Source organism: Kitasatospora sp. NPDC056273, assembly GCF_042268845.1.
Taxonomy (GTDB): domain Bacteria; phylum Actinomycetota; class Actinomycetes; order Streptomycetales; family Streptomycetaceae; genus Kitasatospora.
In genome coordinates this window covers 1-96956 of sequence record NZ_JBHJSJ010000031.1, presented here as the reverse complement: position 1 = coordinate 96956, position 96956 = coordinate 1, and the positions used below count along the sequence as shown (strand labels likewise).

General features: G+C 71.0%; 103 protein-coding genes and 4 tRNA genes. 17 read left to right on the top strand and 90 right to left on the bottom strand.

Going from position 1 to position 96956, the window contains the following annotated elements:
- Positions 1–50 precede the first annotated feature (50 nt).
- On the bottom strand, positions 51–1676 hold the full coding sequence (gene groL / locus ACFCY1_RS25640) for a chaperonin GroEL (RefSeq protein WP_049654364.1): 1626 nt from the start codon (positions 1674–1676) through the stop codon (positions 51–53).
- Positions 1677–1791: 115 nt separating this feature from the next.
- Positions 1792–2097, bottom strand: a complete 306-nt coding sequence (gene groES, locus ACFCY1_RS25635) for a co-chaperone GroES (protein WP_049654366.1) — start codon at positions 2095–2097, stop codon at positions 1792–1794.
- A 250-nt stretch (positions 2098–2347) separates the two neighbouring features.
- Between groES and ACFCY1_RS25630 the strand changes: the two genes are divergently transcribed.
- Genes ACFCY1_RS25630 through ACFCY1_RS25615 form a run of 4 tightly spaced genes read left to right on the top strand, consistent with a single transcriptional unit; the run spans position 2348 to position 4550 of the window.
- A complete protein-coding gene (locus ACFCY1_RS25630; RefSeq protein ID WP_375876166.1) occupies positions 2348–2683 on the top strand; it encodes a hypothetical protein in 336 nt (111 codons plus the stop codon).
- Positions 2680–3000 (top strand): hypothetical protein, encoded by a 321-nt coding sequence (locus tag ACFCY1_RS25625; protein WP_375876165.1) that lies wholly within the window; start codon positions 2680–2682, stop codon positions 2998–3000. The genes ACFCY1_RS25630 and ACFCY1_RS25625 overlap by 4 nt, the downstream gene beginning before the upstream one ends.
- Entirely contained in the window at positions 2997–3326 is a 330-nt protein-coding gene (locus ACFCY1_RS25620; RefSeq protein WP_117488207.1) for a hypothetical protein, read from the top strand. Before ACFCY1_RS25625 ends, ACFCY1_RS25620 begins: the two co-directional genes overlap by 4 nt.
- Before the next feature lie 57 nt (positions 3327–3383).
- On the top strand, positions 3384–4550 hold the full coding sequence (locus ACFCY1_RS25615) for a methyltransferase domain-containing protein (protein WP_375876163.1): 1167 nt from the start codon (positions 3384–3386) through the stop codon (positions 4548–4550).
- Positions 4551–4602: 52 nt separating this feature from the next.
- On the opposite strand, the gene ACFCY1_RS25610 is transcribed toward ACFCY1_RS25615, so the two are convergent.
- From ACFCY1_RS25610 to tsaB, 5 genes are all read right to left on the bottom strand, one after another.
- Complete coding sequence (locus ACFCY1_RS25610) at positions 4603–5505, bottom strand: polysaccharide deacetylase family protein (RefSeq protein ID WP_375876162.1); 903 nt, start codon at positions 5503–5505, stop codon at positions 4603–4605.
- Between the two features lie 80 nt (positions 5506–5585).
- Positions 5586–5846 (bottom strand): hypothetical protein, encoded by a 261-nt coding sequence (locus ACFCY1_RS25605; RefSeq protein ID WP_074003950.1) that lies wholly within the window; start codon positions 5844–5846, stop codon positions 5586–5588.
- Positions 5843–6934 carry a tRNA (adenosine(37)-N6)-threonylcarbamoyltransferase complex transferase subunit TsaD gene (gene tsaD, locus ACFCY1_RS25600; RefSeq protein ID WP_049655951.1) on the bottom strand — a complete coding sequence of 364 codons (1092 nt, stop codon included), beginning with the start codon at positions 6932–6934 and terminating at the stop codon, positions 5843–5845. Before tsaD ends, ACFCY1_RS25605 begins: the two co-directional genes overlap by 4 nt.
- Entirely contained in the window at positions 6927–7415 is a 489-nt protein-coding gene (gene rimI / locus ACFCY1_RS25595; protein WP_049655961.1) for a ribosomal protein S18-alanine N-acetyltransferase, read from the bottom strand. The genes tsaD and rimI overlap by 8 nt, the downstream gene beginning before the upstream one ends.
- A gap of 23 nt (positions 7416–7438) precedes the next feature.
- A complete protein-coding gene (gene tsaB, locus ACFCY1_RS25590) occupies positions 7439–8113 on the bottom strand; it encodes a tRNA (adenosine(37)-N6)-threonylcarbamoyltransferase complex dimerization subunit type 1 TsaB (protein ID WP_049655952.1) in 675 nt (224 codons plus the stop codon).
- 154 nt (positions 8114–8267) lie between these two features.
- On the opposite strand from tsaB, the gene ACFCY1_RS25585 reads away from it, so the two are divergent.
- The gene (locus tag ACFCY1_RS25585) at positions 8268–8834 is read left to right on the top strand and encodes a hypothetical protein (protein WP_049655963.1); all 567 of its coding nucleotides are present in this window, start codon (positions 8268–8270) and stop codon (positions 8832–8834) included.
- 84 nt (positions 8835–8918) lie between these two features.
- Here the strand turns inward: ACFCY1_RS25585 and ACFCY1_RS25580 are convergent, their stop codons facing one another.
- From ACFCY1_RS25580 to ACFCY1_RS25560, 5 genes are all read right to left on the bottom strand, one after another.
- Positions 8919–9134: a hypothetical protein gene (locus tag ACFCY1_RS25580; RefSeq protein ID WP_049655953.1), complete on the bottom strand. Its 216-nt coding sequence runs from the start codon at positions 9132–9134 to the stop codon at positions 8919–8921.
- A gap of 145 nt (positions 9135–9279) precedes the next feature.
- Positions 9280–9777, bottom strand: a complete 498-nt coding sequence (gene tsaE, locus ACFCY1_RS25575) for a tRNA (adenosine(37)-N6)-threonylcarbamoyltransferase complex ATPase subunit type 1 TsaE (RefSeq protein WP_049655956.1) — start codon at positions 9775–9777, stop codon at positions 9280–9282.
- A gap of 116 nt (positions 9778–9893) precedes the next feature.
- Positions 9894–11126 (bottom strand): alpha/beta fold hydrolase, encoded by a 1233-nt coding sequence (locus ACFCY1_RS25570; protein ID WP_375876161.1) that lies wholly within the window; start codon positions 11124–11126, stop codon positions 9894–9896.
- A complete protein-coding gene (alr, locus tag ACFCY1_RS25565; protein ID WP_375876160.1) occupies positions 11123–12322 on the bottom strand; it encodes an alanine racemase in 1200 nt (399 codons plus the stop codon). Before alr ends, ACFCY1_RS25570 begins: the two co-directional genes overlap by 4 nt.
- 186 nt (positions 12323–12508) lie before the next feature.
- A complete protein-coding gene (locus tag ACFCY1_RS25560; RefSeq protein ID WP_375876159.1) occupies positions 12509–13984 on the bottom strand; it encodes an NAD(P)H-hydrate dehydratase in 1476 nt (491 codons plus the stop codon).
- Between the two features lie 107 nt (positions 13985–14091).
- Here ACFCY1_RS25560 and ACFCY1_RS25555 point away from each other — a divergent pair, with 107 nt between their 5' ends.
- The gene (locus ACFCY1_RS25555; protein ID WP_375876158.1) at positions 14092–14616 is read left to right on the top strand and encodes a Uma2 family endonuclease; all 525 of its coding nucleotides are present in this window, start codon (positions 14092–14094) and stop codon (positions 14614–14616) included.
- Between the two features lie 37 nt (positions 14617–14653).
- Here the strand turns inward: ACFCY1_RS25555 and glmS are convergent, their stop codons facing one another.
- The gene (gene glmS, locus ACFCY1_RS25550; RefSeq protein ID WP_117488219.1) at positions 14654–16510 is read right to left on the bottom strand and encodes a glutamine--fructose-6-phosphate transaminase (isomerizing); all 1857 of its coding nucleotides are present in this window, start codon (positions 16508–16510) and stop codon (positions 14654–14656) included.
- A gap of 99 nt (positions 16511–16609) precedes the next feature.
- Here glmS and coaA point away from each other — a divergent pair, with 99 nt between their 5' ends.
- A complete protein-coding gene (coaA, locus tag ACFCY1_RS25545; protein WP_049649055.1) occupies positions 16610–17605 on the top strand; it encodes a type I pantothenate kinase in 996 nt (331 codons plus the stop codon).
- Positions 17606–17775: 170 nt separating this feature from the next.
- Here the strand turns inward: coaA and glmM are convergent, their stop codons facing one another.
- The 37 genes from glmM to ACFCY1_RS25360 all read right to left on the bottom strand — a co-directional run bounded on the left by glmM (position 17776) and on the right by ACFCY1_RS25360 (position 42420).
- Positions 17776–19140, bottom strand: a complete 1365-nt coding sequence (gene glmM, locus ACFCY1_RS25540; RefSeq protein ID WP_049649054.1) for a phosphoglucosamine mutase — start codon at positions 19138–19140, stop codon at positions 17776–17778.
- Positions 19141–19309: 169 nt separating this feature from the next.
- Complete coding sequence (gene rpsI, locus ACFCY1_RS25535; RefSeq protein WP_049649053.1) at positions 19310–19819, bottom strand: 30S ribosomal protein S9; 510 nt, start codon at positions 19817–19819, stop codon at positions 19310–19312.
- 45 nt (positions 19820–19864) lie between these two features.
- Positions 19865–20308, bottom strand: a complete 444-nt coding sequence (gene rplM, locus ACFCY1_RS25530; RefSeq protein WP_030055846.1) for a 50S ribosomal protein L13 — start codon at positions 20306–20308, stop codon at positions 19865–19867.
- A 255-nt stretch (positions 20309–20563) separates the two neighbouring features.
- Positions 20564–22222 (bottom strand): ABC-F family ATP-binding cassette domain-containing protein, encoded by a 1659-nt coding sequence (locus tag ACFCY1_RS25525; RefSeq protein WP_049649052.1) that lies wholly within the window; start codon positions 22220–22222, stop codon positions 20564–20566.
- Positions 22223–22263: 41 nt separating this feature from the next.
- Positions 22264–23175 (bottom strand): tRNA pseudouridine(38-40) synthase TruA, encoded by a 912-nt coding sequence (truA, locus tag ACFCY1_RS25520; protein ID WP_375876157.1) that lies wholly within the window; start codon positions 23173–23175, stop codon positions 22264–22266.
- A gap of 89 nt (positions 23176–23264) precedes the next feature.
- On the bottom strand, positions 23265–23738 hold the full coding sequence (gene rplQ, locus ACFCY1_RS25515) for a 50S ribosomal protein L17 (RefSeq protein WP_049649050.1): 474 nt from the start codon (positions 23736–23738) through the stop codon (positions 23265–23267).
- Positions 23739–23864: 126 nt separating this feature from the next.
- The gene (locus ACFCY1_RS25510) at positions 23865–24887 is read right to left on the bottom strand and encodes a DNA-directed RNA polymerase subunit alpha (RefSeq protein ID WP_049649049.1); all 1023 of its coding nucleotides are present in this window, start codon (positions 24885–24887) and stop codon (positions 23865–23867) included.
- Positions 24888–25016: 129 nt separating this feature from the next.
- Positions 25017–25424 (bottom strand): 30S ribosomal protein S11, encoded by a 408-nt coding sequence (rpsK, locus tag ACFCY1_RS25505; protein WP_030232513.1) that lies wholly within the window; start codon positions 25422–25424, stop codon positions 25017–25019.
- Between the two features lie 72 nt (positions 25425–25496).
- On the bottom strand, positions 25497–25877 hold the full coding sequence (rpsM, locus tag ACFCY1_RS25500; RefSeq protein WP_049649048.1) for a 30S ribosomal protein S13: 381 nt from the start codon (positions 25875–25877) through the stop codon (positions 25497–25499).
- Positions 25878–26054: 177 nt separating this feature from the next.
- On the bottom strand, positions 26055–26168 hold the full coding sequence (gene rpmJ / locus ACFCY1_RS25495; RefSeq protein ID WP_003956441.1) for a 50S ribosomal protein L36: 114 nt from the start codon (positions 26166–26168) through the stop codon (positions 26055–26057).
- A 33-nt stretch (positions 26169–26201) separates the two neighbouring features.
- Positions 26202–26423 carry a translation initiation factor IF-1 gene (infA, locus tag ACFCY1_RS25490; RefSeq protein WP_003956442.1) on the bottom strand — a complete coding sequence of 74 codons (222 nt, stop codon included), beginning with the start codon at positions 26421–26423 and terminating at the stop codon, positions 26202–26204.
- 194 nt (positions 26424–26617) lie between these two features.
- Positions 26618–27043 (bottom strand): large conductance mechanosensitive channel protein MscL, encoded by a 426-nt coding sequence (gene mscL / locus ACFCY1_RS25485; protein ID WP_049649047.1) that lies wholly within the window; start codon positions 27041–27043, stop codon positions 26618–26620.
- A gap of 141 nt (positions 27044–27184) precedes the next feature.
- A complete protein-coding gene (gene map / locus ACFCY1_RS25480; RefSeq protein ID WP_375876156.1) occupies positions 27185–28024 on the bottom strand; it encodes a type I methionyl aminopeptidase in 840 nt (279 codons plus the stop codon).
- Between the two features lie 117 nt (positions 28025–28141).
- Entirely contained in the window at positions 28142–28795 is a 654-nt protein-coding gene (locus tag ACFCY1_RS25475) for an adenylate kinase (protein ID WP_049649045.1), read from the bottom strand.
- A complete protein-coding gene (secY, locus tag ACFCY1_RS25470) occupies positions 28795–30105 on the bottom strand; it encodes a preprotein translocase subunit SecY (RefSeq protein ID WP_030055837.1) in 1311 nt (436 codons plus the stop codon). Before secY ends, ACFCY1_RS25475 begins: the two co-directional genes overlap by 1 nt.
- Before the next feature lie 309 nt (positions 30106–30414).
- Positions 30415–30867, bottom strand: a complete 453-nt coding sequence (gene rplO / locus ACFCY1_RS25465; protein ID WP_030280790.1) for a 50S ribosomal protein L15 — start codon at positions 30865–30867, stop codon at positions 30415–30417.
- A gap of 2 nt (positions 30868–30869) precedes the next feature.
- Positions 30870–31052: a 50S ribosomal protein L30 gene (gene rpmD, locus ACFCY1_RS25460; RefSeq protein ID WP_049649044.1), complete on the bottom strand. Its 183-nt coding sequence runs from the start codon at positions 31050–31052 to the stop codon at positions 30870–30872.
- Positions 31052–31675: a 30S ribosomal protein S5 gene (gene rpsE, locus ACFCY1_RS25455; RefSeq protein WP_030055834.1), complete on the bottom strand. Its 624-nt coding sequence runs from the start codon at positions 31673–31675 to the stop codon at positions 31052–31054. The genes rpmD and rpsE overlap by 1 nt, the downstream gene beginning before the upstream one ends.
- A 48-nt stretch (positions 31676–31723) precedes the next feature.
- The gene (rplR, locus tag ACFCY1_RS25450; RefSeq protein WP_030280785.1) at positions 31724–32107 is read right to left on the bottom strand and encodes a 50S ribosomal protein L18; all 384 of its coding nucleotides are present in this window, start codon (positions 32105–32107) and stop codon (positions 31724–31726) included.
- A 3-nt stretch (positions 32108–32110) separates the two neighbouring features.
- On the bottom strand, positions 32111–32650 hold the full coding sequence (gene rplF / locus ACFCY1_RS25445; RefSeq protein WP_049649043.1) for a 50S ribosomal protein L6: 540 nt from the start codon (positions 32648–32650) through the stop codon (positions 32111–32113).
- A gap of 22 nt (positions 32651–32672) precedes the next feature.
- On the bottom strand, positions 32673–33080 hold the full coding sequence (gene rpsH, locus ACFCY1_RS25440; protein WP_030055831.1) for a 30S ribosomal protein S8: 408 nt from the start codon (positions 33078–33080) through the stop codon (positions 32673–32675).
- 283 nt (positions 33081–33363) lie between these two features.
- Entirely contained in the window at positions 33364–33549 is a 186-nt protein-coding gene (locus ACFCY1_RS25435) for a type Z 30S ribosomal protein S14 (protein ID WP_030055830.1), read from the bottom strand.
- A 3-nt stretch (positions 33550–33552) separates the two neighbouring features.
- Positions 33553–34122 (bottom strand): 50S ribosomal protein L5, encoded by a 570-nt coding sequence (rplE, locus tag ACFCY1_RS25430; RefSeq protein ID WP_030393302.1) that lies wholly within the window; start codon positions 34120–34122, stop codon positions 33553–33555.
- Complete coding sequence (rplX, locus tag ACFCY1_RS25425) at positions 34122–34433, bottom strand: 50S ribosomal protein L24 (protein ID WP_030055828.1); 312 nt, start codon at positions 34431–34433, stop codon at positions 34122–34124. The genes rplE and rplX overlap by 1 nt, the downstream gene beginning before the upstream one ends.
- Before the next feature lie 15 nt (positions 34434–34448).
- Positions 34449–34820 carry a 50S ribosomal protein L14 gene (rplN, locus tag ACFCY1_RS25420; protein WP_030393301.1) on the bottom strand — a complete coding sequence of 124 codons (372 nt, stop codon included), beginning with the start codon at positions 34818–34820 and terminating at the stop codon, positions 34449–34451.
- Positions 34821–34922: 102 nt separating this feature from the next.
- Complete coding sequence (gene rpsQ, locus ACFCY1_RS25415; protein WP_030055826.1) at positions 34923–35195, bottom strand: 30S ribosomal protein S17; 273 nt, start codon at positions 35193–35195, stop codon at positions 34923–34925.
- A complete protein-coding gene (rpmC, locus tag ACFCY1_RS25410; protein WP_049649042.1) occupies positions 35195–35419 on the bottom strand; it encodes a 50S ribosomal protein L29 in 225 nt (74 codons plus the stop codon). The genes rpsQ and rpmC overlap by 1 nt, the downstream gene beginning before the upstream one ends.
- Positions 35419–35838 (bottom strand): 50S ribosomal protein L16, encoded by a 420-nt coding sequence (gene rplP, locus ACFCY1_RS25405; protein ID WP_030055824.1) that lies wholly within the window; start codon positions 35836–35838, stop codon positions 35419–35421. The genes rpmC and rplP overlap by 1 nt, the downstream gene beginning before the upstream one ends.
- A 5-nt stretch (positions 35839–35843) precedes the next feature.
- Entirely contained in the window at positions 35844–36668 is an 825-nt protein-coding gene (rpsC, locus tag ACFCY1_RS25400; protein ID WP_049649041.1) for a 30S ribosomal protein S3, read from the bottom strand.
- Positions 36668–37015 (bottom strand): 50S ribosomal protein L22, encoded by a 348-nt coding sequence (gene rplV / locus ACFCY1_RS25395; RefSeq protein ID WP_030055822.1) that lies wholly within the window; start codon positions 37013–37015, stop codon positions 36668–36670. The genes rpsC and rplV overlap by 1 nt, the downstream gene beginning before the upstream one ends.
- A gap of 57 nt (positions 37016–37072) precedes the next feature.
- Entirely contained in the window at positions 37073–37354 is a 282-nt protein-coding gene (gene rpsS / locus ACFCY1_RS25390) for a 30S ribosomal protein S19 (RefSeq protein ID WP_030055821.1), read from the bottom strand.
- Positions 37355–37365: 11 nt separating this feature from the next.
- Positions 37366–38202, bottom strand: a complete 837-nt coding sequence (rplB, locus tag ACFCY1_RS25385) for a 50S ribosomal protein L2 (RefSeq protein WP_030393297.1) — start codon at positions 38200–38202, stop codon at positions 37366–37368.
- 43 nt (positions 38203–38245) lie between these two features.
- Positions 38246–38563: a 50S ribosomal protein L23 gene (rplW, locus tag ACFCY1_RS25380; RefSeq protein WP_030280768.1), complete on the bottom strand. Its 318-nt coding sequence runs from the start codon at positions 38561–38563 to the stop codon at positions 38246–38248.
- The gene (rplD, locus tag ACFCY1_RS25375; RefSeq protein WP_049649040.1) at positions 38563–39240 is read right to left on the bottom strand and encodes a 50S ribosomal protein L4; all 678 of its coding nucleotides are present in this window, start codon (positions 39238–39240) and stop codon (positions 38563–38565) included. Before rplD ends, rplW begins: the two co-directional genes overlap by 1 nt.
- A 4-nt stretch (positions 39241–39244) precedes the next feature.
- Entirely contained in the window at positions 39245–39892 is a 648-nt protein-coding gene (gene rplC, locus ACFCY1_RS25370) for a 50S ribosomal protein L3 (protein WP_030055817.1), read from the bottom strand.
- Between the two features lie 14 nt (positions 39893–39906).
- Complete coding sequence (gene rpsJ, locus ACFCY1_RS25365; protein WP_012785157.1) at positions 39907–40215, bottom strand: 30S ribosomal protein S10; 309 nt, start codon at positions 40213–40215, stop codon at positions 39907–39909.
- A gap of 393 nt (positions 40216–40608) precedes the next feature.
- Positions 40609–42420, bottom strand: coding sequence for a hypothetical protein (locus tag ACFCY1_RS25360; protein WP_049649039.1), 1812 nt, complete (start codon positions 42418–42420; stop codon positions 40609–40611).
- Between the two features lie 287 nt (positions 42421–42707).
- Between ACFCY1_RS25360 and ACFCY1_RS25355 the strand changes: the two genes are divergently transcribed.
- Positions 42708–44468 (top strand): hypothetical protein, encoded by a 1761-nt coding sequence (locus ACFCY1_RS25355; RefSeq protein ID WP_159028300.1) that lies wholly within the window; start codon positions 42708–42710, stop codon positions 44466–44468.
- Positions 44469–44555: 87 nt separating this feature from the next.
- On the opposite strand, the gene ACFCY1_RS25350 is transcribed toward ACFCY1_RS25355, so the two are convergent.
- The 6 genes from ACFCY1_RS25350 to rfbB all read right to left on the bottom strand — a co-directional run bounded on the left by ACFCY1_RS25350 (position 44556) and on the right by rfbB (position 49862).
- The gene (locus tag ACFCY1_RS25350) at positions 44556–45461 is read right to left on the bottom strand and encodes a glycosyltransferase family 2 protein (protein ID WP_198959420.1); all 906 of its coding nucleotides are present in this window, start codon (positions 45459–45461) and stop codon (positions 44556–44558) included.
- Between the two features lie 4 nt (positions 45462–45465).
- Positions 45466–45864, bottom strand: coding sequence for a DUF2304 domain-containing protein (locus ACFCY1_RS25345; protein WP_049649037.1), 399 nt, complete (start codon positions 45862–45864; stop codon positions 45466–45468).
- Entirely contained in the window at positions 45861–46550 is a 690-nt protein-coding gene (locus ACFCY1_RS25340) for a glycosyltransferase family 2 protein (protein WP_049649036.1), read from the bottom strand. The genes ACFCY1_RS25345 and ACFCY1_RS25340 overlap by 4 nt, the downstream gene beginning before the upstream one ends.
- A gap of 68 nt (positions 46551–46618) precedes the next feature.
- Positions 46619–47956, bottom strand: coding sequence for a lipopolysaccharide biosynthesis protein (locus tag ACFCY1_RS25335; protein WP_181970608.1), 1338 nt, complete (start codon positions 47954–47956; stop codon positions 46619–46621).
- The gene (gene rfbD / locus ACFCY1_RS25330; protein WP_074003961.1) at positions 47953–48888 is read right to left on the bottom strand and encodes a dTDP-4-dehydrorhamnose reductase; all 936 of its coding nucleotides are present in this window, start codon (positions 48886–48888) and stop codon (positions 47953–47955) included. The genes ACFCY1_RS25335 and rfbD overlap by 4 nt, the downstream gene beginning before the upstream one ends.
- Complete coding sequence (gene rfbB / locus ACFCY1_RS25325) at positions 48885–49862, bottom strand: dTDP-glucose 4,6-dehydratase (RefSeq protein ID WP_049649035.1); 978 nt, start codon at positions 49860–49862, stop codon at positions 48885–48887. Before rfbB ends, rfbD begins: the two co-directional genes overlap by 4 nt.
- A gap of 81 nt (positions 49863–49943) precedes the next feature.
- Between rfbB and rfbA the strand changes: the two genes are divergently transcribed.
- Both rfbA and rfbC read left to right on the top strand, forming a co-directional pair.
- A complete protein-coding gene (gene rfbA, locus ACFCY1_RS25320; protein ID WP_375876155.1) occupies positions 49944–50819 on the top strand; it encodes a glucose-1-phosphate thymidylyltransferase RfbA in 876 nt (291 codons plus the stop codon).
- On the top strand, positions 50816–51415 hold the full coding sequence (rfbC, locus tag ACFCY1_RS25315; protein ID WP_049649033.1) for a dTDP-4-dehydrorhamnose 3,5-epimerase: 600 nt from the start codon (positions 50816–50818) through the stop codon (positions 51413–51415). The genes rfbA and rfbC overlap by 4 nt, the downstream gene beginning before the upstream one ends.
- A gap of 85 nt (positions 51416–51500) precedes the next feature.
- Here the strand turns inward: rfbC and ACFCY1_RS25310 are convergent, their stop codons facing one another.
- The 9 genes from ACFCY1_RS25310 to ACFCY1_RS25270 all read right to left on the bottom strand — a co-directional run bounded on the left by ACFCY1_RS25310 (position 51501) and on the right by ACFCY1_RS25270 (position 61934).
- Positions 51501–51950: a GtrA family protein gene (locus ACFCY1_RS25310; RefSeq protein ID WP_375876154.1), complete on the bottom strand. Its 450-nt coding sequence runs from the start codon at positions 51948–51950 to the stop codon at positions 51501–51503.
- Positions 51947–52909: a glycosyltransferase family 2 protein gene (locus tag ACFCY1_RS25305; protein WP_049649032.1), complete on the bottom strand. Its 963-nt coding sequence runs from the start codon at positions 52907–52909 to the stop codon at positions 51947–51949. The genes ACFCY1_RS25310 and ACFCY1_RS25305 overlap by 4 nt, the downstream gene beginning before the upstream one ends.
- Positions 52910–53097: 188 nt before the next feature.
- Positions 53098–54291 (bottom strand): elongation factor Tu, encoded by a 1194-nt coding sequence (tuf, locus tag ACFCY1_RS25300; RefSeq protein WP_049649031.1) that lies wholly within the window; start codon positions 54289–54291, stop codon positions 53098–53100.
- 200 nt (positions 54292–54491) lie between these two features.
- Positions 54492–56597 carry an elongation factor G gene (gene fusA, locus ACFCY1_RS25295; protein WP_049649030.1) on the bottom strand — a complete coding sequence of 702 codons (2106 nt, stop codon included), beginning with the start codon at positions 56595–56597 and terminating at the stop codon, positions 54492–54494.
- Between the two features lie 39 nt (positions 56598–56636).
- On the bottom strand, positions 56637–57107 hold the full coding sequence (rpsG, locus tag ACFCY1_RS25290; protein WP_030055803.1) for a 30S ribosomal protein S7: 471 nt from the start codon (positions 57105–57107) through the stop codon (positions 56637–56639).
- A 2-nt stretch (positions 57108–57109) separates the two neighbouring features.
- Complete coding sequence (gene rpsL / locus ACFCY1_RS25285) at positions 57110–57481, bottom strand: 30S ribosomal protein S12 (protein WP_014144289.1); 372 nt, start codon at positions 57479–57481, stop codon at positions 57110–57112.
- A 377-nt stretch (positions 57482–57858) separates the two neighbouring features.
- Complete coding sequence (locus ACFCY1_RS25280; RefSeq protein WP_049649029.1) at positions 57859–59460, bottom strand: DUF2142 domain-containing protein; 1602 nt, start codon at positions 59458–59460, stop codon at positions 57859–57861.
- 47 nt (positions 59461–59507) lie between these two features.
- Positions 59508–61196: a hypothetical protein gene (locus ACFCY1_RS25275; RefSeq protein ID WP_375876153.1), complete on the bottom strand. Its 1689-nt coding sequence runs from the start codon at positions 61194–61196 to the stop codon at positions 59508–59510.
- Positions 61197–61382: 186 nt separating this feature from the next.
- The gene (locus ACFCY1_RS25270; RefSeq protein WP_375876152.1) at positions 61383–61934 is read right to left on the bottom strand and encodes a DUF1707 and DUF4190 domain-containing protein; all 552 of its coding nucleotides are present in this window, start codon (positions 61932–61934) and stop codon (positions 61383–61385) included.
- A 259-nt stretch (positions 61935–62193) separates the two neighbouring features.
- Here ACFCY1_RS25270 and ACFCY1_RS25265 point away from each other — a divergent pair, with 259 nt between their 5' ends.
- The 4 genes from ACFCY1_RS25265 to ACFCY1_RS25250 all read left to right on the top strand — a co-directional run bounded on the left by ACFCY1_RS25265 (position 62194) and on the right by ACFCY1_RS25250 (position 67216).
- On the top strand, positions 62194–63015 hold the full coding sequence (locus ACFCY1_RS25265) for an ABC transporter ATP-binding protein (protein WP_074003968.1): 822 nt from the start codon (positions 62194–62196) through the stop codon (positions 63013–63015).
- An 11-nt stretch (positions 63016–63026) separates the two neighbouring features.
- Positions 63027–64625 carry a transporter gene (locus ACFCY1_RS25260; protein WP_375876151.1) on the top strand — a complete coding sequence of 533 codons (1599 nt, stop codon included), beginning with the start codon at positions 63027–63029 and terminating at the stop codon, positions 64623–64625.
- Between the two features lie 93 nt (positions 64626–64718).
- Positions 64719–65990, top strand: coding sequence for a DUF2786 domain-containing protein (locus tag ACFCY1_RS25255; RefSeq protein WP_074003970.1), 1272 nt, complete (start codon positions 64719–64721; stop codon positions 65988–65990).
- Positions 65991–66103: 113 nt separating this feature from the next.
- Complete coding sequence (locus ACFCY1_RS25250) at positions 66104–67216, top strand: ADP-ribosylglycohydrolase family protein (RefSeq protein ID WP_049660394.1); 1113 nt, start codon at positions 66104–66106, stop codon at positions 67214–67216.
- A gap of 36 nt (positions 67217–67252) precedes the next feature.
- Here ACFCY1_RS25250 and ACFCY1_RS25245 read toward each other — a convergent pair whose 3' ends face one another.
- The 17 genes from ACFCY1_RS25245 to ACFCY1_RS25165 all read right to left on the bottom strand — a co-directional run bounded on the left by ACFCY1_RS25245 (position 67253) and on the right by ACFCY1_RS25165 (position 87771).
- Positions 67253–68572 (bottom strand): serpin family protein, encoded by a 1320-nt coding sequence (locus ACFCY1_RS25245; protein WP_375876150.1) that lies wholly within the window; start codon positions 68570–68572, stop codon positions 67253–67255.
- Positions 68573–68619: 47 nt separating this feature from the next.
- Complete coding sequence (locus tag ACFCY1_RS25240) at positions 68620–69642, bottom strand: ADP-ribosylglycohydrolase family protein (RefSeq protein ID WP_375876167.1); 1023 nt, start codon at positions 69640–69642, stop codon at positions 68620–68622.
- On the bottom strand, positions 69639–70853 hold the full coding sequence (locus tag ACFCY1_RS25235; RefSeq protein WP_375876149.1) for a cytochrome P450: 1215 nt from the start codon (positions 70851–70853) through the stop codon (positions 69639–69641). Before ACFCY1_RS25235 ends, ACFCY1_RS25240 begins: the two co-directional genes overlap by 4 nt.
- A 90-nt stretch (positions 70854–70943) precedes the next feature.
- Positions 70944–71684, bottom strand: coding sequence for an NAD-dependent deacetylase (locus ACFCY1_RS25230; protein WP_375876148.1), 741 nt, complete (start codon positions 71682–71684; stop codon positions 70944–70946).
- A gap of 129 nt (positions 71685–71813) precedes the next feature.
- Positions 71814–71887, bottom strand: a tRNA-Met gene (locus tag ACFCY1_RS25225).
- A 190-nt stretch (positions 71888–72077) separates the two neighbouring features.
- On the bottom strand, positions 72078–75971 hold the full coding sequence (locus ACFCY1_RS25220; RefSeq protein WP_074003974.1) for a DNA-directed RNA polymerase subunit beta': 3894 nt from the start codon (positions 75969–75971) through the stop codon (positions 72078–72080).
- Positions 75972–76069: 98 nt separating this feature from the next.
- Positions 76070–79546: a DNA-directed RNA polymerase subunit beta gene (gene rpoB / locus ACFCY1_RS25215; protein ID WP_074003975.1), complete on the bottom strand. Its 3477-nt coding sequence runs from the start codon at positions 79544–79546 to the stop codon at positions 76070–76072.
- 699 nt (positions 79547–80245) lie between these two features.
- On the bottom strand, positions 80246–80629 hold the full coding sequence (rplL, locus tag ACFCY1_RS25210; RefSeq protein WP_198959424.1) for a 50S ribosomal protein L7/L12: 384 nt from the start codon (positions 80627–80629) through the stop codon (positions 80246–80248).
- Positions 80630–80714: 85 nt separating this feature from the next.
- On the bottom strand, positions 80715–81278 hold the full coding sequence (gene rplJ, locus ACFCY1_RS25205) for a 50S ribosomal protein L10 (RefSeq protein ID WP_045693068.1): 564 nt from the start codon (positions 81276–81278) through the stop codon (positions 80715–80717).
- Positions 81279–81661: 383 nt separating this feature from the next.
- Positions 81662–82540, bottom strand: a complete 879-nt coding sequence (locus ACFCY1_RS25200) for a hypothetical protein (protein ID WP_117488240.1) — start codon at positions 82538–82540, stop codon at positions 81662–81664.
- A 163-nt stretch (positions 82541–82703) separates the two neighbouring features.
- Entirely contained in the window at positions 82704–83621 is a 918-nt protein-coding gene (locus tag ACFCY1_RS25195; protein ID WP_375876147.1) for a hypothetical protein, read from the bottom strand.
- A gap of 104 nt (positions 83622–83725) precedes the next feature.
- The gene (locus tag ACFCY1_RS25190; protein ID WP_049651982.1) at positions 83726–84505 is read right to left on the bottom strand and encodes a hypothetical protein; all 780 of its coding nucleotides are present in this window, start codon (positions 84503–84505) and stop codon (positions 83726–83728) included.
- Between the two features lie 234 nt (positions 84506–84739).
- Positions 84740–85462 (bottom strand): 50S ribosomal protein L1, encoded by a 723-nt coding sequence (rplA, locus tag ACFCY1_RS25185; protein ID WP_049651983.1) that lies wholly within the window; start codon positions 85460–85462, stop codon positions 84740–84742.
- Positions 85463–85539: 77 nt separating this feature from the next.
- A complete protein-coding gene (gene rplK, locus ACFCY1_RS25180) occupies positions 85540–85974 on the bottom strand; it encodes a 50S ribosomal protein L11 (RefSeq protein WP_049651984.1) in 435 nt (144 codons plus the stop codon).
- Between the two features lie 167 nt (positions 85975–86141).
- Positions 86142–87017 carry a transcription termination/antitermination protein NusG gene (gene nusG, locus ACFCY1_RS25175; RefSeq protein WP_375876146.1) on the bottom strand — a complete coding sequence of 292 codons (876 nt, stop codon included), beginning with the start codon at positions 87015–87017 and terminating at the stop codon, positions 86142–86144.
- 209 nt (positions 87018–87226) lie between these two features.
- Positions 87227–87553 carry a preprotein translocase subunit SecE gene (secE, locus tag ACFCY1_RS25170; RefSeq protein ID WP_049651985.1) on the bottom strand — a complete coding sequence of 109 codons (327 nt, stop codon included), beginning with the start codon at positions 87551–87553 and terminating at the stop codon, positions 87227–87229.
- A 145-nt stretch (positions 87554–87698) separates the two neighbouring features.
- A tRNA-Trp gene (locus tag ACFCY1_RS25165) sits at positions 87699–87771 on the bottom strand.
- Positions 87772–88063: 292 nt separating this feature from the next.
- Here ACFCY1_RS25165 and ACFCY1_RS25160 point away from each other — a divergent pair.
- Both ACFCY1_RS25160 and ACFCY1_RS25155 read left to right on the top strand, forming a co-directional pair.
- Complete coding sequence (locus tag ACFCY1_RS25160) at positions 88064–89311, top strand: pyridoxal phosphate-dependent aminotransferase (RefSeq protein WP_375876145.1); 1248 nt, start codon at positions 88064–88066, stop codon at positions 89309–89311.
- A 128-nt stretch (positions 89312–89439) separates the two neighbouring features.
- A complete protein-coding gene (locus ACFCY1_RS25155; protein WP_049651987.1) occupies positions 89440–90504 on the top strand; it encodes an adenosine deaminase in 1065 nt (354 codons plus the stop codon).
- A gap of 8 nt (positions 90505–90512) precedes the next feature.
- Here ACFCY1_RS25155 and ACFCY1_RS25150 read toward each other — a convergent pair whose 3' ends face one another.
- The 8 genes from ACFCY1_RS25150 to ACFCY1_RS25115 form a co-directional block, all read right to left on the bottom strand.
- Positions 90513–91556, bottom strand: coding sequence for a UDP-N-acetylmuramate dehydrogenase (locus tag ACFCY1_RS25150; protein ID WP_375876144.1), 1044 nt, complete (start codon positions 91554–91556; stop codon positions 90513–90515).
- 77 nt (positions 91557–91633) lie between these two features.
- On the bottom strand, positions 91634–93079 hold the full coding sequence (locus tag ACFCY1_RS25145; protein WP_375876143.1) for an MFS transporter: 1446 nt from the start codon (positions 93077–93079) through the stop codon (positions 91634–91636).
- A gap of 103 nt (positions 93080–93182) precedes the next feature.
- On the bottom strand, positions 93183–93746 hold the full coding sequence (locus ACFCY1_RS25140; protein ID WP_234348396.1) for a TetR/AcrR family transcriptional regulator: 564 nt from the start codon (positions 93744–93746) through the stop codon (positions 93183–93185).
- 98 nt (positions 93747–93844) lie between these two features.
- Positions 93845–94267, bottom strand: coding sequence for a MaoC family dehydratase (locus ACFCY1_RS25135; protein WP_049651990.1), 423 nt, complete (start codon positions 94265–94267; stop codon positions 93845–93847).
- Positions 94268–94272: 5 nt separating this feature from the next.
- Positions 94273–94731, bottom strand: coding sequence for a MaoC family dehydratase N-terminal domain-containing protein (locus ACFCY1_RS25130; RefSeq protein WP_049651991.1), 459 nt, complete (start codon positions 94729–94731; stop codon positions 94273–94275).
- Between the two features lie 116 nt (positions 94732–94847).
- Positions 94848–95012 carry a 50S ribosomal protein L33 gene (gene rpmG, locus ACFCY1_RS25125; RefSeq protein WP_006604855.1) on the bottom strand — a complete coding sequence of 55 codons (165 nt, stop codon included), beginning with the start codon at positions 95010–95012 and terminating at the stop codon, positions 94848–94850.
- An 83-nt stretch (positions 95013–95095) separates the two neighbouring features.
- A tRNA-Met gene (locus tag ACFCY1_RS25120) sits at positions 95096–95168 on the bottom strand.
- Between the two features lie 43 nt (positions 95169–95211).
- A tRNA-Thr gene (locus ACFCY1_RS25115) sits at positions 95212–95284 on the bottom strand.
- Positions 95285–95563: 279 nt separating this feature from the next.
- Between ACFCY1_RS25115 and ACFCY1_RS25110 the strand changes: the two genes are divergently transcribed.
- Positions 95564–96832, top strand: coding sequence for a hydrolase (locus ACFCY1_RS25110; RefSeq protein ID WP_074003979.1), 1269 nt, complete (start codon positions 95564–95566; stop codon positions 96830–96832).
- Positions 96833–96956: the final 124 nt, after the last annotated feature.

Here is a 96956-nt window from a genome sequence, read left to right as displayed (position 1 = left end):
GCGCTCCCCCCGGGGGGAGCGGACCGGGCCTCCGGTCAGGCGTCGGAGCCTCAGTGCGAGTGGCCGTGGCCGTGGCCGTGACCGTTGTCGGCCTCCTCCTCCTTCTTCTCCACCACGAGGGTCTCGGTGGTGAGAAGCAGGGAGGCGATCGAGGCGGCGTTCTCCAGGGCGGAGCGGGTGACCTTGACCGGGTCGATGACGCCGGCCTTCACCAGGTCGCCGTACTCGCCGGTGGCGGCGTTGTAGCCCTGGCCGATCTCCAGCTCGGCGACCTTGGAGGTGATGACGTAGCCCTCCAGGCCGGCGTTCTGGGCGATCCAGCGCAGCGGCTCGTGCAGCGCCTTGCGGACCACGGCGACACCGGTGGCCTCGTCACCCGACAGGCCCAGGCCCTCGTCCAGCACCTTGGCGGCGTGGACCAGGGAGGCGCCACCGCCGGCGACGATGCCCTCCTCGACCGCGGCGCGGGTCGCCGAGATGGCGTCCTCCAGGCGGTGCTTGCGCTCCTTCAGCTCCACCTCGGTGGCGGCGCCGACCTTGATGACGCAGACGCCGCCGGCCAGCTTGGCCAGGCGCTCCTGCAGCTTCTCGCGGTCCCAGTCGGAGTCGGTCGCGGCGATCTCGCCCTTGATCTGGGCGACGCGGCCGGCGACGGCCTCGGAGTCACCGGCACCGTCGACGACCGTGGTCTCGTCCTTGGTGATGGTCACGCGGCGGGCGGTGCCCAGCACGTCCAGGCCGACCTGGTCGAGCTTGAGGCCGACCTCCTCGGAGATGACCTGGCCACCGGTCAGGACGGCCAGGTCGCCGAGGATCGCCTTGCGGCGGTCGCCGAAGCCCGGGGCCTTGACGGCGACGGCGTTGAAGGTGCCACGGATCTTGTTCACGACCAGGGTCGACAGCGCCTCGCCGTCGACGTCCTCGGCGATGATCAGCAGCGGCTTGGAGGCACCGCCCTGGAGGATCTTCTCCAGCAGCGGCAGCAGCTCCTGGATCGAGGAGATCTTGCCCTGGTTGATCAGGATGTACGGGTCCTCGAGGACCGCTTCCTGGCGCTCGGCGTCGGTGACGAAGTACGGCGACAGGTAGCCCTTGTCGAACTGCATGCCCTCGGTGAAGTCCAGCTCCACGCCGAAGGTGTTCGACTCCTCGACGGTGATGACACCGTCCTTGCCGACCTTGTCGATCGCCTCGGCGATCAGCTCGCCGACCTGGGTGTCCTGCGCGGAGAGGGAGGCGACGGCGGCGACGTCGTCCTTGCCCTCGATCTCGCGGGCGACGGACAGCAGGTGCTCGGAGACCGCGGCGACGGCCTTGTCGATGCCCTTCTTCAGGGCGGCCGGGCCGGCACCGGCGGCGACGTTGCGCAGACCCTCGTTGACCAGGGCCTGGGCCAGCACGGTGGCGGTCGTGGTGCCGTCACCCGCGACGTCGTTGGTCTTGGTGGCGACCTCCTTGACGAGCTGCGCGCCAAGGTTCTCGTACGGGTCGTCCAGCTCGACCTCGCGGGCGATGGTGACACCGTCGTTGGTGATGGTCGGGGCGCCGAACTTCTTGTCGATGACGACGTTGCGGCCCTTGGGGCCGATGGTCACCTTGACGGTGTCGGCCAGCTTGTTGACACCGCGCTCCAGCGAGCGGCGGGCGTCCTCGTCGAACTGCAGGATCTTCGCCATGTTCCCTATTCCCTCGGGGCTGCGGCCGGCCCACCGGCCGCCGAACTACGTGAACCAACAACCACGCCCCGGGCCCCTGTCACTGGGACACGGATCCGGGGCGGGTCGGTACGTCTTACTTCTCGATGACCGCGAGAACGTCGCGGGCCGAGAGGACGAGGTACTCCTCGCCCTTGTACTTCACCTCGGTGCCGCCGTACTTCGAGTACAGGACGATGTCGCCGACGGCGAGGTCGAGCGGCAGACGCTGACCGTCCTCGAAGCGGCCCGGGCCGACGGCCAGGACGACGCCCTCCTGGGGCTTCTCCTTGGCGGTGTCCGGGATAACCAGGCCGGAGGCCGTGGTGGTCTCGGCGTCGAGCGGCTGGACCACGATGCGGTCCTCGAGCGGCTTGATGGCAACCTTGCTGCTGGTGGTCACGTCCGAGCTCCCCTTCGGAGATTACGGGGTTTTCTAACGGGTAGGGGCGATCCTGCGGGCCTGCCGTCGCGGGGGTCAGACACACGTCGTCGCGTTAGCACTCCCCTAGTGGTGAGTGCCAAGGATGACCATAGGGCCGTGTTAGCACTCAGTCAACCAGAGTGCCAACGGCGAGTCCCGGAAGTCCCCGGTTCGCGATTGAGTAGCCGTACTCATGTACGACCGGGCCCGGCCCCGCCAGACTCCTGCCATGACCTCGATCCCGGTGCGCATCGGCCCGTCCCGGCCCAAGGACGCCGCCCTCGCCCTGCTGTCGCTGCCCCTGCTGGGGGCCGTGCTGCCGTTCGTCGCCTTCCTCCTCGTCGCCTGCCTCGGCAACATCCCCGGCTACGGGGACGACGGGGACGGGCGCGGGTGGGCCTTCTTGGGCATCGGGATGCTGGCCGCCCCGGTGGTCGCCCTGGCGGCGGGCCTCGTGGTGGCCTTCCGCAGCCGGCGGTCCGGCTACCGGCTCCTCCCGGTCGCCGCCGGGCTCGCCCCGTTCGCGCTGCCAGCGGTCCTCTCCTCGGGCGTGCTGTGGCGGTGAACCGGCTGCCGCCCGCCGACCCGCTGCGCCCGGTCGGCCGTCCGACGGACCTGCTGCTCGCGCTGCTGACGGTCCTGGGGGCCGCCTCGCTGCTGGGGTTCGGCTGGATCGCGGCCTTCCTGGCCGCGCTCGCGCTGGAGGCCCACCCCGCGATCGGCGGCTGGGCGGCCCGGGGCGCCGCGACCGCGCTGCTGCTCGTCCCGGTCGTGGCGGTGGCCCGGTACACCCACCGGCGGGGCTACCGGATCACCCCGGTCGCCGCCGCGGTCAGCCCCGCCCTGCTGACCGCCCTCGCCGGCGCGGGGTGGCTCCGGTGAGCCGGCCCCACGGCGCGCCCGGGCGGCCGCCGGTCCACTGGGCGCCGGACCTGGTGCTCGCCGCGGTGGTGGTCGCCGGGGCCGTCGCGGCGGCGTCCGTCGGGTCGTTCGTGCTCAACTGGCTGAAGCTGCTCGCCCTGTACGGCCCCGGGGTGGAGGCCCTGGACGTCTTCGGCGTCGTGGTGATGCTCGTCCTGCTGGCACTGACCGGCCGGGGCACCCGGCGGCTCGGGTACCGGATCACGCCGTACGCCGCGCTGGCGGCCGCGCCGCTGATGCCGCTGGTGTTCTGGCTGACCTCCGACGTCCCCGTCATCGGCCGGTGAACGCCGCGCGGCCGCTCCGGCCGACCGGCCACCCGGCCGACCCGCGAGAATGGCCCCGTGGACACCGAGAACCTCCAGCCGCTGCTGACCCCCGAGGGCCAGGCCCTGCTCGCCGAGCTGCGCGAGTTCACCCCCGAGGAGGAGCTCGCGCTGGCGACCCGCCTGCGGCGGGAGCACCCGGCGGAGCTGGTGTCGGCCGCGTTCGGGCAGGCGCGGCTGCGGCAGCGGGCGCGGGCGAAGTTCGGGGCGGACGCCGACCTGATGTACTTCACGCCCAACGGGGTCGAGCAGTCCACCCGGCGCAGCGTGGCCGAGTGGCGGGCCCGGCGGTTCGCCGACCTGGGCGTACGGCGGCTGGCGGACCTGTGCTGCGGCATCGGCGGGGACGTGCTGGCGCTGGCCCGGGCCGGCATCGAGGTGCTGGCCGTCGACAGGGACCCGGCGGCCTGCGCCGCCACCGCGGCCAACGCGGCCGCGCTGGGCCTGGCCGACCTGGTCGAGGTGCGCTGCGCGGACGTCGCCGAGGTGGACGTCACCGGCTACGACGCGGTGTTCACCGACCCGGCCCGGCGCACCGCGCGCGGCCGGGTGTTCGACCCGGAGGCGTACGCCCCGCCGCTCTCCTGGGCGATCGAGGCCGGCCGGCGGACCCCGATCGGCGCGCTGAAGGTCGCGCCGGGCATCCCGCACGAGGCCGTGCCGGAGGACGCCGAGGCCGAGTGGGTCTCGGACCACGGCGACGTCAAGGAGGCGGTGCTCTGGTTCGGCACCAGGGCCACCAGCCCGCACCGCGCCACCCTGCTGCCGCACGGCGCCAGCCTGACCGGCGGCGACCTGCCCGACCCGCCGGCCGGCCCGGTCGGGCGCTACCTGTACGAGCCGGACGGCGCGGTGATCCGGGCCCACCTGGTGGCCGAGGTGGCCGGGCAGGTGGGCGGCCGGCTGATCGACCCGAAGATCGCCTACCTGACCTCGGACGAGCTGGTCGCGACGCCGTACGCGCACGCCTTCGAGCTCACCGACGTGCTGCCCTTCAACATCAAGAAGCTGAAGGCGCTGCTGCGCGAGCGGGCGGTCGGCACGGTGGTGATCAAGAAGCGCGGGATGGCGATCACCCCGGAGGAGCTGCGCCGCCAGCTCAAGCCCTCCGGGCCGAACACCGTCACGGTGATCCTCAGCCGCACCGACAACGGGCCGCTGATGATGCTGGGGCAGCCGGTCTGACCCCCGGCGCGGCGGCCCGGCCCACGGCGCCGGGCCCGGGACCGGGACGGGGCTACGAGGCGGGCGCCTGGATGTAGTCCTCCAGCCGGGCCACCGAGAAGCCCTGCTCCTGGATCCGGGCCAGCAGGTCGCCGAACATCTGGGTCATCGTGGCGCCCTTGAGCTCCTTGGGGCCGCGGAAGTGCGCCAGGACGATGTCGCCGGGCTTCAGCTTCTTGTCCGCGGCCTGGTACTGCATGTCGTGGATCTGCATCGACTCGCGCCAGAGCACGATCGCGCGCGGGCCGCACTGCTGCACCGAGGTGTTGAGCACCGGGGTGTTGGCCCCGTCGCCGAACGGCGGGCGGAACAGCAGCGGGGCGGTGCCGTACTGCTGGGTGAGCGCGGCCTGGTCGTCGCAGATCTCGGCCTTCTGCTTGTCGGCCGACAGCTTGCTCATCACCGGGTGGTCCACGGTGTGGTTCTGGATGTGGTTGCCCAGCGCCTGGAGCGGCTTGAAGTAGCCGTAGTCGTTCTTGACGATGTCCTTCGTCAGGAACATCGAGATCGGCACCTTGAGGTCGGTGAGCATCTCGACGAACTTCGGGTCCTTCTCGGCGCCGTCGTCGATGGTGATGAAGACGACCTTGTCGCTGGTCTTCACATCGCTGAACACCGGTACGGGGCCAGTCCGTTCGAGCTTGATCGGCTTGTCGGCGGGCGGCGCCGGGGCGGGGGCGAGCGGGGTGAGGTTCCACTTGGCCCAGGCCGCCGCGTCGGCGCCCGCCGGGGTGCCCGCCGAAGGGGGCGCGGAGGCACTGGTCGGCGCCGCGCCGGTGGGCCGGGGCGTGGCCGCCGCCGTCGTGGCGGCGGGGGCGGCACCGCCACCGCCCCCGTTGTCCCCGCACGCGGTGGCGAAGGCCAGCAGGGCCAGCGCCCCCACCCCGTACGTCCTGGTCCTGCTCCGCCTGATCACCGCTGCGCGCTCCCGGTTCCCGTCCAGCCTTCTCTCAGCTATGCACGGTACCGACCGCCGCGGCGGTTCCCGGCCAGGGGCTACTCGACGTGCTCGCTGGTGAAGGACCAGCGGTGCACCGGACGGCCGAGCAGCCCGGCGGGCGGGTCGGCGACGGGCACCGGCTCGCCGTTCCACCAGGTGATCAGCAGCACCCGCTCGCCCGGGGCGGAGAGCAGTTCGAGGCGCTCCAGACCGGCCGAGCCGCGGACCGCGGGCAGCACCGACTCCCGTACCCAGGCGGCGAGTTCGTCGCCCCGGCCGGTCGCCGCCCGGGCCTCCCACATCGCGGCGACGGTCATGCCGCGCCGCCGCCGAGGGCGTCGTAGGCCTGGCCGTGGAAGTCCGTGTGGGGCACGTGGGTCTCGGTCACCGGCAGCGAGGAGTCCGCCGACAGGTCGAGGGCGGACGGCGTGCGGTCGCGCCACACCATCTCGGCGCCCAGTGCCGCGACCATCGCGCCGTTGTCGGTGCACAGGCCCGGCCGGGGCACCCGCAGCCGGATGCCGGCCCGGTCGCAGCGCTGCTGGGCCATCTCGCGCAGCCGCGAGTTGGCCGCCACGCCGCCGCCGATCATCAGGTGGTCGACGCCGTTGTCCTTGCACGCCTTGACGGCCTTGCGGGTGAGCACGTCGGTGACCGCCTCCTGGAAGGACGCCGCCACGTCGGCGACCGGCACCTCCTCGCCGGCCCGGCGCTTGGCCTCCACCCAGCGGGCGACGGCGGTCTTCAGGCCGGAGAAGGAGAAGTCGTACGCCGGGTCGTTGCGGCCGCTCAGCCCGCGCGGGAAGGCGATCGCCTTCGGGTCGCCCTCGCGGGCCGTGCGGTCGACGATCGGGCCGCCGGGGAAGCCGAGGCCGAGCACCCGGGCGACCTTGTCGAAGGCCTCGCCGGCCGCGTCGTCGATGGTCGCGCCGAGCGGGCGGACGTCGCTGGTGATGTCCTCGCTGAGCAGCAGCGAGGAGTGCCCGCCGGAGACCAGCAGGGCCATCGTCGGCGAGGGCAGCCGGCCGTGCTCCAGCTGGTCGACGCAGATGTGCGAGGCGAGGTGGTTGACCCCGTACAGCGGCTTGTCCAGCGCCCAGGCGTACGCCTTCGCGGCGCTGACGCCGACCAGCAGCGCGCCGGCCAGGCCGGGGCCGGCGGTGACGGCGATGCCGTCCAGGTCGCTCGCCTTGATCCCGGCGGTGTCCAGGGCGCGCTGGATGGTCGGGACCATCGCCTCCAGGTGCGCGCGGCTGGCGATCTCCGGGACGACGCCGCCGAAGCGGGCGTGGTCGTTGACGCTGGAGGCGACCGCGTCGGCCAGCAGCGTGGTGCCGCGCACGATGCCGACGCCGGTCTCGTCGCAGGAGGTCTCGATGCCGAGGACGAGCGGTTCGTCAGCCATGGCGGGTGTCCTCAATGTCCTTCGGGTCAGTGCTGTCAGTGCTCGGGTGGTCGAGGCGCATCACCAGCGCGTCGACGTTGGCGGGCTGGTAGTAGCCGCGCCGGATGCCCACCGGTTCGAAGCCGTGGCGCTCGTACAGCCGCTGGGCGCGCGGGTTGTCCACCCGCACCTCCAGCAGCAGCTCGGCGCACTCGCGCCGGGCGGCCTCCCGGATCAGGTCGGTGAGCAGCGCCGTGCCGAGGCCGGCGCCCTGGTGGCGCTCGTCGACGGCGATGGTCTGGACGTCGCCCTCGCCGGCGATCGCCATCAGTCCGGCGTAGCCGACGATCCTGCCGTCCGGGGCGGCCGCGACGGTGTAGTGGCGGGTGCCGCCGGGGTGGGACTCGGCCAGTTCGGACCAGAACATCCCGGCGGACCAGGCGTCCTCGGGGAAGAGCCGCAGCTCCAGCTCCAGCACCGGCGCGATGTCCCACCAGCGCATCGGGCGCAGGGTGGTGCCGTGGTTCACGCCGGGAGCACCGCCTTGCCTCCCAGAACGTTCTTGTAGGCCGCGGGGACCTGGGCGTCCGGGCGGCGCAGGTACAGCGGGTGGTTGGGCAGCAGCTCGCGCCCGGCGGCCAGCTCGGCGGCGGCGAAGCCGGCCAGGGCGCCGGCCGAGACGTGCTCGGGGCCGTGCGCGCCCGGGAAGGCGTCGGGGTAGAGCAGCGCGCCGGCGCCGACGGAGCGCGGCTGCGGGGTCAGCTCGGCCGGGCGGTCCACGGCGGGGCCCTCGGTGCGGCGGCCCTCGGCGTCGTACGAGGCCCAGTAGACCTCCTTGCGGCGCGCGTCGGTGGCGGCCGTGAACGGCTGCCCGGCCAGGCCCTCGGCGCGGGCCTGGAAGGCGATCGCGTCCAGCGTGCAGACGCCGTGCACCGGCAGCCCGAGGGCGTGGCCGAGCGCGGCGGCGGTCACCAGTCCGACCCGCAGGCCGGTGTACGGGCCGGGGCCGACGCCGACCGCGATGCCGGTCAGCCGGTGCTTGTCCACCCCGGCGGCCCGCAGCACCTGGTCGATCGCGGGCAGCAGCAGTTCACCGTGGCGCCTGGCGTCGACCTGGTGGGTCTCGGCGAGGACGGCCGTGCCGTCGTGGACGGCGGCGGTGACGGCGGGGGTAGCGGTGTCGAACGCGAGCAGCAGCACGGGTCAAGGTTAGACCGACGTTGGGCCGACCGGCCGATCGGCAGGGTGTACCAGGCGGGAACACAGATCCGAGGCACTGCGACCCGCGCGGATGAACCTGGCACGATGGGGCCGTACGTAAAGGGACGGCGGCGGGAGCGGCAACGTGGCGAAGATGGGTCCTGGAGTGGTGGTCACGGGGTTGACCCTGGGGGCCCTGGCGGTGGTGAGCCTGCTGGCCTTCCAGGCCAACGGCGCCCAGGACCGGGCCGGCGGCCCCAAGCCCACCGCCACCACCACGGCGACCGGCACGGCCACCGCCGCGGCGCCCACCGCCGCGGCCACCCCGACCGTCCCCCCGCTGCCGGCCACCTCGGGCACCGGCACCCGGGTGGTGTACTCGGTCGGCAGCCACTACGTCTGGCTGGTCGACCCGAAGAAGAGCCCGCAGGTCGCGGCCGCCTTCCCGGTCACCCCGGGCTCGGTCGAGCCGGCCCCGGGCAGCTACGCGGTGTACAGCCGCACCCCGACCACCACCGGGACGGACGGCAAGCAGATCGAGCACGTGGTGCGCTTCGCGCAGCAGAACGGCGTGGTGTTCGGCTTCAGCGCGGCGGTGGACGGCGCGACGCCGACCACCGACCCGAGCGCCAAGACCGGCGGCATCCGCAGCGGCCGCGCCGAGGGGCAGCTGCTCTGGGACTTCGCGCCGAAGGACACCAAGGTGGTCGTGATCGCCTGAGCCCGGACGGGACCGGGCGGCCCGGATTCGGGTTCGGGTTCGGGTTCGGGTTCGGGTTCGGGTTCGGGTTCGGGAGGAGCGGCCTCAGGCGGCCCGGGGCGTCCGCGCCTCGGGCCGTTCGTCGTGTCCGGGCCGCGGTCCGTCCTGCCGGGGGCGCGGTCCGGGCGGTGTGGACACCGCCTCGGCGGCCGCGCAGGCGGCCAGCAGCGCCCGCATCGGCTCTCCCGGAACGCGACGGGCGGACTCTCCGGCCCCGGCGGCGGTGACCGCGCGCTGCGGGGCGGGGGTGGTGCTCGACATGGCGCCTCCCTAGTTAGGCAGACCTAACCGCAGCACCCATCCCACCACGCCCGGCACCCCGGCCGCAACATCTTGCCGACAGTCTGTCGGCAAGATGTCGGCGAGTCGTCGGAGCCCCGTCGGCGGGTCGTCGGCGCCCTCCCGGCTATCCGAGTTCCGCCAGCGCCGCGTCCGCCCAGCGCGGGCCGATGCCGGTCAGCACCACCCGGCGCGGGTCCTGGTCGTCCCCGCCCTCGGTGCCGCCGATGGCGCGCTCGATCCGGACCTCCAGCCGGTCCTCGGACAGCCGCTCGACCTTGCCCTCGCCCCACTCGACCACGACCACCGACTCGGGCAGCGAGACGTCCAGGTCGAGGTCCTCCATCTCGTCCAGGTCCCCGCCCAGCCGGTACGCGTCCACGTGCACCAGCGCCGGGCCGCCGACCAGCGAGGGGTGCACCCGGGCGATCACGAAGGTCGGCGAGGTCACCGCCCCGCGGACCTGCAGCCCCTCCCCCAGGCCCCGGGTCAGCGTGGTCTTCCCCGCCCCCAGCTCGCCGGAGAGCAGCACCAGGTCACCCGGCCGCAGCAGCGCGGCCAGCTCCCGGCCGAGCCGGCCCATCCGCTCCGGGGTGGGGACGGTGAGAGTGGCGTGCGAGCCCATGCGCGTGTCTTGCCCTTCGGTCCGTACGGCGCGCCGACCACCGGCCGCCACCGCTACCGTGCCACATCGGCGGGCACCCGCGCGGCGGGTGGGCCCTCCGGGCGGGCACCCGGGCCTCAGGCGGGGTCGACGGCGGTCTCCGCGGTCCGTTCCCCGGCCAGGTCGAGGACGGCCGCGGGCAGCGGCGCGGCCCCGGCGAAGCCGGCGGCCCGGCGCAGCAGCCGGGCCAGCTCGTGGTCGACCAGCTCCGGGCACTCCAGCATCACCAGGTGCCCGGCGCCCTCGGCCAGCACCAGCTCCGCGCCGGGCAGCCGCTCGGCCATCGCCTCGCTGTGCGTCGAGGGCGTCAGCAGGTCCTTCGTCCCGGCCAGCACCAGTGCGGGCAGGCCGCGCAGGGCGTCCAGCGCCCCGTACTTCTCGTGCGCGCCGAACACCGGGTAGAACTCGGCGACCACGTCGATCGGGGTGGCGTCCAGCAGCTGCTCGGCGAAGCGCACCACACCGGGGTCGACGTCCCGGCCGCCGAAGGAGAACCTCCGGTAGAACACGGCGGCCACATCCGAGCCCAGCCGCCTGGTCGCCTCGACCAGGTCGACCTGGCGGCCCAGCAGCTTCACCACCCCGGGCGCGACCTTCTTGAACAGCTTCGCGCCGGCCTTCGGCAGGCCGAGGCTGACCTCGTTCCAGTCCCCGGCGAGGGTGCCGATCAGCGCCACCCCGGCGACGCGCTCGCGGAACAGCTCCGGGTGCTGGTCGGCCAGCGCCATCACCGTCATGCCGCCCATCGAGTGGCCCACCAGCACCAGCGGCCCGGTCGGCGCGACGGCGTCGACCACCGCCTTGAGGTCGCCGCCCAGCTGGTCGATGCCGGCCGGCTCGCCCGCCAGGTACGAGCGGGAGCGCTCGGAGCGGCCGTGGCTGCGCTGGTCCCAGAAGACCAGCCGCAGGCCCTCGCGCAGCGCGGCCCGCTGGAAGTGCCAGCTGTCCTGGTTGAGGCAGTAGCCGTGGCAGAACACCACGGTCAGCGGCTCGGCACCGGTCCCGCCGTCCGGCCCGCTCCAGCCGGTGCCGTCCAGCTCGACGTACAGCTCGGTGCCGTCCGGCGCGGCCACCGTCCTCGGGCGCCCGCGCAGCGAGCCGTACGGGGCGTTCGCGTCCAGCTCGGCCCGGGCCCGGCGGCGCATCGCCCGGCCGACGGTCAGCCGCTCGATCGCGACGCCCGCGGCCGCCCCGGCTGCCAGCACGCCGACCGAGATCCCGATCACACCCGCCCGGCTCACCCCGGAGGCGGCACCGGCCGCCCTGGCGACCGCCGCGACCGGACTGCCCTCGGCCGGCCCCCCGGTCATGCCGACCGGACCTCGGCGTGGCTGCCGCCCAGGTAGCGGCGGGGCACCCGGGCACCGATCCGGGTGATGATCTCGTACGAGACGGTGCCGCAGGCGCGGGCCCAGTCCTCGGCGGTGGGCTCGCCGCGCTCGCCGTTGCCGAACAGCAGCACCTCGTCACCGATCGCTGGGGCGTCGCCGCCGAGGTCCACCACGAACTGGTCCATCGCGACCCGGCCGGCCACCGTGCGCCACTTGCCGTCGATCTGCACCGGGCCGGTGCCGCTGGCGTGCCGGGGGATGCCGTCGCCGTAGCCGACCGGGACCAGGCCCAGCGTCGTCTCGCCCGGCGTCGTGTAGTGGTGGCCGTAGCTGACCCCGTGCCCGCCGGGGACGTGCTTGACCAGCGCCAGCCGCGCGGTCAGCGCCATCACCGGGCGCAGCCCGAAGTCCGCCGGCGAGCCCACCTCGGGCACCGGCGACAGCCCGTACGCGGCCAGGCCGGTGCGGACCAGGTCGAAGTGCGACTCCGGCAGCAGCAGGGTGGCCGGGGAGTTCGCCAGGTGCCGGACCTCGGGGCGCAGCCCGGCGGCCTCGGCCGTGGCCAGCGCGACGCGGTAGGAGTCCAGCTGGGCCTGGATCGACGGGTGGCCGGGCTCGTCCGCCGCGGCGAAGTGCGACCAGACGCCGACGACCGTCAGCAGCCCCTCCGCCTCGGCCCGGCGGGCGGCCGCCACCAGCCGCGGCCAGTCGTGCGGCTGGCAGCCGTTGCGGCCGAGGCCGGTGTCGGCCTTCAGGTGCACCCGGGCCGGGATGCCGGTCTCGCGCACGGCGGGCAGCAGCTCGTCCAGCGCCCACTGGCCGCTGACCGAGATGTCCAGGCCCGCGCGCAGCGCCTCGCACCACGGCCCGCCCGGCGTCCACAGCCAGCACAGGATGCGGGCCTGCTCGGGGCGGATGCCCGCGGCCCGCAGGGCCAGCGCCTCGTCCGGCGTCGCGCAGCCGAGCCAGCCGACCCCGTTCGCGACCGCCTCCCGGGCGCACTCGACCGCGCCGTGGCCGTAGGCGTTCGCCTTGACCGCGAGCATCACCGCCGTGCTGCCGACGCGCTCGCGCAACGCGGCGAGGTTGCCGCGCAGGGCGGCGAGATCGATGGTCGCCTCGGCCCGTACGCCGTCGGTGAGGGTGGCTGTGCCGATCGTGTTCGCAGTTGTCATCAGGGTCAGTCTCCCAGACGTCCCGGAGTCCTCGCCGAACGGCCCGTCGGCGCGGCGGCCGACGACCGGGCCGCGCGCACCGCGCCGACCTGCGGCGAACCGCTCGTCCGTCCCTTGCACGGACGCGTTCGACGGACCGTCCGGTTCCGGTTGCCGGACCTCCGGGCGCCTTCCCGGCCTTCCCGGTCAGGGCGTCCGGACCGCCCGCCACACCGCCGGCAGCGCGTCGGCCACCGCGAGCGCCGTCGTCGGGGCGCCCGGCTCGCCCGCCGCCTCACGGCCGGCCAGGCCGTGCAGGTAGGCGGCCGCCGACGCGGCGTCCAGCGGCGCGAGGCCGGCCGCCAGCAGGGAGCCGGCCAGCCCGGCCAGCACGTCGCCGCTGCCGGCCGTGGCCAGCCAGGAGGTGCCGGTCGGGTTCACCCGGACGGCCCCGCCCGGGTCGGCGACCACCGTGGTGGAGCCCTTCAGCAGCACCGTCGCGCGGTAGTCGGCCGCCAGCCGGCGGGCGGTGGCCAGCCGGGCCGCGGCCAGGTCGTCGGCGGCCGGCGGCGTGCCGCCCCCGGCGCCCGCGAGCAGCCGGGCGGCCTCGCCGGTGTGCGGGGTGAGCAGGGTGGGCGCGGTGCGGCCGGCCAGCGCGTCCGGGCCGAGCCGGCCCAGCTCGGTCAGCCCGTCCGCGTCCACCAGCACCGGAACGTCGCTCGCCAGCGCCTCGGCCAGCGCCTGCCGCGCCCCCTCGCCGCCGCCCGGCCCGACCACCCAGGCCTGCACCCGCCCGGCCCCGGCCGGACCGCCCTCGGTGACCAGCACCTCCGGGAAGCGCCGCACCACCTCCTCGGCCGCCGTGCCCACGTACCGGACGGCGCCCGCGCCCCCGTGCAGCGCCCCGGCCACCGCGAGCAGCGCCGCCCCCGGGTACGTCGCCGAGCCGGCCGCCACCCCGACCACGCCGCGCCGGTACTTGTCGCTCTCCGCGCCCGGCACCGGCAGCAGCGCCGCCACGTCCGCGTGCTGGAGCGCCGTCACCTCCGCGGCGGGCGGCTCCAGCCCGATGCCGACCAGCTGCACGGCGCCCGCGTACGAGGCCCCCGGGTCGATCAGCAGACCGGGCTTGTACGTGCCGAAGCAGACCGTGACGTCCGCGCGCAGCGCCACGCCCGGCACCTCGCCGGTGTCGGCGTCCACCCCGCTCGGCAGGTCCACCGCGACCACCACCCCGCGTCGCGCCGCCCGCGCGTACGGCTCCGCCGCGGGGCGCAGCCCGCCCCGGCCGCCGATGCCGACGATGCCGTCCAGCACCAGGTCCGCGCGCGAGAAGTCGGCCAGGCCGACTTCCTGCTCCACCGTCACCCGCCCACGGGCGGCCCGCAGCGCGGCCAGCCCGCCCGGGTGCGCCTTCTCCGGTACCAGCAGCACCGCCGTCACCCGCGCCCCGCGCCGGGCCAGCGCGGCCCCCGCGTACAGGGCGTCACCCCCGTTGTCCCCGCTGCCCGCGAGCACCGTCACCCGACTGCCGTACACCCGCCCCCGACGCCCGGTCAGCAGCCGCGCACACGTCGCGGCCAGCCCCGCGGCCGCCCGCTGCATCAGCGTGCCCTCCGGCAGCCGCGCCATCAGCTCGGCCTCCGCGGCCCGGACGGTTTCCACAGGGTGTGCATGACGCATTCGGGGACTCCTTCAGAAGTCGGCCGGTATCAGACCTGGGCGCACTTTCGAGTGACCCCTACAACGATCCCCCGCGCACACCCGGCTGTACGCCTACGTTGTCGCCTGTGGACATCCTTCAGTCGTTCCTGAGGCTGCACGTGCCCCAGGGGTGCAAGATCGAACTCTTCCAGGCCTGGGAAGAGATCATCGTGACTCCTCATCAGGGCGGTGCGCACGAGGACGTCGTCGCCCGGTTCGCCCGTACCGTGGCACGGGAAGCAGCCGGAGACCTGTACGTCAGCACGCACAAAGGCCTGATCACCCCGACCGGCCGATTCATCCCGGATGCGACCGTAGCCCCCGTCGGCCGCTTCCGGGGCCAGGAACCGTGGTCACCACCGACGGGCGTCGCGCTGGTCCTGGAAATCACGTCGACCAATCCGCTCAAGGAGCGCGAGCCGAAGCGGCTTGGCTACGCCGCCGCAGGCATCCCCTGCTATCTATTGGCCGACCGCGACGAAGAGAGGGTCACACTGTTCACCGAGCCCGAGAACGGGGACTACACCGCCCTCGTCGAGACCGGTTTCGGCAAGGCGATCGACCTCCCCGCCCCGTTCTCGTTCGCACTCGACACGGCGCCCCTGCGGTAGGACGCAGCCACCGCAGGGGCGCCGTACGGCCGAGCGGCTACTCGACGGTGACCGACTTCGCCAGGTTGCGCGGCTGGTCGACCTCGTGGCCCTTGGCCGTGGCCAGCTCGCAGGCGAAGACCTGCAGCGGGACGGTGGAGACCAGCGGCTGGAGCAGGGTCGGGGTCGCCGGGATGCGGATCAGGTGGTCCGCGTACGGGACGACGGCCTCGTCGCCCTCCTCGGCGATCACGATCGTGCGGGCGCCGCGGGCCCGGATCTCCTGGATGTTGGAGACGATCTTGTCGTGCAGGATCGACCGCCCGCGCGGCGAGGGCACGACCACCACGACCGGCAGCCCCTCCTCGATCAGCGCGATCGGGCCGTGCTTGAGCTCGCCCGCCGCGAAGCCCTCGGCGTGCATGTACGCCAGCTCCTTGAGCTTGAGCGCGCCCTCCAGGGCCACCGGGAAGCCGACGTGGCGGCCGAGGAACAGCACCGAGCGGGCGTCGGCCAGCGAGCGGGCCAGCTCGCGCACCGGCTCCATGGTCTCCAGGACCTGCTCGACCTGCTTCGGCGCGTCGCCGAGCTCCTTGATGACGGCGAAGATCTCGTCGCCCCACTTGGTGCCGCGCACCTGGCCCAGGTACAGGGCGACCAGGTAGCAGGCGACCAGCTGGGTCAGGAACGCCTTGGTCGAGGCGACCGCGACCTCCGGACCGGCGTGGGTGTACAGCACCGCGTCCGACTCGCGCGGGATGGTGGAGCCGTTGGTGTTGCAGATCGCCAGCACCTTGGCGCCCTGCTCGCGGGCGTGCCGCAGGGCCATCAGGGTGTCCATGGTCTCGCCGGACTGCGAGATGGCGATGACCAGCGTGCCCGGGCCCATGATCGGGTCGCGGTAGCGGAACTCGGAGGCGACCTCGACCTCGCAGGGGATGCGGGTCCAGTGCTCGATCGCGTACTTGGCGATCATGCCGGCGTGGAAGGCCGTGCCGCAGGCCACGATGACGACCTTGTCGACCGAGCGCAGGTCGGCGTCGGAGATCCGCAGCTCGTCGAGGGTCAGCCGGCCGTCGGTGCCGATCCGGCCGAGCAGGGTGTCGGCGACCGCCTTCGGCTGCTCGGCGATCTCCTTGAGCATGAAGTAGTCGTAACCGCCCTTCTCGGCGGCGGAGGCGTCCCAGTCCACGTGGTACTCGCGCACGTCGGCCGGGGTGCCGTCGAAGTTGGTGACGGTCACGCCCTCCCGGCGCAGCTCGACCACCTGGTCCTGGCCCAGCTCGATCGCCTCACGGGTGTGGGCGATGAAGGCGGCGACGTCCGAGGCGAGGAAGTTCTCGCCCTCGCCACGGCCGACCACCAGCGGCGAGTTGCGGCGGGCGCCGACGACCACGTCCGGCGCGTCCGCGTGCACGGCGACCAGGGTGAAGGCGCCCTCCAGCTGACGGCAGACCGCCCGCATGGCCTCGGCGAGGTCGCCCGCGTAGGCCTCGCCCAGCAGGTGGGCGACGACCTCGGTGTCGGTCTCGGACCGGAGGGTGTGGCCGCGCTCGGCGATCTCGGCGCGCAGCTGGGCGAAGTTCTCGATGATGCCGTTGTGCACCACCGCGACCCGCTCGCGGTCGTCCAGGTGGGGGTGGGCGTTGGCGTCCGTCGGGCCGCCGTGGGTGGCCCAGCGGGTGTGGCCGATGCCGGTGGTGCCGCCGGGCAGAGGGGTCTCGGCGAGCGACTTCTCCAGGTTGGCGAGCTTGCCCGCCCGCTTGTCGGTGGCCAGGCTCCACTGCCCTTCGGAGTCCTGGACCTGCACCGCGACACCGGCCGAGTCGTAGCCCCGGTACTCCAGTCGCTGCAAGCCTGCGATTACTACGTCGAGGGCGGTCTGAGCGCCCACGTATCCAACAATTCCGCACATGCGTGCCAGCATAAGGGCGGTTCTGTGGCCGTTTTCCCGCCGCGCGGGAACACTGCGTGACCGACACCACAGCCACCGTGAACGCCGCGACGGCTCACAATGGAGCATGTGCTGACCGAACTCTGTACGCCGGGCGCCGCCACGCCCGGCCCGTCCCCGTCCCCCTACGTGGACCTCAGCCGGGCCGAGTGGAGCGCGCTGCGCGAGCGTACGCCGCTGCCGCTGACCGCCGAGGAGGTGGAACGGCTGCGCGGCCTCGGGACCGCCCTCGACCTGGACGAGGTCCGCGACGTCTACCTGCCGCTGTCGCGCCTGCTGAACCTGTACATCCACGCCACGCACGAGCTGCGCGGGACGCTGGGCACGTTCCTGGACACCCCGGACACCGAGCGCACCCGCACCCCGTTCATCATCGGCGTGGCCGGCTCCGTCGCGGTCGGCAAGTCCACCACCGCCCGTCTGCTGCAGGCGCTGCTGGCCCGCTGGCCCGAGCACCCCCGGGTCGAACTGGTCACCACCGACGGCTTCCTGCTCCCCAACGCCGAGCTGCGCCGCCGCGGCCTGATGGCCCGCAAGGGCTTCCCGGAGTCGTACGACCGCCGGGCGCTGATGCGCTTCGTCGCGGACGTGAAGGCGGGCAAGGAGCGGGTCAGCGCGCCGGTCTACTCGCACCTGGTGTACGACATCGTGCAGGGCGAGCGGCTGACCGTGGAGCGCCCGGACATCCTGATCGTCGAGGGCCTGAACGTGCTCCAGCCGGCCCTGCCCGGCAGCGACGGCCGCACCCGCCTCGCGGTGGCCGACTACTTCGACTTCTCGATCTACGTCGACGCCCGGACCGACGACATCGAGCACTGGTACCTGGACCGCTTCCGCAAGCTGCGGCAGACCGCCTTCCAGGACCCGAACTCCTACTTCCGCCGCTTCACCGAGGTGCCGGAGGAGGAGGCGATGGAGTACGGCCGGCAGGTCTGGCGCACCATCAACAAGCCCAACCTGCTGGAGAACGTGCTGCCGACCCGCGGCCGGGCCACCCTGATCCTCCAGAAGGGCCAGGACCACAAGGTCCGCCGGGCCCTGCTGCGCAAGCTCTGAGCCCACCCCGACGAGCGCGCCCCGACGAGCGCCCCCCGACGAGCGCCCCCCGACGAGCGCGCCCCGACGAGCGCCCCCCGAGGGGCGCGCCCGGGGAGGCACCTCCGGAGGAGCGCACGACACGAAGGGCCCCCGCGGCGCGCGGGGGCCCTTCACCGTGTCTCCGGGGCTCAGCCCAGGTGGGTGCGCACGGCCTCGGCCAGGCGCTGCCCGACCGTCTCGGCCTGTGCCGGGTCGGCGGCCTCGACCATCACCCGGACCAGCGGCTCGGTGCCCGACGGGCGCAGCAGCACCCGGCCGGTGGAGCCCAGCTCGGCCTCGGCCTCGGCGACCGCGGCGGCCAGCTCGGTGCTGGTCCTCACCCGGGACTTGTCGACGCCCTTGACGTTGATCAGCACCTGCGGCAGCCGGGTCATCACGGCGGCCAGGTCGGCCAGCGGCTGCTTGGTGGCGGCCAGCCGGGCGCCCAGCATCAGGCCGGTCAGGGTGCCGTCACCGGTGGTGGCGTGGTCCAGCAGGATCACGTGGCCGGACTGCTCGCCGCCCAGCGCGAAGCCGTGCTCCTTCATCGCCTCCAGCACGTAGCGGTCGCCGACGGCGGTCTCCACCAGCTCGACGCCCTCGCGCTCCATCGCCAGCTTGAAGCCGAGGTTGGACATCACGGTGGCCACGGCGGTGTTGCCGCGCAGGGTGCCGGCCTCCTTCATGGCGATCGCGAGGATGGCGATGATCTGGTCGCCGTCCACCTCGTTGCCCTCGGCGTCGGCGGCCAGGCAGCGGTCGGCGTCCCCGTCCAGGGCGATGCCGAGGTCGGCCCGGTGCTCCTTCATGGCGACGCGCAGCCGGTCCAGGTGGGTGGAGCCGACGCCGTCGTTGATGTTGAGGCCGGTGGGCTCGGCCCCCAGGGTGTGGACCACCTCGGCGCCGGCCCGGGCGAAGGCCTCGGGGGCGACGTAGGCGGCCGCGCCGTGGGCGCCGTCGATGACGACCTTGATGCCGTCCAGGCGGTTGGGCAGCACGCCGATCAGGTGGGCGACGTACTTGTCGAAGCCCTCGGTGTACTCGCGCACCCGGCCGACGGCCGCGCCGGTCGGACGGTTCCAGTCCTCGTCGCCGAGGGTGTGCTTGCGGTAGTGGGTCTCGATCGCGTCCTCGATGCGGTCGTCCAGCTTGTGGCCGCCGCGGGCGAGGAACTTGATGCCGTTGTCCGGCATGGCGTTGTGGCTGGCGGACAGCATCACGCCGAAGTCGGCGCCGAGCGCGCCGGTGAGGTACGCCACGGCCGGGGTGGGCAGGACGCCGACCCGCAGGACGTCGACGCCGGCGCTCGCCAGACCGGCGATGACGGCGGCCTCCAGGAACTCGCCCGAGGCGCGCGGGTCACGGCCGACCACCGCGACCGGCCGGTGGCCGTCGAAGGCGCCGGCCTCGCCGAGCACATGGGCCGCGGCGACCGACAGGCCGAGCGCCAGCTCCGCCGTCAGGCCCTCGTTGGCCACCCCGCGCACGCCGTCCGTACCGAAGAGTCGTCCCACTGTCCCGTCCTCCATCACCACTGCTCGGAACCCAAACCGATGATCCCGGCCGCCGCACAGTAGCCGGGGAACACGTCGCCCCGGAGTACGCGAGGTACTCCGGGGCGACGGTTTTTCGCGCAACCAGGGGGTGCGCCGCCAGGGCGGACCGCACCCCCGGGGGAGGCGATTAGCGCTTGCTGTACTGCGGCGCCTTGCGGGCCTTCTTCAGACCGGCCTTCTTGCGCTCGACGGCGCGGGCGTCACGGGTCAGGAAGCCAGCCTTCTTCAGCGCGCCGCGGTTGTTGTCCACGTCGGCCTCGTTCAGGGCACGGGCGACGCCGAGGCGCAGCGCGTAGGCCTGGCCGGAGACGCCGCCACCGCTGATGCGGGCGACGACGTCGTAACGGCCGTCCAGCTCGAGGAGCTTGAAGGGCTCGTTCACGGTCTGCTGGTGCACCTTGTTGGGGAAGTAACCCTCGAGGGTGCGACCGTTGATCTTCCACTGGCCGGTGCCGGGGACGATGCGCACGCGGGCGATCGCCTCCTTGCGACGGCCCAGGCCGGCGCCGGGGACGGCCTCGCCGAAGCGGCCGGCCAGCGACTCGGAGGTGTAGCTCTCCTCGGAGGTGTACTCGCCCTCGACGGCCTCAACGGCCTCGTCGAAGTCGACCTCAAGGGTTTCAGTGGTCTCGGCCACGGTGTTCCTCAGCTCTTTTCAGTGTTGGGGGGCTTGGTGGCCGAATTACTGCGCGACCTGGGTGATCTCGAACGGCACCGGCTGCTGGGCAGCGTGGGGGTGCTGGTCGCCCGAGTAGACCTTCAGCTTCGAGAGCATCTGGCGGCCCAGGCTGTTCTTGGGGATCATGCCCTTGATGGCCTTCTCGACGGCCTTCTCCGGGTTGTTCGCCAGCAGGTCGTCGTAGCGCACCGAGCGCAGACCGCCCGGGAAGCCCGAGTGGCGGTAGGCCAGCTTCTGGGTCTTCTTGTTACCGGACAGGTGCACCTTGTCGGCGTTGATGATGATGACGAAGTCACCAGTGTCAACGTGCGGCGCGTAGATCGCCTTGTGCTTGCCCCGGAGGAGGTTGGCGGCCTGGGAGGCCAGGCGGCCGAGCACGACGTCGGTCGCGTCGATGACGTGCCACTGACGCTGGACGTCGCCGGGCTTGGGGCTGTACGTACGCACGGTCGTAGCCTTCGCTTTTCAGTGAGTGAGTCCTGACAGGAGCACCCGGACGGCAGAGCAGCCTGGCCAACCTTGGACGCAATTCAAGGGTGACCGCTGGTCGACGACCTGATGTCTCCGGCGTACCGACCTCTCACGTGAGATAGAGCGAGCCAATACGCACATCAAGCGTCCAGGTTACCGGCCGGATCCGAAGGGGTCAAAAATGGGTCAGCTCCTTCCGGCCGGAGGCCCGGCCCGCGGCCCGGCCGTCACTCAGCGTTCGCGCTCCACGCGGGTCACGTCCCAGACCGGTTCCGGCGACTCGAACACCCGGCCGTCCGCGCCGAACACCAGGAAACGGTCGAAGGTCTTGGCGAACCAGCGGTCGTGGGTGACGCACAGCACGGTGCCGTCGAAGGCCTCCAGACCGGCCTGCAGGGCCTCGGCGCTCTCCAGGTCCAGGTTGTCGGTCGGCTCGTCCAGCAACAGGGCCGTGACACCGGAGAGTTCGAGCTTGAGGATCATCAGCCGGGCCTGCTGCCCGCCGGACAGCGACTCGAACTTCTGCTCCTCCTGGCGGTCCAGCTCGTACCGGCGCAGCGCCCCCATCGCGGCGCCGCGGCTGAGCGCGTGCTCCTCCTCGACGATCGACCGCACGGTGCGGCCGAACAGCTCCGGGTGGGCGTGGGTCTGCCGGAAGTGGCCGGGCACGACCCGGGCGCCGAGCTTCCAGGCGCCGGTGTGCTCGACGGTCTCGTCCCCCGCGAGCAGCCGCAGCAGGTGCGACTTGCCGGCGCCGTTGGCGCCGAGCACCGCGACCCGCTCGCCGTAGAAGACCTCCAGGTCGAAGGGCCGCATCAGGCCGGTGAGCTCCAGCTGCTCCAGGGTGAAGGAGCGCACACCGGTGCGCCCGCCCTTGAGCCGCATGGTGATGCTCTGCTCGCGCGGGGGCTCCTCCGGCCGCCCGGCCTCCTCGAACTTCTTCAGCCGGGTCTGGGCGGCGGCGTAGCGGGTGGCCAGGGCGTGGCTGACGGCGGCGGCCTGGCGCAGGGTGACGACCAGCTTCTTGAGCTTGGCGTGCTCCTCGTCCCAGCGCCGGCCGAGCTCCTCGAACCGCGCGAAGCGGTCCTTGCGGGCCTCGTGGAAGGAGTCGAAGCCGCCGCCGTGCACCCAGACGCTGCTGCCCGCCGCGCCGGACTCCACGGAGATGATCTTGTCGGCGGTCTTGGAGAGCAGCTCGCGGTCGTGCGAGATGAACAGGACGGTCTTCGAGGTGGCCTTGAGGGCCTCCTCCAGCCAGCGCTTCGCCGGGACGTCCAGGTAGTTGTCGGGCTCGTCGAGCAGCAGCACCTCTTCGGGGCCGCGCAGCAGCGCCTCCAGCACCAGCCGCTTCTGCTCGCCGCCGGAGAGGGTGTTCAGGCCCCGCCACTGGGCCTTGTCGAAGGACACCCCGAGGGCCGCCATGGTGCAGACGTCCCAGTCGGTCTCGTAGTCGTAGCCGCCGACGTCGGCCCAGTCGGAGAGCGCCTGGGCGTAGGCCATCTGCGTCTTCTCGTCGTCCTGGGCGATCATCGCCAGCTCGGCGGCGTCCACCGCGCGGGCGGCCTTGGCGATCCGCTCGGGGGCGACGGAGACCAGCAGGTCGCGCACCGAGGCGTCGGCCGGCAGCGCGCCCGGGGTGGACTGCTGGTCCTCGCGGCCGGTGGTGCCGACGAACTGGCGCATCACGCCGAGCCCGCCGCTGATCGTCACCGTGCCGCCGTGCGGCTGGATGTCCCCCGCGATCATCCGGAGCAGGGTGGTCTTGCCGGCGCCGTTGGCACCGACCAGGGCGACCGCGGCGCCCTCTCCGACCCGGAAGGACGCGTCGTCGAACAACACGCGCCCGTCCGGCAGGTAGTACTCCAGGTGCGAAATCTCGACGTGTCCCATGGGAACGATTCTCCCAAGCGGACGCGCCGGGCCAAAACGGATTAACCGATGGCCGGCTGACCGGGCAGGGTCCGCATCCGCCGGGCCGCGCGGTTGCGCTCGGCCAGCTGGTCGTCCGGCGGGTAGCCGACCTCCTCCAGCGTGAGCCCGTACGGCCGGATCACGTTGACGGCGGAGTTGCGCACCCCGCCGGCCAGCACCTCGCCGGGGAACTCCACCGGCCGGTGCCCGTCGCCGACCAGCAGCATCGCGCCGACCAGCGCCCGGACCATGTTGTGGCAGAAGGCGTCGGCCCGCACGGTGGCGACCGCGAGCGAGCCCTCCTGGGCGGCGTACGGGTCCACCGGGACGCGCTCCCAGTGCAGCTCCAGCAGGGTGCGGATGGTGGTGGCGCCCTCGCGCTTCTTGCAGTACGCGGCGAAGTCGTGCTCGCCGAGCAGCAGCTTCGCGGCGGCGTTCATCTTCTCCACGTCCAGCGGCCGGTCGTGCCAGAGCACGTGGCCGCGCAGCAGCGGGTCCACCCCGCCGGGGTGGTCGGAGACCCGGTACGCGTACCGGCGCCAGACGGCCGAGAAGCGGGCGTCGAACCCGGCCGGCGCCTCGCCGACCCGGTAGATCCGGACGTCCCCGGGCAGCCGGCCGGCCAGCCGGCGCAGCAGCTTCTCCCGGTGCTCCGCCCACAGCTCGGCCGGCAGGTCGACGTGGGCGACCTGGCCTCGGGCGTGCACCCCGGCGTCGGTGCGGCCGGCCACGGTCAGCGGGAACAGCTCCGGGCTGCGGGTGACGACCTGCAGCGCGCTCTCGATCTCCTCCTGGACCGTCCGGCGGCCGCCCTTCTGGCGGGCCCAGCCGGAGAACTCGGCACCCTGGTAGGCGAGGTCGAGCCGGACCCGGACGTACCCGTCGGCCGGGCCGTCCTTCACCGGCGGCTGCTCGACGCACTCGTTGACCACTGCTTCTCTTCTCCCGGGACCTCGAAGAACAAGGAACGGGCCCGCTCCCCCATCACTGGGGAAGCGGGCCCGCAACACACCTAGAGGTGTCAGGCCTGCTCGGCCTCGGCGGCGTCGGCCTTGGTCTCCTCGACCTTGGCGTCGGCCTCCTTGACGGCACGCTTGGTGGCGGCCTCGGCCTCGCCGACGGCGGTCTGCGCGACGGTCAGCGCCTCGACCAGCTCGATCACGGCCATCGGGGCGTTGTCGCCACGACGGGGACCGATCTTGGTGATACGGGTGTAACCACCCGGGCGGTTCTCGTAGCGCGGCGCGATCTCGGTGAAGAGGGTGTGCAGCACCGACACGTCGGTGATGGTCTTGCGCACCAGGCGACGGTTGTGGATGTCGCCCTTCTTCGCCTTGGTGATCAGCTTCTCCGCCAGCGGGCGCATCCGACGGGCCTTGGCCTCGGTCGTGGTGATGCGGCCGTACTGGAACAGCTCCCGGCACAGACCGGCGAGCAGCAGCGGCTCGTGGTGCGGGCCGCCGCCGAGGCGGGCACCCTTGGTGGGACGCGGCATGGATTACTCCTTGGATCTCCGACTACGGCCGTATCAGGTACCGCAGCGGGCGTACGGGCACTGTTGCCCGTACGACTTTCACGACGACGGGGGCGGTTCGTGGAACCGCCCCCGCGGCCAATTCTCTCAGTACTGCTCGGTCTCGGCGAAGTGCGAGTCGTCGAGGTCGTCGGCGCCGAAGGCGTCGGCGGCAGCGGTCGGGTCGAACCCGGGCGGGCTGTCCTTGAGGGCCAGGCCCATGCCGGCCAGCTTCGCCTTGACCTCGTCGATCGACTTCGCACCAAAGTTGCGGATGTCGAGCAGGTCGGCCTCGGAGCGGGCGACGAGCTCACCCACGGTGTGGATGCCCTCGCGCTTGAGGCAGTTGTAGGAGCGGACCGTGAGCTCCAGCTCCTCGATCGGCAGCGCCAGGTCGGCGGCCAGGGCGGCGTCCGTCGGGGACGGGCCCATGTCGATGCCCTCGGCGTCGATGTTCAGCTCGCGGGCGAGGCCGAACAGCTCCACCAGGGTCTTGCCGGCCGAGGCCATGGCGTCGCGCGGACGCATGGCGGGCTTGGTCTCGACGTCGACGATCAGCTTGTCGAAGTCGGTCCGCTGCTCGACACGGGTGGCCTCGACCTTGTAGGTGACCTTCAGCACGGGGCTGTAGATCGAGTCGACCGGGATGCGGCCGATCTCCTGGCCGGAGGCCTTGTTCTGGACGGCGGAGACGTAGCCGCGACCGCGCTCGACGGTCAGCTCCATCTCCAGCTTGCCCTTGCCGTTCAGCGTGGCGAGGACCAGCTCCGGGTTGTGCACCTCGACACCCGCCGGCGGGGCGATGTCGGCGGCGGTGACGACACCCGGGCCCTGCTTGCGCAGGTACATCACGACCGGCTCGTCGTGCTCCGAGGAGACGACCAGCTGCTTGATGTTGAGGATGAGGTCGGTCACGTCCTCCTTGACGCCCGGCACGGTGGTGAACTCGTGCAGGACGCCGTCGATGCGGATGCTGGTGACAGCGGCACCCGGGATCGACGACAGGAGCGTGCGGCGCAGGGAGTTGCCGAGGGTGTAGCCGAAGCCCGGCTCCAGCGGCTCGATCACGAACCGCGAGCGGAACTCGTCGACGACCTCTTCGGTCAGCGAGGGGCGCTGAGCGATAAGCATGGGGGGAATCCTCCAGTTGTCTTCGGCACCCACTATTTGATGCCGACAGGACCAAGCGTACGGGCTCCCGTAGAAAACGGGAGCCCGTACGAGGTTTAAAACATCACCCGCGTGCCCGAAGGCGCTGCGTCAGACGCGGCGGCGCTTCGGCGGACGGCAGCCGTTGTGCGGGGTGGGGGTGACGTCCTGGATCGAGCCGACCTCCAGGCCGGTGGCCTGGAGCGAACGGATCGCGGTCTCGCGGCCGGAGCCCGGACCCTTCACGAAGACGTCGACCTTGCGCATGCCGTGCTCCTGCGCGCGACGGGCAGCGGCCTCGGCGGCCATCTGCGCGGCGAACGGGGTCGACTTGCGCGAGCCCTTGAAGCCGACGTGGCCGGCGGAGGCCCAGGAGATCACGTTGCCCGCGGGGTCGGTGATCGAAACGATGGTGTTGTTGAACGTGCTCTTGATGTGCGCGTGGCCGTGAGCGACGTTCTTCTTTTCCTTGCGGCGGATCTTCTTCGCGCCGGCAGCCTGACGACCCTTGGGGGGCATAAGTCTGTTCTCCTACTGAGGTGGTCGGTCCGCTGACCCGCGGGCCGGAGGGATGTCCGGTTACGGGACGGACTACTTCTTGCCCGGCTTCTTCTTACCGGCGATCGCGCGACGCGGGCCCTTGCGGGTACGCGCGTTGGTGTGGGTGCGCTGGCCGCGGACCGGCAGGCCGCGGCGGTGACGCAGACCCTCGTAGCAGCCGATCTCGACCTTGCGGCGGATGTCGGCGGCCACCTCACGGCGGAGGTCACCCTCGACCGTGTAGTTGGCGTCGATGTACTGGCCCAGCTTGACGAGGTCGTCCTCGGAGATGTCGCGAACGCGGACATCCGGGTTGACACCGGTCTCGGCCAGGGTCTGCTGGGCGCGGGTACGGCCGATGCCGTACACGTACGTAAGGGCGATCTCGATCCGCTTCTCACGGGGGAGATCAACGCCGGCGAGGCGTGCCATTCAAGGCTCCTGTGGTTCTTCAGAGGTCTTGCGTGCTACCTACTCCGACACCTCACGGTGAGGGAGCCCCGGCCTCTGACCGGGGGTGGCAGTCCGTCCGGGGAACGGACGGATCGGGTAGCCCGCTTATGACGTTTTCGCGTCGCGCGAAGTACTACGAGAAATGCTGGAGAGTGATCAGCCCTGGCGCTGCTTGTGGCGCAGGTTGTCGCAGATCACCATGACCCGGCCGTGGCGGCGGATCACCTTGCACTTGTCGCAGATCTTCTTGACGCTCGGCTTGACCTTCATGTTTCAGGTTCTCCGGGTCTAGATCTGACGTTCTTACTTGTAGCGGTAGACGATCCGCCCGCGCGTGAGGTCGTAGGGGCTGAGCTCCACGACGACCCGGTCGTCCGGCAGGATGCGGATGTAGTGCATGCGCATCTTGCCACTGATGTGCGCGAGGACCTTGTGACCGTTCTGCAGCTCGACCTTGAACATCGCGTTCGGCAGAGACTCGATCACGGTGCCCTCGATCTCAATGGCGCCTTGCTTCTTAGCCATGAACTGCGAGATCCACCTTCCGGGACCGGCTACCGTATGCGGAACGCTCGTGCGAACCTGGGTTCACCCCTTCCCCGGGGGGAAGAGGGCGCGCTGAAGCACGCTACGAGTGAGCCGACGGTCCATCCTACGCCAGCGCGTCCGGTGCACCAAAACGGGGGTCCCGGAAAGCGGTCGCCGTCACATCTGCTACGTCAGGCCTTGCTGAGGACCGTCAGCGGCTCGACGTGGGCGGTGCAGGCCGAGCAGCGGCGGGCGGCCTCGGGGATGTCGGTCAGGCACTCGGGGCACGGGCGCTTCGGCGTCTTCGGCTTCTTCGGCATGTAGCGCGCGGTCGCCTTGGTGATCGGCAGCACCACGCAGAAGTACAGCACCGCGGCGGTCATGAAGAACGCGATCAGCACGTTGAGGAACTGCCCGTACGGGAAGGTCACCCCCGCGATGTGCGCCTTGTACGAGCTGAAGTCGCCGGCGGCGCCGACCACCACACCCACCAGCGGGGTGAGGAAGGCGGACACGAAGCCGGTCACCACCGCGGTGAACGCGGCACCGATGACCACACCGACCGCCATGTCGACGACGTTGCCGCGCATCATGAAGTCGCGGAATCCCTTGAGCACGTGCTCTCTCCTGCATCGCTCGTAACCGGACCGGCCGGAGCCGACCACTGCCAGCGCATAAAAATAGGACAAAAGCCCTGGAGGTCCAAACCTCCAGGGCCCTGATCCCTTGTCAGCAGCGGCAGTTGAGCGCCGTCAGGACTACCCGAGGGGGTCCGGAGCTGCGGTGATGCCCAGCTTGGCCAGCTCCGCCTTGCCGCCGTCGAAGGCGGTCAGCACCAGCGGGCCCTGCTCGGTGACGGCCACCGAGTGCTCCCAGTGCGAGGCCCAGGTGCCGTCGTTGGTGACGACCGTCCAGTCGTCCTCCAGCACGGTGGTGTGCGGGGTGCCGAGCGAGACCATCGGCTCGATCGCCAGCACGGTGCCGGGGACGAGCTTCGGGCCCTTGCCGCGGCCGCGCTCGACGTAGTTCAGCACGTGCGGCTCCATGTGCATCGCGGTGCCGATGCCGTGGCCGCCGTAGCCCTCGGTGATGCCCCACTTGCCCTTGGGCGGGAGCGGCTGGCGGCGGATGAAGCCCTCGATCGCCTTGGAGATGTCCACCAGGCGGTTGTTCTTCTTCATCTGGGCGATGCCGGCCCACATCGAGCCCTCGGTCACCCGGCTCAGCATCTCGACCTCCGGGCGGACCTCGCCGACCGCCACGGTGATGGCCGAGTCGCCGTGCCAGCCGTCCAGGATGGCGCCGCAGTCGATCGAGATGATGTCGCCCTCCTGGAGGGCCCGGTCGCCGGGGATGCCGTGCACGACCTCGTTGTTCACCGAGGCGCAGATCACGCCCGGGAACCAGAGCCCGCCGTGGTTGGCCCGGAAGTTCGAGGTGGCGCCGTGGTCGGTGATGACCTTGTCCGCGACGTCGTTGAGCTCCTGGGTGGTCACCCCGGGGGCGACCGCCTCGCGGCAGGCCTTCAGGGCCTCGGCGACGACCAGCCCGGCCGCTCGCATCTTCGCGATCTGCTCGGGGGTCTTGATCTCCACCATCTGGTCACGCCTTCCAAGTCCGGATTACCACTGCTACCACCGTACGACGCCGAAACGGCCGGGCCACCCGCGTGGGGCGGGCGACCCGGCCGTACCGTCGTACGTTCGCCGAGAGACTCAGCTGTCCTGCTTCAGCGCCTCGATCGAGCGGGCGGTGACCTCGTCCACCTTGCCGAGGGCCGAGATGGTCGCCACCAGGCCCTGCTGGACGTAGTAGTCGATGATCGGCTCGGTCTCCGTGTGGTAGACCTCCAGGCGCGTGCGCACCTTGTCCTCGGTGTCGTCCGAGCGCTGGTACAGCTCGCCGCCGCACTCGTCGCAGACGCCGTCGACCTTCGGCGGGTTGTAGTCCACGTGGAAGACGTGGCCACCGTCGTTGCGGCACAGGCGGCGGCCGGCGATCCGGCGGACGACCTCGTCCTCGGGGACCTCCAGGTCCAGCACGCCGTCCAGCTTGATGCCCTGCTCGGCGAGGAACTCGTCCAGCGCCTTGGCCTGCCCCAGGTTGCGGGGGAAGCCGTCGAGCAGGAAGCCGTTGACGGCGTCCGCCTGGAGCATGCGGTCCTTGGCCATCCCGATGGTGACCTCGTCCGGCACCAGGCGCCCCGCGTCCATGTAGGACTTGGCCTCGAGGCCCAGCGGGGTGCCCTGGCTGATGTTCGCACGGAACAGGTCGCCGGTGGAGATGTGGGGGATGGACAGGGTCTTGGCGAGCAGGTGCGCCTGAGTACCCTTCCCGGCCCCGGGAGGACCAACGAGGACGATACGCATCAGCGGAGGAACCCTTCGTAATTGCGCTGCTGGAGCTGGCTCTCGATCTGCTTCACAGTTTCGAGTCCGACGCCGACGACGATGAGCACGCTGGTGCCGCCGAACGGGAAGTTGGTCTGCTGTCCGAAGGCGACCAGGGCGATCATCGGGATCAACGCGATCAGGCCCAGGTAGAGCGAACCCGGCCACGTGATTCGGGTCAGCACGTAGTTCAGGTACTCGGCCGTCGGTCGGCCGGCCCGGATGCCCGGGATGAACCCACCATACTTCTTCATGTTGTCGGCAACTTCTTCGGGGTTGAAGGAGATGGCGACGTAGAAGAAGGCGAAGAAGACGATCAGCAGGAAGTACGTGGCCATGTAGATCGGGTGGTCACCCTTGACGAAGTTCGTCCGGATCCACGTGGCCCAGCCGGCCTGGCTGTTGGTCAGCTGGACCACCAGGGCGGGGATGTACAGCAGCGACGAGGCGAAGATGACCGGGATGACACCGGCCTGGTTCACCTTGAGCGGGATGTAGGTCGAGGTCCCGCCGAACGCGCGGCGGCCGATCATCCGCTTCGCGTACTGGACCGGGATCCGGCGCTGGGCCTGCTCGACGAAGATGACCAGCATCACGACGATGACGCCGACCGCGACCACGGAGAGGAACTCGACCCAGCCGCCGCCGATGGTGCCGGAGGTCTTGATCGCCCACATCGAGGACGGGAACTGCGCCGCGATCGAGGTGAAGATCAGCAGCGACATGCCGTTGCCGATGCCGCGGTCGGTGATCAGCTCACCGAGCCACATGATGACCGTGGTGCCGGCCGTCATCGTGAGCACCATGACGGCGATCCGGAACACGCTGGTGTCCGGGACGATCTGGTTGGCCAGCGGGCAGCCGGAGAACAGCGCGCCGCTGGAGGCCGTCGCCACGATGCCGGTGCCCTGGAGCACGGCGAGCGCGATGGTCAGGTAACGGGTGTACTGGGTGATCTTGGCCTGGCCGGCCTGGCCCTCCTTCTTCAGCATCTCCAGTCGCGGGATCACGACGGTGAGGAGCTGGAGGATGATGCTCGCCGTGATGTACGGCATGATGCCGAGGGCGAAGATCGTCAGTTGGAGGAGCGCGCCGCCGCTGAACAGGTTGACGAGCCCGAAGAGACCGCTGTTCTTGGTCTCCTTCACGCACTCGTTCACGGCCGTGAAGCTCACGCCCGGCATCGGAATGTGCGAGCCCAGGCGGAACAGCACCATGATGCCCAGCGTGAACAGCAGCTTCTTGCGCAGGTCGGGCGTCTGGAACGCCCGCGCGAACGCACTGAGCACGGTGCCTCCTGCGCCTCCCGCGCGTCGTCGGCGGGAGGGTCGGTCCTGAATGGGGAGTTTGCGGTTCGGGCCCCCGTACAGACGGCACAGGCGAGCCTACGCGCAGCCTACAAGGGAACTCCACGGACTCTAACAGTGCGCAGCCACTCGGAAGAAGCGCGTACCGCCCCTCCCCCACTCACGGGGTACGGGATGCCCGGGTTTGCCACACAAAAGAACGAGCGCCTTCCGGCCCGATGTCCCCGGGAACGGCACGAGCCCCGCACCTCCCGGAGGAGGTGCGGGGCTCGAAGGCGGATCTCAGCGGGCTCAGACGAGCTCGGTGACCGTACCGCCGGCGGCCTTGATCTTCTCGGCGGCGGAGCCGGAGACGGCGTCGACCGTCACCTGCAGCGCAACCGAGACCTCGCCGGTGCCGAGCACCTTGACGAGGGAGTTCTTGCGAACCGCGCCCTTGGCGACCAGGTCCTCGACAGTGACCTCGCCACCCTGCGGGTAGAGCTCGGCCAGCTTGTCGAGGTTGACAACCTGGAACGTGATCTTGAACGGGTTCTTGAAGCCCTTCAGCTTCGGCAGGCGCATGTGGAGCGGCATCTGGCCACCCTCGAAGCGCTGCGGAACCTGGTAGCGGGCCTTCGTGCCCTTGGTACCACGACCGGCAGTCTTACCCTTGGAGCCCTCACCACGACCCACGCGGATCTTGTCGGTCTTGGCACCCGGGGCGGGACGCAGGTTGTGGATCTTGATCGGGTTGTCGCCCATGATCAGTCCACCTCCTCAACCGTCACCAGGTGACGGACCGTGTGGGCCATCCCGCGGATCTCGGGACGGTCCTCCTTCACCACGACGTCGTGCATGCGCTTGAGACCAAGCGTACGCAGGGTGTCACGGTGGTTCTGCTTGCTGCCGATGTACGACTTGGTCTGCGTGATCTTCAGGCGAGCCATCAGGCGCTCACCCCAGCAGCACGCGCCCGCAGCAGAGCGGCGGGGGCCACGTCCTCCAGCGGCAGGCCACGACGAGCGGCGATCTCCTCGGGGCGCACGAGGCCCTTCAGAGCAGCCACGGTGGCGTGCACGATGTTGATCGCGTTGTCCGAGCCGAGCGACTTCGACAGGATGTCGTGAATGCCGGCGCACTCCAGGACGGCGCGCACCGGACCACCGGCGATAACACCGGTACCGGGGGCGGCGGGCTTCAGGAGCACGACGCCGGCGGCCTTCTCACCCTGGATCGGGTGCGGGATGGTGCCCTGGATACGGGGGACCTTGAAGAAGTTCTTCTTGGCCTCCTCAACACCCTTGGCGATGGCGGCCGGAACCTCCTTCGCCTTCCCGTAACCGACACCCACGGTGCCGTCACCGTCGCCCACCACGACCAGCGCGGTGAAGCTGAAACGACGACCACCCTTGACAACCTTGGCGACACGGTTGATCGCGACAACGCGCTCGACGTAAGCGGTCTTCTCGACGGCGGGGGCGTTGCCCCGGTCGTCACGCTTACGGTCGCGCCGCTCGCCACCGCCGGTGCCGCCGCCGGCGCCGCTACCGCGGCGCTGGGGTCCAGCCATTGGAATTACCTCTCTCGATTACGTCCGTCGACTGAGCCGACGAGCGGCTTAGAAGTCGAGCCCGGCCTCACGAGCCGCGTCCGCCAGGGCGGCGATGCGGCCGGCGTACCGGTTGCCCGCGCGGTCGAAGACGACCGACTCGATGCCGGCGGCCTTGGCGCGCTCGGCGACCAGGCTCCCGACCTTCTTGGCCAGCTCGGTCTTGTCGCCCTCGGCGCCCTTGATGGACACGTCGAGGGTGGACGCCGACGCCAGGGTGTGACCCTTGGCGTCGTCGATGACCTGGGCGACCATGTGACGGTTCGAACGCGTCACGACGAGGCGCGGACGCACCTCGGTGCCGACGACGCGCTTGCGAACGCGGATCGCGCGGCGCTTGCGAGCGGCGCTCTTGTAGGCGTTGCCCTTGCCGATCTTGACAGAGACACTCATCGCTTACTTACCACTCTTTCCGACCTTGCGGCGGATGACCTCGCCCGCGTACTTGACACCCTTGGCCTTGTACGGGTCCGGCTTGCGCAGCTTGCGGATCTTCGCGGCGACCTCGCCGACCTTCTGCTTGTCGATGCCGTCCACGTGGAACTTGGTGGCCGACTCGACGACGAAGGAGATGCCCTCGGGGGCCTCGACGAGGATCGGGTGGCTGTAGCCCAGCTGGAACTCCATGTTGGAGCCCTTCGCCAGAACTCGGTAGCCGACACCGCTGATCTCCAGCGACTTGCGGTAGCCCGCGGTCACGCCGGTGATCATGTTCGCCACCAGCGTGCGGGAAAGGCCGTGCAGGGCCTTCGACAGACGCTCGTCGTTGGGGCGGGTGACGAGCAGCGTGCCGTCCTCGCCCTTACCGATCTCGATCGGCGCGGCGACAACGTGGGTGAGGGTGCCCTTCGGGCCCTTCACCGAGACCGCCTGGCCATCGATGGTGACGTCCACGCCAGCGGGGACCTGGATGGGCAGCCGTCCAATGCGCGACATTGCTGTACCTCCGTTTCCCGAATTACCAGACGTAGGCGAGAACTTCTCCGCCTACGCCCTTCTTGGCGGCCTGCTTGTCGGTGAGGAGACCCGAAGACGTGGAGATGATCGCCACGCCCAGGCCGCCGAGCACCTTCGGCAGGTTGGTGGACTTTGCGTAAACGCGCAGACCCGGCTTGCTGATGCGCTTGATGCCGGCGATGGAGCGCTCACGGTTGGGGCCGAACTTGAGCTCGATGGTCAGCTTCTTGCCGACCTCGCCCTCGACGGGCTCCTCAACCTTGTAGGAGGAGATGTACCCCTCCTGCTGCAGGATCTCGGCGACGTGCGCCTTGATCTTGCTGGCCGGCATCGCCACGGAGTCGTGGTACGCCGAGTTCGCGTTACGCAGACGCGTGAGCATGTCTGCGATGGGGTCGGTCATGGTCATGATGGCCTCAGGCCTCTCTCGCCGCGGTTTCTCCGCGCCAGGTCCCCCTGCCGCACTCTTCCGAGTTCGTCAGGGGCACAAGCGCAGGGGACCTGCGACGTCGTAAGACTGGGTGCGAGCCCTCCAGAAGGGCCACGGGCGTCCATGGGGAAGCCGTGGCAGGGGGCCCGACCCCACTACCTTACGGGAATCCGTACGGTAGGCCCAAAACGGGCCGGTGTGGGATCGGGCACCTCTGCTTCGCTGTGTGCCTAAAGTGCCTGGTCCCTCTGTTGGGAGAGGACTACCAGGAGCTCTTGGTCACGCCCGGCAGCTCGCCGCGGTGCGCCATCTCACGAAGGCAGACACGGCACAGGCCGAACTTGCGGTACACCGAGTGCGGACGGCCGCAGCGCTGGCACCGGGTGTAGGCCCGGACGCCGAACTTCGGCTTGCGCTCGGACTTCGCGATGAGGGACTTCTTCGCCATGTGTTACGCCTCCTTGAACGGGAAGCCCAGAGCGCGCAGGAGCGCCCGGCCCTCGTCGTCGGTCTGGGCGGTGGTCACGACGGTGATGTCCATACCGCGCTGACGGTCGACCTTGTCCTGGTCGATCTCGTGGAACATGACCTGCTCGGTCAGACCGAAGGTGTAGTTGCCACGGCCGTCGAACTGCTTCGGGGAGAGGCCACGGAAGTCACGGATACGCGGCAGGGCCAGCGACACCAGACGGTCCAGGAACTCCCACATGCGGTCACCACGGAGGGTGACGTGGGTGCCGATCGGCTGGCCCTCGCGCAGCTTGAACTGCGCGATGGACTTGCGAGCCTTGGTCACGGCCGGCTTCTGACCGGTGATCGCGGTCAGGTCGCGGATCGCGCCCTCGATCAGCTTGCTGTCACGGGCGGCCTCGCCGACACCCATGTTGACGACGACCTTGACCAGGCCGGGCGTCAGCATGACGTTCTCGTACGAGAACTGCTCCTGCAGCTGACCCTTGATCTCGGAGTTGTAACGCTCCTTGAGACGGGGGGTCACCTTCTCAACAGTCGTCTCAGACATCAGATGTCCTCACCGGTTCGCTTGGCAACGCGGATCTTGTTGCCCTCGTCATCGAAGCGGTAGCCAACGCGGGTGACGACCTTCTTGCCGTCCTTCTCCACGACCAGCTGGACGTTGGAGACGTGCACCGGCGCCTCGACGGTGACGATGCCACCCTGAGTGCCCGGGCCCGGCTTGGTGTGCTTCTTGACCCGGTTCACACCCTCGACCAGGACCTTGTTCTCGGCGGGCATGGCCTGGATGACCTTGCCCTGCTTGCCGCGGTCCTTGCCGGTGATGACCTGAACCAGGTCACCCTTCTTGATCTTCATGCTGTTCGCCATGAGTTAGAGCACCTCCGGCGCAAGCGAGATGATCTTCATGAACTTCTTGTCACGCAGCTCGCGGCCCACCGGGCCGAAGATGCGGGTACCACGGGGGTCACCATCGGTGTTCTTCAGAACGACCGCGGCGTTCTCGTCGAAGCGGATGTACGAGCCATCCGGACGACGGCGCGACTTCACGGTACGGACGACGACGCACTTGACGACGTCACCCTTCTTCACCGAACCGCCGGGGATCGCGTCCTTGACGGTCGCGACGATGACGTCCCCGATACCGGCGTAGCGGCGACCGGAACCACCGAGAACGCGGATGCAAAGGATTTCCTTCGCGCCCGTGTTGTCGGCGACACGCAGTCGCGACTCCTGCTGGATCACAGCTTTCTCCTGATCGTCAACGAGAGCTGACGGGCCGGCCGCTGCTCACACCAGCGCCCGCGAGGGACCTGGTGCACATACGGCCGTACCGCATCAACTTCGTTACTTGGCCTTCTCGAGGATCTCGACGACGCGCCAGCGCTTCGTCGCGGACAGCGGGCGGGTCTCCGCGAGGAGGACCCGGTCGCCGATGCCGCAGGCGTTCGCCTCGTCGTGCGCCTTCAGCTTGTTCGTACGGCGGATGACCTTGCCGTACAGAGCGTGCTTGACGCGGTCCTCGACGGCGACGACGACGGTCTTGTCCATCTTGTCGCTGACGACGAGACCCTCACGGGTCTTGCGGAAACCGCGCGTCTCGTTGGTGTTCTCAGTCATCAGGCGCTCTCCACCGTCTCGATGCCCAGCTCGCGCTCGCGCATCAGGGTGTAGATCCGCGCGATGTCCTTACGGACGAGCTTGAGCCGTCCGTGGTTGTCGAGCTGCCCGGTCGCCGCCTGGAAGCGGAGGTTGAACAGCTCCTCCTTGGCCTCACGGAGCTTGGCAACGAGACCCTCGTTGTCCAGCTCGCGGAGGTCAGCAGCCTTGGTGCCGGCCGACATCAGCTCTCACCTGCCTCGCGCCGGATGATCCGGCACTTCATCGGGAGCTTGTGAGCTGCGCGGGTCAGCGCCTCACGAGCCACCTTCTCGTTGGGGTACGACAGCTCGAACATGACCCGACCCGGGTGCACGTTCGCGATCCACCACTCGGGCGAACCCTTACCGGAACCCATGCGGGTCTCGGCCGGCTTCTTGGTGAGCGGACGGTCCGGGTAGATGTTGATCCAGACCTTGCCGCCACGCTTGATGTGACGGGTGACGGCGATACGAGCGGACTCGATCTGCCGGTTCGTCACGTAGGCCGGGGTGACGGCCTGGATGCCGTACTCGCCGAAGGCGAGCTCGGTGCCACCCTTGGCAGCGCCACGACGCTTCGGGTGGTGCTGCTTGCGGTGCTTGACCCGACGGGGGATCAGCATGGGAGTCAGGCCTCCGTTCCGGTGTTCTCGGCAGCCGGCGCCTCAGCGGCCGGGGCCGCGGGGGCCTCGGCAGCGGCGGGACGACGGCCACGGCCACCGCGCTCGCCACCACGGCGGTCGCCACCGCGGGCGGGACGACCACCCTCGGGACGGGCCGGGCGGTTGCCCGAGCGGGCAGCGGCGTTCTCAGCGCGGACCTCGGCGATGTTCTTGACGTCGCCCTTGTAGATCCAGACCTTCACGCCGATGCGGCCGAAGGTGGTCTTGGCCTCGAAGAAGCCGTAGTCGACGTTCGCACGCAGGGTGTGCAGCGGCACACGACCCTCGCGGTAGAACTCCGACCGGCTCATCTCGGCGCCGCCGAGACGACCGGAGCACTGGACCTTGATGCCCTTGGCGCCGGACTTCATGGTGCCCTGCATCGACTTGCGCATGGCACGGCGGAAGGAGACGCGGGAGGACAGCTGCTCCGCGACGCCCTGAGCCACGAGCTGGGCGTCCAGCTCGGGGTTCTTGACCTCGAGGATGTTCAGCTGGACCTGCTTGCCGGTCAGCTTCTCGAGGTCGCCGCGGATGCGGTCGGCCTCGGTGCCACGGCGACCGATGACGATGCCGGGGCGGGCGGTGTGGATGTCGACGCGGACGCGGTCGCGGGTGCGCTCGATCTCAACCTTCGAGATGCCGGCGCGCTCCATGCCCTTCGTCATCATGCGACGAATGGCAACGTCTTCCTTGACGTAGTCCTTGTACAGCTTGTCGGCGTACCAGCGGGACTTGAAGTCCGTGCTGATGCCGAGGCGGAACCCGTGCGGGTTAACCTTCTGGCCCATTACCGGGTCCCTTCCTTGCTGCTGACGACCACGGTGATGTGGCTGGTCCGCTTGCGGATCCGGTAGGCGCGGCCCTGGGCACGCGGGCGGAACCGCTTCAGGGTCGGACCCTCGTCAACGTACGCCTCGCTGATGACGAGGTCGTCCACGTTGGAGTGGTTGTAGTTGTGCGCGGCGTTGGCAATGGCGCTGTCGAGCACCTTGCCGACCGGCACGGTGGCGGCCTGCGGAGCGAAACGCAGGACGGCCTGGGCCTCCGTGGCCGGCAGGCCACGGATGAGGTCCACCACGCGGCGGGCCTTCATGGGCGTGACGCGGATGTACCGCGCCTGGGCCCTGGCTTCCATGGTTGTCCCCTTAATGGAGTAAGTCATTGAGTCGTTCTGGCGGTGAAGCTCAGGCGACTAGCGACGCTTCGACTTGCGGTCGTCCTTGACGTGGCCGCGGAAGGTGCGGGTCGGAGCGAACTCGCCCAGCTTGTGGCCGACCATCGACTCGGTGACGAACACCGGGACGTGCTTGCGACCATCGTGAACCGCGATCGTGTGGCCGAGCATGGCCGGGAAGATCACGGAGCGGCGGGACCAGGTCTTGATGACGTTCTGGGTACCCGCCTCGTTCTGCGCGTCCACCTTCTTGAGAAGGTGGCCGTCGATGAAGGGGCCCTTCTTGAGACTGCGCGGCATCTGACCTGCTCCTAGCGCTTCTTGTTGGTCTTGCGGCGGCGCACGATGAGAGCGTCCGACGCCTTCTTCGGGCGACGGGTACGACCCTCCTTCTGGCCCCACGGCGAGACCGGGTGGCGACCACCAGAGGTCTTACCCTCACCACCACCGTGCGGGTGGTCGATCGGGTTCATGGCGACACCACGCACGGTCGGGCGAACGCCCTTCCAGCGCATGCGGCCGGCCTTGCCCCAGTTGATGTTCGACTGCTCGGCGTTGCCGACCTCGCCGACGGTGGCGCGGCAGCGCGCGTCGACCAGGCGGATCTCGCCGGAGGGCATGCGCAGGTGCGCCATCTTGCCCTCACGCGCCAGCAGCTGGATGCCGGAGCCGGCCGAGCGGGCCAGCTTGGCACCGCCGCCGGGACGCAGCTCCACCGCGTGGATGGTGGTACCGACCGGGATGTTGCGCAGCGGCAGGTTGTTGCCCGGCTTGATGTCGGCGCCAGCGCCGTTCTCGATCCGGTCGCCCTGCGTGATGCCGCGCGGCGCGATGATGTAGCGCTTCTCGCCGTCCGCGTAGTGCAGCAGCGCGATGCGCGCGGTGCGGTTCGGGTCGTACTCGATGTGCGCGACCTTCGCCGGCACGCCGTCCTTGTCGTGACGACGGAAGTCGATCACGCGGTAGGCGCGCTTGTGACCGCCACCCTGGTGGCGAACGGTGATCCGACCGGCGTTGTTACGGCCGCCCTTGCTGTGCAGGGGGCGAACCAGCGACTTCTCCGGGGTGGACCGCGTGATCTCTACGAAGTCGGCCACGCTGGAGCCACGACGGCCCGGCGTAGTCGGCTTGTACTTGCGGATGCCCATTTGGCTCTCTCGTCCTCGTCCTTATCGACGATCACGATCTCCGTTAGGAGACCGGACCACCGAAGATGTCGATGCGGTTGCCCTCGGCCAGCGTCACGATGGCGCGCTTGGTGTCCTTGCGCTTGCCAAAGCCCGTCTTGGAGCGCTTGCGCTTGCCCTGACGGTTGATCGTGTTGACAGCCTCGACCTTGACCGAGAAGACCGCCTCGACGGCCTGCTTGATCTGGGTCTTGTTGGCGCCCGGCGACACGATGAACGTGTACTTGTTCTCGTCGAGAAGGCTGTAGCTCTTCTCGGAGATGACCGGCTTCACCAGGACGTCACGGGGGTCCGTGAACGTCTTGCTCGTAACGTCGCTCATCAGGCGGCGCTCCCTTCGAGCTCGCCCTCAGCGGCAACGGCCTTGGCGGACGCGGCCGGACCGGCCACGAAACGCTCGAAGGCGGCCTGGGTGAAGACCACATCGTCGGAGACGAGCACGTCGTAGGTGTTCAGCTGACCGGCGTCCAGGATGTGCACGTGCGGCAGGTTGCGAGCGGACTTCAGGCCCAGCTCGTCCTCGCGCTCGACGACCAGGAGGACGTTCTTGCGCTCGGTGATCTTGCCGAACAGGCTCTTGGCGGCCTTGGTCGACGGCACCTCGGCCGCGACCACGTCGGTGACGACGTGGATGCGGTTGTGGCGGGCCCGGTCGGTGAGCGCACCGCGCAGAGCGGCGGCGATCATCTTCTTCGGGGTCCGCTGCGAGTAGTCGCGCGGCACGGGACCGTGCACGACGCCACCGCCGGCGAACTGCGGCGCACGGGTCGAGCCCTGACGGGCGCGGCCGGTGCCCTTCTGGCGGTACGGCTTCTTGCCGCCACCGCGGACCTCGCCACGAGTCTTGGTCTTGTGGGTGCCCTGACGGGCCGCAGCGAGCTGCGCCACGACGACCTGGTGCATCAGCGGAACGCTGACCTTCGCGTCGAAGATCTCGGCCGGAAGCTCGAGGCTGCCGGTCTTGTCGCCCGAGGGCGACAGGATGTCAATGGTGCTCATATCCTCACAGCCCCTTCGCCGCGGTGCGGACGAGGACGAGGCCGCCGTTCGGGCCCGGGATTGCGCCCTTGATCAGGAGCAGCCCCTTCTCCGCGTCAACGGCATGGATGGTCAGGTTCTGGGTGGTCACACGCTCGTGGCCCATCCGGCCGGCCATCCGTACGCCCTTGAACACGCGACCCGGGGTGGCGCAGCCACCGATCGAGCCGGGCGAGCGGTGCTTGCGCTGCACACCGTGACCGGCGCCGAGGCCCCGGAAGTTGTGGCGCTTCATGACACCGGCGAAGCCCTTGCCCTTGGAGGTGCCGGTCACGTCGACCTTGACACCCGCCTCGAACAGCTCGGCGGTGATCTCCTGGCCCAGGGTGTACTCGGAGGCGTCCGAGGTACGGAGCTCGACCAGGTGGCGGCGCGGGGTGACACCGGCCTTGGCGAAGTGGCCCGCGAGGGGCTTGTTCACCTTGCGGGGGTCGATCTCGCCGAAGCCGATCTGGACGGCGTCGTAGCCGGCCGGGCTGTCGGCGGTGTGGACCTGGGTCACGACATTGGGCCCAGCCTTGACGACGGTCACCGGGACGACCCGGTTGTTCTCGTCCCAGACCTGGGTCATGCCGAGCTTCTCGCCCAGGATGCCCTTAATCTGCTTAGCCATCTTCGGTGCGCCTCTCAGAGCTTGATCTCGATGTCGACGCCAGCCGGCAGGTCGAGACGCATGAGCGAGTCAACCGTCTTCGGCGTGGGGTCGAGGATGTCGATCAGACGCTTGTGAGTACGCATCTCGAAGTGCTCGCGCGAGTCCTTGTACTTGTGCGGCGAGCGGATGACGCAGTACACGTTCTTCTCAGTGGGCAGCGGCACCGGGCCCGCGACCTGCGCACCAGTACGAATCACCGTCTCGACGATCTTCTTCGCCGAGGAGTCGATGACCTCGTGGTCGTAGGCCTTGAGCCGGATGCGGATCTTCTGTCCCGCCATGGCTACTCAGTAGTCCTTTGTCCTTAGTCACTTCGCGACTCCCCCTCCGACCCCCGCGCTCGGGCGTGTCGCACTCGCGCTTGCAAAAAACCGGCGAAGTAATTCGTCGGTTTAAAACTTTCGGGGTGAGGGGTGCCGGGTCGAGGCCCCGCACACGCTTCCCGGAAGATTCCCGTACTTTCGCCCCGCAGCTGCCGTGGCGTAGAACTCACGCTTGACGGCCATCACGGGAACGACGAGTACATGGGACTCGCTTCCGGTCCTCCCGGCGGGAGGCGCGCAGCATCGGCACTCAACCGAGCAACTTGGACATACTGCCACATGGAGCAGCCCGGATGCCAATCGGGGCCGGTGAGGCGCTCCTCACCGGCCCCGATGGGGTGACGTCCCCGCTCAGTCCTTGCGCCAGAGCACCCAGCCCCGGTCCTTGTTGAACTTCGCGACGTGCCAGCCGGGCCGCGCGTCCGGCCAGCTGGTCTGCGGCAGGTCGCCCTTGCTCCAGCCGGCCAGGTACGCGGTGGCCGCCTCCGGCGGGGCGGAGCCGTCCTTCAGGTCGTCCGACCAGACCCGGCCCCAGTAGACCTCGTAGGCCATCGACATCCGGGTGTCCCAGTCGAGGTCCATGTCCAGGACGACGTTGTCGCCCTTGCGCAGGCCCGCCTCCTTGGCCACGCCCACCGCCTGGTACTTGCGGGCCTTGGCGTGCGGCTCGGAGACGTTGTCGGTGACGGCGACCGTCGCGTAGGCGGCGAACAGCGTCACGCACCCCACCACCGCGGCCACCACCCGGCGCCCGCCGGCCACCCGCAGCAGCAGGCAGGCGCCCAGCACCGCCAGCGCGCCGAAGCTCGTCCGGACCATGTGCAGGTCGTCCCAGGTCGAGGCCAGGAACATCGCGTCCGGCACCGTCCACGGACTGACCCAGAGCTTGAGCGCGGCGCCCGCGTACGCGCCGACCGACAGCTGGATGATCCCGATCGCCGCCACGCCGGCCAGCGCCGTCCACAGCAGCGCGCGGACCCCGGCCCGCCACAGCGCGGCCAGGCCGACCACCATGAACATCGGCACCAGCACCGCGCAGTACCGGGCGTACACCCAGTTGTCGGTCCGGTCGTTGTCCGCCAGCCCGGCCGCCGAGGCCAGCGCGGTGCCGAACAGCAGGGCCACCATGGTGAAGGCCACCACCCGCTCGGCCACCGTGTACCGGCGCCGGAAGACGACCACCACGCACAGCACCAGGGCGACCGCCCCGAAGCCGTACGTCGAGGTCATGAAGTACCAGAGCTGCCCGAAGGTGCGGGCGATGATCGTGCCGATGTACTTGCTGTCCCCGAGGTTCTCGAAGACCTTGTTGCCGACGGTGCTCGGCGGCACGTCCTTGAACTGGTTCTCGACGAAGCGCGCCAGCAGCTTCGCGCCCAGGTACGACAGCCCGAGCCCGCCGACGCCGGCCAGCGAGGCGAGCCGCGGCGCCCAACCGACGGCCAGCACCACCACCAGGACCAGCGCGGTCAGCGCCACGACCACGCCGCCGCGGTCGTGGGTGGCCATCGAGAAGCCGGCCGCCAGGCCCGTCCCGGCCGCGTACAGCGCGCGGCGGCGCGTCGTGCCGGGCGAGAGCCAGCCGTGCATCGCGAGCAGCCAGGCCAGCAGGATCACCGGCAGCACGGTGTCCGACATCACGAACTGGGAGTAGAAGACCACCGGCGGCACCAGCGCCACGGCGGCGCCCACCAGGTACGCGTGCGGCCGGGACAGGCCCACCCGGCGCGCCGCCGCCACGGCGAGCGGGAACACCAGCGCGTTGAGCAGCGCGTTGATGCCCATGATCAGGTGGTACGCGGCGGCCGGGGTGTCGGCGATCCGCAGCGCCGGCGAGATCAGCAGCGGGTACCCGCCGGGGATCACCACGCCGACCGGCATCTCGGTGGTCGGCCGTCCGGCCAGCACCCGCGCGATCACCAGGTAGGAGTCCTCGTCGGCGTGCACCGACGGGAAGTAGTTGTGGATCGACAGCACCAGGCGGAACGCCACCTGGCCGCCGTACCCGAGCAGCAGGACCACCGGCCAGAACCAGCGGTGGGCGGCCAGCGCCCGCAGCCGGGGCGGCACGGCCAGGGCCCGGGTGGCGGGCGCGCTCCCGCCGCCTTCCTCACCCCGGCCCGGCCCGTCGGACGTGTGGGCAGAGTCGATCAGCGGCTGCACCGAGACACTTCCCTACTTGTATGAGTTGACGATCTCGTCATGGCCGGCTCCGGACGGCGCGCCACGGTTCCCACCACTCGTCGAAGCGCATCGGCAGTGTGCCACGCGGTGATCGGCCGGAGCCAACGCGCGCCTCCCCCGTTGACGACAACGGCCCGTACGGGAACGGTGGTTCGGCCCGTGCGGATCCCCCGACCGAGGTGCTGGCAGAATCGCGGTGTCCGGCCACCGAAACCACACACCGCCCCCGCATCCGAACCGCTGCGGGAGAGCAGAAGGACCGAACAGTGACGACGAGCGTCCAGCCCGCCCCCGCCGAGGGCAGGCATCAGGGCATACCGCCCAGTCAGAGGAGACGGGCCGCCGCTCTTCGCCTCCCCGCCGTCCTCTGGACCGCGGAGATCCTGACCGCGGCCACGGCGGCGCTGCTGATGACCGGGCTGGCCTGGTCCGTCCGGCTGAACCCCATGTCGAGGGTCGGCCAGGTCAGCGGCCTCGCCGCGCTCCAGCTCCGGCTCCTGCTGCTGATCGGCGTCGTCGTCCTGGTCCTGGTGCCGGCGATGCGCCGCTGGGCGGACCTCCCGGTGCGGTTCGCCGCCGCCGCGGTCGCCGGCCTGTCCTCCGGCGTCCTGGCCGCCGGCATCTCGCTCGCGCTGCGCGACACCAACTGGCCGCTGTACGCCCAGCAGGGCGACTCCGGCAGCCTCCAGGCCTGGGTCGGCGCCCTGATGGACGGCAAGTCCCTCGACGGCGCCTACCCGCCGCTGTTCCCGCACATCGTCGCCTTCGTCGCCGAGCACGTCACCCACGGGCAGGTCGGCTACGCGCTCAAGCTCGTCGACCTGCTGTTCGTCGCGATGCTCGGCCCGCTCGCCTACCTGTCCTGGCGCCTGCTGCTGCCCCCGCTCTGGGCGCTCGGGATCGGCGTCACCGCCGCCCTGCCGATGGCGCAGCCGTACAAGCCGTACACCACCTTCGTGCTCGTCGCCTTCCTCCCCGTGCTGGCGAAGCTGATGCAGCTCCTCCAGCGCGCCCCGGAGCTCCCGCGCCGCACCGCGGCCGTCCGCGGCGCCGTGCTCGGCCTCGGGATCGGGCTGCTGTTCCTCCTCTACTCCGGCTGGTTCGTGTGGTCCGCGGCCGGAGTGGTGGTGCTCACCGTGGTGCTGCTGCTGCGCGCCCGCCGGACCGGCGGCACCCGCGGCCTGCTCAACGGCCTGTGCGCGATCGGCGCCGCCGGCGGCGTCTTCCTGCTCGTCTCCGGCGTCTACCTGGTCCGGCTGCTCGGCTCCGCGGGCAGCACCATCGACCGGTACTGCTACTTCGACACCTACACCGAGCCGACCTACTTCGCGATGTGGCGCGACGACCTCCCCGGCACCGACGGCCAGAGCACCTGGCCGGTCCCCGGGGAGATCGGCGGAGTCGGCCTCTTCACGATCCTGCTGCTGGTCGGCCTGGGCGTGGCGCTGGCCCTCGGGATCGGCCGGACCACCGTCCTGACCGCCGCCGCCTGCACCGCGAGCGCCCTGCTGATGCGCTACTGGTACGCCTCCCACATGGAGCGCGACCAGGCCGTCATGCTCTACCCGCGCACCAGCGCCCAGCTGCTCTACTGCCTGCTGGTCCTCGTCGGCCTGGCGTGCTACCTGGTCGTCCGCCGCCGCCAGGGCCCCGCCGCGGCCCCCGCCGCCGAGTCGGCCGAGGACACCGGCCGCCGGCTGCCGCTGCGCCTCAACCCGCGCGGTGTGGCCGTCGGCGCCATCTGCGCGCTGGGCCTGCTCTTCGGCATGGCCGGCTCCGCCACCGCCAGCAAGTACATGCCGGACCCGCACTGGGGCCCCGGCGCGCTGGCCTGGATCGCGCAGAGCACCGCCGACACCAAGGGGCACTGCTCGCGCTACGCGCCCAACGGCCAGTGCAAGCAGCCGCGGGACATCAGCGACCTGCTCGTGCCGCTGCCCGACCCCGGGAAGCTGATGTGCCCGAAGGTCAACCCGTACCCGCCCCGGCAGCCCGACCCGCTGGGCCCCTCCGGCTTCGGCGAGTAGCCCCCGGCGGGCCGCCCGCGAACGCCACTGGGCCGGTAGTCCGAACTCGGACTACCGGCCCAGTGCCGTACCAGTGGGTGCGAGCGGTCAGTGCCGGTCGCCGCCGGTCAGCGCGTGGCGGACCAGCACCTTGGCGCCGGCCCGCTCGCCGCGCTTCAGGGCGCCCGGCAGCATGGTCAGCGCGTGCAGGCGCGAGGCGCTGCGGAACCGGGCCGCACGGGCGGCCTTCGGCCAGCCGCGGGCGTCCATCCGCTCCGCCACCGCGTTGAAGTACCGCTCCGCCTCGGTGAACCGGGTGCCGGAGAAGGCCTGCACCGAGGACTCGCTGACGGCGTGCCGCCGGTACTGGAAAACGACGGTGGTGTTGTCCACCAGCATCTGCTCGCCGCGCTCCAGCAGGTCGACGACCAGGGCCAGGTCCTGGATCACCGAGTACTCGTCGCGGAAGTTGACCGCGCGCAGCGCCTCGCCCCGCCAGCAGATCGACGGGAAGTAGAGCCAGTTGCCGCGCAGCACGCTCGCGGCCAGCTCCTCGCCGCCCATCAGCCGCCGGCCCTTGACGGTCGGCGCGTAGATCTTCTCCTTGACGTTGTCCGCCAGGCCGGAGCGGCTGACCTCGCCGTTGCCGTCGATGACCTCGACACCCGGCTGCACCATGCCCAGGTCCGGGTTGTCCTTGACGATCGCCCGGACGGTCTCCAGGTAGTGCGGGTGCAGCAGGTCGTCACAGCCCATGATGACCACGTGGTCGGCCGTGGACAGCTCCACGCACTTCTGGAAGTTCTTGGTGATGCCGAGGTTCCGCTCGTTGCGCAGGTAGCTCACCCGGTCGTCGCCGAGCGAGGCGAACCAGCCCGGGACGTCCGGCTCCTTGCCGTCGTCTATGACGGTCAGCCGGAAGTCCCGGTCGGTCTGCGCGAGGATGCTCCGCACCGCGGCCTGCATCAGCGCCACGTCGCCGTAGTACGGCAGCATGAACTCGAAGGTCGCCACGGGATCAGGCCTTGCTGCGGTCGACCGGCGCCGAGACCGGCAGGTCCAGGTCGAAGCGCTCCTCGTTCAGGCGGGCGCCCTCGTTGATCGCCACGGTCCGCGCCAGGTCGGTGAGCTTCTTCTCCAGCGAGCGGAAGCGCAGGAAGGTGTTCAGGGTCAGGAAGCCCATCCCCAGCACCATCCCGTACAGCACCAGGTCGGTGCCGCGGCCGACGCCGAGCTGGTGGGCCAGCCAGGTCACGTCGGTGGGACGCAGCACCGCGTAGATGTTCACGACCACGAAGACCGAGAACGCGATGCGCTTCCAGGCGCGGGTGTTGGCACGGTCCCAACGCCGGATGAACATGAAGGCGAGAGTGACCGAGCCGAGAATGAGAACCAGCTGGATCCAGAAGAATTTCATCGGCGGCTACGCTCCCGCAGCGAGATGTCGAAGATGATGTTGACGCCGTTGATCAGGGACTGACCCTTGGCGCGTGAGTAGTCGGTGTACAGGATGTCCACCGGGAGTTCGGCGACCCGGAGGTCCGAGCCGGCGAGGAAGCTGACGATCTCCGACGCGTGCGCCATGCCGTTCATGGTGATCCGCAGCCGGCCGGCGGCCTCGCGGTTCAGCACGCGCAGACCGTTGTGGGCGTCGGTCAGCTTGAGCTTGCGAGCGGTCGGGCTGACGGTCGCCGCGGTGCGCAGGACGACCCGCTTGATCCACGGCACCTGCCCGTTCTGCTCGATGAAGCGCGAGCCGAGGACGACGTCCGTGTCGCCCTCCCGCAGCAGGGCGACCATCTTCTCGACGTCGGCGGTCTGGTGCTGGCCGTCCGCGTCGAAGGTGGCGAAGTACTTGGCGCCCGGCTGGGCCAGGGCGTAGGCGAGGCCGGTCTGGAGGGCGGCACCCTGGCCGAGGTTGACCGGGTGGCGCACCAGGTGCGCGCCCGTCTCCATGATGTGCTTGGCCGAGTCGTCGCCGCTGCCGTCATCGACGACCACGATGTTCGGGAACGTCTTTCGCGCCCCCTCCACAACGTCGGCGATCACCTGGCCCTCGTTGTAGGCCGGGATCACCAGCCAAACATCGTCGTACTGGGACACGGAGGCTCCATGAATGGGGTCTGGCCCGCGCTGCTGCGCGGCGATCTGAAGATGAGGGGCGGACACGGTCAGTCACCGGCCGTCCGGCTGCTCAACACCGCGGCGTTCGGGTCCCCCGACTGCTGGACGAGGCCGGCGGAGTTCGTCGCCGAACGGGCGAAACTCTGCCTCAGGACCGCCAGCATACCGAGGACGGTGGCCACGGAACCCGCCGTGTACGCAACGACCACGCGGGTGGACACGTCGCCCGGCATGAAGGTGATCGCGGCGAGGACCGCCGTGCCGACCGCCCAGCAGAGCAGCTGAAGGTTGTGCCGCTTGAATACCATCAGCGCCTGGCCGAGCACCATCGCGAACATGTACGCCACGGTTCCGGCGGACATCCAGAAGAAGTCGAGGCAGCCGAGCACCGGCTTGGCGCCGAACAGCACCTGGATCAGCCAGGGGCCGAGGGCGACCGCCGGGATGCCGCCGAGCACGCCGAGCCCGCCGACCACGGCGCCGATCTTCTTGAGCATCCCGGTGAAGGCGGCCCGGTCCCCGACCGCGATCGCGGCGGAGAGGCCGTTCAGCAGCGAGGCCTGGAGCGAGCCGAAGACGAACAGCGGCACCCGGGCCAGCACCAGCGCGTTGAGCAGGGCGGCGATCAGCGCGGAGTCGGAGGGCGCGAGCAGCTTGGTGCTCACCACGGCCGCGTTCACCACGACCTGGGAGAGCAGCGTCGAGCAGATCAGCAGGCCGAGCCCGGAGCAGAGTTCGGACCAGCCGACCTGCTCGCCGGGCTTCACCGCGCGCAGCAGCGGCGGCAGCGTGACGATCGTGGCGATGATCGGCGCGACGGCCAGGATCAGGCTGAACGCGAGCGCCGAGTGCACACCGGCCACGGCGAAGGCGAAGGCCAGGCCGATCCGCAGGCCGCCGTCCAGGCCGAGCTGGGTGCCGTACGCGCCGAAGCGGCCGAGGCCGGCCAGCACGCCGCGGGTGAGGTAGCAGACGGCCATGCCGGTGAAGGCCCCGCCGAGCGCCAGCACCAGCGAGCGGTCGCCGTGGAACATCGACCGGGCGATCGGGCCGGAGGCGGCGCCGAGGGCGACCAGGGTCGCCGCGAGGATCCCGCCGGTGAGCAGGGTCGCCCGGCGCAGCACCGGCGCGGCGCCGTGGCCGAGCGCCGCGCGCGCCGAGACGATCCGGGTGAGCTCCTGCTCGATCGGGAAGAAGACGCCGATGCCGACCGACATCACGATCGTCCACAGCAGCGAGACGTTCGCCATGTCGTCGACCGACAGGCTGTGGCCCGCCACTCCGAGGTGGATGTAGGAGGCGGCACCCAGTACGACGGTGCCGCCGGCCACCGCCAGGGTTCCCGGCGGTAGCGCGGCAGCCACCTTCGTCAGTGCGTTCTTCACTGAGGTCTGTCGCTCTCCGTGGTCCGGGCCGTGGCGGCCAGTTCGGCGAAGACGGGCGTGGCCAGGGCCTCGGCCAGCATGGTCCGCCACTCGGGCAGCGGCGCCAGCCCGGCGGCGGCCCAGCGGTCGTGGGCCAGCACGCTGAAGGCGGGGCGGGCGGCCGGGCGGACGAAGGCCTCCGACGTGGTCGGGCGGATCCGCTCCGGGTCCAGCCCGCTCAGCGCGTAGGTCTCGCGGGCCAGTCCGCACCAGGTGGTCCGGCCGCTCGCGGTGCCGTGGTAGACCCCGGCCGGGGCCTGCCCGGCGAGCGCGGCCCGGCCGAGCTCGACCAGGCGGCCGGCCAGCGCGTACGACCAGGTCGGCTGGCCGTGCTGGTCGTCCACCACGTCCAGGGTGTCGCGCTGGGCGGCGAGCTTGAGCATGGTGGCCACGAAGTTCGGGCCGTGCTCGCCGTACAGCCAGGCGGTGCGCACGACGTAGCCGTGCTCGGGGAGCAGTTCGGCGACCGCCCGCTCCCCCACCAGCTTGCCGCGGCCGTACGCGTTCACCGGCGCGGTCGGGGCGTCCTCCGGGCAGGGCTCGGTGGCGTCGCCCGGCAGGACGTAGTCGGTGGAGACGTGCAGCAGCCGCGCGCCGCTCTTGGCGCAGGCCTCGGCCAGGTGGCGCACACCGGTGCCGTTGACGGCGGTGGCGGCGTCCTCCTCGGCCTCCGCGGCGTCGACGTTCGTCCACGCGGCGCAGTTGACCACGATGTCGTGGCCCTCGACGGCGGCCTGGACGGCCGCCGGGTCGGTGATGTCGAGGTCCGCCCGGCGCAGCGCGGTGATCTCGGCGGTCCCGTCGGCGCCCAGCACCGAGAGCAGGTCCTGCCCGAGCATCCCGGCCGCGCCGGTGACCAGCCAGCGCACGGGCGCGGCGGCGTTCGCGGTCACTTGGCCAGGGCCGCCTTCTGCTTCAGCGGCTCCCACCAGGCGCGGTTCTCGCGGTACCACGCGATGGTCGCGGCGAGGCCGTCCTCGAAGCGGACCTGCGGCTCGTAGCCGAGCTCCTCACGGATCTTGCTGATGTCGATCGAGTAGCGGAGGTCGTGGCCCTTGCGGTCCTCGACGTGCTCGACCATGTCCCAACCCGCGCCGGCGGCCTCCAGCAGCAGGCCGGTCAGCTCCTTGTTGGTGGCCTCGGTGCCGCCGCCGATGTTGTAGACCTCACCCGCGCGGCCGCCGCGCATGACCAGCTCGATGCCCCGGCAGTGGTCGGAGACGTGCAGCCAGTCGCGGACGTTGCCACCGTCGCCGTACAGCGGCACCTTCTTGCCGTCGATCAGGTTGGTGGTGAACAGCGGGATGACCTTCTCCGGGAACTGGTAGTGCCCGTAGTTGTTGGAGCAGCGGGTCACCACGACGTCCATGCCGTGGGTGCGGTGGTACGCCAGCGCCAGCAGGTCGGAGGAGGCCTTGGAGGCCGAGTACGGGGAGTTCGGCTCCAGCGGCCAGGTCTCGGTCCAGGAGCCCTCGCTGATCGAGCCGTACACCTCGTCGGTGGAGATGTGCACGAAGCGGCCGACGGCGTGCTTGCGCGCGGCGTCGAGCAGGACCTGGGTGCCGACGACGTTGGTCAGCACGAACGGGCCCGCACCGGCGATCGAGCGGTCCACGTGGGACTCGGCGGCGAAGTGCACCACCACGTCGTGGCCCGGCATGACCTGGTCGACGGCGTCCGCGTCGCAGATGTCGCCCTGGACGAAGGTGTAGCCCTTGTGGTCGGCCACCGGGGCGAGGTTCTCCAGGACGCCCGAGTAGGTGAGCTTGTCAAAGACCGTGATCCGGGCGTTCTCGTCAGCCCCGAGGAGCTGACGGACGAACTCCGAACCGATGAACCCGGCGCCGCCGGTCACGAGGATGCGCATAATGCGCGTAGTCTACCGCCGCCCGAACGCCCCTCCGACCCGGCCCCTCCCGCGTTCACCGATCTCGAATAGGGTGCTCCCATGCGTGGAATCCTCCTGGCCGGCGGCACCGGCTCGCGGCTGTGGCCCCTGACCCGTGCGGTGTCGAAGCAGCTCCTCCCGGTCTTCGACAAGCCGATGATCTACTACCCCCTCTCGACCCTCGTGATGGCCGGGATAAGCGAAATCCTGATCATCACCACCCCGAACGACCGGGACCAGTTCGAACGGCTGCTGGGCGACGGTTCCCAGTTCGGCCTGAAGCTGCAGTACGCCGTCCAGGAGAAGCCCGAGGGCATCGCCCAGGCCTTCGTGCTCGGCGCGGAGTTCATCGGCGACGAGCCGGTGGCCCTGATCCTCGGCGACAACATCTTCCACGGCACCGGTCTGGGCACCTCGCTCACCGAGCACTCCGACATCAAGGGCGGCCGGGTCTTCGCCTACCCCGTGGCCGACCCGACCGCGTACGGCGTGGTCGAGTTCGACGAGAGCGGCCAGGTCATCTCCATCGAGGAGAAGCCGACCGAGCCCAAGTCCCGCTACGCCGTCCCCGGCCTGTACTTCTACGACAACCGGGTCGTCGAGATCGCCCGCACCCTGGAGCCGAGCGCCCGCGGCGAGCTGGAGATCACCGCCGTCAACGACGCCTACCTGCGCACCGGCGACCTGCACGTGACGACCCTCGACCGCGGCACCGCCTGGCTGGACACCGGCACGTTCGTGTCGATGGTCCAGGCCTCGGAGTTCGTCCGGGTCATCGAGGAGCGCCAGGGCTTCAAGATCGGCTGCATCGAGGAGGCCGTCTGGCGGGCCGGGCTGATCGACGACGCCCAGCTGCGCGAGCTCGCCGAGCCGCTGCTGAAGAGCGGCTACGGCCAGTACCTGGTGGACCTGCTCGACGAGGCGGCCGCCAAGTGAAGTTCCGCGAGCTCTCCATCGAGGGCGCCTTCGAGATCACCCCGCAGGTGCACGGCGACGCCCGCGGCCACTTCACCGAGTGGTACCGCTTCGACCTCCTCGCCGAGGTCGTCGGCCACCCGCTGGACCTGGCCCAGGCCAACCTGTCGCTGTCCGCCAAGGACGTCGTCCGCGGCATCCACTTCGCCGACGTCCCGCCCGGCCAGGCCAAGTACGTGGCCTGCACCCGCGGCGCGGTGCTGGACGTCATCGTCGACCTGCGGGTCGGCTCGCCGTCCTTCGGCAAGTGGGAGTTCGTCCGGCTGGACGACACCGAGCGCACGGCCGTCTACATCCCGGAGGGCCTCGGCCACGGCTTCTGCGCCCTGAGCGACGACGCCACGCTGACCTACCTCTGCTCGGCGACGTACAACCCGACCGGCGAGCACGGCGTGCACCCGCTGGACCCGGACCTCGGCATCGAGTGGCCGACCGACGCCCCGCAGCTCTCGGCCCGTGACGCGGTCGCGCCCACCCTCGCGGAGGCGCTCGCCACCGGCCTGCTGCCGGACTACCAGGCCTGCAAGGCCTACACGGACTCGCTGAAGCAGCAGTAGCGGCGGGGCCCGACCCACGGAGGGGACGCGTGCAGCGGCACGCGTCCCCTCCGTCGTCGTACCGGCCGCCGGCCGCGCGCCGGGCTCAGCGCCTCCGGAAGACCCACAGCTTGAGCAGCACGAACCGGGCCACCGTGGCGAGGCCGTTGGCCGCCACCAGCCCGGCCACCTCGACCACCCGGGAGGCGTGCGGCAGCGCCGCGTCCAGCAGCGCCAGCGCGCCGCTGCTGAGGCCCAGCCCGATCAGGAACGCGACCGCGCCCTGGAGCTGGTGGCGCACCGCGCCGTCCGAGCCGGTGATGCCGAAGGTGAAGCGGCGGTTCGCCGCGGTGTTGGCCACCGCGCTGACCGCCAGGGCCACCAGGTTGGCCGTCTGCGAGGAGGCGACCAGCCGCAGCAGGACGAACAGGGCCAGGTAGAAGAGGGTGCTCAGCACCCCGATGACCAGGAAGGACGGCAGCTGCCGGCGGACCGGCCGGGCCGCCCCGACGGGCTCGTCGCGCTCGCCCCGGTCCGCGGAGAGGGTCTCGTTCACGCGCCCGTACCGTACCGGTCCTGCTCCTCGGCGGAGTCGTAGCCGACGAAGTACGCGGGCCGGGCCTGGACCGCCGAGTAGATCCGGCCGACGTACTCGCCGAGCAGGCCGACGCAGACCAGCTGCACGGCGCCGATGAAGAGCATCCCTATGAACAGCGAGGACCAGCCGGGCACGGTGGAGCCGACGGCGTACGCGACCGTGGTGTAGATCGCCAGCAGGAGGCAGACCAGGAAGCTGAACAGCCCCAGCCAGGTGGCCAGCCGCAGCGGGGCGGCGGAGAAGTTGGTGACGCTGTCCAGCGCGAGCCGGAGCATCTTCGAGAGCGGGTAGTGGGTGCTGCCCGCGACCCGCTCCTCGCGCACGTAGACCACCTCGCCGCTGGGGAAGCCCAGCCACGGCACCAGCAGCCGGTAGACCGGCTGGTGCTCGGGCATCGCCTTGAGCGCGTCCACCGCCGCCCGGCTGAGCAGCCGGAAGTCGCCGGCCTGGTTGGGCATCCGCTTGCCGACCAGCTTGCGCATCAGCCAGTAGTAGCCGCCGGCGGTGTGCCGCTTGAAGAAGGTGTCGGTGCCGCGGTCGCCGCGCACGCCGTAGACGATGTCCAGGTGCTGCTCGCGGGCGAGCTCCAGCATCTCGGGGATCTTCTCCGGCGGGTCCTGGAGGTCGGCGTCGATGGAGACCACGTAGTCGCCGTGGGCGCGGTGGATGCCGGCGGTGAGGGCGGCCTGGTGCCCGGAGTTGCGGGCGAAGCGGACGATGCGGAACTCCGGCCAGTCCTGGCGGATCTTCTGCATCAGCACCGGGGTGACGTCGGTGCTGCCGTCGTCCACCCCGACCACCTCGTAGGCCACGTCGAGCCCGTCGAGGATCGGCCGCAGCCGTTCGACGGTCAGCGGGAGCGCCTCCTGCTCGTTGTAGATCGGCATCACGACCGACAACAGCGGTGCCGTTGACATGCGTTGGTCCCACTTTCCGCGACGGCGGGCTGGATGGTGGCCCGACCATAACAGTCTGCGATGAGCGGCCGCTGAAAGGCGGTGCGCTCCGGTGAACTGCCCATGAGACGCCGAAGGGCCCCGCGCACCGTGCGGTGCGCGGGGCCCTTCGGACGAGCCTGTACGAGGCAGGCAGGTCAGATCGTCAATTACTTGATGATCTTGGTGACCTGGCCGGCGCCGACGGTGCGGCCACCCTCACGGATGGCGAACTTCAGGCCCTCCTCCATGGCGATCGGCTGGATCAGCGCGACCGTCATGGCGGTGTTGTCGCCCGGCATGACCATCTCGGTGCCCTCGGGGAGGGTCACGACGCCGGTCACGTCCGTGGTACGGAAGTAGAACTGCGGGCGGTAGTTGTTGAAGAAGGGGGTGTGACGGCCACCCTCGTCCTTCGACAGGATGTACGACTGGGCCTCGAAGTCGGTGTGCGGCGTGACCGAACCCGGCTTGATGATGACCTGGCCGCGCTCGACGTCCTCGCGCTTGATGCCACGGAGCAGCAGACCGACGTTCTCACCGGCCTGGCCCTCGTCGAGCAGCTTGCGGAACATCTCGATGCCGGTGACCGTGGTGGTGGTCTTGGTCTCCTTGATGCCGATGATGTCGACAGTCTCGTTGACCTTGAGGATGCCGCGCTCGATGCGACCGGTGACGACGGTGCCACGACCGGTGATCGTGAAGACGTCCTCGATCGGCATCAGGAACGGCTGGTCCACGGCGCGGGCCGGGGTCGGGATGCTCTCGTCGACAGCCTTCATCAGGCCGAGGAGCTTCTGGCCCCACTCGGCGTCGCCCTCGAGGGCCTTCAGCGCGGAGACGCGGACGACCGGCAGGTCGTCGCCCGGGAACTCGTACTCGGAGAGCAGCTCACGGACCTCGAGCTCGACGAGCTCCAGGATCTCCTCGTCGTCCACCATGTCGGCCTTGTTCAGGGCGACAACGATGTACGGAACGCCGACCTGGCGGGCCAGGAGGACGTGCTCCTTGGTCTGCGGCATCGGGCCGTCGGTGGCGGCGACCACCAGGATGGCGCCGTCCATCTGGGCGGCACCGGTGATCATGTTCTTGATGTAGTCGGCGTGACCCGGGCAGTCAACGTGCGCGTAGTGACGGTCCTCGGTCTGGTACTCGACGTGCGCGATCGAGATGGTGATACCGCGCTGACGCTCCTCCGGGGCCTTGTCGATCTGGTCGAACGGCGTGAAGGGGTTCAGGTCCGGGTACGCGTCGTGCAGCACCTTGGTGATGGCCGCGGTCAGCGTGGTCTTGCCGTGGTCGATGTGACCGATGGTGCCGATGTTGACGTGGGGCTTCGTCCGCTCGAACTTCGCCTTCGCCACTGAGTCCTCCTGAGGACAGTTCCTGTACGCCGTGCTGACGCCAGTTGGTCTTTGATCGGTTTTGGTGCGGGTTGCCCGGAGGACATCCCGTGCCGTCCCGCTGGTGGGGGGGCCGGAGGCTCCCGGGAGGATCCGACCGGATCCTCCCGAGACGCCTCCGAATAGCCTAAGGCTTCGTAATCGTCCCGATTATCGGGACGTCACTCGCCCTTGGCCTTGGCGATGATGTCGTCCGCCACGTTCTTCGGAACCTCGGCGTACGAGTCGAACTGCATCGAGTAGCTCGCGCGACCAGAGGTCTTGCTGCGCAGGTCACCGACGTAGCCGAACATCTCGGAGAGGGGCACCAGCGCCGTGACGACGCGGGCACCGTGACGCTCGTCCATGGACCGGATCTGGCCACGGCGAGAGTTGATGTCGCCGATCACGTCGCCCATGTAGTCCTCGGGCGTGGTGACCTCGACGGCCATCATCGGCTCGAGGAGGACCGGCTTGGCCTTCCTCGCGCCTTCCTTGAAGGCCATCGAGCCGGCGATCTTGAACGCGAGCTCGGAGGAGTCGACGTCGTGCGACTGGCCGTCCAGCAGGCTCACGCGGACACCCTGCAGCGGGTAGCCGGCGAGGATGCCGAACTCCATGGCCTCCTGGCAACCGGCGTCGACCGACGGGATGTACTCCCGCGGAACGCGGCCACCGGTGACCTTGTTGACGAACTCGTAGCCCTCGGCCTGCTCGAGCGGCTCGATCGCGATCTGCACCTTGGCGAACTGACCGGAACCACCGGTCTGCTTCTTGTGGGTGTAGTCGATGCGCTCGACCGCCTGGCGGATGGTCTCGCGGTACGCGACCTGCGGCTTGCCGACGTTGGCCTCGACCTTGAACTCACGGCGCATACGGTCGACCAGCACCTCGAGGTGCAGCTCGCCCATACCCGCGATGATGGTCTGGCCGGTCTCCTCGTCCGTGTTGACCTGGAAGGACGGGTCCTCCTCGGCGAGACGCTGGATGGCAACACCCAGCTTCTCCTGGTCACCCTTGGACTTGGGCTCGATCGCGACGCGGATGACCGGGGCCGGGAAGTCCATGGACTCCAGGATGACCGGGTTCTTCTCGTCGGACAGCGTCTCACCGGTGGTGGTCTGCTTCAGGCCCATGACGGCGATGATGTCGCCGGCGCCCACCGAGTCGATCTCCTCACGCTTGTTCGCGTGCATGCGGTAGATCTTGCCGATGCGCTCCTTCTTGCCCTTGACGGCGTTCAGCACCGAGGTGCCGGACTCCAGGCGGCCCGAGTAGACCCGGACGAAGGTGAGCTTGCCGAGGTGCGGGTCCGACATGATCTTGAACGCGAGCGCGGCGAGCGGCTCGTCGTCCGAGGCCTTGCGGGAGATCTTGACGCTGTCGTCGCCCGGCTTGGTGCCCTCGATGGACTCGATGTCCAGCGGGGACGGCAGGTACTTGACGACCGCGTCGAGCAGGGGCTGAACGCCCTTGTTCTTGAAGGCGGTACCGCAGAAGATCGGGGTGAAGTCCGAGTTCAGGGTGCCCTTGCGGATCGCGGCCTGCAGCAGCTCGACCGGGATCTCCTCGCCCTCGAGGGCGAGCTCCATGATCTCGTCGCTGACGTTCGAGACCGTGTCGATGAGCGCCTCGCGGTACTCGTCGGCCTGCTCCTGCAGCTCGGCCGGGATGTCGACGATGTCGTACATCTCGCCCTTGGCGGCCTCGGCGGACCAGACCAGCGCCTTCATGCGGACCAGGTCGACAACGCCCTGGAAGTCCGACTCGGCACCGATCGGGAGCTGCATGACCAGCGGGGTGGCGCCGAGGCGGTCCACGATGGTCTTGACGCAGAAGAAGAAGTTCGCGCCCGTGCGGTCCAGCTTGTTGATGAAGCAGATGCGCGGGACGCCGTAGCGGTCAGCCTGCCGCCACACGGTCTCGGACTGGGGCTCGACACCGGCGACACCGTCGAACACCGTCACGGCACCGTCGAGGACGCGCAGCGAACGCTCCACCTCGACGGTGAAGTCGACGTGACCCGGGGTGTCGATGATGTTGATGGTGTGGTCGGCGTCGTCGACCGTCCAGTGACAGGTCGTCGCGGCCGACGTGATCGTGATGCCGCGCTCCTGCTCCTGCTCCATCCAGTCCATGGTGGCAGCGCCATCGTGGACCTCACCGATCTTGTACGACACACCGGTGTAGAACAGGATCCGCTCGGTGGTGGTGGTCTTGCCCGCGTCGATGTGCGCCATGATCCCGATGTTGCGGACCTTGGCGAGGTCAAGGGAGGTTGCAGCCATTGTGGCTCGTTCTCTCTCTGTCTAGTGACGGGGTACGGACTACCAGCGGTAGTGCGCGAAGGCCTTGTTGGACTCGGCCATCTTGTGGGTGTCCTCGCGACGCTTCACGGAAGCGCCCAGGCCGTTGCTGGCGTCGAGGATCTCGTTCATCAGGCGCTCGGTCATGGTCTTCTCGCGACGGGCGCGGGAGTACCCGACCATCCAGCGCAGCGCCAGGGTGCTGGCGCGGCCCGGACGGACCTCGACCGGAACCTGGTAGGTCGCGCCACCGACACGGCGGGACTTGACCTCGAGGGCCGGCTTGACGTTCTCCAGCGCGCGCTTCAGCGTCACGACGGGGTCCGAGCCGGTCTTCTCACGGACGCCCTCGAGGGCGCCGTAGACGATCCGCTCAGCGGTGGAACGCTTGCCGTGCAGCAGGATCTTGTTGACCAGCTGGGTGACGACCGGGGAGCCGTAAACCGGGTCGATGATGACCGGGCGCTTCGGGGCGGGGCCCTTACGAGGCATTCTTACTTCTCCTTCTTGGCGCCGTAGCGGCTGCGAGCCTGCTTGCGGTTCTTGACACCCTGGGTGTCAAGCGAACCGCGGATGATCTTGTAGCGGACACCAGGAAGGTCCTTCACACGACCACCGCGCACCAGCACGATGGAGTGCTCCTGCAGGTTGTGGCCCTCGCCCGGGATGTAAGCGGTGACCTCGATCCCGCTGGTGAGGCGCACACGGGCGACCTTGCGGAGAGCCGAGTTCGGCTTCTTCGGGGTGGTCGTGTACACACGCGTGCAGACCCCACGGCGCTGCGGGGAACCCTTCAGCGCGGGAGTCTTGTTCTTCTCGACCTTGTCCTGCCGGCCCTTTCGGACCAGCTGCTGGATCGTAGGCACCGTTTCTCCGTTTTCTGTGTGCCAAGGCTTGGTGGAACTAACCTGCGGTGTCTCCCCTCACACACGGCCCCGTGGTCGACCCACGCGGTCGGGTGTGTTGGGCTTGTTACGACACGGAATCCCATGGCTGCTGTACAGCGACGGCGCTCTACGCGCGGGACGCTGGGAAGCGCTCCGGCTCGGCGCGGCGACCGGTGTGCATGCACGCACAAGGACCCGGGGACACCCCAGGCACAAGGTCAGAGCGTACCTAGCGCATCGGGCTCGGTCAAAACAAATGCAACGCCGCAGGTCGCGGGGCCGGCACCGGAAGCGGCCCGGGAACCGGGCCGGGGCGGGGCTCCCTACCACAACCGGGCAGCCCCCGCACCGCGACCCTACGCCTCCGCGTGGGCCCCGGCGAGCCGGGGCGGATCCTGCGCGGCACCGCCGTCGGCCGCCCCGGCCGACTGCGGCAGCGGACGGTCCCGGTTGTCCGACACCGCCGCGAACAGCCCCAGCGCGAGCGCGGCCAGGGTGTACACGGCCAGCCACAGCATCCAGGTGCCGGGCGGGGACCAGTGCGCCGGGTTGATCAGCAGCGGGCCGGTGCTGCCGACCGTGTTGCGGCGCAGCGCCCAGAGGAAGGCCGCGGCGTTGACCAGGGACAGCGAGAAGCCGGAGATCACCAGCAGCCGGCGCCAGGCGAAGCCGCCCCAGGGCAGCCGCTCGTGGCAGATCGCGGCGCACAGGATCGGCAGCCCGACGGCGAACGGCAGCAGGTAGCGGCCCTGCCAGATCATGCCCAGCTGGCGCGCCTGCATGGCCTGAGCCGCTATCGGTATCACCACGATGCCGACCATCACGCCGACGATCGCCAGGGCGTCCCGGAACCGGGCATAGCACAGCGCGAACATCGCCAGGGCGAGCACCACCCCGCACCAGACCAGCAGCGTCGCGGCCGGCGCCTCGGCGTCCAGCCAGCCGAAGTAGCCGATCATCTGCTTCATGTACAGCAGGCCGAAGTCGAAGGTCTTCCGGGCCGCGGCCAGCGGGGTGAGGTCGCTCGGGGTGTTGATGATCGAGTTGTCCGGGTGGCTCGACGACCAGGCCAGGGCCGCGACGGCGGACGCGGCGCCCAGACCGCCCCAGAGCCAGGTCACCTTGCGGCGGACCACTTCCCGCACCGCGCCCTTCTGGCTCAGCAGCAGCGCGAAGAACAGGGCCCCGGCGAACCAGATCATGCCCAGCGGGCGGATGCTGATCAGCACCAGCGCGCCGATGCCCAGCCGGGCCAGCCGGCGGTTCAGCAGGTGCGGGTCCGGGTTCATCAGCATCGGCAGCCCGGCGCTCCAGACCAGGATGCCCGCCGCGATCTCCGGACCGCTCGGGTTGACCATGCCGAACAGGAACAGCGCCATCGGCGTGGCCGCGGTGACCGTGCCCAGCAGGGTGAAGGACCGCCGCCGCCACTCGGCCGCCGAGACCACCGCGCTCGCCACCAGGGCGGAGCAGATCAGCGCCGACATCAGGCGCATCAGGTAGAAGCCCTTCGCCCCCGGGACCAGGAGGCTGGGCCAGCCCACCGCGAAGTAGTACGCCGGGTGGTAGCGGCCGGCCGCGGTGGTCACCAGGGCCTCGCCCGGCCGGTCGATGAGCCGCGGCGCGCAGGAGGCCGGGGTCTCGGGCTTGAAGACGTAGCAGGAGTTGACGTCCTTGAGCTCCTGGTAGATCCGCGGGAGCTCGACCCCGGTCTCGGCGAACTGGCCCTCGATGCCGCCCACCAGGTGCGGGACCATGACCTCGCGGCCCTCGACCTGCCCCCGGGCGACGGCCGCGGCCCGGATGAGGTGGGCGTGCTCGTCCGGCGAGGCGCCGATCGGGGTGGCGATCGACCAGGACGCACTCAGGGCGAACAGGATCGCGAAAGCCACTGCCCACAGACGCCTCGGCGAGGAGACGAGCCGGTCGGCGAGGCTCTTGACGGCGGTGATCATCATCAGGATTGGGCCTTCGGGGTCAGTTCGGGCTCATGGGCGGGAACTGGTTACTTGATCATGCTGAGCCATGACTGGTCACCGGTCTTGGAGCAGTGCCCACCCGGCGCGAACTTCGGGCAGGTGCCGTCGAGGTTCTGCACGGTGTGCGACACCCACGGCAGGATGCGGTAGGTGTTCTCCTTGGCCGGCAGGTAGCGGTCCGACATCGACGACGAGACCGTACCGAACAGGAAGAGGAGAGCGAACAGCGTACCGACGACGGCCGCCTGCGGGCCCGGCAGGGGCGTTCCGGCGAGTCCCCCGGTCCCGGCGGCCTCCCCGGTCCCGTCGGCCCCCTCGACCCGGCGGCGCTCGGCCAGTCGGAGCGACACCAGGTGGACCAGCAGGGCGCACAGCAGCAGGCCGCAGTACAGCAGCTGGTTGTTGGTCCGGGTGTAGAGCTGGACCGTCTGCGTCTCGTACATGTGCGAGGCGATGTACATCCGCATCACCCAGGCGCTCGCGAACATGCAGCTGATGGTGACGACCACCGGCTTGCGGATGCCCAGCCAGAGGGCGGCGCCCAGTGCGACGAACATCACCACGGCGAACAGGTCCATGCCGCCGAACTCGCCGGGGATCGGCCAGTCCCCCACCTTGCCCGGCATGTCCGTGCGCCACATCAGGAAGTACGCCGGGTCGGTGAAGTTGTCGAAGCGGAAGTTGGGGTCCTTGGTGTCCTGGCCGTCGGTCAGCATGGTCACCAGGTAGCTGCCGCAGACCAGCAGGAACGCGCCCACGGTGGCGGCCAGGTAGACCAGGCCCTTGAGCCGGCTGTCACGCCAGGGGAAGTACGCCAGCGCCGCGACCACCACGCCGATGGCGCTCCACAGGAACCATCCGGAGTAGGTGAGGAACAGCAGGCCCAGCAGCGCGCCGAAGCCGACCGCCTTCAGCAGCAGCAGCCGCCAGCCGTCCGTCCCGCTCCGGCGCAGGTGCACCACCACGGCGACCAGGACGGGCACCAGGACGACCAGCACGGTCTGGCTGTACGGCTTGTAGGCGTCGATCAGGGCGAAGGCCGGCAGCACGCCGAAGGCGAGCGCCCGGACCGGGCTGAGCAGCATCCGCCACGACAGGTAGACCAGCGGGCCGAACGCGGCGGCGCCGAGGATCTGCAGGTCCTTGAAGGCGTACGCGGTGTTGCCGCCGCGGAACCACTCGGCGTAGTAGCCCAGGGTGTAGAGCGGCGCCGGCGGGTAGACCGCCGAGCCCGAGGGCTGGCCGTTCGCCAGGGCGTGGGCCCACTCGACGATGCGCCCGCTGTCGCCGTTCAGGCCGAACATCGGCCAGGGCGTGCCGAGCAGCGCCATCACCGCGCCGGCCGCCACGAAGCCGCTGGCGAGGCCCGCGATGGCGGCCGCGGAGAACCGGGCCACCAGGCCGAAGTGCCGGCCCGAGCGGAAGCGCATCGCGAGCACGACCGCGCCGAGCAGGAGGAAGCCGATGACCGCGAACCGCAGCTGCAGCGCGGCGAGACCGCTCACCTGGGCGATCCGGTCCAGCGGGTCCATGTGGAACTTGCTCGCCATCACGGGGAGCACCAGGGCGGCCAGGAAGGCGATCAGGGCCTCACCCGCGAGCAGTGCCGGGGCCGACGTCCAGAGCCGAGCCGCGGAGCGGCGCGCGGATCCCGGGATCAGCGGACGCCCTCCGATCGGCGGGATCCTGGAGGCCTCTTGGGCACTGACTGTCACTGGTAACGGTCCTCAGCTCGTGGTCGCTCGCTCGGCCCGCCCCACCCTTCGGCGTCGGCCGGTGACGGAGACCGTACTGCTTCCGGGCGCACGGCGGCAGCCCCGGGCATCATAGGTCCTACGCCTGAGGAAGACCCCATCGGGAAGATGGACGAACCGCCCCCGGGCCGCCCGGGCGGGCCCGCCTCAGGCGATGCCGATCAGGATCATCAGGGTCCAGAACGCGCAGCCCAAGTAGCCGATGACCAGGCCGAGGACGGCCGCCCAGTCGCCGTCCATGTTGCGGCGGCGGATCTCCGCGCGGGCGATGTGGCCGGTGACCACGGCGGGGGCGGAGAGGCCGACCAGGCCGGCCACCAGGGAGACCACGGCGAGCACGTTGGTCTGGCGGGCCTGGGGCGGCGGCGGGACCGGCATGAAGGTGGCCGGAACGGGCGTGGCCGCGGTGGGCGGCGGCGCCGTCATCGGCCCCGAGGGCAGGTCGGCCACCAGCACGGCCAGCTGGCCGTAGGTCTGCGCGGCGGCCACCGCCTCGTGGCGCTGCTCGTACTCCTGGACGGTGAGCCGCCCCTCGGCGAACGCGGCCTTGAGCACGTCCAGCGTGCGGTCCCGGTCCGCGTGGCCCGCCCGCATCGCGGCCTGCGACGCCACCGCGGGCGCGGGCGCCGGCTGCCAGCCACCCGCCGGCCTGCCGGGCGGATAGCCGGAACCAGGCTCGCCCCATGGTTGTACGGACATCCGCCACCTCCCGGTAGCGCGGCACCCCCGCGCACGTCACTGCTCCCTCATAGTGCAGGACGAACAGCCGAACTGAGTAGTTGCCAAATCGGCCCAGTAGTCGCCCGGACGAGGAAAACGGGCGGCGTGCCTCACCCGTTCGGCGGACACTCTCAGGGGATGCTCAACTCGGGCGACAGCCGGTCCGCACGGTGACAGGCTGAGCCCGGAGAGACCCGCACCACGACGACGTCCACCACCACGAGCAGAGAAGGCCGCCATGCAGGCGTCAGCGCCGCCGTCCCCCGACCTCTCCGGGCCGGGAACCCCGTCCGCCGTCAGCATCCAGGGGCTCTGGAAGCACTTCGGCCCCCAGGCCGCGGTGGCCGGGCTGAGCCTGGAGCTGCCGGCCGGGGCGTTCATCGGCCTGGTCGGGCCGAACGGTGCCGGCAAGACCACCACGCTGTCGATGGTCACCGGGCTGCTCCGGCCCGACCAGGGCACCGTCCTGGTGCACGGCGCCGACGTGTGGGCGGACCCGGTCACGGTCAAGGCCCGGATCGGCATCCTGCCCGAGGGCCTGCGGATGTTCGAGCGGCTCAGCGGGCGCGAGCTGCTCCAGTACACCGGGCGGCTGCGCGGCCTGCCCGGCGCCGAGGTGGACCGGCGGGCCGAGGAGCTGCTGGCCGTCCTGGACCTCGGCCGGGACGCCGACAAGCTGGTCGCCGACTACTCCACCGGCATGCGCAAGAAGATCGGCCTGGCCGCCGCGCTGCTGCACAACCCGGACGTGCTGTTCCTGGACGAGCCCTTCGAGGGCGTCGACCCGGTCTCCGCCCAGACCATCCGCGGCGTGCTCAAGCGGTACGCCGCGGCCGGCTCCACGGTGATCTTCTCCAGCCACGTGATGGAACTGGTCGAGCAGCTCTGCGACTGGGTCGCGGTGGTCAACGCCGGCCAGGTGATAGCCCAGGGGCCGCTGGACTCCGTCCGGGGCGGGCGCAGCCTGCACGAGGCCTTCCTGGAGCTGATCGGCGTCCGCGAGGACGACGGGCAGGCGCTCGGCTGGCTCGGCGGCGGGCAGGCCGGGGGCACCCTGTGAACAATGCCCCGGTGCCCGACGGGCGGACGGTGGTCCGTGCCCTGGTGGCGCTCAAGCTACGGCTGCTGCGCAACGGGCTGCGGCGCAGCCCCGGCCGGACCACCGTCTACGTGATCGGCGGCGTCGCGGGCCTGGCCCTCGCGGCCGGTGTCGCCGTCGCCATGACCGCGCTGAACGGGCGCTACGCGGGCTCCGGGGACGCCGGGGTGATGCTGCTCGGCGTGCTGACCCTGAGCTGGGCCGCGCTGCCGCTGTTCCTCTTCTCCAGCGACGAGAGCGCCGACCCGACCCGGCTGACCATGCTGCCGCTGCGCCCCGGCCCGCTGCTGCGCGGCACCCTGCTGGCCGCGCTGATCGGACCGGGGCCGCTGGTCAGCCTGGTGCTGGTGACCGCCGCGGTGCTGGCCGGCGCGACCGGCGGCGCCTCGGCCGCGGTCGCGGTGCTCGGCGTGCCGCTCGCGCTGCTCTGCCTGGTCACGCTCTCCCGGGCGGTCGCGGCGGGCAACGCCCGGATGCTCTCCAGCCGGCGCGGCAAGGACTTCGCGATCTTCGGCGGCCTGGCCTTCGCCCTCCTGGTGCAGGTCGCCAACGTCGGCTCGCAGAGCATCCTCGGCCGCCGGGGCGGGCCGATCGACCTCAGCCCGCTCAAGCCGATCGCCTCCGTGCTGCGCTGGATCCCGCCGATCAGCGCGGCGGACGCGCCGCGCACCGCCGGCGAGGGCCGGTACGGGCTGGCGCTGCTCCAGCTCGCCGCGGCCGCCGCGCTGCTGGCGCTGCTGCTGCGCTGGTGGCGGCGGAGCCTGCAGGAGCTGATGGTGACCGCCGACTCCTCCACCCTGGAGGTCGCCCGCGGGGTGCAGGACTCGCGCGGCTGGCGGTTCCTGCCCCAGGGCCGGACCGGCGCGGTGATGCAGCGGCACCTGCGGTACGCCTGGCGCGAGCCGCGGGCCAAGGCGGCGCTGTTCACCAGCATCGGGATGACGCTGGTGATCTGCGTGCTGTCGATGGTCCAGGGCTGGGCGAGCGTCTACCTGCTGGCGATGACCGGGGTGTTCCTCGGGCTGCAGATGCTCAACCTGTTCGGTATGGACGGCTCGGCGTTCTGGATGGTCGCCGCCACCCTGCGCACCCCGGCCGACGCCCGCTCCGAGCTGCGCGGCCGGGCGTACGCGGTGCTGTCGTACGCCGTCCCCGTGACGCTGCTGCTCGGGCTGGTCCTGGCGGCCGTCACCGGCCGGTGGAGCGAGCTGCCGTCCGCGCTCGGCCTGGCGCTGACGCTGCTCGGCTGCGGGATCGCGCTGGGCGCGATGTTCAGCGTCCTGGCGCCGTACACCATGCCGGCCGACAGCAACCCGATGCGCAACGCCGCCCCGGGCCAGGGCGGGCTGATCCTGCTCAACCAGTTCGGCTCGATGCTCGGCGTCGCCCTGCTGGCGCTGCCGGTCGGCGGCTACCTCGCCTGGGCCCTGGTCTCCGACGGCCCGAGCTGGCCGGTGCTGCTGGTCGGCCCGCTGTACGGCGCCCTGGTCGCGGCCCTCGGCGTCCGCCTCGCGGCGGCCCGCCTGCTGGACCGCACCCCGGAGATCCTCGCCAAGGCCGTCGAGCGCTGAGCCGCTCTCCCGTCGGTCCCCGCCGCCGCTCCGGCATCATGGGCAGGAGGAGCCGGGCCGTCGTGGCACCGTCGAGGAGAGCAGGGACACACCGTGGGCGAGCGCGCGCAGCAGGCCGGGACCGCCGGACCGCTGCTGGAGCAGGCGGTGCGGTCGGTGGTGACGGCGCCGGAGGAGGCGCTGGACCTCGCCCTGGACACCGGGGCCTCGCTGCTGGCCGCCTCGGCCGGGCAGTGGCCGGAGGTCGGCCGGGCGCTGCTCGGGTACGCGGACACGGCCGTCGGCCGCTGCTGGTCCGCCGGGTGGCGGCCGGCCGACCTGGCCCGGGTGGTGCGGCGCGAGCTGAAGCCCGTCCACCTGGCCCTCGCGGTGGACCTGATCGCCGCCGAGGGCCGCCGCCACCCCGCGGCCGCCCTGGACCGGCGCTGGCTGGAGCAGCTGCGCGAGCTGGAGGCCGAGGTGTGGTGGTCCGGCGACGACGAGTACCTCGGCGCCTTCGCCGACCGGCACCGGCTGGACCGCTTCGCGCTCGCCACCGCCGCCCTGGAGCTGCTGCGCACCTGGGGCCGGCTGCCGCCGATCGCCCCGGTGGGGCCCGCCCCCGGGCAGGCGGTGCGGCCGCAGCACGCGGGGCCGGTGAGCGGCGAGCCGCGGATGCTGGCGCGGATCCGGGCGCTGCTGGCCAAGGCCGAGTCCACCGAGTACCCGGAGGAGGCCGAGGCGCTGACCGCCAAGGCCCAGCAGCTGATGGCCCAGCACAGCATCGACGACGCGCTGCTGGCCGCGTCCGGTGCCGACCGCGACACCCCGGCGGCGCTGCGGATCGGGGTGGACAACCCGTACGAGGGCCCCAAGACGATGCTGCTGGACGCGGTCGCGGCGGCCAACCGGTGCCGGGTGGTGTGGGCGAAGGAGTTCGGTTTCTGCACCGTGGTCGGCTTCGACGGGGACCTGGACGGCGTCGAGCTGCTCTACACCTCGCTGCTGGTGCAGGCCACCCACGCGCTCAACAAGGCGGGCTCCCGCAAGGACTCGCGCAGCAAGGCGTTCCGGCAGTCCTTCCTGGTCGCGTACGCGGCGCGGATCCGCGAGCGGCTGACCGCCGCGACCGAGCGCGCCACCAGCGCCGCCGCGGCCGGACGGCACCTGCGCGAGGACGGCACCGAGGAGCAGCTGCTGCCCGACGCGCGGCTGCTGCCCGCGCTCGCCGCCCGCTCCGAGGCGGTGGACCAGGAGATCGGCCGGCTGTTCCCGAAGCTGGTCTCGCAGCGGGTGCGGGTCAGCGACGGCGTGGGCTGGGCGGCCGGACGCGCCGCCGCCGACCGGGCCGCGCTGCACGGGCGCGCCGGGGCGATCCGCCGGTAGGCGGTCACACCCCGGCGGTCCCCCGGCCGACCCGCGCAAGATCCACAGGAGTCGCCCCGCCTCCCGGGGGACCTGATAGAACGTAGTCCGCCACGAACAAAGGGGGGCTCGACGTGACGGAACCGGCGGCGGAGTCGGGGTACCGGGACCGGGTGCGCGGAACGCTGCTCGGCGGAGCGATCGGCGACGCGCTGGGCTGGCCGGTGGAGTTCCAGCAGCTCCACCAGATCCAGGACCGGTACGGGCCGCAGGGCGTGACCACACTGCCGGCCGGGTCCGGGCCGGTCGAGGTCACCGACGACACCCAGATGACGCTGTTCACCGCCGAGGGCCTGATCCGCGGCTTCGTCCGCGGCTGGACGGGCGGCGGCGGCTCGGTGCCGGAGGCCGTGCACGGCGCCTACCGGCGCTGGCTGCGCACCCAGTTCCAGGACGCGCCGGACACCGGGCCGCAGCCCCGCCCGTACGACGGCTGGCTGCTGAGCCGGCCCTTCCTGTACGCGCGGCGGGCGCCGGGCAACGCCTGCCTGAGCGGGGTGTCCGAGCACCCGGTGTTCGAGGCGCCGTCCGCGATCGGGCTGACCGGGCCGATCAACCCGGGTTCCAAGGGCTGCGGCACGGTGATGCGCTCGGCGCCGTTCGGGCTGGCCCGGCTGGGCGTCGAGCAGTCCTTCGGGCTGGCGGTGCAGTGCGCCCAGCTCACCCACGGCCACCCGACCGGCTACCTCGCGGCGGGCGCCTTCGCGGCGCTGGTCGAGCGGCTCGCCCACGGCACCGAGCCGTGGGCGGCGGTCGGCGAGACGGTGGAGCAGATCCGCGAGCTGCCGAGCTCCAAGGAGACCGTCCAGGCGCTGGCCCGGGCGGTGCGGCTGGCCCAGGAGGCCGAGCCCGCGGCGGAGACGGTGGAGCGGGTCGGGCTCGGCTGGATCGCCGAGGAGTGCCTGGCCATCGCCGTGTACTCGCTGCTGGCGGCCACCCTGGACCCCGACCCGGTGCGCACCGCGCTGCTGCTGTCGGTGAACCACTCCGGGGACAGCGACTCGACCGGCGCGGTCTGCGGCAACCTGGTCGGGGCGGCGTACGGCGCCGCGGCGCTGCCCGCCGAGTGGGCCGGGGCGGTCGAGGGCCGGGCGGAGCTGCGGCAGGTCGCGGACGACCTGCTGGTGCTGTTCGGCAGCCGCGACCCCCGGCACCCGGCGCTCGGCGGGCGCTACCCGGCCTGGTGAGCCCGGGGCCCCTCGGAGGCCGCCCCGGCCCGTCGGCTACTTCGCCAGCGGGTCGGTGACCTGGCCGAGGAACAGCGGCGCCCCGCCCCGGGCGTCCCGGATCAGGAACAGGAACGGCCGGTCCAGGTACAGCTGGACCGGCCGGTCGGCGTTCGGCGCCGCCGCCGCCTCGACCCCGGCACCGCTGCCGGCCGCCGCGACCGTCCCCTCCTCGTCGACCTCGACGGTGGCCTTCTGCACCACCGTTCCGACGACCAGCGGCTCCTTGGCGATGCCGGTGAGATCGGCCTTGTCGAAGGCCGAGGAGACGCCGAGCGAGCGCAGCGCGGGGGTGAGCTCCTTCGAGGTGCCGAAGCGGAAGCGCGGCAGCCGGAGGTCGACCGGCCGCTCGGCGAGGGCGCCGAGGACGCGGTCGAGCTGGGGCTGGTCCAGGCCCTTGGCGAAGGCGGCGAAGCCTCCCTGCGCGGGGACGATCAGGTCCATCACCAGTGCGCCGTCCGCGTACGGCAGCTCGACGGCCTGCCAGGGCTCGCCGAGGATCCCGCCGGAGCCGTCGGCGTACTTGAACTCCCCGGTCTGCGCCATCGTGGGGACGGCCGGGGTGGAGCCGTCGAGCTTGTGGAACGGGCGGTCGGCGGTGTGCGAGGGCTTGAAGGCGGCGGCCCACCGGGCCTTCAGGTAGAGCGCGTCGGTGAGCACCAGCCGGGTGCTCGGGGTGATCGCGTCCCGGCCGAACAGGTCCTTGATCCGGCCGTCGGTGGCCTTCTCCACGGCCGCGTTGACGGTCTTGCGGGCCCCGTCCGGGTCCTTGGCGAAGTCGGCCTGGTGCACGCCGGTGTCGAAGGCGGCGGCCAGGTCGGCCAGGTAGCCCGGCTCGACGGCCAGGCCCTGCTGCGTCCAGAGGTCGTCGCTGCGGCGCAGGGTGAGCCGGTCGGTGGCCGGGACCGGCCGGTTCAGCGCGCCGGTGGCGAGCGCGTACTGCAGCGGGTCGAGCTCGGTGTGCAGGGCCTTGGCCAGTTCCCCGGCGGTGGCGCCGCGGGCGCCGGGCAGCAGCATCGCGAGCAGGGTGGCCAGGCCGGACGGCGAGACCACGAGGTTGCCGCCGGCGGCGTCCGGCTGGGCGGTCAGGGCGTGCAGGAGGTCGAGGCCGAAGGCGTCGGTGGCGGCCGCGGTGGCGGCCACCCGCGCCGGGTCGACGGCCGGGCGGCTCGCGGGCGCGGCCGCCCGGAGCTCCACGGGCGCGGCGGCTCCGGTGCCGCCGCAGCCGGCGAGCAGCGGCGTGGCGAGCGCGGCGGCGAGGAGCAGCGCCGCCGGGCGGCGGAGGATGCGACGGGTTCCGGTGCTGCGGTTCGTCATGGCCCTTCGACGCGCCGCCCCCGGATCGGGTTCCGGCCCGTACGGCGTCAGTCCCAGAGCGCCCCGAGCTCCAGCAGTTCGTCCCGGTGCTCGATCCGCTCCACCCAGTCGGCCGGCCAGGCCGCCTCGCCGTGGTGGGCGCCCGCGAAGGCGCCGGCCAGGCAGGCGAGGGAGTCGGAGTCGCCGCTGGAGTAGGCGGCCCGGCGGACGGCGGCGACCGGGTCGTCGGGCAGCAGCAGGAAGCAGAGCAGGCCGGTGCCGAAGGCCTCCTCGGCGACCCAGCCCTCGCCGGTGGCCAGGCAGGGGTCGGCCTCGACGTCGGGGGCGGCGAGGGCGGCCTCCAGCTGGTCGAGCACCGTGAGGCAGTCGTCCCAGCCACGGGCGATGACGGCCTGCGGGGAGCTGCCGTACCAGCGGTCGGCGAGGTCGCCGAGCCAGAACTCGTCGTAGCGCTCGCGGCTCGCCAGCGCGTACGCCCGCAGCACCGCCGGCAGCCCGGCGGGCGGGACGCCCTCGGCCAGCTTGCGGACGGCGTACGCGGTGAGGTCGCCGGCGGCGAGCGCGGTCGGGTGGCCGTGGGTGAGCGCGGACTGCAGCTGGGCGGCGCCGGAGAGCTGCCGGGCGTCCAGTTCGCGGATCAGCCCGATCGGGGCGACCCGCATGTTGGCGCCGCAGCCCTTGGATCCGACGTCGCTGGCCTGCTGCCAGCGGTACTCGTCGTGGCTGAGCCGCTCGCAGGCGCGCAGGCAGGTCATGCCGGGGGCCCGGTTGTTCTGCGGGGAGCGCCACCAGTCGACGAACTCCTCGCGGACGGGCCGCACCAGCCGGAGGGGGGTGAGCGGCCCGCGCGCCAGGGCGGTGCGCAGGCCGCGGCCGAGGGCGAGGGTCATCTGGGTGTCGTCGGTGACCAATGCCCGCTGCGGCAACGGGAGCTGCCGCCAGTCCGGGTGGTCGGCAGCGATCACCTCGACGCTCTTGAACTCGGTCGGCCGACCGATCGCGTCCCCGATCGCCAGCCCCAGCAGCGCCCCTGTTGCCTTGCCCACGGCCCTCTCCCCCTCAGTCGTCAGACCTCGACCAGCAGCTCCTTGAGCCCCCGGATCACGTAGCCCGGGTTCCACTCGGGCTCGCGGACCAGCCGCAGGCCCGGCGCCCGGCGCAGCAGGGTGCCGTAGGACTCGGTGAGCTCCAGTCTGGCAAGCGGGGCGCCGAGACAGAAGTGGATTCCGGCACCGAAGGTGATGTGCGGGTTGTCGGTGCGGCCGAGGTCGAGGCGGTCCGGGTCGGCGAAGCGCTCGGGGTCGCGGTTGGCGGAGCCGAAGAGCAGGGCGATCTCGGCGCCGCGCGGGACGGTGACGCCGCGGACCTCGATGTCCTCCAGGACCCAGCGCTCGAACATCTGCAGCGGGGTGTCCCAGCGCATCAGTTCCTCGACGGCGGTGGGCAGCAGTTCGTCCACCGAGCCGCGCAGCCGGGCGAGCTCCCCGGGGTTGCGGAACAGCGCCCACCAGCCGTTGCCGGTGGTGTTGACGGTCGCCTCGTGGCCGGCGTTGAGCAGCAGCACGCAGGTGGAGATCATCTCCTGCTCGCTGAGCGCGTCGGAGCCCTCCTGGGCCTGGATCAGCGCGCTGATCAGGTCCGTGCCCGGGGCCGCCCGGCGCTCGCGGATCAGGGTGCGCAGGTAGTCGGAGAACTCGGTGCTGGCGGTGACGGCCCGGCGGGCGGCCTCCTCGCCGGGGTTGAGCTCGAACATCCCGGTGATGTCGGCGGACCACGGCCGCAGCAGGTGCCGGTCGCCCTCCGGCACGCCGAGCATCTCGGCGATCACGGCGACCGGCAGCGGCTCGGCGACGGTGGCGATCAGGTCGCCGCCGCCGGCCGCGAGCAGCTCGTCGACCAGCTCGCCGGCCAGCCGCCGCACGGTGGGGCGCAGGCCCTCGACCATGCGCGGGGTGAAGGCCTTGGAGACCAGCCGGCGGATCCGGGTGTGGTCGGGGGCCTCCAGGTCCAGCAGCCCGTTGTCGTTGAGGGTGTGGAAGGGCTCGTGCGCCGGGTCGGGCTCGGGGCGGCCGAACTCCGCGTGGCTGAAGCGGTGGGTGTAGGTGCGGCCCAGCCGGCGGTCGCGCAGCAGGGCGCTGACGTCCTCGTGGCGGGAGACGAGCCACTGGTTCGTCGGCTCGAAGTACGTCACCGGCGCGTGCTCGCGCAGCTCGGCGTACGCGTCGTACGGGTGGGCCACGAACGCCGCCGACCAGGGGTCGAACTTCGCCGTCGTCGTCATCGGTCGATCACTCCAGGCCAGAGGGGGGAAGCCGGAAGGATCATCGTACGCACGCGGTACGTCCGGGAATATGACCCTTCCGGCCCCTGCTCAGGCCCGCTCCAGGACAAGTCGGCGCACCAGCTCCGGGAGCGCCCGGGAGATCGGCTCCCGGATCACCTCGGCCGCGGCCCCGTCGTACGGCGTCGGCTCGCCGTTCACGATGATCAGCTCCGCCCCGCTCCGCACCGCGTCGAGCGGCAGCGCCGCCACCGGGAACACCTGGAGGCTGGTGCCGACCGCGATGAACACGTCGCAGGCCCGAACGATCGCGTCGGCCTGCCCGAGCACCTCCGGGTCGAGGTTCTCGCCGAACATCACCACGCGCGGCTTCAGGATCCCCCCGCAGGCCCGGCACGCCGGGTCCGGCTCCCCCGCCTCGACCCGCGCCAGCGCCTCCGCCATCGGCCCGACCACCCGGCAGCGCAGGCACTGCGTCTCCCGGGCCGTGCCGTGCAGTTCGAGCACCTTGCGGGCGGGCAGCCCGGACTTCTGGTGCAGCCCGTCGATGTTCTGGGTGAGCACCCGCAGCGGCAGACCGGAGCGCTCCAGGTCGACCAGCGCCCGGTGCCCGGCGTTCGGCTCGGCGGCCAGTGCGCCCGTCTCCAGCCGCATCCGCCAGGCCCGCCGGCGCACCTGCGGATCGTCCCGGTACGGCCCGATGGTGACCAGCTCCTCGGCCGACGGGTCCTTCTGCCACAGGCCCTGCGGGCCGCGGTAGTCGGGGATGCCGGAGTCCGTCGAGATGCCCGCGCCGGTGAGCACGGCGATCAGGGGGCGCTTCGCGTTCATACCCCGGACGGTACGGGCGGCGGCCCGGCCCCGGCCACCGAAATTCCGGGGGCGCCGGCCCCGCGAACGCCCGGCCCGGGAAACGCCGAAGGGCCCGGAGGCTTGATGCCTCCGGGCCCTTCTTCTTTGTAGCGGGGACAGGATTTGAACCTGCGACCTCTGGGTTATGAGCCCAGCGAGCTACCGAGCTGCTCCACCCCGCGTCGGTAAACACGACTCTACGCGACTTCCGCCGAATGACCTAATCGGCTTCCGTCCGCCCCCTGAAGGCTCCCCGCCGCCCCCGGCGGGTCCGGCTGCCCGGCCCGCCCCGAAGGCCCCTGACGACCCCCGGGAACGCCGCAGGGCGGCCACCCCGTGAGGGGTGACCGCCCTGCGTCAGTGACGCGCGACTCAGCCGGTGTACGGGCCGTAGTCGTAGTCGTCCAGCGGGACCGCCTGGCCGGAGCCGGCGCCGAAGGGCGACAGGTCGTAGTCGTCGTAGCCGACGGCCGAGTACATCGCGGCCTTGGCCTCCTCGGTCGGCTCGACCCGGATGTTGCGGTAGCGGGGCAGACCCGTACCGGCCGGGATGAGCTTACCGAGGATGACGTTCTCCTTGAGGCCCAGCAGCGGGTCCGACTTGGCGTGGATCGCCGCGTCGGTGAGGACCCGGGTCGTCTCCTGGAAGGAGGCGGCCGACAGCCAGGACTCGGTGGCCAGCGAGGCCTTGGTGATACCCATCAGCTGCGGACGGCCGGAGGCGGGGTGACCGCCCTCGGCGACGACGCGGCGGTTCTCCTGCTCGAAGCGACCGCGCTCGACCAGCTCGCCGGGCAGCAGCTCGGCGTCGCCCGACTCGATGATCGTCACGCGGCGGAGCATCTGCCGGATGATGATCTCGATGTGCTTGTCGTGGATCGACACACCCTGCGAGTTGTAGACCTTCTGGACCTCGGCGACCAGGTGGACCTGGACGGCACGCTGGCCCATGATGCGCAGGACGTCGTGCGGGTTGGTGGCACCCATGGTCAGCTTCTGGCCGACCTCGACCGCCTCGCCCTCGCTGACCAGCAGCTTCACGCGCTTCGAGACCGGGTAGGCGATCTCGTCGCTGCCGTCGTCCGGAGTGACGACCAGCTTGCGGGTCTTCTCGGTGTCCTCGATGCGGACCCGGCCCTGCGCCTCCGAGATCGGGGCCACACCCTTGGGGGTACGGGCCTCGAAGAGCTCGACGACACGCGGCAGACCCTGGGTGATGTCGTCACCGGCCACACCACCGGTGTGGAAGGTACGCATGGTCAGCTGGGTACCGGGCTCACCGATGGACTGGGCGGCGATGATGCCGACCGCCTCACCGATGTCGACCAGCTTGCCGGTGGCCAGCGAGCGCCCGTAGCACATGGCGCAGGTGCCGACGGCCGACTCACAGGTCAGGATCGAGCGGGTCTTGACCTCGCCGATGCCGTGGCGGATCAGCTCGTCGATCAGGACGTCGCCGAGGTCCGTGTTGGCGGTGGCGAGGAGCTTGCCGTCCACCGTGATGTCCTCGGCCAGCATGCGGGCGTAGACGCTGGTCTCGACGTCGTCGGCCTTGCGCAGCACGCCGTCCGGGCCCACGGAGCCGATCGCCAGCTTCAGGCCGCGCTCGGTGCCGCAGTCCTCCTCGCGAATGATGACGTCCTGGGAGACGTCGACCAGACGACGGGTGAGGTAGCCGGAGTCGGCGGTACGGAGGGCGGTGTCGGCCAGACCCTTACGGGCACCGTGGGTGGAGATGAAGTACTCCAGCACGGACAGACCCTCACGGAACGACGCCTTGATGGGTCGCGGGATGGTCTCGTTCTTGGCGTTCGACACCAGACCACGCATACCGGCGATCTGGCGCATCTGCATCATGTTTCCACGAGCACCCGAGTCGACCATCATGAAGATGGGGTTCGTCTTCGGGAAGTTCTCGTTCATGGCCTCGGCGACCTCGTTGGTCGCCTGGGTCCAGATGCCGATGAGCTCCTGCTTGCGCTCGTCGTTGGTGATCAGGCCGCGCTCGTACTGACGCTGGACCTTCTCCGCCTTCGCCTCGTAGCCCTCCAGGATCTGGGGCTTGTTCGGCGGGACGACGACGTCCGAGATCGAGACGGTGACGCCCGAGCGGGTCGACCAGTGGAAGCCGGCCGCCTTCAGGTTGTCCAGCGTCGCCGCGACGACGACCTTGGGGTAGCGCTCCGCCAGGTCGTTGACGATCGCGGAGAGCTGCTTCTTGCCCACCTCGTAGTCGACGAACGGGTAGTCCTCGGGCAGCAGCTCGTTGAAGAGCGCGCGGCCCAGGGTGGTGGTCAGACGGAACGGCTCGCCGTCGAACCAGCCGGACTGGCCCTCCTCGTCCACCGGCGGGGTCCAGCCGCGCGGCGGGACGGTGCCGGCCGGCAGGCGCAGCTCGATCGGGGCCTGGACGTCCAGGTCGCGGGCGTCGAAGGCCATGATCGCCTCGGCGGTCGACGAGAAGGTGCGGCCGGCGCCCTTCACGTTGTCGCGGTCCGAGGTCAGGAAGAACAGACCGAGCACCATGTCCTGGGTCGGCATGGTGACGGGGCGACCGTCGGCCGGCTTCAGGATGTTGTTCGAGGACAGCATCAGGATGCGGGCCTCGGCCTGCGCCTCCGCGGAGAGCGGCAGGTGGACGGCCATCTGGTCACCGTCGAAGTCCGCGTTGAACGCGGTGCAGACGAGCGGGTGGATCTGGATGGCCTTGCCCTCGACCAGCTGCGGCTCGAAGGCCTGGATGCCGAGGCGGTGCAGGGTGGGCGCACGGTTCAGCAGGACCGGGTGCTCGGCGATGACCTCTTCGAGGACGTCCCACACGACCGGACGGGCGCGCTCGACCATGCGCTTGGCCGACTTGATGTTCTGCGCGTGGTTCAGGTCCACCAGGCGCTTCATCACGAACGGCTTGAAGAGCTCCAGCGCCATGGCCTTCGGCAGACCGCACTGGTGCAGCTTGAGCTGCGGGCCGACGACGATGACCGAACGGGCCGAGTAGTCGACTCGCTTGCCGAGGAGGTTCTGACGGAAACGACCCTGCTTGCCCTTCAGCATGTCGCTGAGGGACTTCAGCGGGCGGTTGCCCGGGCCGGTGACCGGACGGCCGCGGCGGCCGTTGTCGAACAGCGCGTCGACGGCCTCCTGGAGCATGCGCTTCTCGTTGTTCACGATGATCTCGGGGGCACCGAGGTCGAGCAGGCGCTTCAGGCGGTTGTTGCGGTTGATGACGCGGCGGTACAGGTCGTTCAGGTCGGAGGTCGCGAAGCGGCCACCGTCCAGCTGCACCATCGGACGCAGGTCCGGCGGGATGACCGGGACGCAGTCCAGCACCATGCCGTTGGGCTTGTTGGTGGTCTGCAGGAACGCGGAGACGACCTTGAGGCGCTTGAGCGCACGGGTCTTCTTCTGGCCCTTGCCGGTGCGGATGATCTCGCGCAGGCGCTCGGACTCCTCCGCCAGGTCGAAGGTCTCGAGGCGGTCCTTGAGGGCCGCCGCGCCCATCGAGCCGGAGAAGTAGGTGCCGAAGCGGTCGCGCAGCTCGCGGTAGAGCAGCTCGTCGCCCTCGAGGTCCTGGACCTTGAGGTTCTTGAAGCGGGCCCACACCTCGTCGAGGCGGTCGAGCTCGCGCTGCGCGCGGTCGCGCAGCTGCTTCATCTCGCGCTCGGCGCCCTCGCGCACCTTGCGGCGCACGTCGGCCTTGGCGCCCTCGGCCTCCAGCTCGGCCAGGTCGGTCTCGGCCTTCTTGGCGCGGGCCTCGAGGTCGGAGTCGCGGCGGTTCTCGATCTGCTGGCGCTCGACCGAGACGTGCGCCTCCAGGGACGGCAGGTCGCGCTGGCGGCGCTCGTCGTCGACCCAGGTGATCATGTAGGCGGCGAAGTAGATGACCTTCTCGAGGTCCTTCGGCGCCAGGTCCAGCAGGTAGCCCAGGCGGGACGGCACGCCCTTGAAGTACCAGATGTGGGTGACCGGGGCGGCCAGCTCGATGTGGCCCATCCGCTCACGGCGCACCTTGGCGCGGGTCACCTCGACGCCGCAGCGCTCGCAGATGATGCCCTTGAAGCGGACGCGCTTGTACTTACCGCAGTAGCACTCCCAGTCCCGGGTGGGGCCGAAGATCTTCTCGCAGAAGAGCCCGTCCTTTTCCGGCTTCAGGGTGCGGTAGTTGATGGTCTCCGGCTTCTTGACCTCGCCGTGCGACCACTGGCGGATGTCGTCGGCGGTGGCCAGGCCGATGCGGAGCTCGTCGAAGAAGTTGACGTCAAGCACTGGTCGTCAAGCCCTCTTTCGTAAGTCGAGAGTCGTTCATGTGGTCTGAGGGGGGCCTGGGGGCGGGCCGGCCGCTGCTGCGGCCGGCCCAACCTCCGTCAGACCTCTTCGACGCTGCTGGGCTCGCGCCGGGACAGGTCGATGCCGAGCTCCTCGGCGGCGCGGAACACGTCCTCGTCGGAGTCCCGCATCTCGATGGACTGGCCGTCCGAGGACAGCACCTCCACGTTGAGGCAGAGCGACTGCATTTCCTTGATGAGGACCTTGAAGGACTCGGGAATGCCGGGCTCGGGGATGTTCTCGCCCTTGACGATGGCCTCGTAGACCTTGACGCGGCCGAGGACGTCGTCGGACTTGATGGTGAGCAGCTCCTGGAGCGCGTAGGCGGCGCCGTACGCCTCGAGGGCCCACACCTCCATCTCACCGAAGCGCTGACCACCGAACTGCGCCTTACCACCGAGCGGCTGCTGGGTGATCATCGAGTACGGACCGGTCGAGCGGGCGTGCAGCTTGTCGTCGACCAGGTGGTGCAGCTTGAGGATGTACATGTAGCCGACCGAGACCGGCATCGGGAACGGCTCGCCGGAGCGGCCGTCGAACAGCCGGGCCTTGCCGGTGGAGTTCACCAGGCGCTCACCGTCACGGGTGAGGGTGGTGTTGTCCAGCAGGCCGGTGATCTCGTCCTCGCGGGCGCCGTCGAAGACCGGGGTGGCGAGGTTGGTGCCGCCCTCGACCGTGTCGGCGCCGATCGCCTGGAGGCGCTGGGCCCACTCGTCGGCGAGGCCGGAGACGTCCCAGCCCTGCTTGGCGAGCCACCCGAGGTGGATCTCCAGGACCTGTCCCGGGTTCATTCGGGACGGGACACCCAGCGGGTTGAGGATGATGTCGACCGGGGTGCCGTCCTCCAGGAACGGCATGTCCTCGACCGGCAGGATCTTCGAGATGACGCCCTTGTTGCCGTGACGGCCGGCGAGCTTGTCACCGTTGGTGATCTTGCGCTTCTGGGCCACGTAGACGCGGACCAGCTGGTTGACGCCCGGGGGCAGCTCGTCGCCCTCTTCGCGGTCGAAGACGCGGACGCCGATGACCTTGCCGGACTCACCGTGCGGCACCTTCAGCGAGGTGTCGCGGACCTCACGGGCCTTCTCGCCGAAGATCGCGCGGAGCAGGCGCTCCTCCGGGGTCAGCTCGGTCTCGCCCTTGGGCGTGACCTTGCCGACCAGGATGTCGCCGGTGACGACGTCGGCGCCGATGCGGATGATGCCGCGCTCGTCGAGGTCGGCCAGGACCTCCTCGGAGACGTTCGGGATGTCCCGGGTGATCTCCTCGGGGCCGAGCTTGGTGTCACGGGCGTCGACCTCGTGCTCCTCGATGTGGATCGAGGAGAGGACGTCGTCCTGCACGAGGCGCTGCGACAGGATGATCGCGTCCTCGTAGTTGTGACCCTCCCACGACATGAACGCCACGAGCAGGTTCTTGCCGAGGGCCATCTCGCCCTCGTCGGTGCACGGGCCGTCGGCCAGCACCTGGTTGACCTCGACCCGGGCGCCCTCGTCCACGAGCACCTTCTGGTTGAAGGCGGTGCCCTGGTTGGAGCGGGTGAACTTGGCGGCGCGGTACGTGGTGTACGTGCCGTCGTCGTTGGCCACGGTGACGTAGTCGGCCGAGACCTCCTGGACGACACCGGCCTTCTCGGCGGTGATGACGTCCGCGGCGTCGACGGCGCAGCGGTACTCCATGCCGGTACCGACCAGCGGGGCCTCGCTCTTCAGCAGCGGCACCGCCTGGCGCATCATGTTCGAGCCCATGAGCGCGCGGTTGGCGTCGTCGTGCTCGAGGAACGGGATCATGGCGGTCGCGACCGACACCATCTGGCGCGGCGAGACGTCCATGTAGTCGATCTCGGAGCCCGGGATGTAGTCGATCTCGCCGCCACGGCGGCGGACCAGGACACGCGGCTCGGCGAAGTGCAGGTCCGCGGTCAGCGGGGCGTTCGCCTGGGCGATGACGTAGCGGTCCTCCTCGTCGGCCGTCAGGTAGTCGACCTTCTCGGTGACCACACCGTCGACGACCTTGCGGTACGGCGTCTCGATGAAGCCGAACGCGTTGACCCGGCCGTACGAGGCCAGCGAGCCGATCAGACCGATGTTCGGGCCTTCGGGCGTCTCGATCGGACACATGCGGCCGTAGTGCGAGGGGTGCACGTCACGGACCTCGAAGCCGGCGCGCTCACGGGAGAGACCGCCGGGGCCGAGCGCGGACAGACGACGCTTGTGGGTCAGGCCCGACAGCGGGTTCGTCTGGTCCATGAACTGCGACAGCTGGCTGGTGCCGAAGAACTCCTTGATGGAGGCGACGACCGGCCGGATGTTGATCAGGGTCTGCGGCGTGATCGCCTCGACGTCCTGGGTGGTCATGCGCTCGCGCACGACGCGCTCCATACGGGCGAGACCCGTACGGACCTGGTTCTGGATGAGCTCGCCGACGTTGCGCAGGCGGCGGTTGCCGAAGTGGTCGATGTCGTCGACCTCGACCACGATGTCGCGGCCCTCGTCGTCACGCCACTCGGTCTCGCCCGCGTGCAGCTTCACCAGGTACTTGATCGCACCGATGATGTCGGGCTCGGTGAGCACGCCGGAGTCCAGCGACTCGGCGTTGCCCAGCTTGCGGTTGACCTTGTAACGGCCGACCTTCGCGAGGTCGTAGCGCTTCGGGTTGAAGTAGAGGTTCTCCAGAAGCGTCTGCGCGGCCTCGCGCGTGGGCGGCTCGCCCGGGCGCAGCTTGCGGTAGATGTCCAGCAGCGCGTCGTCCTGGCCCTGGGTGTGGTCCTTCTCCAGGGTGGCGCGCATCGACTCGTACTCGCCGAACTCCTCGAGAATCATCTCGTTGGTCCAGCCGAGCGCCTTGAGCAGCACGGTGACGGACTGCTTGCGCTTGCGGTCGATGCGGACGCCGACCATGTCGCGCTTGTCGATCTCCATCTCCAGCCAGGCACCACGCGAGGGGATGACCTTGCAGGAGTAGATGTCCTTGTCGGACACCTTGTCCAGGGTGGAGTCGAAGTACACACCCGGGGAGCGGACCAGCTGCGACACGACGACACGCTCGGTGCCGTTGATCACAAACGTGCCCTTGTGGGTCATGAGCGGGAAGTCGCCCATGAAGACCGTCTGAGACTTGATCTCACCGGTCTCGTTGTTGGTGAACTCGGCGGTGACGAAGAGCGGGGCCGCGAACGTGAAGTCGCGGTCCTTGCACTCGTCAATGGAGTTCTTCGGCGGCTCGAAACGGTGGTCGCGGAAGGTCAGCGACATCGACCCGCTGAAGTCCTCGATCGGGGAGATCTCCTCGAAGATCTCCTCCAGACCGGACTTCGTGGGGACGTCCTGACCACTCTCCAGGGCCGCCTCGACCCGGGACTTCCAGGCCGCGTTGCCGAGCAGCCAGTCAAAGCTCTCGGTCTGCAGGGCCAGGAGGTTGGGGACCTCGAGGGGCTCCTTGATCTTCGCGAACGAGACGCGGAGCGGGGCGGTGGATGCGGCGGAATTGTTCGAGGCGTTGCGCGGCGCGGCCAAGAGGGGGGTCCTTCCGAGGGCTCGGAGCTCACTACGCGCGTACCAGCCGGGCCTTCACGGGCTTGGTCCCGCCTCCTCGCCACTGGCCTCCGCCGGGATCGAAGTCCCAGGTCAGAGCCGCTTTGCGGAGGCGATGCCAGACCCCTTCAGGGCAACGCAAACTCCGGGCGACGAGTCACGGAGCAGCTAACAGGCAGCGCAAAGGGACAGTGTAGCCAATGGCCACACTGCTGTCCAGCTCTGATTCGGAGACCGAATCGGAGACTCCTCCCGGTAGCCGGCGAGCGCGGACGCCCACCGGGTACTGCTCTAACTCACGTGGAGTCATTTCCCGCCGGAGCCACTGGTTATGCATCCAGTAGCGGACCAACCGGGCGGACTCGCGCCTTGAGAATCGCGCGCCCCGCCGGGTTCGTCAAGGGCCCGCCGACGGTGCGGGCCTCGACCGGTCTATCGACCGCGACCCCCTCGGCGTTACAGAAGCCGTGGTGGGGCCGCCCTCGACGACGGTGATCACCATACCGTCCGGCACCGACGGTGCCGAGTGGGCGTTCGGCCACACCGGTGGACCGGGCCGGCCGGGGACGGCGGAACGGGGCCCCGCGCCCGGCCCAGGGGCCCGGGAACGCGAAAAAGCCGGGCCGACCACCCGCAAGGGTGATCGGCCCGGCTTCAGGCCCCCTCAGAGGGGGCGAGAAGTCACTTGACGGTGACCTTGGCGCCGGCACCCTCGAGGGCGGCCTTGGCCTTCTCGGCAACGTCCTTGGCAACCTTCTCCAGGACCTTGGCACCAGCGGTGTCAACGAGGTCCTTGGCCTCCTTCAGGCCGAGGGAGGTCAGGGTGCGCACCTCCTTGATGACCTGGATCTTCTTGTCGCCGGCACCATCGAGGATGACGTCGAACTCGTCCTGCTCCTCGACGGCCTCAACGGCGGCCGGGCCACCGGCGGCGGCAACGGCGACCGGGGCGGCAGCGGTGACGTCGAACTTCTCCTCGAAGGCCTTCACGAAGGCAGCGAGCTCGATGAGGGTGAGCTCCTCGAACTGCGCGAGCAGCTCGTCCTGGGTCAGCTTCGCCATGATGGCGTCCTTCCACTAAATCGGCAGGTGGTGCCGTATGTACGGGTTGGGCGGGCACGGGCCCGCAGCGAGGCGTGAGCCTGCCGAATTACTCGGCGGCCGCGTCCTCGGCGGCGGGAGCCGGCGTACCGGCACCGCCCTGCTCGACCTTGTCGCGCAGCGCGTCCACAGTGCGGACGAGCTTCGACGGCAGGGCCTGGAAGAGCGCGGCAGCCTGGGACTGCTTGGCCTTCAGGGCACCCGCCAGCTTGGCGAGCAGCACCTCGCGGGACTCGAGGTCCGCGAGCTTCTTGATCTCATCGGCGGACAGCGCCTTACCGTCAAGGACACCGCCCTTGATGATGAGAGCGGGGTTCTCCTTGGCGAAGTCACGCAGAGCCTTCGCCGACTCCACCGGGTCACCGGTGACGAAGGCGACAGCCGTCGGACCGTTGAACAGGTCGTCGAGCTCCGTGATCCCGACCTCATTGGCCGCAATCTTGGTCAGCGTGTTCTTCACCACGGCGTACTCGGCGTTGTCGCCGAGCGAGCGACGCAGGGTCTTGACCTGCTTCACCGAGAGACCGCGGTACTCGGTCAGCAGCGCCGCGGAGGAGCCACGGAACTTGTCCGTGATCTCGGCGACGGCGGCAGCCTTGTCGGGCCTGGCCATAGGCTTACGCCTCCTTCCGTGATGTCGAAGTCGGGCCGACCGCAAAAGTCGACCTGGGTCGCCGCGGACCGACTGGAGGGAAGGAAAGCTCCTGCGAAAACGCAATGAGCCCCGGTGCGCAGGCGCACGGGGCTCGTGACGACCTCGACGGGCGATCGCGCGAACGCGGACCCGGAAGTCGAAGCTCCAGACACACCTGCGCGGGCTGCCTGCGACGAAGCGCAGATCCTTCGGCCACCGATCCCTGACGGGCGCGGCGACAACCAGCGGTCTTTGGCTTCGGCAACAGTAACCGGAGCCCCTCACCAGGTGCAAATCGCCCTCGGACGGGGCATCCCCCGGGGTCGCCGCGGCACGGTCCGGCGGTTCAACGGGCCGACGGCTCAGCGGGCCAGCGGGGAGACCGTCCGGACGCCGGTGTCCACGGTGTCCGACTCGGCCGGGGCCTGCGCCGAGAGCAGCGCCCCGGCGAGGTCGGTGTAGAGCACCGAGTCGTCCTGCCGGCCGCTGTCCCCGGTGCCGGTCCGCTGGAGCCGGACCAGCTGGTCCTTGTCGTTGAGCCAGAGGTCCAGGGTGAGCGAGGCCGAGCCGCCGGGCGAGAGCGCGGCCCGCAGGCCGTCCCGGCGGGCTGCGGTCAGCTGGGCCTGGGCGGCCGCGTACTTCTCGGCGGTGGTGGCGACCCGGTAGTGCTCGACGGTCGAGTCCTCGAACTTCTCCTCGCCGACGAAGACCGGGTCCGTCCCCTCGGCGGTGGCCGCGGTCAGCGCCTCGACCGGGTTCAGCAGGTCGATCAGCCCGGCGTACGGGACCTCCTTGTGGCCGTCCGCGTCCGGCGGGACGGTGAAGCGCTCCCAGTGCCGGCCGCCCTGCCTGGCCGCGGTGGCGGCGTCCCCGCCCTGGTAGGCGACGGTGTCCACGACGATCAGCTGCTCGGCCTCGGCGGGGGTGGAGCGCTTGATCTGGAGCGCGGTCTTGGGCTGCCAGAACAGCGGGCCGGACCCGGCGTCCGGGCCCAGCCGGTAGCTGACCTTGGCCCGCCGGGCGGTCTGCATGGCCAGCTGGGCGGAGAGCAGCACCCCGTGCGGCGAGCGGTCGGTGGGCTTGGCCTGGGCGCTCGGGGAGGCGGTGGACGGCGAGGCGGTGCTCAGGCTCGGGCTGCCGGACGGCGTGGCGGACGTCTCCCCGCCCCCGCCGCACCCGCTCAGCCCGCTGGTCAGCAGGGCGACGACGGCCACCGCCGCCAAGCGCTGCCGTGCCGCCATCGTCCGTTCCCCTCTCGTCCGCCCCCGTCCGACGGCGGCCCCGTTCCGGCCACCTTGCCACCCGTCTCCGACCGGCCCAGTGGCGGCCCCCCTCGGGCGGGCGGGTCCACCGGGTCGGCCGAGCCCGGACCGGCGCCGGGGCTCCGGTCCGGGGCGGCGGGGATCAGCTGCCGGCGGCGGCCTTCTGGAGGTCGGCGAGGTCGATGTAGTCCACCGGGGTGGCGGCGATCACCGGGGTGCCGTAGTCCGAGTAGCTGACGGAGACGTTCACCGCGCCGACCTTGCTCTCCGCCTGCTCGGTCCGCTTGACCACGAGCTTGTCGGCGTCGACCCAGACGTCGACCTGCTCGCTGGCGATGCCGGCCGCGTCCAGGCCCTTCTTGATCCGGTCGGCCTGCGCCTGGGTGATGCCCTGGGTGGAGGCGATGGCCAGGTCCGCGGCGCTGATCACGCCGGAGTAGTGGGTGGTCGCCTTGCCGTTCACCGTCTCCGGGCCGACCTCGGTGACCTTGCCGCCGGCGATCAGCGTCCGGACGCCCTGCACCGGGTCCGCGCTCTGCAGCTGGTCGGTCGCACCGCCGGAGGCCTTGGCCATGTCGGCCATGGTGTAGCGCACCCAGCGCGGGCCGCTGTTCTGCAGCAGCTCCCCGCCGAGGCCCAGGAACACCGCGTCCTTGGTGTACAGGTAGTGCGCCTTCGGCCCGCCGGTGATCGGCGCCAGGACCTTGCCCAGCGGGGAGCCCGACAGGTCCATCGTGAGGTCGGCCTCCAGGCCGTCGGCCCAGGACAGCGCGCCCTGGCCCTTCATGGTGATCTCGCCGACCTGGATCAGCTCGTCGACCTTCGCCGACTTGGCCGCACCGGTCTTCTGGGTGACCTGCTCCAGGAAGACCGCCGGGCTGACCTTCTCCGGCTTCGCGCCGGTCGGGGCGGCGGCCGACGGGGTGGCCGGGGCGGCGGCCGTGGTCGGCGCGGCCGGGGCGGCGTTCTTGTCCGCCGACTTGTCGTTGTCGCACGCGGTCGCGGTCAGCGCCAGGGCGGCGAGGACGACGGTGACGGCGGCCTTGCGGGTTCCAGCCATGACTTCCCCCCTCGAAGAGCTGATTGTCAGCTCTTCTCATGCGTTTCTCATCCGGACTCTAACGGATCGCCGAAAGCCCCACGCGCCGGATATCCGCTCCCCCGTCACCCGCCGGCGGCGGGCGTCGCGTCCGCCGCTCCGGGAGCCGAGACATCGGTCGTGGTGACCGTGGTTCCCGCGCTCCCCCGGACCGTCTCGCGCAGCCGCAGCAGCTGCATGCCGGGGCCGACCCAGACGTCGTAGCCGATCGCCGTCACCCCGTGCCGCTGGTACCAGTCCAGCGTGGCGGCCCGCCGCTGCGGGCTCAACTCGTCGTCCTTGCCGAACAGTTCGGCCACCGGCGCGGAGCCCCGGTAGTGCGCCACGGTCACCCCGGCCAGCTGCTCGCCGCCGAGCGAGGTGAGCTTGACGCCCTGCGCGACCTCGTACGCCCGGCTGCCCGGGTTGGTGATCAGCGCGGTCGTCCAGCCGCCCGCGAAGCCCTCCGGGTCGGGGCCCGCCGCGGGGTCGACCGACTCGGCGGTGCTCCGCTCCGCGTGCTTGGCCGCGCCGCCCTGGTAGACGAGGTCGAGCGCGCCGTCCTTCACGGTCAGCCGTCCGGTGCCCAGCTCGTCGGTGACGGCCAGCCCGGCCTCGTCCGCGGCGCCCCAGACCAGGGAGCCGCTCGCGGTGCGTCGGCCGGCCGGGCCCTCCTGGACGACGTCGATCCGGGCGCCGCCGGCGTCGTCCAGCCCCTGCGCGGCCGAGAGCACCACCTGCTTGGGCGGCACCGGCGCGGGGCCCCCGGGGGTGCGGGTGGTCGGGACGGCCAGCAGGCTGCACCCGGTGGTGGTGAGCAGCAGCAGGGCCGCCACGAGAACGGTGGGGCGAGGGGCGGGCAGCACGGCACACTCCGGCGGTCACAGGTGCTCCACATGGTCTGACCGGCAGAGCGTACGACGATTCGGCCCGTCGTTCCCATCCGCCGGTGTCCCGATCCGGCAACCGTTCCGGCCCGTCGGCCCGACCGGCCCGCGCCGGGCCCCGTACCGGCTCCTTCCCCGGGAACGACGGCGGGCCCGCACCCCCGGTGAAGGGGGTACGGGCCCGTCGTACGGACTGCTCTAGAGCACTGGGGCTCAGACCGCGGCCGGGTCCTCCTCGGCGAGGAGGTTGCGGGTGCGGTTCGGGTCCACCAGGACGCCGGGGCCCATGGTGGTCGAGAACGCGGTCTTCTTGATGTAGCGGCCCTTGGCGGCGGACGGCTTGGCGCGGAGCACCTCGTCCAGCGCGGCGGCGTAGTTCTCGACCAGCTGCTCGTCGGTGAAGGAGGCCTTACCGATGATGAAGTGCAGGTTCGAGTGCTTGTCGACGCGGAACTCGATCTTGCCGCCCTTGATCTCGTTCACGGCCTTGGCCACGTCCGGGGTCACGGTGCCGGTCTTCGGGTTCGGCATCAGGCCACGGGGACCGAGCACGCGGCCGAGGCGGCCGACCTTGCCCATGAGGTCCGGGGTGGCGACGACGGCGTCGAAGTCGAGGCGGCCCTTGGCGACCTCGTCGATGAGCTCGTCGGAGCCGACGATGTCGGCGCCCGCAGCACGCGCGGCCTCGGCACGCTCGCCGGTCGCGAAGACCAGGACCCGAGCGGTCTTACCGGTGCCGTGCGGGAGGATCACGGTGCTGCGGACCATCTGGTCGGCCTTGCGCGGGTCGACGCCCAGACGCATGGCGACCTCGACGGTGCCGTCGAACTTGGTGGTGCTGGTCGCCTTGGCGAGGCGGACGGCCTCGAGGGGGGCGTAAAGGCGCTCGCGGTCGACCTGGGCGTCCGCGGCCTTCAGGGCCTTGCTGCGCTTCATGGCTGCTCCTGAATGATGAATGGAGTTGTGGTGTCACGGGCCTGCGCGGGCCCTACCACAGGGGACGAGAAGGGAACTCAGCCCTCGACGGTGATGCCCATCGACCGGGCGGTGCCGGCGATGATCTTCTCCGCGGCGTCCAGGTCGTTGGCGTTCAGGTCGGGCATCTTGGTCGTGGCGATGTCGCGGACCTGGGCGCTGGTGAGCTTGGCGACCTTGGTCTTGTGCGGCTCGCTGGAGCCCTTGTCGACACCCGCGGCCTTCAGGATGAGGCGCGCGGCCGGCGGCGTCTTCGTGATGAAGGTGAAGGAACGGTCCTCGTAGACCGTGATCTCCACCGGCACGATCATGCCGCGCTGCGACTCGGTCGCAGCGTTGTAGGCCTTGCAGAACTCCATGATATTGACGCCGTGCTGGCCCAGCGCGGGGCCGACCGGCGGCGCCGGGTTGGCCGCACCGGCGTTGATCTGGAGCTTGATAAGCCCCGTGACCTTCTTCTTCTTGGGAGGCATGTCTCTCCGGGTCCTTCCGAGAGGTGATTGCTGGTGCGTGCGAAACCGGGGCGACACCCGGCCGCCAGCACACACATCGGACCAGGCTAACGCGTCCGCGCCGCTGGACCAAAACGGGTTCGGGGCGGAGGCTCCTCGCCCCCGCCCCGAACCCGAAGACGGTATGACTAGTTCTTCTGGATCTGGTCGAAGGAGAGCTCGACCGGGGTCTCCCGGCCGAAGATCTCGACCAGGCCCTTGACCTTCTTCGAGTCCGGGTTGATCTCGTTGATGGTCGCCTGGAGGGTCGCGAACGGACCGTCGGTGACGGTGACCGAGTCGCCGACCTCGAAGTCCAGCACCTGGATCTCGCTCGGCTTGATCGGCGAGGGCTTGCCGGCCTCCTTGGCCGCCTGGCGCTCGACGTCGGGGGCGAGCATCTTGACGACCTCGTCCAGGGTCAGCGGGTACGGGTCGTAGGCGTTGCCGACGAAGCCGGTGACACCCGGGGTGTTGCGCACGACGCCCCAGGACTCGGGGGTGAGGTCCATGCGCACCAGGACGTAGCCGGGGAGCTTGTTCTGGCGGATGGTCTTGCGGTCGCCGTTCTTGATCTGGACGACCTCCTCCTGCGGCACCTCGGCCTGGAAGATGTACTCCTCGACGTTCAGCGAGACGGCGCGCTGCTCCAGGTTCTGCTTCACCCGGTTCTCGTAGCCGGCATAGGTGTGGATCACGTACCACTCGCCCGGCATGAAGCGCAGGTCCTCGCGGAACTTGGCGACCGGGTCGACCTCGTCGGCCGACTCCTCCTCGGCCTCCTCGGCGTCCTCGACGGACTCCTCGGCCTCGGCGTCGCCCTCCACGTGCAGCGCGGCCTCCTCGGCGGGCTCGCCGGCCTCGGCCTCGTCGTACGCCTCGACCTCGTCCTCGTCGCTGTCCGCGGCGTCCACGATCTGCTCGGCGGACTCGGCGTCGTCAGCCGGCTCGGCCGCGTCCAGCTCGGCGGCGCCATCCGCCTCGCGGACGGTCTCGTCGGCGTCGTACAGGGGGGACTCAGACACGGTGGCGGCTTCTTTCCTGGAGATGGTGAAGGTGGCGCGCTCCTCGACCGGCCCGGCGGACGGCCGCTCGCGCGGGCGCCAGGTGAGGTCTCGGAGACTTCAACAGTACCGAGTCCACGGTAGCCGCGCGTACGTCCGGCGCCGACAGCTCGACCCGGGCCGAGTAATCGGCCCGGGTCGGGAGGCTGTTCGAGAGGTGGGGCGGCCGGTCAGCCGAAGACCAGGAGGCTCAGCTTGGAGAAGCCGTAGTCCAGGCCGGCCACGAAGGCCATCATGACCACCACGAAGGTGACGACCACGGCGGTGTAGTTGGTGAGCTCGCCGCGGGTCGGCCAGACGACCTTGCGCAGCTCGGCGATGATCTGGCGGTAGAAGAGGGCGGTCCGTGCGAACAGGCCCTTCTTGGCCCGCTTGCCCGACTTCTTCTGCTTGCCGGACTTCTTGTCGCCCTCGGCCGATGCGATCTCGGCAGCGCCGTCGGCACCCTCGGGGTTGCCGCTCTCAGGCGTTGCGGTGGAGCCCGTGGTCTCCGTCACTCGTCCTCACCTGAATCCGGGTCCTGCCGGCTTCGCCGCGCACCCGGTGGGGGCGGCCAGTCGGCTAGCGGTGCTGATCGGTGCCATCTCCGCATCAAGCCCGCTCACTCCTGTGGAGCGAACGGGCTGAAAACGGATCTAGCAGCAGGGCAAGAGGGACTCGAACCCCCAACCGCCGGTTTTGGAGACCGGTGCTCTACCAATTGAGCTATTGCCCTACGGTGCCTCGCGGCTCCGGTGGCGACCAACCTACCGTATCTCCCCCCGCTGTCTGCACAGGCGGTGAAAGCTCCGGTTCTCGGCGGGCCGTCGAGCAGCGAGTGTACGTGGTCGAGGGGTGTTTGGTCGAACTTCTTCTTCCGGCTTCTCTTCCGGACCGGCCGCTCCCCCGGCGGACGTCCGGTCCGGCGGGACCCCTTCCGACGGACCGTCGGGCCGCGATTCGGACGGGAACGTACGGATGCCGATACCCCGATGCCCGGTAGGTCCCGGTTCTGCGACGATGCAGGCATGAGCGCTTCCACCCCGCAGCCCGACCAGTCCATCCGCCCCGCCGACCGCCGGGTCTCCGCCCGGATCGGCGCGATCGCCGAGTCCGCGACCCTCGCCGTGGACGCCAAGGCCAAGGCCCTCAAGGCCGCCGGCCGCCCGGTCATCGGTTTCGGTGCCGGCGAGCCCGACTTCCCCACCCCGGACTACATCGTCGAGGCGGCCGTCGAGGCCTGCCGCGACCCGAAGAACCACCGCTACACCCCGGCGGGTGGCCTGCCCGAGCTGAAGGCCGCGATCGCCGCCAAGACGCTGCGCGACTCCGGCTACGAGGTGGACGCCTCCCAGGTGCTCGTCACCAACGGCGGCAAGCAGGCGATCTACGAGGCGTTCGCGGCGATCCTGGACCCGGGCGACGAGGTCATCATCCCGGCCCCGTACTGGACCACCTACCCGGAGTCGGTCCAGCTGGCCGGCGGCGTCCCGGTGGAGGTCGTCTCCGACGAGACCACCGGCTACAAGGTCTCGGTCGAGCAGCTGGAGGCCGCGCGCACCGAGAACACCAAGGTGGTGCTGTTCGTCTCGCCGTCCAACCCGACCGGCGCGGTGTACACCGAGGCCGAGGCCGAGGCGATCGGCCGCTGGGCGCTGGAGCACGGCCTGTGGGTGCTCACCGACGAGATCTACGAGCACCTGGTGTACGGCGACGCCACCTTCACCTCGCTGCCGGCCCTGCTGCCCGAGCTGGCCGAGAAGTGCATCGTGGTCAACGGTGTCGCCAAGACCTACGCGATGACCGGCTGGCGGGTGGGCTGGGTGGTCGGCCCGAAGGACGTCATCAAGGCCGCGACCAACCTCCAGTCGCACGCCACCTCGAACGTCTCCAACGTCGCCCAGCGCGCCGCCCTGGCCGCCGTGGCCGGCGACCTGGACGCGGTCGCCGAGATGCGCGAGGCCTTCGACCGCCGCCGCAAGACCATCGTGCGGATGCTCAACGAGATCGAGGGCGTGCTCTGCCCCGAGCCCGAGGGCGCCTTCTACGCCTACCCGTCGGTCAAGGGCCTGCTGGGCAAGGAGATCCGCGGCCGGCGTCCGCAGACCTCCGCCGAGCTGGCCGCCCTGATCCTGGACGAGGCCGAGGTCGCGGTCGTCCCGGGCGAGGCCTTCGGCACCCCCGGCTACCTGCGGCTCTCCTACGCGCTCGGCGACGCCGACCTGGTCGAGGGCGTCAGCCGGGTCCAGAAGCTGCTCGGCGAGGCCCGCGACTGACCTCGGGTCCGTCCACCGACGTCAACCCGACGCCAGGGTTTCACCCGGCGCACCGCCCCCTTTCACCCCTTCAGGGGATGTAGAGGGGGCGGTTCCCGTTCAGGGGCCGTATACGGCAGTATCGGTGAATGGAACGCCTGTTGAACCCGCGAGACGTCAGGGGCCTCCCGAAGGCCCACCTGCACCTGCACTTCACCGGCTCGATGCGGCCCGCCACCCTCCTGGAGCTGGCGGACAAGCACGGCGTCCGGCTGCCGGAGGCGCTCAGCTCCGGCGAGCCGCCCCGGCTGCGGGCCACCGACGAGCGGGGCTGGTTCCGCTTCCAGCGGCTGTACGACACCGCCCGCTCGGTGCTGCGGGACGAGGAGGACATCCGCCGGCTGGTCCTGGAGACCGCCGAGGACGAGCGGCGGGACGGCTCCCGCTGGCTGGAGATCCAGGTCGACCCGACGTCCTACGCGCCCCGGCTGGGCGGACTGATCCCCGCCCTGGAGCTGATCCTGGACGCGGTGGAGCACGCCGCCGCGGCGACCGGGGTGGGCATCCGGGTCCTGGTCGCGGCCAACCGGATGAAGTCCCCGATGGACGCCCGGACGCTGGCCCGGCTGGCCGTCCGCTACGCCGACCACGGGGTGGTCGGCTTCGGCCTCTCCAACGACGAGCGCCGGGGCCTGGCCCGGGACTTCGACCGGGCCTTCGCGATCGCCCGCAACGGCGGGCTGCTGGCGGCCCCGCACGGCGGCGAGCTGTCCGGCCCGGAGTCCGTCCGGGACTGCCTGGACGACCTGGGCGCCGCCCGGATCGGCCACGGCGTACGGGCCGCCGAGGACCCCCGGCTGATGGAGCGGCTGGCGGACCGGCAGGTCACCTGCGAGGTCTGCCCGTCCTCCAACGTCTCGCTCGGCGTCTACGAGCGCCCCGAGGAGGTGCCGCTGCGCCGGCTCTTCGACGCCGGGGTGCCGCTCGCCCTGGGCGCGGACGACCCGCTGCTGTTCGGCAGCCGGCTGGCCGCCCAGTACGAGCTGGTCCGGGACGTGCTGGGCTTCTCCGACGCCGAACTCGCGGAGCTGGCACGGCAGTCGGTGCGCGGCTCGGTCGCGCCGGAGGCCGTCCGCAAGGAGCTGCTGGCGGACATCGACGCCTGGCTGGTCGGCGACCGCGCCCCCGCGGAGGCGGCCGCCGTACCCGCCTAGGGTCGCTGCTAGAGCTTGACGCCCACCATCACCGGCTCGTTCACCAGCTCCACCCCGAAGGCCGCGCGGACCCCGTCCCGGATCTCCCGGGCCAGTGCCAGCAGGTCCTCGGCGGTGGCCGAGCCGCGGTTGGTGAGCGCCAGGGTGTGCTTGGTGGAGAGCGTCGCCGGGCCGCCGCCGTAGCCCTTGCCGAAGCCCGCGCGGTCGATCAGCCAGGCCGCCGAGGTCTTGGTGCAGCCCTCCGGGGCCGGGTAGGCGGGGGCGTCCTCGGTGCCCGGGCGGGTGCGGAAGGACTCGTACTGCGCGGCCGTGAGCACCGGGTTGGTGAAGAAGGAGCCCGCCGACCAGGTGTCGTGGTCCGCCGGGTCCAGCACCATGCCCTTGCCGGAGCGCAGCAGCAGCACCGCCGTCCAGGCCGTGCCGACCGCCACCCGGGCGCCCGGCTCGACGCCCAGGTGCCAGGCGGTCTCGGCGTAGCGGACGGGGGTGGAGAGCCCGTCGTTGTCCTCCAGGCGGAACCGCACCCGCAGCACCACGTAGCGGTCCGGCTCGGCCTTGAAGCGGCTGTGCCGGTAGGAGAACCCGCACTCGGCGTTCGAGAGGGTGACGACCTCGTCGGCGGTGCGGTCGTACGCGACCACCTCGGTGATCGACTGGGCGACCTCCTGGCCGTACGCGCCCACGTTCTGCACCGGGGTGGCGCCCGCGGAGCCGGGGATGCCGGCCAGGAACTCGATGCCCGCCAGCCCGTGGTCGCGCACGGTGCGGTGGACCACCTCGGACCAGGTCTCGCCGGCCGCGACCTCCAGCGCGGTGCCGTCCAGGGCGAAGCCCTCGGTGGCGATCCGCAGCACGGTGCCGGGGAAGCCGGCGTCGCCGATCACCAGGTTGGAGCCGCCGCCGAGGACGAGCAGCGGCTCGCCGGCCGCGTCGGCCTCGCGGACGGCGGCGATCACCTCGTCGTCGGTGTGGGCGGTCACCAGGCGGCGGGCCGGGCCGCCGAGCCGGAGCGTGGTCAGCGGGGCGAGGGGGGCGTCGTTTTCTACCAGCACGCCCACCAGCGTACGGGGGAGGGGTCCGCCGACCGGAACGCGATTCCCGTCGGCGGGCCCCTCCCCTCCGCCCCCGTTCAGACCCGGGCCGGCTCGGCCCGGTCCCCCGCCCGCTCCCCCGCCGCCGCGACCGGCGCCTTCCGCCGCCGCGGGATGAACACCGCGGCGAGCGCGCCGAGCCCGACGGCGGCGGCGCCGACGTACAGCGCGGGCACCAGCCCGTCCGTGAAGGCCCGCACCGACTGGTAGCCGCCCTGCCCCGAGAACACCGCCGCGAGCACGGCGACCCCGAGCGCCCCGCCGACCTCGCGCAGCGCGTTGTTGGCGCCGGAGGCGATCCCCTGCTCCTGCGGCCGGACGCTGGCCATCACCAGCTGGGCGGTCGGGCCGAAGTACAGCGACATGCCGATCCCGCAGATCACGGTGGCCGGTATCTGGGCGACGTAGTCGAGGCCGGTGCTCCCGTCCACCACCAGGCCGTACAGCGCCAGGCCCGCGGCCTGCAGCGCCAGCCCGGCGACCACGATCGGCCGGCCGCCGATCCGGTCGGAGAGGATGCCCGCGATCGGCGAGACCAGCAGCGGCATCGCCGTCCACGGCAGCATCCGGATGCCCGCCTCCTGCGGGCTGAAGCCGCCGACGCCCTGGAGGTACTGGCTGATCAGGAAGATCGAGCCGAACATCCCCAGGTACATCAGCAGGCTGGCCGCGTTGACGGCGGAGAAGGCCCGGCTGCGGAACAGCCGCATCGGCAGCATCGGGTGGGCGGCGACCCGCTGCTCGTACCGGACGAAGGCGGCCAGCAGCAGGGTGCCGCCGATCAGGGCGCCGAGGACCAGCGGGCTGGTCCAGCCGTCCGGGTTGCCGCGGATCAGGCCGAGGACGACGCCGAACATCCCCAGGCTGACCAGCAGGGTTCCGGGCACGTCCAGGGCCCGGCCCGGGCCCCGGCTCTCGCCGAGCCGCAGGTAGGCCAGCGGCAGCAGGACGAGGCCGACCGGGACGTTCACCCAGAAGATCCACTGCCAGGAGAAGTGCTCGGTCAGCGAGCCGCCGATCAGCGGCCCCGCGGCGACGGCGAGGCCGCTGACCCCCGACCAGATGCCGAAGGCCATCCCCCGCTTGCCCTCGGGCACCGCGGCGGTGAGCAGGGTGAGGGTGAGCGGCATCATCACCGCGGCCCCGGTGCCCTGGACGGCGCGGGCGGCGATCAGTTCGCCGATGCCCGGGGACAGCGCGGCCGCGGCGGAGCCGGCGGTGAAGACCGCCAGCCCGACCAGGAAGATCCGGCGGCGGCCGAAGCGGTCGCCGAGGGCGGCGCCGAACATCAGCAGCACGGCGAAGCTCAGGGTGTAGGCGCTGACCGTCCATTCGAGGTCGGACAGTCCGCCGCCGAGCTCCTCGCGGATCGACGGCAGCGCGGTGGTGACCACCAGGTTGTCCAGGGCGGCCATGAAGCTGGCCGCGCTGACGATCACCAGGGTCCAGACCGCCGCTCTGCCCATGGCAGGTTTCTCCGTCATGACGTCCCCCAGGTTCCTTAGGTAGTTATTGCTCAATAACTTCTTTGGGCCGAAAAGAGGCCGCACGGACACCCCGTGCGGCCCGTCCATCCGGGCGGCGCGCCTACTCGGGCGGCTCGCACCCGTCGAAGCCGGCCCAGATCCGGTGGTCCGGCGGATAGCCGAGCGCCACCAGGGTGTTGATCAGCATCCCGTACGCGAAGAACTGCGTGGCGTCCTTCATTCCGCCGCCGATCCGGATCCTGACCCGGTCGAACAGGTCCTCCCACAGCAGCCGGGCGGTCTCCCCCACCTCGTCCTCGCCGGCCGCCCTGGCCGCGGACGCCGAGACGTAGAGCTGCATCTGCATCATGAGCTGGTCGCCGTTCTCGACCAGGCCCAGGTACGCGGTGGACATCGCCTCCGCGGCCGCCTCACCGGACAGCCCGGCCGAGGCCTCGTCGAACACCCGCCAGGTCTCCTCGACGCAGCGCTCGGCGGCCGCGGCGAAGATCGCCTGCTTGCTCGGGAACAGCCGGAACAGGTACGGCTGCGAGACGCCCACCCGGCGGGCGATCGCCTCGGTGGAGGTGCCGTGGTACCCGCCCCGGGCGAACTCGGTCAGGGCGGCCCGGACGACGCTCTCGCGCCGCTCCTCCGCGCTCATCCGGATGCTCGACTTCGCCATGGGCCCCAAGTTAGTGGCCAATCACTATCTACGCAAGGCCCGCGCCGGCGGCCGGGGATCCCGTACGGGACCCCGGCCGCCGCGACCCCCGGGGCCGCTCAGCCGAGCCGGACGACGGCCCGGGACATGCCGAGCACCTTCTGGCCGCCCGTGGTGGCCAGCAGGTCGACCTGCACCCTGCGGTCGTCCAGCTTCTTGGCGACCTTGGCCGAGACCTCGACCACCGCGCCGACCCCGTCGTTCGGCACCGGCACCGGCCGGGTGAACCGCACGCCGTACTCGACCACCGCGGCCGGGTCGCCGACCCAGTCGGTGACCACCCGGATCGCCTCGGCCATGGTGAACATGCCGTGCGCGATCACGTCCGGCAGGCCGACCTCCAGGGCGAACTTCTCGTTCCAGTGGATCGGGTTGAAGTCCCCCGAGGCCCCCGCGTACCGCACCAGTGTGTCGCGGGTCACCGGGAAGGACTGCGCCGGCAGCTCGGTGCCGACCTCGACCTCGTCGTAGTCGATCGCCATCGCGCTCACTCCCCCGCCTCGTCGGCGGCCCGGGCCACCAGGGTCATGACCGACGTCACAACGTGCCCGCCGGTCGCGTCCGTCACCTCGCCACGCACGGTGAGCACGTCGTTGCCCGCCAGCGACTTGATGTTGTCGATGGTCACCGTGACCGACAGCCGGTCACCGGCCCGCACCGGGCGGGTGTAGGCGAACTTCTGGTCGCCGTGCACCACCCGGCTGAAGTCCAGGCCCAGCTCCGGGTCCTCGACCACCTGGCCGGCCGCGCGGTAGGTGATCACGAACGGGAAGGTCGGCGGGGCGATCACGTCGGGGTGCCCCAGCGCCTTCGCCGCCTCAAGGTCGGTGTACGCCGGGTTGGCGTCGCCGACCGCGGTCGCGAACTCGCGGATCTTCTCCCGGCCGACCTCGTACGGCTCGGTGGGCGGGTAGCTACGCCCGATGAAGGAGGGGTCGAGCGCCATGGCGGCTCCTCGGAACGCGGGTGGATACGAAAAAAACTCCGGGCCGCACCCCTGTGAGGGATGCGGCCCGGAGCAAGAGACCTGAATTCACACAGGCCCGTCGCCCTGCAAGAGGGTCAGCGGGTCTCGCGGTGCGCGGTGTGCGAGTTGCAGCGGGGGCAGTGCTTCTTCATCTCAAGACGGTCCGGGTCGTTACGCCGGTTCTTCTTGGTGATGTAGTTCCGCTCCTTGCACTCCACGCAGGCCAGCGTGATCTTCGGGCGGACGTCGGTGGCAGCCACGGGAGTGCCTTCCTTGGACAACGAATAAGAACACAACAAGAGTAGCCGACCGGGAGTGCGATCTCCCGACCGACTACGCGGGGTAGCGGTGACCGGACTTGAACCGGTGACACAGCGATTATGAGCCGCTTGCTCTACCAACTGAGCTACACCGCCACAGTGATCCGCGGCACAGCCGGAGCTGACCGCTTCTCACCAGAGCCCCCATGCGGAATCGAACCGCAGACCTTCTCCTTACCATGGAGACGCTCTACCGACTGAGCTATAGGGGCGAACGAGGAAGAGATTACACGTTTCGCGCCCGGAGGTGAAATCCGTATCCCGCGGCGAAGACCGCAGGTGGGCGAGGGGTACGGACGGACGATCCAAGGCCCGGCGTTCGATCGGCCCGCGAGCCGCACGGCCCGACCCGATACGACTATTGCCCGCCTCCCGGCGACCCGCCCCCCGGGCCCATAGGCTCGACGCTCATTGATCGGGAGGGCTGGCCGGCGGTACGGGCCAGCCGTACGGGGCCGACCGCACGGGCCGGCCCGAGAAGGAGCCGGGCGATGGACAGCGCAGCCGCCGACGGGCCGCACTCCGGGCCCGGCCCGGCGGCCAACCCGCTCGGGCACGGCCCGGTCCTGCTCCTCACCGGCGCCCGGCTGGCGGACGGGCGGGTGGTGGACGTCCGGATCAGCGGCGACCGGATCCAGGCGGTCGGCACCGTCGGCAGCCTCGGCCCGCTGCCCGCCCTGCCCGGCGCGCCCACCGTCACCACCGGCGCCCGGATCGACCTGCGCGGCTACCTGCTGCTCCCGGCCCCCGCCGAGGCGCACGCCCACTACGACACCGCCTTCTCCGCCGCCCTGCCCACCCCGCCGCCGGACACCCCGGCCGACCTCACCCGCCGGGTCACCGAGGCCGCGCTGACCTCGCTCGGCTACGGCGCCACCGCCCAGCGCACCCACGTCCGGATCGGCGACGTGCACGGGCTGCGCCGGCTGGAGGCGGTGCTGACCGCCCGGCAGGCGCTGGGCGGGCTGGCCGAGCTCCAGGCGGTGGCGATGCCCCGGCTGCTCACCGGACGGGCCGGCGCGGACGGGCGGGCGCAGCTGCGCGAGGCGCTCAAGCTGGGCGCCACGGCGGCCGGCGGCTGCCCGGAGCTGGACCCGGACCCGGCCGGGTACGTGCAGCTGCTGCTGGAGGCCGCCCGGGAGGCGGACTGCCCGGTGGACCTGCACACCGGCGCCGGCGACGCCGCCCAACTCGCCCGGATGACCGGGGCGTTGGCCCCACTGCGGCCCCGGGTGGCGCTCGGTCCGTGCGGGGCGCTGCCCCGGGGCGCGTCGACGGTGCTGGCGACCAGCGGGGTCCGGGTGGTCTGCCTGCCGCAGAACGGCTGCTGCACCGGCATGGAGGGCCGCTCGGCGGGCCTGCGGCCGGGCCTGGTACGGGAGTTGGCGGCCGCCGGGGTGCCGCTGGCGGCGGGCAGCGGGGCGCTGCGCGACCCGTCCAACCCGGTCGGCCGGGCGGATCCGCTGGAGTCGGCCTACCTGCTGGCGGCCGGTGGGGAGTTGACCCCGGAGGCGGCGTACGACGCGGTGGCGAACCAGGCCCGGGCGGCGCTCGGCCTGGCACCCGTCCGGGTGGACGCCGGGTTCCCGGCGGAGCTGCTGGCGGTGCGCGGGGACAGCCTGGCCGGAGCGCTCGCGGGCGGGCACAGCCGGCTGGTGGTGCACAGCGGCCGGGTGGTCAGCCGGACCAGCGCGGTCCGGGAGTTCGCGGACACGGTGGCGCTGGCGCTGCCCCGGCAGTCCGGGGGCGGGGACGGCTGAGCCGGTCCCGGAGTGGGCCTGATGGCCCCTGACGGCAGATGGGGGCGCGCCTGCGACGTGCCCTCGCACCTCTACTCCTTCTCCTTCGCGCCCAACCCCGACTGGCCGCGCAGCTTCTCCGGCC

Coding starts and splice junctions, on each gene's coding strand:
- ACFCY1_RS25270 (WP_375876152.1), bottom strand. CDS start 61,934: ATGTCCGTACAACCATGGGGCGAGCCTGGTTCCGGCTATCCGCCCGGC.
- ACFCY1_RS25585 (WP_049655963.1), top strand. CDS start 8,268: ATGGGTCCTGGAGTGGTGGTCACGGGGTTGACCCTGGGGGCCCTGGCG.
- ACFCY1_RS25130 (WP_049651991.1), bottom strand. CDS start 94,731: ATGGCGCTCGACCCCTCCTTCATCGGGCGTAGCTACCCGCCCACCGAG.
- rpsE (WP_030055834.1), bottom strand. CDS start 31,675: ATGGCTGGACCCCAGCGCCGCGGTAGCGGCGCCGGCGGCGGCACCGGC.
- rplQ (WP_049649050.1), bottom strand. CDS start 23,738: ATGCCGCGTCCCACCAAGGGTGCCCGCCTCGGCGGCGGCCCGCACCAC.
- ACFCY1_RS25110 (WP_074003979.1), top strand. CDS start 95,564: ATGGACAGCGCAGCCGCCGACGGGCCGCACTCCGGGCCCGGCCCGGCG.
- ACFCY1_RS25200 (WP_117488240.1), bottom strand. CDS start 82,540: ATGGCGGCACGGCAGCGCTTGGCGGCGGTGGCCGTCGTCGCCCTGCTG.
- ACFCY1_RS25345 (WP_049649037.1), bottom strand. CDS start 45,864: ATGAAATTCTTCTGGATCCAGCTGGTTCTCATTCTCGGCTCGGTCACT.
- ACFCY1_RS25605 (WP_074003950.1), bottom strand. CDS start 5,846: ATGACCGTCGCCGCGATGTGGGAGGCCCGGGCGGCGACCGGCCGGGGC.
- rplF (WP_049649043.1), bottom strand. CDS start 32,650: ATGTCGCGCATTGGACGGCTGCCCATCCAGGTCCCCGCTGGCGTGGAC.
- rpmD (WP_049649044.1), bottom strand. CDS start 31,052: ATGGCTCGCCTGAAGATCACGCAGACCAAGTCGTACATCGGCAGCAAG.
- ACFCY1_RS25230 (WP_375876148.1), bottom strand. CDS start 71,684: ATGAACGCGAAGCGCCCCCTGATCGCCGTGCTCACCGGCGCGGGCATC.
- rpsK (WP_030232513.1), bottom strand. CDS start 25,424: ATGCCCCCCAAGGGTCGTCAGGCTGCCGGCGCGAAGAAGATCCGCCGC.
- ACFCY1_RS25235 (WP_375876149.1), bottom strand. CDS start 70,853: ATGACGACGACGGCGAAGTTCGACCCCTGGTCGGCGGCGTTCGTGGCC.
- rpmC (WP_049649042.1), bottom strand. CDS start 35,419: ATGTCGGCCGGCACCAAGGCTGCTGACCTCCGCGAGCTGGACAACGAG.
- rpsS (WP_030055821.1), bottom strand. CDS start 37,354: ATGCCGCGCAGTCTCAAGAAGGGCCCCTTCATCGACGGCCACCTTCTC.
- rpsM (WP_049649048.1), bottom strand. CDS start 25,877: ATGGCACGCCTCGCCGGCGTTGATCTCCCCCGTGAGAAGCGGATCGAG.
- rplC (WP_030055817.1), bottom strand. CDS start 39,892: ATGGCTAAGCAGATTAAGGGCATCCTGGGCGAGAAGCTCGGCATGACC.
- ACFCY1_RS25510 (WP_049649049.1), bottom strand. CDS start 24,887: ATGCTTATCGCTCAGCGCCCCTCGCTGACCGAAGAGGTCGTCGACGAG.
- rplP (WP_030055824.1), bottom strand. CDS start 35,838: ATGCTGATCCCCCGTCGGGTCAAGCACCGCAAGCAGCACCACCCGAAG.
- rfbA (WP_375876155.1), top strand. CDS start 49,944: ATGCGTGGAATCCTCCTGGCCGGCGGCACCGGCTCGCGGCTGTGGCCC.
- map (WP_375876156.1), bottom strand. CDS start 28,024: ATGGTGGAGATCAAGACCCCCGAGCAGATCGCGAAGATGCGAGCGGCC.
- rplD (WP_049649040.1), bottom strand. CDS start 39,240: ATGAGCACCATTGACATCCTGTCGCCCTCGGGCGACAAGACCGGCAGC.
- rpsH (WP_030055831.1), bottom strand. CDS start 33,080: ATGACCATGACCGACCCCATCGCAGACATGCTCACGCGTCTGCGTAAC.
- ACFCY1_RS25570 (WP_375876161.1), bottom strand. CDS start 11,126: ATGACCGGGGGGCCGGCCGAGGGCAGTCCGGTCGCGGCGGTCGCCAGG.
- ACFCY1_RS25140 (WP_234348396.1), bottom strand. CDS start 93,746: ATGGCGAAGTCGAGCATCCGGATGAGCGCGGAGGAGCGGCGCGAGAGC.
- ACFCY1_RS25475 (WP_049649045.1), bottom strand. CDS start 28,795: ATGCGTATCGTCCTCGTTGGTCCTCCCGGGGCCGGGAAGGGTACTCAG.
- glmS (WP_117488219.1), bottom strand. CDS start 16,510: ATGTGCGGAATTGTTGGATACGTGGGCGCTCAGACCGCCCTCGACGTA.
- tsaE (WP_049655956.1), bottom strand. CDS start 9,777: ATGGGCTCGCACGCCACTCTCACCGTCCCCACCCCGGAGCGGATGGGC.
- ACFCY1_RS25155 (WP_049651987.1), top strand. CDS start 89,440: ATGGAACGCCTGTTGAACCCGCGAGACGTCAGGGGCCTCCCGAAGGCC.
- ACFCY1_RS25280 (WP_049649029.1), bottom strand. CDS start 59,460: ATGATGATCACCGCCGTCAAGAGCCTCGCCGACCGGCTCGTCTCCTCG.
- fusA (WP_049649030.1), bottom strand. CDS start 56,597: ATGGCTGCAACCTCCCTTGACCTCGCCAAGGTCCGCAACATCGGGATC.
- rplJ (WP_045693068.1), bottom strand. CDS start 81,278: ATGGCCAGGCCCGACAAGGCTGCCGCCGTCGCCGAGATCACGGACAAG.
- groL (WP_049654364.1), bottom strand. CDS start 1,676: ATGGCGAAGATCCTGCAGTTCGACGAGGACGCCCGCCGCTCGCTGGAG.
- rpsQ (WP_030055826.1), bottom strand. CDS start 35,195: ATGACTGAGAACACCAACGAGACGCGCGGTTTCCGCAAGACCCGTGAG.
- ACFCY1_RS25435 (WP_030055830.1), bottom strand. CDS start 33,549: ATGGCGAAGAAGTCCCTCATCGCGAAGTCCGAGCGCAAGCCGAAGTTC.
- rplW (WP_030280768.1), bottom strand. CDS start 38,563: ATGAGCGACGTTACGAGCAAGACGTTCACGGACCCCCGTGACGTCCTG.
- rfbB (WP_049649035.1), bottom strand. CDS start 49,862: ATGCGCATCCTCGTGACCGGCGGCGCCGGGTTCATCGGTTCGGAGTTC.
- rimI (WP_049655961.1), bottom strand. CDS start 7,415: ATGCGCTGGTGGGACATCGCGCCGGTGCTGGAGCTGGAGCTGCGGCTC.
- ACFCY1_RS25580 (WP_049655953.1), bottom strand. CDS start 9,134: ATGTCGAGCACCACCCCCGCCCCGCAGCGCGCGGTCACCGCCGCCGGG.
- ACFCY1_RS25160 (WP_375876145.1), top strand. CDS start 88,064: ATGAGCGCTTCCACCCCGCAGCCCGACCAGTCCATCCGCCCCGCCGAC.
- rplE (WP_030393302.1), bottom strand. CDS start 34,122: ATGTCTGAGACGACTGTTGAGAAGGTGACCCCCCGTCTCAAGGAGCGT.
- ACFCY1_RS25135 (WP_049651990.1), bottom strand. CDS start 94,267: ATGGCGATCGACTACGACGAGGTCGAGGTCGGCACCGAGCTGCCGGCG.
- rplK (WP_049651984.1), bottom strand. CDS start 85,974: ATGCCTCCCAAGAAGAAGAAGGTCACGGGGCTTATCAAGCTCCAGATC.
- ACFCY1_RS25145 (WP_375876143.1), bottom strand. CDS start 93,079: ATGACGGAGAAACCTGCCATGGGCAGAGCGGCGGTCTGGACCCTGGTG.
- ACFCY1_RS25245 (WP_375876150.1), bottom strand. CDS start 68,572: ATGACGAACCGCAGCACCGGAACCCGTCGCATCCTCCGCCGCCCGGCG.
- rplO (WP_030280790.1), bottom strand. CDS start 30,867: ATGGGCGACAACCCGATCAAGATCCACAACCTGCGTCCCGCCCCGGGT.
- rpsG (WP_030055803.1), bottom strand. CDS start 57,107: ATGCCTCGTAAGGGCCCCGCCCCGAAGCGCCCGGTCATCATCGACCCG.
- tsaD (WP_049655951.1), bottom strand. CDS start 6,934: ATGGCTGACGAACCGCTCGTCCTCGGCATCGAGACCTCCTGCGACGAG.
- rplB (WP_030393297.1), bottom strand. CDS start 38,202: ATGGGCATCCGCAAGTACAAGCCGACTACGCCGGGCCGTCGTGGCTCC.
- alr (WP_375876160.1), bottom strand. CDS start 12,322: ATGACAACTGCGAACACGATCGGCACAGCCACCCTCACCGACGGCGTA.
- coaA (WP_049649055.1), top strand. CDS start 16,610: ATGGAGCATGTGCTGACCGAACTCTGTACGCCGGGCGCCGCCACGCCC.
- ACFCY1_RS25560 (WP_375876159.1), bottom strand. CDS start 13,984: ATGCGTCATGCACACCCTGTGGAAACCGTCCGGGCCGCGGAGGCCGAG.
- rplA (WP_049651983.1), bottom strand. CDS start 85,462: ATGAAGCGCAGCAAGGCCCTGAAGGCCGCGGACGCCCAGGTCGACCGC.
- rpsJ (WP_012785157.1), bottom strand. CDS start 40,215: ATGGCGGGACAGAAGATCCGCATCCGGCTCAAGGCCTACGACCACGAG.
- infA (WP_003956442.1), bottom strand. CDS start 26,423: ATGGCTAAGAAGCAAGGCGCCATTGAGATCGAGGGCACCGTGATCGAG.
- rplX (WP_030055828.1), bottom strand. CDS start 34,433: ATGAAGATCAAGAAGGGTGACCTGGTTCAGGTCATCACCGGCAAGGAC.
- ACFCY1_RS25195 (WP_375876147.1), bottom strand. CDS start 83,621: ATGGCTGGAACCCGCAAGGCCGCCGTCACCGTCGTCCTCGCCGCCCTG.
- rpsC (WP_049649041.1), bottom strand. CDS start 36,668: ATGGGCCAGAAGGTTAACCCGCACGGGTTCCGCCTCGGCATCAGCACG.
- ACFCY1_RS25305 (WP_049649032.1), bottom strand. CDS start 52,909: ATGTCAACGGCACCGCTGTTGTCGGTCGTGATGCCGATCTACAACGAG.
- rplV (WP_030055822.1), bottom strand. CDS start 37,015: ATGGAAGCCAGGGCCCAGGCGCGGTACATCCGCGTCACGCCCATGAAG.
- rplR (WP_030280785.1), bottom strand. CDS start 32,107: ATGAGTGTCTCTGTCAAGATCGGCAAGGGCAACGCCTACAAGAGCGCC.
- ACFCY1_RS25525 (WP_049649052.1), bottom strand. CDS start 22,222: ATGGGACACGTCGAGATTTCGCACCTGGAGTACTACCTGCCGGACGGG.
- rpmJ (WP_003956441.1), bottom strand. CDS start 26,168: ATGAAGGTCAAGCCGAGCGTCAAGAAGATCTGCGACAAGTGCAAGGTG.
- ACFCY1_RS25630 (WP_375876166.1), top strand. CDS start 2,348: ATGACCTCGATCCCGGTGCGCATCGGCCCGTCCCGGCCCAAGGACGCC.
- ACFCY1_RS25265 (WP_074003968.1), top strand. CDS start 62,194: ATGCAGGCGTCAGCGCCGCCGTCCCCCGACCTCTCCGGGCCGGGAACC.